The 111,357-nt window shown below is 62.3% G+C and carries 111 protein-coding genes, 2 tRNA genes and 1 riboswitch (1 of these 114 only partly in view); of the genes, 58 read left to right on the forward strand and 55 right to left on the reverse strand.

Annotation, left to right across the window (positions count from 1 at the left end):
• The 5 genes from M729_RS0119385 to M729_RS0119405 form a co-directional block, all read left to right on the forward strand.
• The coding region (locus M729_RS0119385) for a zinc-binding dehydrogenase (RefSeq protein WP_027162557.1) at positions 1–419 on the forward strand (419 nt) is incomplete at its 5' end.
• A gap of 69 nt (positions 420–488) precedes the next feature.
• Positions 489–959, forward strand: a complete 471-nt coding sequence (locus M729_RS0119390; RefSeq protein WP_024505334.1) for a YaiI/YqxD family protein — start codon at positions 489–491, stop codon at positions 957–959.
• Between the two features lie 23 nt (positions 960–982).
• Positions 983–1,660: a DUF1345 domain-containing protein gene (locus tag M729_RS0119395; protein ID WP_013531945.1), complete on the forward strand. Its 678-nt coding sequence runs from the start codon at positions 983–985 to the stop codon at positions 1,658–1,660.
• A 97-nt stretch (positions 1,661–1,757) separates the two neighbouring features.
• Complete coding sequence (locus tag M729_RS0119400) at positions 1,758–2,639, forward strand: cytochrome b/b6 domain-containing protein (RefSeq protein WP_024505335.1); 882 nt, start codon at positions 1,758–1,760, stop codon at positions 2,637–2,639.
• A 1-nt stretch (position 2,640) separates the two neighbouring features.
• On the forward strand, positions 2,641–3,432 hold the full coding sequence (locus M729_RS0119405) for a molybdopterin-binding protein (protein WP_013531947.1): 792 nt from the start codon (positions 2,641–2,643) through the stop codon (positions 3,430–3,432).
• A 31-nt stretch (positions 3,433–3,463) separates the two neighbouring features.
• On the opposite strand, the gene M729_RS0119410 is transcribed toward M729_RS0119405, so the two are convergent.
• Complete coding sequence (locus tag M729_RS0119410; RefSeq protein ID WP_027162559.1) at positions 3,464–4,261, reverse strand: aspartate/glutamate racemase family protein; 798 nt, start codon at positions 4,259–4,261, stop codon at positions 3,464–3,466.
• A gap of 221 nt (positions 4,262–4,482) precedes the next feature.
• Here M729_RS0119410 and M729_RS0119415 point away from each other — a divergent pair, with 221 nt between their 5' ends.
• Positions 4,483–5,763, forward strand: coding sequence for a D-amino acid dehydrogenase (locus M729_RS0119415; RefSeq protein WP_027162560.1), 1,281 nt, complete (start codon positions 4,483–4,485; stop codon positions 5,761–5,763).
• 8 nt (positions 5,764–5,771) lie between these two features.
• Entirely contained in the window at positions 5,772–6,500 is a 729-nt protein-coding gene (locus tag M729_RS0119420) for a GntR family transcriptional regulator (protein WP_027162561.1), read from the forward strand.
• Positions 6,501–6,537: 37 nt separating this feature from the next.
• Here the strand turns inward: M729_RS0119420 and M729_RS0119425 are convergent, their stop codons facing one another.
• A complete protein-coding gene (locus tag M729_RS0119425) occupies positions 6,538–7,539 on the reverse strand; it encodes a hypothetical protein (RefSeq protein WP_027162562.1) in 1,002 nt (333 codons plus the stop codon).
• 244 nt (positions 7,540–7,783) lie between these two features.
• Positions 7,784–7,870, forward strand: a riboswitch (glycine riboswitch).
• A 149-nt stretch (positions 7,871–8,019) separates the two neighbouring features.
• Here M729_RS0119425 and gcvT point away from each other — a divergent pair.
• From gcvT to gcvP, 3 genes are read left to right on the forward strand one after another with little or no spacing between them, the layout of a single operon-like run.
• Positions 8,020–9,120: a glycine cleavage system aminomethyltransferase GcvT gene (gcvT, locus tag M729_RS0119430; protein ID WP_027162563.1), complete on the forward strand. Its 1,101-nt coding sequence runs from the start codon at positions 8,020–8,022 to the stop codon at positions 9,118–9,120.
• Between the two features lie 5 nt (positions 9,121–9,125).
• Positions 9,126–9,494 carry a glycine cleavage system protein GcvH gene (gene gcvH / locus M729_RS0119435; protein ID WP_027162564.1) on the forward strand — a complete coding sequence of 123 codons (369 nt, stop codon included), beginning with the start codon at positions 9,126–9,128 and terminating at the stop codon, positions 9,492–9,494.
• A gap of 17 nt (positions 9,495–9,511) precedes the next feature.
• Positions 9,512–12,322 (forward strand): aminomethyl-transferring glycine dehydrogenase, encoded by a 2,811-nt coding sequence (gene gcvP, locus M729_RS0119440; protein WP_027162565.1) that lies wholly within the window; start codon positions 9,512–9,514, stop codon positions 12,320–12,322.
• Between the two features lies 1 nt (position 12,323).
• Here gcvP and M729_RS0119445 read toward each other — a convergent pair whose 3' ends face one another.
• The 10 genes from M729_RS0119445 to cpaB form a co-directional block, all read right to left on the reverse strand.
• Positions 12,324–13,499, reverse strand: a complete 1,176-nt coding sequence (locus M729_RS0119445) for a GGDEF domain-containing protein (protein ID WP_027162566.1) — start codon at positions 13,497–13,499, stop codon at positions 12,324–12,326.
• A gap of 159 nt (positions 13,500–13,658) precedes the next feature.
• On the reverse strand, positions 13,659–14,129 hold the full coding sequence (locus M729_RS0119450; protein ID WP_027162567.1) for a hypothetical protein: 471 nt from the start codon (positions 14,127–14,129) through the stop codon (positions 13,659–13,661).
• A gap of 160 nt (positions 14,130–14,289) precedes the next feature.
• Positions 14,290–15,114 (reverse strand): hypothetical protein, encoded by an 825-nt coding sequence (locus M729_RS0119455; protein WP_027162568.1) that lies wholly within the window; start codon positions 15,112–15,114, stop codon positions 14,290–14,292.
• 80 nt (positions 15,115–15,194) lie between these two features.
• Positions 15,195–16,157, reverse strand: a complete 963-nt coding sequence (locus M729_RS0119460) for a type II secretion system F family protein (protein ID WP_013531958.1) — start codon at positions 16,155–16,157, stop codon at positions 15,195–15,197.
• A gap of 1 nt (position 16,158) precedes the next feature.
• A complete protein-coding gene (locus M729_RS0119465) occupies positions 16,159–17,124 on the reverse strand; it encodes a type II secretion system F family protein (RefSeq protein ID WP_027162569.1) in 966 nt (321 codons plus the stop codon).
• Positions 17,125–17,128: 4 nt separating this feature from the next.
• Positions 17,129–18,550 carry a CpaF family protein gene (locus tag M729_RS0119470; protein WP_013531960.1) on the reverse strand — a complete coding sequence of 474 codons (1,422 nt, stop codon included), beginning with the start codon at positions 18,548–18,550 and terminating at the stop codon, positions 17,129–17,131.
• Positions 18,547–19,761, reverse strand: a complete 1,215-nt coding sequence (locus M729_RS0119475; RefSeq protein WP_013531961.1) for a CpaE family protein — start codon at positions 19,759–19,761, stop codon at positions 18,547–18,549. The genes M729_RS0119470 and M729_RS0119475 overlap by 4 nt, the downstream gene beginning before the upstream one ends.
• A gap of 44 nt (positions 19,762–19,805) precedes the next feature.
• Entirely contained in the window at positions 19,806–20,075 is a 270-nt protein-coding gene (locus M729_RS0119480; RefSeq protein ID WP_013531962.1) for a hypothetical protein, read from the reverse strand.
• A 4-nt stretch (positions 20,076–20,079) separates the two neighbouring features.
• Complete coding sequence (locus M729_RS0119485) at positions 20,080–21,528, reverse strand: type II and III secretion system protein family protein (protein WP_027162570.1); 1,449 nt, start codon at positions 21,526–21,528, stop codon at positions 20,080–20,082.
• Positions 21,529–21,558: 30 nt separating this feature from the next.
• Entirely contained in the window at positions 21,559–22,485 is a 927-nt protein-coding gene (cpaB, locus tag M729_RS0119490) for a Flp pilus assembly protein CpaB (RefSeq protein ID WP_245267599.1), read from the reverse strand.
• A gap of 237 nt (positions 22,486–22,722) precedes the next feature.
• Between cpaB and parE the strand changes: the two genes are divergently transcribed.
• Together parE and M729_RS0119500 are read left to right on the forward strand one after the other, a co-directional pair.
• Positions 22,723–24,780 (forward strand): DNA topoisomerase IV subunit B, encoded by a 2,058-nt coding sequence (gene parE / locus M729_RS0119495; protein ID WP_027162572.1) that lies wholly within the window; start codon positions 22,723–22,725, stop codon positions 24,778–24,780.
• A gap of 45 nt (positions 24,781–24,825) precedes the next feature.
• The gene (locus M729_RS0119500; RefSeq protein WP_027162573.1) at positions 24,826–26,892 is read left to right on the forward strand and encodes an FUSC family protein; all 2,067 of its coding nucleotides are present in this window, start codon (positions 24,826–24,828) and stop codon (positions 26,890–26,892) included.
• Here M729_RS0119500 and M729_RS0119505 read toward each other — a convergent pair.
• Entirely contained in the window at positions 26,889–28,013 is a 1,125-nt protein-coding gene (locus tag M729_RS0119505; RefSeq protein ID WP_027162574.1) for a DUF2336 domain-containing protein, read from the reverse strand. The genes M729_RS0119500 and M729_RS0119505 overlap by 4 nt on opposite strands.
• A gap of 151 nt (positions 28,014–28,164) precedes the next feature.
• Between M729_RS0119505 and M729_RS0119510 the strand changes: the two genes are divergently transcribed.
• Both M729_RS0119510 and M729_RS0119515 read left to right on the forward strand, forming a co-directional pair.
• Complete coding sequence (locus M729_RS0119510; protein WP_027162575.1) at positions 28,165–28,617, forward strand: MaoC family dehydratase; 453 nt, start codon at positions 28,165–28,167, stop codon at positions 28,615–28,617.
• Positions 28,618–28,619: 2 nt separating this feature from the next.
• Positions 28,620–29,501 (forward strand): CoA ester lyase, encoded by an 882-nt coding sequence (locus M729_RS0119515; RefSeq protein WP_027162576.1) that lies wholly within the window; start codon positions 28,620–28,622, stop codon positions 29,499–29,501.
• A gap of 7 nt (positions 29,502–29,508) precedes the next feature.
• Here the strand turns inward: M729_RS0119515 and M729_RS0119520 are convergent, their stop codons facing one another.
• Positions 29,509–30,183 (reverse strand): isoprenylcysteine carboxylmethyltransferase family protein, encoded by a 675-nt coding sequence (locus M729_RS0119520; protein ID WP_027162577.1) that lies wholly within the window; start codon positions 30,181–30,183, stop codon positions 29,509–29,511.
• Positions 30,184–30,579: 396 nt separating this feature from the next.
• On the opposite strand from M729_RS0119520, the gene M729_RS0119525 reads away from it, so the two are divergent.
• Entirely contained in the window at positions 30,580–31,296 is a 717-nt protein-coding gene (locus M729_RS0119525; protein ID WP_024505353.1) for a TetR/AcrR family transcriptional regulator, read from the forward strand.
• Positions 31,297–31,313: 17 nt separating this feature from the next.
• Here the strand turns inward: M729_RS0119525 and M729_RS0119530 are convergent, their stop codons facing one another.
• Together M729_RS0119530 and M729_RS0119535 are read right to left on the reverse strand one after the other, a co-directional pair.
• On the reverse strand, positions 31,314–31,922 hold the full coding sequence (locus M729_RS0119530) for a flavin reductase family protein (protein ID WP_027162578.1): 609 nt from the start codon (positions 31,920–31,922) through the stop codon (positions 31,314–31,316).
• Positions 31,923–32,507 (reverse strand): nitroreductase, encoded by a 585-nt coding sequence (locus M729_RS0119535; protein WP_027162579.1) that lies wholly within the window; start codon positions 32,505–32,507, stop codon positions 31,923–31,925.
• A 157-nt stretch (positions 32,508–32,664) separates the two neighbouring features.
• Between M729_RS0119535 and M729_RS0119540 the strand changes: the two genes are divergently transcribed.
• Positions 32,665–33,627: a hypothetical protein gene (locus M729_RS0119540; protein WP_027162580.1), complete on the forward strand. Its 963-nt coding sequence runs from the start codon at positions 32,665–32,667 to the stop codon at positions 33,625–33,627.
• Positions 33,628–33,642: 15 nt separating this feature from the next.
• On the opposite strand, the gene M729_RS0119545 is transcribed toward M729_RS0119540, so the two are convergent.
• From M729_RS0119545 to M729_RS1000000137400, 5 genes are all read right to left on the reverse strand, one after another.
• A complete protein-coding gene (locus M729_RS0119545) occupies positions 33,643–34,581 on the reverse strand; it encodes a GNAT family N-acetyltransferase (protein WP_027162581.1) in 939 nt (312 codons plus the stop codon).
• A gap of 84 nt (positions 34,582–34,665) precedes the next feature.
• Positions 34,666–36,642, reverse strand: a complete 1,977-nt coding sequence (gene thrS, locus M729_RS0119550) for a threonine--tRNA ligase (RefSeq protein ID WP_027162582.1) — start codon at positions 36,640–36,642, stop codon at positions 34,666–34,668.
• A 176-nt stretch (positions 36,643–36,818) separates the two neighbouring features.
• Positions 36,819–37,646 (reverse strand): class D beta-lactamase, encoded by an 828-nt coding sequence (gene blaOXA, locus M729_RS0119555; RefSeq protein WP_027162583.1) that lies wholly within the window; start codon positions 37,644–37,646, stop codon positions 36,819–36,821.
• A gap of 134 nt (positions 37,647–37,780) precedes the next feature.
• Positions 37,781–38,155, reverse strand: a complete 375-nt coding sequence (gene yidD / locus M729_RS0119560; protein ID WP_027162584.1) for a membrane protein insertion efficiency factor YidD — start codon at positions 38,153–38,155, stop codon at positions 37,781–37,783.
• An 85-nt stretch (positions 38,156–38,240) separates the two neighbouring features.
• Entirely contained in the window at positions 38,241–38,399 is a 159-nt protein-coding gene (locus tag M729_RS1000000137400; RefSeq protein WP_082827388.1) for a hypothetical protein, read from the reverse strand.
• A gap of 92 nt (positions 38,400–38,491) precedes the next feature.
• Between M729_RS1000000137400 and M729_RS0119570 the strand changes: the two genes are divergently transcribed.
• Positions 38,492–39,409, forward strand: a complete 918-nt coding sequence (locus M729_RS0119570) for a LysR substrate-binding domain-containing protein (protein WP_013531980.1) — start codon at positions 38,492–38,494, stop codon at positions 39,407–39,409.
• A gap of 104 nt (positions 39,410–39,513) precedes the next feature.
• Here the strand turns inward: M729_RS0119570 and M729_RS0119575 are convergent, their stop codons facing one another.
• Positions 39,514–39,960: an iron-sulfur cluster assembly scaffold protein gene (locus M729_RS0119575; protein ID WP_013531981.1), complete on the reverse strand. Its 447-nt coding sequence runs from the start codon at positions 39,958–39,960 to the stop codon at positions 39,514–39,516.
• Positions 39,961–40,200: 240 nt separating this feature from the next.
• On the opposite strand from M729_RS0119575, the gene folE reads away from it, so the two are divergent.
• From folE to M729_RS0119590, 3 genes are all read left to right on the forward strand, one after another.
• Complete coding sequence (gene folE, locus M729_RS0119580; RefSeq protein ID WP_013531982.1) at positions 40,201–40,836, forward strand: GTP cyclohydrolase I FolE; 636 nt, start codon at positions 40,201–40,203, stop codon at positions 40,834–40,836.
• 35 nt (positions 40,837–40,871) lie between these two features.
• A complete protein-coding gene (hisI, locus tag M729_RS0119585) occupies positions 40,872–41,333 on the forward strand; it encodes a phosphoribosyl-AMP cyclohydrolase (protein ID WP_013531983.1) in 462 nt (153 codons plus the stop codon).
• A gap of 81 nt (positions 41,334–41,414) precedes the next feature.
• Complete coding sequence (locus M729_RS0119590) at positions 41,415–42,389, forward strand: patatin family protein (RefSeq protein ID WP_174299064.1); 975 nt, start codon at positions 41,415–41,417, stop codon at positions 42,387–42,389.
• A 7-nt stretch (positions 42,390–42,396) separates the two neighbouring features.
• Here the strand turns inward: M729_RS0119590 and recJ are convergent, their stop codons facing one another.
• The 8 genes from recJ to M729_RS0119630 all read right to left on the reverse strand — a co-directional run bounded on the left by recJ (position 42,397) and on the right by M729_RS0119630 (position 49,599).
• Positions 42,397–44,181 carry a single-stranded-DNA-specific exonuclease RecJ gene (recJ, locus tag M729_RS0119595; RefSeq protein WP_013531985.1) on the reverse strand — a complete coding sequence of 595 codons (1,785 nt, stop codon included), beginning with the start codon at positions 44,179–44,181 and terminating at the stop codon, positions 42,397–42,399.
• A 178-nt stretch (positions 44,182–44,359) separates the two neighbouring features.
• Positions 44,360–44,593 carry a DUF6434 domain-containing protein gene (locus tag M729_RS0119600; protein WP_027162585.1) on the reverse strand — a complete coding sequence of 78 codons (234 nt, stop codon included), beginning with the start codon at positions 44,591–44,593 and terminating at the stop codon, positions 44,360–44,362.
• A gap of 73 nt (positions 44,594–44,666) precedes the next feature.
• Complete coding sequence (gene glpX, locus M729_RS0119605) at positions 44,667–45,650, reverse strand: class II fructose-bisphosphatase (protein ID WP_013531987.1); 984 nt, start codon at positions 45,648–45,650, stop codon at positions 44,667–44,669.
• A gap of 204 nt (positions 45,651–45,854) precedes the next feature.
• Positions 45,855–46,022, reverse strand: coding sequence for a Thivi_2564 family membrane protein (locus M729_RS1000000137405; protein ID WP_013531988.1), 168 nt, complete (start codon positions 46,020–46,022; stop codon positions 45,855–45,857).
• Between the two features lie 71 nt (positions 46,023–46,093).
• Positions 46,094–46,450: a hypothetical protein gene (locus tag M729_RS0119615; RefSeq protein WP_027162586.1), complete on the reverse strand. Its 357-nt coding sequence runs from the start codon at positions 46,448–46,450 to the stop codon at positions 46,094–46,096.
• Between the two features lie 133 nt (positions 46,451–46,583).
• Complete coding sequence (locus M729_RS0119620) at positions 46,584–47,897, reverse strand: homoserine dehydrogenase (RefSeq protein ID WP_024505707.1); 1,314 nt, start codon at positions 47,895–47,897, stop codon at positions 46,584–46,586.
• A 47-nt stretch (positions 47,898–47,944) separates the two neighbouring features.
• A complete protein-coding gene (locus M729_RS0119625) occupies positions 47,945–49,162 on the reverse strand; it encodes an LL-diaminopimelate aminotransferase (RefSeq protein WP_013531991.1) in 1,218 nt (405 codons plus the stop codon).
• Between the two features lie 44 nt (positions 49,163–49,206).
• Complete coding sequence (locus M729_RS0119630; protein WP_027162587.1) at positions 49,207–49,599, reverse strand: hypothetical protein; 393 nt, start codon at positions 49,597–49,599, stop codon at positions 49,207–49,209.
• Between the two features lie 97 nt (positions 49,600–49,696).
• Here M729_RS0119630 and phaC point away from each other — a divergent pair, with 97 nt between their 5' ends.
• From phaC to M729_RS1000000138450, 4 genes are all read left to right on the forward strand, one after another.
• Positions 49,697–51,532, forward strand: a complete 1,836-nt coding sequence (phaC, locus tag M729_RS0119635; RefSeq protein ID WP_013531993.1) for a class I poly(R)-hydroxyalkanoic acid synthase — start codon at positions 49,697–49,699, stop codon at positions 51,530–51,532.
• 215 nt (positions 51,533–51,747) lie between these two features.
• Positions 51,748–52,998 (forward strand): YcbK family protein, encoded by a 1,251-nt coding sequence (locus tag M729_RS0119640; RefSeq protein WP_032808955.1) that lies wholly within the window; start codon positions 51,748–51,750, stop codon positions 52,996–52,998.
• Between the two features lie 304 nt (positions 52,999–53,302).
• Positions 53,303–53,377: transfer RNA gene (locus M729_RS0119645), tRNA-Glu, on the forward strand.
• Positions 53,378–54,197: 820 nt separating this feature from the next.
• Positions 54,198–54,359, forward strand: coding sequence for a hypothetical protein (locus M729_RS1000000138450; protein ID WP_013531996.1), 162 nt, complete (start codon positions 54,198–54,200; stop codon positions 54,357–54,359).
• Positions 54,360–54,395: 36 nt separating this feature from the next.
• Here M729_RS1000000138450 and M729_RS0119660 read toward each other — a convergent pair whose 3' ends face one another.
• The 5 genes from M729_RS0119660 to M729_RS0119680 form a co-directional block, all read right to left on the reverse strand.
• Positions 54,396–54,803, reverse strand: a complete 408-nt coding sequence (locus M729_RS0119660; protein WP_013531997.1) for a TadE/TadG family type IV pilus assembly protein — start codon at positions 54,801–54,803, stop codon at positions 54,396–54,398.
• Complete coding sequence (locus tag M729_RS0119665; RefSeq protein ID WP_032808908.1) at positions 54,793–55,218, reverse strand: TadE/TadG family type IV pilus assembly protein; 426 nt, start codon at positions 55,216–55,218, stop codon at positions 54,793–54,795. Before M729_RS0119665 ends, M729_RS0119660 begins: the two co-directional genes overlap by 11 nt.
• Positions 55,219–55,237: 19 nt before the next feature.
• Positions 55,238–56,464: a pilus assembly protein TadG-related protein gene (locus tag M729_RS0119670; protein ID WP_027162590.1), complete on the reverse strand. Its 1,227-nt coding sequence runs from the start codon at positions 56,462–56,464 to the stop codon at positions 55,238–55,240.
• Between the two features lie 323 nt (positions 56,465–56,787).
• A complete protein-coding gene (locus tag M729_RS0119675) occupies positions 56,788–57,051 on the reverse strand; it encodes a DUF6074 family protein (protein ID WP_013532000.1) in 264 nt (87 codons plus the stop codon).
• Positions 57,052–57,242: 191 nt separating this feature from the next.
• Positions 57,243–57,539 (reverse strand): DUF982 domain-containing protein, encoded by a 297-nt coding sequence (locus M729_RS0119680; RefSeq protein WP_013532001.1) that lies wholly within the window; start codon positions 57,537–57,539, stop codon positions 57,243–57,245.
• Positions 57,540–57,781: 242 nt separating this feature from the next.
• Here M729_RS0119680 and map point away from each other — a divergent pair, with 242 nt between their 5' ends.
• Positions 57,782–58,609 (forward strand): type I methionyl aminopeptidase, encoded by an 828-nt coding sequence (gene map, locus M729_RS0119685; protein WP_013532002.1) that lies wholly within the window; start codon positions 57,782–57,784, stop codon positions 58,607–58,609.
• 27 nt (positions 58,610–58,636) lie between these two features.
• Here the strand turns inward: map and M729_RS0119690 are convergent, their stop codons facing one another.
• The 3 genes from M729_RS0119690 to M729_RS0119700 are packed head-to-tail and all read right to left on the reverse strand — an operon-like array spanning position 58,637 to position 61,620.
• Entirely contained in the window at positions 58,637–59,962 is a 1,326-nt protein-coding gene (locus M729_RS0119690; RefSeq protein ID WP_027162591.1) for a HAMP domain-containing sensor histidine kinase, read from the reverse strand.
• Positions 59,959–60,720, reverse strand: coding sequence for a response regulator transcription factor (locus M729_RS0119695; protein WP_032808912.1), 762 nt, complete (start codon positions 60,718–60,720; stop codon positions 59,959–59,961). The genes M729_RS0119690 and M729_RS0119695 overlap by 4 nt, the downstream gene beginning before the upstream one ends.
• 42 nt (positions 60,721–60,762) lie before the next feature.
• Complete coding sequence (locus M729_RS0119700) at positions 60,763–61,620, reverse strand: MipA/OmpV family protein (protein WP_027162592.1); 858 nt, start codon at positions 61,618–61,620, stop codon at positions 60,763–60,765.
• Positions 61,621–61,869: 249 nt separating this feature from the next.
• On the opposite strand from M729_RS0119700, the gene radC reads away from it, so the two are divergent.
• Both radC and M729_RS0119710 read left to right on the forward strand, forming a co-directional pair.
• A complete protein-coding gene (gene radC, locus M729_RS0119705; RefSeq protein WP_027162593.1) occupies positions 61,870–62,631 on the forward strand; it encodes a DNA repair protein RadC in 762 nt (253 codons plus the stop codon).
• Between the two features lie 110 nt (positions 62,632–62,741).
• A complete protein-coding gene (locus M729_RS0119710; protein WP_013532007.1) occupies positions 62,742–63,518 on the forward strand; it encodes a glutamine amidotransferase in 777 nt (258 codons plus the stop codon).
• 119 nt (positions 63,519–63,637) lie between these two features.
• Here the strand turns inward: M729_RS0119710 and M729_RS0119715 are convergent, their stop codons facing one another.
• Both M729_RS0119715 and tig read right to left on the reverse strand, forming a co-directional pair.
• Positions 63,638–64,162 carry a hypothetical protein gene (locus M729_RS0119715; RefSeq protein WP_013532008.1) on the reverse strand — a complete coding sequence of 175 codons (525 nt, stop codon included), beginning with the start codon at positions 64,160–64,162 and terminating at the stop codon, positions 63,638–63,640.
• 198 nt (positions 64,163–64,360) lie between these two features.
• Positions 64,361–65,827, reverse strand: a complete 1,467-nt coding sequence (tig, locus tag M729_RS0119720; RefSeq protein ID WP_027162594.1) for a trigger factor — start codon at positions 65,825–65,827, stop codon at positions 64,361–64,363.
• A 375-nt stretch (positions 65,828–66,202) separates the two neighbouring features.
• On the opposite strand from tig, the gene M729_RS0119725 reads away from it, so the two are divergent.
• Positions 66,203–66,287, forward strand: a tRNA-Leu gene (locus M729_RS0119725).
• Between the two features lie 60 nt (positions 66,288–66,347).
• On the opposite strand, the gene M729_RS0119730 is transcribed toward M729_RS0119725, so the two are convergent.
• Positions 66,348–66,926, reverse strand: a complete 579-nt coding sequence (locus M729_RS0119730) for an NUDIX domain-containing protein (protein WP_024504405.1) — start codon at positions 66,924–66,926, stop codon at positions 66,348–66,350.
• Between the two features lie 225 nt (positions 66,927–67,151).
• Between M729_RS0119730 and M729_RS0119735 the strand changes: the two genes are divergently transcribed.
• From M729_RS0119735 to M729_RS0119745, 3 genes are all read left to right on the forward strand, one after another.
• Complete coding sequence (locus M729_RS0119735; RefSeq protein ID WP_027162595.1) at positions 67,152–68,255, forward strand: NADH:flavin oxidoreductase/NADH oxidase; 1,104 nt, start codon at positions 67,152–67,154, stop codon at positions 68,253–68,255.
• A gap of 112 nt (positions 68,256–68,367) precedes the next feature.
• The gene (locus M729_RS0119740) at positions 68,368–68,646 is read left to right on the forward strand and encodes a DUF982 domain-containing protein (protein ID WP_013532012.1); all 279 of its coding nucleotides are present in this window, start codon (positions 68,368–68,370) and stop codon (positions 68,644–68,646) included.
• Between the two features lie 30 nt (positions 68,647–68,676).
• Positions 68,677–68,916 (forward strand): DUF2188 domain-containing protein, encoded by a 240-nt coding sequence (locus tag M729_RS0119745; RefSeq protein WP_013532013.1) that lies wholly within the window; start codon positions 68,677–68,679, stop codon positions 68,914–68,916.
• A 142-nt stretch (positions 68,917–69,058) separates the two neighbouring features.
• Here M729_RS0119745 and M729_RS1000000139320 read toward each other — a convergent pair whose 3' ends face one another.
• Positions 69,059–69,610 (reverse strand): hypothetical protein, encoded by a 552-nt coding sequence (locus M729_RS1000000139320; RefSeq protein WP_244506952.1) that lies wholly within the window; start codon positions 69,608–69,610, stop codon positions 69,059–69,061.
• Between the two features lie 126 nt (positions 69,611–69,736).
• Here M729_RS1000000139320 and M729_RS0119755 point away from each other — a divergent pair, with 126 nt between their 5' ends.
• The 7 genes from M729_RS0119755 (at position 69,737) to M729_RS0119790 (ending at position 78,630) form a co-directional block, all read left to right on the forward strand.
• Positions 69,737–70,480: a competence/damage-inducible protein A gene (locus M729_RS0119755; protein WP_027162596.1), complete on the forward strand. Its 744-nt coding sequence runs from the start codon at positions 69,737–69,739 to the stop codon at positions 70,478–70,480.
• 81 nt (positions 70,481–70,561) lie between these two features.
• Positions 70,562–71,395 carry a universal stress protein gene (locus tag M729_RS0119760; protein ID WP_027162597.1) on the forward strand — a complete coding sequence of 278 codons (834 nt, stop codon included), beginning with the start codon at positions 70,562–70,564 and terminating at the stop codon, positions 71,393–71,395.
• 131 nt (positions 71,396–71,526) lie between these two features.
• Positions 71,527–72,027, forward strand: a complete 501-nt coding sequence (gpt, locus tag M729_RS0119765) for a xanthine phosphoribosyltransferase (protein WP_013532017.1) — start codon at positions 71,527–71,529, stop codon at positions 72,025–72,027.
• A 213-nt stretch (positions 72,028–72,240) separates the two neighbouring features.
• The gene (locus tag M729_RS0119770; protein WP_013532018.1) at positions 72,241–72,729 is read left to right on the forward strand and encodes an NUDIX hydrolase; all 489 of its coding nucleotides are present in this window, start codon (positions 72,241–72,243) and stop codon (positions 72,727–72,729) included.
• A gap of 132 nt (positions 72,730–72,861) precedes the next feature.
• Positions 72,862–73,173 (forward strand): PilZ domain-containing protein, encoded by a 312-nt coding sequence (locus M729_RS0119775; protein ID WP_013532019.1) that lies wholly within the window; start codon positions 72,862–72,864, stop codon positions 73,171–73,173.
• Positions 73,174–73,804: 631 nt separating this feature from the next.
• On the forward strand, positions 73,805–77,587 hold the full coding sequence (locus M729_RS0119780; protein ID WP_027162598.1) for a vitamin B12-dependent ribonucleotide reductase: 3,783 nt from the start codon (positions 73,805–73,807) through the stop codon (positions 77,585–77,587).
• Positions 77,588–78,240: 653 nt separating this feature from the next.
• On the forward strand, positions 78,241–78,630 hold the full coding sequence (locus M729_RS0119790; RefSeq protein WP_027162600.1) for a hypothetical protein: 390 nt from the start codon (positions 78,241–78,243) through the stop codon (positions 78,628–78,630).
• Positions 78,631–79,011: 381 nt separating this feature from the next.
• Here the strand turns inward: M729_RS0119790 and fghA are convergent, their stop codons facing one another.
• The 6 genes from fghA to M729_RS0119820 form a co-directional block, all read right to left on the reverse strand.
• A complete protein-coding gene (gene fghA, locus M729_RS0119795) occupies positions 79,012–79,842 on the reverse strand; it encodes an S-formylglutathione hydrolase (protein WP_027162601.1) in 831 nt (276 codons plus the stop codon).
• Positions 79,843–79,942: 100 nt separating this feature from the next.
• Positions 79,943–80,752, reverse strand: coding sequence for a formylmethanofuran dehydrogenase subunit C (locus M729_RS0119800; protein ID WP_027162602.1), 810 nt, complete (start codon positions 80,750–80,752; stop codon positions 79,943–79,945).
• Entirely contained in the window at positions 80,749–81,657 is a 909-nt protein-coding gene (gene fhcD / locus M729_RS0119805) for a formylmethanofuran--tetrahydromethanopterin N-formyltransferase (protein WP_027162603.1), read from the reverse strand. The genes M729_RS0119800 and fhcD overlap by 4 nt, the downstream gene beginning before the upstream one ends.
• Entirely contained in the window at positions 81,645–83,276 is a 1,632-nt protein-coding gene (locus M729_RS0119810; RefSeq protein WP_027162604.1) for a formylmethanofuran dehydrogenase subunit A, read from the reverse strand. Before M729_RS0119810 ends, fhcD begins: the two co-directional genes overlap by 13 nt.
• Positions 83,270–84,358, reverse strand: a complete 1,089-nt coding sequence (locus tag M729_RS0119815) for a tungsten formylmethanofuran dehydrogenase (protein ID WP_027162605.1) — start codon at positions 84,356–84,358, stop codon at positions 83,270–83,272. Before M729_RS0119815 ends, M729_RS0119810 begins: the two co-directional genes overlap by 7 nt.
• Positions 84,359–84,475: 117 nt before the next feature.
• Positions 84,476–84,856, reverse strand: a complete 381-nt coding sequence (locus M729_RS0119820; protein WP_013532029.1) for a 4a-hydroxytetrahydrobiopterin dehydratase — start codon at positions 84,854–84,856, stop codon at positions 84,476–84,478.
• 153 nt (positions 84,857–85,009) lie between these two features.
• Here M729_RS0119820 and M729_RS0119825 point away from each other — a divergent pair, with 153 nt between their 5' ends.
• The 7 genes from M729_RS0119825 to fae all read left to right on the forward strand — a co-directional run bounded on the left by M729_RS0119825 (position 85,010) and on the right by fae (position 91,575).
• Entirely contained in the window at positions 85,010–85,981 is a 972-nt protein-coding gene (locus M729_RS0119825; protein ID WP_027162606.1) for a beta-ribofuranosylaminobenzene 5'-phosphate synthase family protein, read from the forward strand.
• A gap of 29 nt (positions 85,982–86,010) precedes the next feature.
• Positions 86,011–86,904 carry an NAD(P)-dependent methylenetetrahydromethanopterin dehydrogenase gene (locus M729_RS0119830; protein WP_027162607.1) on the forward strand — a complete coding sequence of 298 codons (894 nt, stop codon included), beginning with the start codon at positions 86,011–86,013 and terminating at the stop codon, positions 86,902–86,904.
• Positions 86,905–86,917: 13 nt separating this feature from the next.
• Entirely contained in the window at positions 86,918–88,012 is a 1,095-nt protein-coding gene (locus M729_RS0119835) for an ATP-grasp domain-containing protein (protein WP_050596298.1), read from the forward strand.
• Complete coding sequence (gene mch / locus M729_RS0119840; RefSeq protein ID WP_027162609.1) at positions 88,009–88,965, forward strand: methenyltetrahydromethanopterin cyclohydrolase; 957 nt, start codon at positions 88,009–88,011, stop codon at positions 88,963–88,965. Before M729_RS0119835 ends, mch begins: the two co-directional genes overlap by 4 nt.
• A 230-nt stretch (positions 88,966–89,195) precedes the next feature.
• Positions 89,196–90,047, forward strand: a complete 852-nt coding sequence (locus M729_RS01000000135455; protein ID WP_245267600.1) for a RimK family alpha-L-glutamate ligase — start codon at positions 89,196–89,198, stop codon at positions 90,045–90,047.
• Positions 90,044–90,919: a triphosphoribosyl-dephospho-CoA synthase gene (locus tag M729_RS0119850; protein ID WP_338101298.1), complete on the forward strand. Its 876-nt coding sequence runs from the start codon at positions 90,044–90,046 to the stop codon at positions 90,917–90,919. Before M729_RS01000000135455 ends, M729_RS0119850 begins: the two co-directional genes overlap by 4 nt.
• Before the next feature lie 149 nt (positions 90,920–91,068).
• Positions 91,069–91,575, forward strand: coding sequence for a formaldehyde-activating enzyme (fae, locus tag M729_RS0119855; RefSeq protein ID WP_013532036.1), 507 nt, complete (start codon positions 91,069–91,071; stop codon positions 91,573–91,575).
• Between the two features lie 137 nt (positions 91,576–91,712).
• On the opposite strand, the gene M729_RS0119860 is transcribed toward fae, so the two are convergent.
• A complete protein-coding gene (locus tag M729_RS0119860) occupies positions 91,713–92,423 on the reverse strand; it encodes a HisA/HisF-related TIM barrel protein (protein ID WP_027162610.1) in 711 nt (236 codons plus the stop codon).
• Between the two features lie 33 nt (positions 92,424–92,456).
• Here M729_RS0119860 and M729_RS0119865 point away from each other — a divergent pair, with 33 nt between their 5' ends.
• Complete coding sequence (locus tag M729_RS0119865; protein ID WP_013532038.1) at positions 92,457–93,494, forward strand: hydantoinase/oxoprolinase family protein; 1,038 nt, start codon at positions 92,457–92,459, stop codon at positions 93,492–93,494.
• 20 nt (positions 93,495–93,514) lie between these two features.
• On the opposite strand, the gene M729_RS0119870 is transcribed toward M729_RS0119865, so the two are convergent.
• Genes M729_RS0119870 through M729_RS1000000139325 form a run of 4 tightly spaced genes read right to left on the reverse strand, consistent with a single transcriptional unit; the run spans position 93,515 to position 97,881 of the window.
• Entirely contained in the window at positions 93,515–94,105 is a 591-nt protein-coding gene (locus M729_RS0119870) for a DUF447 domain-containing protein (protein WP_027162611.1), read from the reverse strand.
• A gap of 4 nt (positions 94,106–94,109) precedes the next feature.
• Positions 94,110–95,504, reverse strand: a complete 1,395-nt coding sequence (locus M729_RS0119875) for a DUF6513 domain-containing protein (protein ID WP_027162612.1) — start codon at positions 95,502–95,504, stop codon at positions 94,110–94,112.
• Complete coding sequence (locus M729_RS0119880) at positions 95,497–96,048, reverse strand: flavoprotein (RefSeq protein ID WP_027162613.1); 552 nt, start codon at positions 96,046–96,048, stop codon at positions 95,497–95,499. Before M729_RS0119880 ends, M729_RS0119875 begins: the two co-directional genes overlap by 8 nt.
• A gap of 3 nt (positions 96,049–96,051) precedes the next feature.
• A complete protein-coding gene (locus M729_RS1000000139325) occupies positions 96,052–97,881 on the reverse strand; it encodes a (5-formylfuran-3-yl)methyl phosphate synthase (protein WP_084652673.1) in 1,830 nt (609 codons plus the stop codon).
• Positions 97,882–98,131: 250 nt separating this feature from the next.
• On the opposite strand from M729_RS1000000139325, the gene M729_RS0119895 reads away from it, so the two are divergent.
• Genes M729_RS0119895 through M729_RS0119920 form a run of 6 tightly spaced genes read left to right on the forward strand, consistent with a single transcriptional unit; the run spans position 98,132 to position 103,174 of the window.
• Complete coding sequence (locus M729_RS0119895) at positions 98,132–99,361, forward strand: ABC transporter substrate-binding protein (RefSeq protein ID WP_027162614.1); 1,230 nt, start codon at positions 98,132–98,134, stop codon at positions 99,359–99,361.
• Between the two features lie 21 nt (positions 99,362–99,382).
• Positions 99,383–100,354 (forward strand): YVTN family beta-propeller repeat protein, encoded by a 972-nt coding sequence (locus tag M729_RS0119900; protein ID WP_013532045.1) that lies wholly within the window; start codon positions 99,383–99,385, stop codon positions 100,352–100,354.
• Positions 100,355–100,383: 29 nt separating this feature from the next.
• Positions 100,384–100,827 (forward strand): hypothetical protein, encoded by a 444-nt coding sequence (locus tag M729_RS0119905; protein ID WP_013532046.1) that lies wholly within the window; start codon positions 100,384–100,386, stop codon positions 100,825–100,827.
• Positions 100,828–100,884: 57 nt separating this feature from the next.
• Positions 100,885–101,673 carry an ATP-binding cassette domain-containing protein gene (locus M729_RS0119910; protein ID WP_024504382.1) on the forward strand — a complete coding sequence of 263 codons (789 nt, stop codon included), beginning with the start codon at positions 100,885–100,887 and terminating at the stop codon, positions 101,671–101,673.
• Between the two features lie 35 nt (positions 101,674–101,708).
• The gene (locus M729_RS0119915) at positions 101,709–102,545 is read left to right on the forward strand and encodes an ABC transporter permease (RefSeq protein ID WP_050596302.1); all 837 of its coding nucleotides are present in this window, start codon (positions 101,709–101,711) and stop codon (positions 102,543–102,545) included.
• 53 nt (positions 102,546–102,598) lie between these two features.
• A complete protein-coding gene (locus M729_RS0119920) occupies positions 102,599–103,174 on the forward strand; it encodes a hypothetical protein (protein ID WP_244514294.1) in 576 nt (191 codons plus the stop codon).
• 16 nt (positions 103,175–103,190) lie between these two features.
• Here M729_RS0119920 and M729_RS01000000135465 read toward each other — a convergent pair whose 3' ends face one another.
• Positions 103,191–103,391, reverse strand: a complete 201-nt coding sequence (locus M729_RS01000000135465) for a hypothetical protein (protein WP_013532050.1) — start codon at positions 103,389–103,391, stop codon at positions 103,191–103,193.
• 201 nt (positions 103,392–103,592) lie between these two features.
• Positions 103,593–104,531, reverse strand: coding sequence for a LysR family transcriptional regulator (locus M729_RS0119930; protein ID WP_013532051.1), 939 nt, complete (start codon positions 104,529–104,531; stop codon positions 103,593–103,595).
• Between the two features lie 123 nt (positions 104,532–104,654).
• Here M729_RS0119930 and M729_RS0119935 point away from each other — a divergent pair, with 123 nt between their 5' ends.
• The 6 genes in view from M729_RS0119935 to M729_RS0119960 are tightly spaced (at most 21 nt apart) and all read left to right on the forward strand, a layout consistent with a single transcriptional unit that may run on beyond the window.
• Positions 104,655–105,701, forward strand: a complete 1,047-nt coding sequence (locus M729_RS0119935; protein ID WP_013532052.1) for a class 1 fructose-bisphosphatase — start codon at positions 104,655–104,657, stop codon at positions 105,699–105,701.
• Positions 105,702–105,709: 8 nt separating this feature from the next.
• On the forward strand, positions 105,710–106,582 hold the full coding sequence (locus M729_RS0119940; RefSeq protein WP_013532053.1) for a phosphoribulokinase: 873 nt from the start codon (positions 105,710–105,712) through the stop codon (positions 106,580–106,582).
• Positions 106,583–106,592: 10 nt separating this feature from the next.
• Positions 106,593–108,605, forward strand: coding sequence for a transketolase (gene tkt / locus M729_RS0119945; protein WP_032808924.1), 2,013 nt, complete (start codon positions 106,593–106,595; stop codon positions 108,603–108,605).
• Positions 108,606–108,616: 11 nt separating this feature from the next.
• Positions 108,617–109,696, forward strand: coding sequence for a class II fructose-bisphosphate aldolase (fba, locus tag M729_RS0119950; RefSeq protein WP_013532055.1), 1,080 nt, complete (start codon positions 108,617–108,619; stop codon positions 109,694–109,696).
• A 21-nt stretch (positions 109,697–109,717) separates the two neighbouring features.
• Positions 109,718–111,211 (forward strand): ribulose-bisphosphate carboxylase large subunit, encoded by a 1,494-nt coding sequence (locus M729_RS0119955; protein ID WP_013532056.1) that lies wholly within the window; start codon positions 109,718–109,720, stop codon positions 111,209–111,211.
• Between the two features lie 18 nt (positions 111,212–111,229).
• Positions 111,230–111,357: the start of a ribulose bisphosphate carboxylase small subunit gene (locus M729_RS0119960; protein ID WP_013532057.1), read on the forward strand. Its footprint extends 307 nt past the window's final position; the window shows 128 of its 435 coding nt (coding positions 1–128); its start codon is at positions 111,230–111,232; its stop codon lies beyond the right edge, outside the window.

The following is a 111,357-nucleotide window of genomic DNA, read 5'->3' on the forward strand; positions in this document are numbered from 1 at the left end:
ATCCGAAGGAGATCGACGGCGATGTCGTGCCCTACCTCGTCAACATGACCAAGCGTGGCGCCGACCAGATCGGCGGCGCCGACTACACATTCGACTGCACCGGCAGCACCAAGGTGATGCGTCAGGCGCTCGAAGCCTCGCATCGCGGCTGGGGCAAGTCGGTGGTCATCGGCGTTGCCGGCGCCGGCCAGGAGATCTCGACGCGGCCGTTCCAGCTGGTCACCGGCCGCACCTGGATGGGCACCGCCTTCGGCGGCGCGCGCGGCCGCACCGATGTGCCGAAGATCGTCGACTGGTACATGGACGGCAAGATCCAGATCGACCCTATGATCACCCACACGCTCAAGCTCGAGGACATCAACAAGGGTTTCGATCTCATGCATGAGGGCAAATCGATCAGAAGCGTCGTGGTTTACTGAGGAAGATCACAGGCCGCGGTCCAACCGGCGCGCGGCCTCCGTGGTTCACAATGGGAGGAGAAAAGAAACATGAGCGAACTCCCCGCCATTCTCGTCGATGCAGATGCCTGCCCGGTCAAGGCCGAGGTCGAAAAAGTGGCCGACCGGCATGGCGTCCTTGTCACCTACGTCTCCAATGGCGGCCTGCGGCCGTCGCGCGATCCGATGGTCCGCAATGTCGTGGTCTCCAAGGGCGCTGATGCCGCCGACGACTGGATCGTCGACAATGCACGCACCAACGACATTGTGATCACCGCCGACATTCCGCTGGCCGCCCGCGCGGTAGCGCTTGGCGCCCATGTGCTTGGGCCAACCGGACGTCCCTTCACGCCGGAAACGATCGGCATGGCGGTGGCGATGCGCGACCTGAAGCAGCATCTGCGCGAGACCGGCGAAAGCAAGGGCTACAATGCCAGCTTCGCGCCGCAAGACCGGTCGCGGTTTCTGGGCGAACTCGATCGCATCTTGCGGCGTGCCATGAAATCGGCCACACCGGATTAGCGCTATCCAGGGCTGGAACCACCATGGCCGCCGAAGCTCCGATAGACAAACCCATGCAGCGCCACATGCTGTTTGCTGTGTCTGCCTGCTTCGGCGTCTTTGCGCTTCTGGTGGCGTTGCTGCTGCACGCTCCGCTTGCCTATTCGATCGGCGCCAACGCGTTCTTTGCCGCCTATGTCATTCTCGTCGTCGCCCAGATGCCGAAGTTCACCGGCAGGTATCTGAGCAAGAATGCGCGCGCCACCGACCAGCCGGTGCTGGTCATCTTCGCCGTGACGCTTGTCGTCGTCGGCGTTGCCGTTGTCGCATTGTTCCTGCTGATCAATCAGAAGGACAGAAGCCATCCCATCGAGCTCTTCTTCGCGCTGCTGTCGATCCCGCTCGGCTGGTTCACCATCCATGCCATGGCAGCGCTCCATTATGCTCATGTCTACTGGATGGATGGCGATGCGATGGATGCCGAGACCAGGAAGAAAATCCCGGTCGGCGGACTGCTGTTTCCGGGCGACAAACGGCCGGAGGGTTGGGACTTCCTCTATTTCTCGACGGTGATCGGCATGACGGCGCAGACCGCCGACACCAACATCTCGACGACGCATATGCGTCGTGTCGTGCTTGTCCACTCGATCCTGTCGTTTTTCTTCAACACGGTCATCGTCGCCGCTGCCGTCAATCTCGCCGTCAGCCTGGGCGGTCCGTAATAAATCCGTGATCGGATGAAACATCGGTTTGGATCGCGACGTATCAGGAGGACAATGAGCGCGCAGGCCATGCCGCGAGGCCGGGAGACGAAACACGATGGAATCCGTTGCCAGAAGCCAATCCGCCGCCGATCCAGGCGCTTCGGCGTCGAACGACAAAACGCTGATTTACCGGCAGTCGCGCTGGACGCGGCTGACGCATTGGCTGTGGGCGATCTCGCTGTTCTTCATGCTGTTGTCCGGCCTGCAGATCTTCAATGCCCGTCCGCAGCTCTATATCGGCAAGCAATCGGGCTTCGATTACAACAACACCATCTTCGCCATCGGCGCCGAGAACTCCGATGCGGGTCCGCGCGGCTACACGGAGATCTTCGGCAAGCGCTTCGACACCACTGGGGTGCTCGGCTGGTCGGGTCCGGCCGGCCAGGAGACGTCCCGCGCCTTCCCGTCCTGGGCGACCATCCCGTCCTACTATGATCTCGGCACTGCGCGCGTCATCCATTTCTTCTTTGCCTGGATACTCACCACGACGTTGATCGTCTGGTTTGTCGCCAGCACCGTGAACGGCCATTTGCGGCGCGATCTCGCGCCACGCCTCGACGATTTGAAGCGGTTGCCGCAAGACATCGTCGACCACGCCAAGCTCAAATTCCATCACACGCGCGAATACAACACGCTGCAGAAGATGGCCTATGGCGGGGTTCTGTTCGTGCTGCTGCCGCTGATGATCATCACCGGTCTGGCGATGTCGCCAAGCATGAACTCGGTGCTGCCTTTCCTCAACGATCTGCTCGGTGGCCGGCAGACGGCACGCACCATCCATTTCACCGTCATGGTGCTGCTGGTCGCCTTCTTCGTCGTCCATATCCTGATGATCCTGGCCGCCGGCCCGATCAACGAGCTGCGCTCGATCATCACCGGCTGGTACCGCACCGATCCTCCCGCACAGGACGACAATACAGCCGAGAGGAGTGCCTGACATGGCGAAGTTTGAGATCAGCCGCCGCAAATTCCTGACCGCTGCCGGCCTTGGCGCTTCCGGTATCATGCTGTCGGGCTGCGACGCCTTTGACAGCCAGCTAAGCGTCGGCAGCGGCCTGCGCAGTTTCCTCGAAAACGCCAATGGCCTGACATACCGGGCGCAACGCCTGCTCGCCGGACGCGGTGCGCTGGCGCCGGAATTCACCGAGGCCGATATCCGCCAGCCGCAGCGGCCGAACGGCGTCACCGCTCCCGATGACGACGTCTACAAGGGCCTGCTCGCCAACAATTTCGCCGACTGGCGTCTGGAAGTGACGGGTCTTGTCGAAAAGCCGCTGTCGCTCAGCCGCGAGCAGCTCCAGAACATGCCAAGCCGCACCCAGATCACCCGCCATGACTGCGTCGAAGGCTGGAGCTGCATAGCCAAATGGACCGGCACGCCGCTGTCGCTGGTGCTGGACCAGGCGGTGGTCAAACCGCAGGCGCGCTATGTCATGTTCCATTGCCTCGACACGATCGACCGCAGCCTGTCGGGCGACATCAAATATTATGGCACCATCGACCTCATCGATGCCCGTCACCCGCAGACGATCCTCGCCTACGGCCTGAACGGCAAGCCGCTGCCGGTCGAGAACGGCGCGCCGCTGCGGGTTCGCGTCGAGCGCCAGCTCGGCTACAAGATGCCGAAATATCTCTACAAGATCGAACTGGTCGACGGCTTTGCCGATGTCGGCGGTGGCAGGGGCGGCTATTGGGAAGACAATGGCTATGACTGGTACGGCGGGATCTGAGCTGCACACCGCAAATCCGGCGCTGAAGATGCTAGCCTAGCGAGCGGCGAAACAGCTCGCCTTTTCCGGCAATCTGCTCGCTAATACCGCCAAGCCGCAGCATATGCCAGGCAAGTGCATGGTTGCTGGAAGTGACCGGTTTCCCCAACTCCTTCTCGACCTCCTCGATGATGCGGGCAACGCGCATGCTGGTGCAGGAAACGAACACCGCATCACAGTCGCTCGACGCACCGATTTCCAAGATGGCCTGCTTGACCGATGCCGGCGTGATGCGTGCAACGACATTGTCGTCCGCCTCGTTGAAGGAGCCCATGACCGGAATATCCATCCCCCGCGCCATCAGCGATGCCCGCAGCGAATGATTGATTTTCGCCAAGTAAGGGGTGAGCAGCGCGATCCTCGAGACCCCCAGGGCCTTCAGCGCGGCGCGTGCCGCGGTCACCGGATTGGTCACCTGCACACCAGGCAGCACCTCGTGAACGCGCTCGGCAACCTTATCCTCGCCGATGACCAGCGCTCCCGACGTGCAGGCAAAGCCGATCACATCGAACTTGACGTCGGGCAAGAGTTCCACCGTTGCCGGGATTACCGCCGACATTTTCATCAGGTTTTCCGGTGTGATCTCGACATCGCTGTAGAGCCGCGCCTCGTACAGCGCGATGTCGCGCGCGGGCAGCGCATAGCGGAATTCATCCTCGATGGTCTGGTCGGTCCGCAGCACGAGCAGGCCGAGATTGGCGCGCGTGCCGATACCGTCATCGGTCTTGAAGGGAATGTGTTCCTTGTCGAGGACAAGCGTGTCGTCGGCGCGGCTAACCGGGGCGTCCATGGCGCAGTCCCCTTCCTGATGCCAATCAGAATTGTCGACAATAGAAACGGCGATATTGCCGAAACTGTCAAGGGCTCTGTGCAGATCCTGGGAACCGGTAAACGCCTTAATTTTGCGCTTGCGCGGATCGCTTGTCCGTCGCCGACCCATTCACCGTTGACAGGGATCGGCGTCTTCCTATTGAATTGTCGACAATAGGAACACAGCCCTTCGGGACAGCAATGCGCGTATTGATCTTGGGCGGCGGCGTGGTCGGGATCACCACCGCCTATCAGTTGCAAAAGGACGGCCACGCGGTCACTGTTCTCGAGCAGGCACCGCAGGTGGCCGAGGGCGCGAGCTGGGCAAATGCAGGCATGATCGCGCCCGGTCACTCCTTCGTCTGGTCATCACCAGCCGCGCCAAAAATCCTGCTGAAGTCGCTGTTCCTGAAAGACCAGGCGCTTCGCTTCAAACTTTCCGCCGACCCGCATCTCTACAGCTGGTCGCTGCGCTTCCTCAGGGAATGCACGGCCGCCAAAGCGCGTCGCAACACCCTCCTCAAACATCGGCTTGCGGTCCATTCCCAATCGGTCCTGCAGGCGGTCGTCAGGGAAGAATCGATCCAATACGACAGGACCTCGGCCGGCATCCTTTACTTCCACCGCAGCCGTCAGGCGCTCGACAAGGGCGTCGCCAACATGCGCCTGCTGGAGGCCGACGGCCAGGAGATCCGCATTGTCGACGCACAGGAAATCATTGACCGCGAGCCAGCGCTGGCTTCGTCGCGCGGCAGCATTGCCGGCGGCATAATGTGTCCAACCGATGAAACCGGCGACGCCGCCAAGTTCACGCGCGCGCTGGCGGCCATCGTCGAAACGAGGGGCGGCAAGATCCTGACAAGCACGAGGATCGTCGGGATCGAACGCAGGAATGACGCGATCATCCGGGTCGTCACCGACAAGGGAGAATTTCTGGCCGACACCTACGTTCTGTGTCTCGGCGCCGAAAGCCCGATCCTCGCCCGCAAGATCGGCCTTGGTTTGCCGATCTATCCGGTCAAAGGATATTCCCTGACCATTCCCATCGTCGACCCGGCGCTGGCTCCAAAACTCCCCGTCATCGATGAGCACAATCTCGTTGCCATCACGCCGATGGGCGATCGCATCCGCGTCACCGCCACCGCGGAATTCGCGGGCTATGATCGCAGCCACAAGCCTTCGGATTTCGCCTTCATGAAGCGCGTCACGCAGGACCTGTTCCCGCGCGGTATCGCCTATGATCGCGCCGAAATGCGGGCCTGCCTGAGACCCATGACGCCCGACAATCTGCCGATCCTCGGCCTGCGCAACATCAAGAACCTCTGGCTGAACACCGGCCACGGCCATATTGGATGGACGATGGCGCATGGATCGGCCCGCATCGTCGCCGACCTGATCGCCGGCCGGGCTGCGCCGATCGCCCTCGACGGTATCCTTCCCACACAGGCGCGGTTCGCCGAACCAAGCGCCGCAAAGGCTTGACCGACGCCATGCTCCGACCCGCCAGGCACAGCAACCAGGACGACAATGCGGCGTTGGCATCCAAGCCGATCAAGACCGGCCCGCGCGTCTATGAAGAGATCCGTCGCATGGCGATGGACTATCGCTTCAAGCCGAACGAGCGCATCAACGAAGTGGCGCTTGCCGCGAGGCTGAATGTCAGCCGCAGCCCGATCCGGGAGGCCCTCCAGCGGCTGGTCACGGAGGAACTCATCACCTTTCAGACCAATCGCGGCTTCTTTTGCCGCGGCTTCGATGTCGACGAGGTCGTCAATCTTTCCGACGTGCGGGCGGTTCTCGAGGAGCGCTCCGTCAGGCTGGCGATCCAGCGCGCGACCAATGAAGAGCTCGCCGCGCTCGTCGACTGGTGGACGCTCACCATGGCGCGCGCCGACTCGTTTTCCAGCGCCGAGCTGACCGCCAGGGACGAGGAGTTTCACATCCGCATCGCCAGGCTGTCAGGCAATCCCGAACTGGCGCGCATGCTCGAAGGCATCAACACGCGCATCCATTTCGTTCGCAAGATCGAAGTGGAGAAGCACCGGCGACTGTCGACGACCTACACCGAACACAGCGAAATCGCCCGAGCCATGGTAGCCCGCGATGCCGACACGGCCGCAAGGCTCATGCATGACCACATCGACATCAGTGTCGCCGATGCCATGTCGACCGTCCGGGAAGGCCTGGCCCGGATATACGTCGACGTCGATCAGATCTGACCAGCATCCCGGATCCGATTAAGCAATCCCTGGCCGGTCAGGCAACCTTGTCGAGCAGCGGCCTGAGCGCCGGGTGAATTTCCGGCGAGGCGTGCTTGATCAGGGTCAGCAGCGCGCGTTCGTTCTCGTAAAGAGGCCTGTCGACGCCGATATGTTCGATCAGCCAGCCGGCTTCGCCGGCATCGATCGTCTCGGCACGGCGGGCCAGGGCCTCGGCCGCCCTTTTCTTGGCTTCCCATTCGGCTTCGATGTCGCCAGGAGATCGGTAGGCCTCCATGATGCCGGCAAGCCCGCCGGAGATCATGCGGCTGAAGAAGCCGCCGATTTCCGGATCGGCATGTTCGAGGAAGGCGTCATGGCGCAGCGCCACGTCGCGCGTCGGTGCTTCGTAGCCGGCCGAACACATGACGAAATTGGCGACCGCCTTGACGAACAGCTCGTTCCAGGACGGATCGTTTTGTCCTTGAGCAGTCCGCTCGTTGATCTTGAGCAGCACCTCGGCCTCGGCGCGCGTGATGGCGATGTTGCCGTCGCCGCCATGGGCATGGAGGATCCGGCGCAAAAGCTCGACCTCCGCCTGCGCGACGAGTCCCGGAGCCAGCGCGCCGCCGAGCATCAGCGGCCCCTTGCCGTCAATGACGGCATGCGCCACCTGCTCCAGCGCGTACACACAAAGCTGGGCCGGCGACGATTTCGCCTGTTCCAGCACATGCACCAGCAATTCGAGTTCGGTCCGGCTGTCGACCATGCCGTCGCGCGAGATCGTGCGGATCAGCCAGTCGGCATTGTCCTGCGAGATATAGCCCGACGGCTTTTCCTGGTGGACGATATAGTCGGTGACCGCCTCAATGAAGAAGGGCGGCCATTCCTGGCATTTGTCCTTCGCCGTGGCATCGAGCGCGAACAGCGCCTCGGCCTCGCCACGCGTCACGACGCCGTCGCCGAACACTTCATGGCGCAACATCGCCACGTCCTCCGCGGCGATGCGGCTTTTCGAGGTCAGCCCGGCCACCGGCGCGCTCATGATCAATTCGCCCATTTGTCGTCCCCGTCCGCCGTCGCCAAGCGCCGGCCCGATAGCGTCATACAAGCCAACATATCAGCAGTGTCTTGAAAAACCGGCAAACGGCGTGGTTAGTGAAGACTTGTCGCCAACGCATGTCGCCTGACAGCGTGCCGCGGTTTGAAGAACGACATGCACGCGCTTTAGATGTTGCTGACAGGTGACAAGCCGTCGCGCGCAAGCTATGGATGGCGCGTCGAGGACTCAGGGTCTTGAGTCCTACCTGTTTGCGGGAGAGAACAGCGAGAGCTGTCGCCGAAGGGGAAATCGCCCGAAATCTCTCAGGCAAAAGAACCGTAGACGGGAAAGACACTCTGGAAAGTCGGGGCTTGCCCCCGCGCCGAAGGTGTAAGCGCCGCTGACAGAGTTCCGGCTGCGCGAGTCTCTCAGGCTTCAGACAGAGGGGCACGGACTGGTCGCCATTCGCGACCGATTGCGTGCGACTCTGGAGACGACATGACGGGCGACGACACAAAACACCTTCCCCTTGAAGATATCCATATGGCCGCCGGTGCGCGCTTCGGCGCCTTTGCCGGCTGGTCGATGCCGCTGACCTATCCGGCCGGCGTCATGAAGGAACACCTTCACACCCGCGAGCAGGCCGGCCTGTTCGACATCTCGCATATGAAGCTGTTCGAGGTCAGCGGACCGGAAGCGGCGGCACTGCTCAACCGTGCCTGCCCACTGGATGCCGGCGCGCTCGAAATCTCGCAATCCAAACTGTCCTTTTTCCTCAACGAAGCAGGCGGCATCCTCGACGACCTGATCGTCACCAGGCTTGGCGATGCCAGGTTCATGGTGGTCGCCAATGCCGGCAACGCCGTAGCCGACGAAAAGCATTTGCGTGCACTTGCCGCGGATTTCGACGCCAGGATCGAGCCGCTCGACCGCGTCTTCCTGGCCATCCAGGGTCCTGAAGCCTGGGCCGCCCTTTCCCGCGCCGGCATCGAGACCGGCTCGCTGCTGTTCATGCATGGGGTCGAACCGCGCAAGAACTGGTTCATGAGCCGGTCGGGCTATACCGGCGAGGACGGGTTCGAGATCGGCTTGCCGGAGGCCGATGCACGCGACCTCGTCGCGAAGCTGCTCGGAGACGAGCGCGTGCTGTGGATCGGCCTGGCTGCGCGCGACAGCCTGCGCCTGGAGGCCGGTCTCTGCCTGCATGGCCAGGACATCACACCGGAAACCGACCCGGCCAGCGCCGCCTTGATGTGGGCAATCCCAAAGGACATCCGCGCTTCCGGCACTTTCATCGGCGCCGATGCGCTCCGCGCCGCGGTGGAACGAGGACCCGCGCAAAAGCGCGTCGGTTTGAAGCCGGAAGGCCGCCAGCCGGTGCGTGGCGGTGCCGCGCTCTTCGACGCCGACGGCAATCCGGCCGGCCATGTCACGTCGGGCGGCTTCGGCCCCTCGGCCGGCCATCCGGTCGCCATGGGCTATGTCTCGACACCTCTGGCAAAGCCCGGAATACGGGTTTTCGCCGATGTGCGCGGCACGAAAATCCCAGTCGATATCAGCTCCCTGCCCTTCACACCGCATCGCTACCGAAAAGGATGATCTCAATGGCAACGACCTATTTCACATCAGATCACGAGTGGCTCCGCGTCGAGGGCGGCATCGCCACGGTCGGCATCACTGATTACGCGCAGGAGCAGCTCGGCGACCTCGTCTTCGTCGAACTGCCGGAGACGGGAAAGAAATTGACCAAGGGCGACACCGCCGTCGTGGTCGAATCCGTCAAGGCGGCATCCGATGTCTATGCACCAGTCGACGGCGAGATCACCGAGGCCAACGGCACGCTGTCGTCGGATCCGTCACTGGTCAATTCGGCCGCAACAGGGGCCGGCTGGCTGTGGAAGATGAAGCTTGCCAACGAAAGCCAGCTCGCCGGTCTCATGGATGAGGCCGCCTACAAAGCCCATATCGGTTGATATCAGGACTTATTGAGATGACCGCAGCACCCTACCCCTTCTCGGCCCGCCATATCGGTCCCGGCCTCAACGATACCAGAGCCATGCTGGCCGCCATCGGCGTGCCCTCGATCGAGACGCTGATCAGCCAGTCCGTCCCGAAGTCGATCCGGCTCGATCGGCCGCTTGCCCTGCCGGCACCAGCGAGCGAGGCGGAAGCGCTGGCTGAGCTTTCGGCTGTCATGGCCGGGAATACGGTGCTGAAGAGCTTCATCGGCGCCGGTTATCACGGCGTCCATGTGCCGCCGGTTATCCAGCGCAATCTGTTCGAGAACCCGGCCTGGTATACGGCCTACACGCCCTATCAGGCCGAGATCAGCCAGGGCCGGCTGGAAATGCTGTTCAACTTCCAGACCCTGGTCACCGAACTGACCGGCCTGCCGGTGGCATCGGCGTCGCTGCTGGATGAAGCAACCGCCGTGGCCGAGGCGGTCGGCATTGCACTGCGCCATCACCGCGACAAGCGCACCAAAGTAGCACTTGCCGGCACGCCGCACCCGCAGACGCTGGACGTGGTGCGCACCCGCGCCGAGCCGCTCGGCATCGAGATCGATGGCGAGACGATCGACGACAACACCGCCGCCCTGCTTGTCTCCTGGCCGGATACTTTTGGTGTCTATGGCGACCACAAGGCAGCGATCGACAAGGCACACGCGACCGGCGCCCTCGTCGTCTTCATCGCCGACCCGCTCGGCCTGACGCTGACCGACGCGCCGGCCAAGCTTGGCGCCGACATCGCCGTCGGCCCGATGCAGCGCTTTGGCGTGCCGATGGGCTTTGGCGGCCCGCACGCGGCCTATTGCGCCGTCTCCGACAGGCTGACGCGGCTGATGCCTGGCCGCCTGGTCGGCCAGTCCACCGACAGCAAGGGCCGGCCCGGATACCGGCTTGCCTTGCAGACGCGTGAGCAGCATATCCGCCGCGACAAGGCGACCTCCAACATCTGCACCGCGCAGGCGCTGCTCGCCAATATGGCGACCGCCTATGCCATCTGGCACGGCCCCGCCGGGCTGCAGGCGATTGCCGGGCGCATCCACACGCTGGCCAATCGTCTTGCCGCCGGGCTCAAAGCAGCAAACATCTCCGTGCCCGGGTCAAGCCGCTTCGACACGGTGACGGCCGAGGTGAAGGGCAAGGCAGCTTCGATCGCCGCCGCCGCTGAAAAGGGCGGTAGATTGCTGCGTGCCGTCGATGCCGACCACATCGGCATCGCCTTCGACGAAACCTCCACCGAGGCCGATCTCGACGCAATCGCGGCCCTGTTCGGCGCCAAGGCTGGTGCCTCCGCCGACAGCACGGTGCCCGGCAAGCCGCGCGGCAAGGAGTTCCTGACCCAGCCTGTTTTCCACGAAAACAAGTCGGAAACCGAGATGATGCGCTTCCTGCGCCGGCTGGCCGACAAGGACCTGGCGCTCGACCGCGCCATGATCCCGCTGGGATCCTGCACCATGAAGCTCAACGCCGCCGCCGAGATGATGCCGGTGAGCTGGCCGAGCATTGCCAATCTGCACCCTTTCGCCCCGGCCGCGCACTCGGCAGGCTACCGCGCCATGATCGGGGAGCTGGAGAGCTGGCTGTCGGAGATCACCGGCTTCGACGCCGTCACGTTGCAGCCCAATGCCGGCAGCCAGGGCGAATATGCCGGACTGCTCGCCATCCGCGGCTATCACCGCTCTCGCGGCGACAACCACCGCACCGTCTGCCTGATCCCCTCCTCGGCGCATGGCACCAATCCCGCGAGCGCGGCGATGGCCGGCATGAACGTCGTCGTCGTGCGCTGCACCGAAGACGGCAACATCGACATGGACGACATGAAGGCCAAGGCGACTGAGCATGCGCAAAATCTCGCAGCGCTGATGTTCACCTATCCCTCGACGCATGGCGTGTTCGAGGAAGGCGCACGCGATCTCTGCGCGCTGATCCATGAGCATGGCGGCCAGGTCTATTTCGACGGTGCCAACCTCAACGCGCTGGTCGGGCTTGCCCGTCCCGGCGACATCGGCGCCGATGTCTGCCATATGAACCTGCACAAGACCTTCTGCATTCCGCATGGCGGCGGCGGACCCGGCATCGGGCCGATCGGCGTCAAGGCGCATTTGAAGCCGTATTTGCCCGGCCATGTCACCGAAGGCTCGGCGCACGCCGTCTCCGCCGCCCCCTTCGGCAGCGCCTCGATCCTGCCGATCACCTGGATGTATATCCGCATGATGGGCGCCTCGGGCCTGAAGCAGGCGACCGAAACGGCGATCCTGTCCGCCAATTACATCGCAACGCGGCTCGGTGCGCATTTCCCGGTGCTCTACAAGGGCAGGCAGGGACGCGTCGCGCATGAATGCATCCTCGACACCCGTGTGCTCAAGGAGAGTGCAGGCATCAGTGTCGACGATGTCGCCAAGCGGCTGATCGATTATGGTTTTCACGCGCCGACCATGTCCTTCCCGGTCGCCGGCACGCTGATGGTGGAGCCGACCGAGTCCGAGCCTAAGCGGGAAATCGACCGCTTCTGCGAGGCCATGATCGCGATATCGGCAGAGGCAGCAAAAGTCGCCAGGGGCGAATGGCCTTTGGCCGACAATCCGCTGGTCAACGCGCCGCACACCGCCGCCGAGGCGCTGGCCGGCCAGTGGAACCATCCCTACTCGCGCCTGGAAGCGGCCTATCCGGCCGGCGACGCCGACACGGCAGCCAAGTACTGGCCTCCGGTGTCACGCATCGACAATGTCGCCGGCGACCGCAACCTGGTCTGCTCGTGCCCGCCGCTGTCCGACTATCTGGGGGCCGCGGAGTAATTTACGCTGAGCGCAAGGCCGGCTTGATCGGCTCGGCCTTGCCCATCCTCTTGCGGCTGATGACGCAATTTCGTCCGGCGCGTTTGGCGGCATAGAGCGCCGCGTCTGCCTCGGTGAGCACGTTGTCGAGGCTGCTGCCGCTTGCCTCGCCAAAGCCGATGCCGCCGCTGACCGTGCTGCGCAATTTGCCAAGCTGGGTGGGGACGATTTCGGCGCCGAAAGCCACGCCGATCTTGCTGGCGAGATCGTAGGCTTTTTCATCCGTCATCCGCGACATGACGATTGCGAACTCCTCGCCGCCCAGGCGAAAGGCGTCGACGCCGGTCCTGGCATATCGCTTGATGACGGCGGCAAAGCGGCACAGGACCTGATCCCCTACCGGGTGACCATAGACATCGTTCGTCCGCTTGAAGTGGTCGAGGTCGAACATGACGATGGACATGAACGGACCGAAACTCCGTTCGCCGTAGAGCGACGTCAATGCCCGGCGGTTCAGCAACCCTGTCAGCGGGTCGGTCATGGTCTCGGCCTTGAGCTCGATCTGCGCCTGCAGATGATGGAGGGAGAGCGTCAATGCTCCGAGCCCGGTCATGCAGGCCACCGCCACGACGGAATTCAATCGTTCGGCCCAATTGTCGGGCGCAACCGCGAGCGTCCATTGCCCCTTGGTCAGCAGAACCACGCCGCAAAGCGCAAACGACATCGCGCAGGTGCCGCTCAGAAACGAAACCACCAGCAGGATGCGGCGATCGTGACTGCCGTTGATCCAGAACATGGCGCCGATCGCCGACAGCAGCGCCGTCACCGTGGTGTAGGTGATGATGAAACCAACGCCGTCAAAGCCCATAAAGGTCACGATGGCACAAATGGCCATGGCAGCAAGCGCCGGTGCAACGGCGCGCCTGTAGCCGGGCACGCCGAGATATTGCATGGCCGACAAGCAGAGGATCAGGAACCCCAGGCTGAGCAGCGCAAGCACGATCTGGCAAAGCAGCGGATCGGGATCCTTGGTGTACCGCCAGAACAGGATCACATGCGCGACGAGCACCAGAATTCCGCACGCCACCGTCAGCACGAAACCTGCCTTGGGTGCGGTGAACCAGATCGCAAACATGGTGACGCTGAGGCATATGCCCGACAGCGCGGCTGCGAGCAGGAGCGAACTGAAGTCCAGCATATCGGGCAAGGGCCTCTCGAGCGTCCGCGGTTGCGCTGCATTCTAGGTCAGCGGCTGCCCCAAATACGGATTTTCAGGCGATCCATCGATGCAACCTGCAGATAGGGTTTACAAAGCGTCGATGGCACGTGTCCCGAAACCGGACCATTGGACGCGAGATCAACCCTTGTTCAGGAGAGCGAGATTGGCGTTGACGACGGTGGGATCGGCCATGCCGGCCTTCGCTTCGAGCAGCAGCGCCTTGGCCTTCTTGCGATTGCCGCGCAACAGTTGCGAATAACCCATATTGTTGACGATCTGCGGCCTGCGACCGGCGACTTTCAGAAGCTGGCCGTAGGCACGGTCGGCGAAGTCGAAGCGGCCGAGTTCATCATAGGAAGCCGCGAGCCCCATCCAGGCCTCCGCATTGTCGGCCTTCAACTCGACGGCCTTGCGGAAGTGCTTTTCGGCGAGGCCGTAATTAGCGTCGCGAAACTGCGCCTTGCCTTGCGCCAGATCGGAGGTTTCGGTGTCTTTAGCCGCCGGTTGGATGGCGGTGGTCTTGGTGGTGTCGACGCCACTCGTCGAACAGCCAGACATCATCAAGACGGCCGCCATCATGGCCATTGCCGGGAAATTATTGTGACGCATGCCCCTGCCTCATCGCCCGATTTGCCGGGTCGTTCTTCAGGAAACACAATATATCAGCGGCGATTAAACTTCGGTGCCGAAACGCCGCCAAAATTCGGCTTCGGGCACACCAGCCATTAACCACCAGGCCGCGGTGCTTCAGTCGCAGCCAGCGGCGTCCTCACGGCTCCAGGGCTTTGAGCCCCGCAGGAGCCGTATACCGGCTGCCGTCATAGCGCAGCCGGTAGGTTTGGCTCACGGACTTGCCGGGATGGGACTGGCACTCGCCATCCTTGTCGGGCAACGGATTGTCGGTATCCATTCGCTCGACCACCGTTATGTCGTGGTAGCCATGATGTTTGGCCGGGCTCATCGCCAGGCTAACCCGACTGGTATGGAAGGATCCGGCGCAATTGGTATCACCCTCGCCGCCATTGCCGGCCACGACCAGGCCATCGAGCACCATCCTCAGGGAATCGCCATCGACGGCATAGAGCCGCAGGTCGGTTTCACTGAACGGATTAGGCAGCGAATTGTTTGCCATTTCGATGCGCAGGCCAAAGGCAGTAACATTGGGCGCCAGCGCATAGCGGCCGGTATCAAGCTCCACCTGGCGGATGGCGATGGCATCATCATTCATCAGCCCGGGCTGGAGCAGGCGCTGGCGCACCTGCCGGCTCTTCCTGTCGACAATCAAAAGCTCGATATCGCCGGCATGCGCGTAGTCGCTGGGTTGGGACCCGTCCATCAGCGGCACTGCGACCAACAGCAGGTCGTCATGGGCGGGCCAGATCTTGCAAACCAGCCCTGGCGGATCGCCATACGCGAATGTCAGGGCAATGCTGGTGTGGGGTTCGAGCGTGAACGAGGTGCCGTCGGCGCTCTTTCGAGCTTTGGGATAGGCCTGCTGCACCAAGGCGGCGGCATCGCCGCAATCGTCGGCCACGGCCCAGGCGGGCGACAGGCTGGCCGCGGCAAGGCCAAGGAAGAGGGTGCGCAGCAGCATGGACTTTCTCACCTGCAAAGCCGGGTTCGGTCAGAACAATGGTTTGTCAGCCCCTTGCTAGGGCTTTTGTGGAGCGCTCGCTAGTGCGCCGTCATTTTGACGATGACTGGAATGGCCGCGATCATCAGCACCACCGGCAGGATGCACACAACCACGGGCACCGACATCTTGGCAGGCAGAGCGTGCGCCTTTTCCTCGGCCAACGACATACGCTTATGGCGCATGTCGTCGGAGAAGACGCGCAGCGCCCCCGACAGGCTGGTGCCGAGTTCCTTGGACTGCTGCAGCAGCGTGGCGAAGGAACGCACCTCGTCCAGGCTGAGGCGATCGGCGAGCGCCTTCAGCGCATCGTCGAGGCTGCGCCCGGCCCTCAGTTCCAGCGACACCAGCTGCAGGTTCTGGCTGAGCGCGGGATAAGTCTTGGCGAGTTCCTTGGAGACGCGCTCTATGCCTGCCTCCATGCTCATGCCGGCATCCGAGCAGACAATCATCAGGTCCATGAAATCGGGAAACCCGTTGCGGTACTCACGCCTGCGTTCCCGCACTTTCTGGCTCAGCACCAGGCCGGGCAGGAAATAACCGGCCGCACCCGACAGGATGACGAATGTCCAGCGGCTGGCCATCGTTGCGTCCGGACTGGCCATCCAGCGGTTGAGCACAAACACACCGATTGCCGTGCCGATCATCGCGGTGAACCGGATCAGGAAGAACGTACCGACAGCGCGCGGCTCCATGTAGCCCGCCTGGATAAGCTTCATGCGCAGCCGGGCGACATTTTCCGGATCGCTCCTGGCGTAGAATTCCTGCGCCCGCTTCACCGCCTTCTCGCGCACGATGCCGGTATTCTTCTTTTGCACCGGCTCCGGTTTGGCGGCCACGGGACCGTTGTCGACCCTGAGCCGGCGCATGACCTCGTTGCGATCGCCCTTCGCCATGACAACAGGCCAGGCAACAGCGGCAGCACCCACCGCCAGCAGCAGTATGGCCACCGGCATCAATGAGGTCGGCGCAAGCGAGGCGAGGAATTCGATGAAGCCCTGCATGTCAGAACTTGAAATTCGACATCTTGAACATCATCAGATTGCCCAGCATCAGCCAGGTGATCGACGCGCCAAGCAGATACCAGGTCTTCGGCTCGCCCCAGACGTCGCTGTAGAAGCCCGGCATCAGTGCCATGATGGCGGCAAACAGCAACGCCGGCACGGCCGTCAGAATGTAGGCCGACATCCGGCCTTCTGTCGCAATGGCGCGCACCTTGCGGCGCAGCTTGCCACGCTCGCGAATCGTCGTCGCCAGGCCGTCGAGGATCTCGCGCAGATTGCCGCCCGAACTGGTCTGGATCGAGACGGCGGTGACGAACAACGGCAGATCCTCCTGGCCGACCCGGTCGAACAGCGAGTTCAACGCCGAAACCAGATCGGATCCGTAGGTCACTTCGTCGGCGATGACGCCGAACTCGCTGCCGATCGGGTCGGGCATCTCGCGCGCCACCATGGCGATCGCCACCGGCACCGGGTGGCCGGCCTTCAGGCCACGCGTGATCAGTTCCAGCGCCTCCGGCAACTGCATGCCGAACCGCTTCAGCCGGCGCTTGCGCTTGAAACGCAGCGTCAGCACCGGCAATAGCGGCATGAGCACCACGAACAGGACGAACCCCATCAGCGGCGGCAAGCCGTACCAGATGGCGACCAGGGCCATCGCCATCGCCACGCCGCAGGTGATCATCAGGAATTTCGACAGCGGCATGATCATGCCCGACTGGGTTCGCAGCGCGCGAAACCGGTCCGCCGAAAACAGCGGCGTGCCCGCGTCAAGGCCGCGCTCCTTGCGCAGTTGGACGAGCACCTGCTCCTGGCTGATCTTGTTTTCCTGCAGCCTCATGCGCCGGTTGATGGCGGTGCGCTTGTCGCTGCGGCCGGCATAAAGCAGGTAACAGGCCTCGGCGATCAGGATGCCGGTCAGCGCGGCCGCGGCATAGACGACATAGATCGCGCTCATTCCATCGAACACTTGGCTACTCCTGCGGCCGGCCGGGTTCGAAATATCGTCCGGGAAACTCGATGCCCATGGCGCGCAGGTCCTCGAGGAAGCGCGGCCGGATGCCGGTCGCCTCGTAGTGGCCCAGAATCTTGCCGTCGGCCTCCATGCCGGTGCGCACGAAGCGGAAGATCTCCTGCATCTGGATGACATCGCCTTCCATGCCGGTCACCTCGGCGACACTGGTCACCTTGCGCTTGCCGTCGGACAGGCGCGTCAGTTGGACGATCAGGTCGAGCGCGCTGGCGATCTGGCTGCGGATCGACTGCACCGTCATCGGCATGCCGGTCATGCCAAGCATCTGCTCGAGCCGCGAAATGGCGTCGCGCGGCGTGTTGGCATGGATGGTCGCCATCGACCCTTCGTGGCCGGTGTTCATTGCCTGCAGCATGTCGAAAGCCTCCTCGCCGCGGCACTCGCCGAGGATGACGCGGTCGGGGCGCATGCGCAGTGCGTTCTTGACCAGGTCGCGCTGCTTCAGCTCGCCATGGCCTTCGATGTTGGCCGGCCGCGTTTCCATGCGTGCGACATGCGGCTGCTGCAGCTGGAGCTCGGCCGCGTCCTCGATGGTGATCAGCCGCTCGTCTTCCGGAATGAAGGCCGACAGCGCGTTGAGCATGGTCGTCTTGCCGGTGCCGGTGCCGCCCGAAATGATCGTCGTCTTGCGGGCATGCACGGCCGCCGCCAGCACTTCGGCCATGTTCTGGGTGATGGCGCCGAATTCGACCAGTTTATGCAGGCCGAGCTTGTTCTTGGAGAATTTGCGGATCGACACCAGCGGGCCGTCGACCGCAACCGGACGGATGGCCGCGTTGAAGCGCGAGCCGTCCAGCATGCGGGCATCGACCATCGGCTGCGATTCGTCGACGCGGCGACCGACCGCGGCGACGATCTTGTTGACGATGCGCAGGAGATGCGCCTCGTCCTTGAACGGAATGTGGACCGGCTGCAGCTTGCCCTTCTTTTCGACAAAGCAGTTCATGTGGCCGTTGATCAGGATATCGTTGATGTCGGGATCCTTGAGCAGCGGCTCGAGCGGACCGAGGCCGACCATCTCGTCGACGATGTCGTCGACCAGCGCGTCAAGCTCGACGGTGTTGATCGCCATCCGCTCCTGCTTGGTCTTTTCCGAAACGAAGTCATGCACTTGCCGGCGCATCTCATCCTTCGGCAAACGCTCCAGCGCGACAAGATTGATCTCTTCGAGCAGCAGCCGGTGGATACGCACGCGCGCATCGAGCACCTTGTTGGCATTCTTTGCCAGCGCTGCTTCCGGCTTTGCCGGCAAAGCCTTTCGGCTGGTTGGTATAACGACGGCATGATGGGCGACCGGCGTCGTCTCAGGCGCGCGCTGCGGACGCGCATCGCGGTTCTGCAGGGTGGAGAAGCGGCTGGTCATCCGGCTTTCCTCTTCAGCAATCCACGGCCCATGCCAAACAGCGAGCGCGATTTCGCCCGGGTCGGGACCGCTTCTTCCGGCAGGATGATCTTCTTCAGATCGTTGACGACATTGGCGTTGGGATCGATCTCGTGCAGCGGTACGCCGCGATCGACTGCTTCGCGCACCAGCCGGTAGTTGTTGGCGATGCCGCCGACGAAATGCTCGCCAAGGATTTCCTGGACGTCCGCCTGCTTGATGCCGTTATCGAACATCTTCTGTTCGAAACGGTTGACGATGACGTTCGGCTTCACTTCCTTGCCGGCCGTCTCGTAGACCGCCTGGATCAGCCGCTGGGTGTGGCGCAGGCACGGCACGGTCATTTCCGCGACGATGTAGAGCTTGTTGGAACCGAGCAGCACGGTCTCCGTCCATGGAAACCAGGTGCGGGGCATGTCGATGACGACATTGTCGAAATAGGCCGAAACGAGATCCAGCATGCGCACCACGACATCGGTCTTGAACGAGCGCATCTCGGCTGGATGCGCCGGTGCCGCCAGCACGCAAAGCCCGCTGGCATGCTTGGACAGCATCACGTCGAGCAGTTGGCGGTCGAGACGCTCGGGCTGGTTCTCGATCTCGGTGATGTCGAAACGCGGTTCGAGGTCGAGATATTCGGCACAGGCGCCCTGCTGGAAGTTGAGATCGACGACGCAGGTCGAGGCTCCGCGCGTCACCGAGTGATGCAGCTGGAAGGCGGTCTGCAGCGCCAGCGTCGTGGTGCCGACGCCGCCCGCCGCAGGCATGAAGGTATAGATTTGCGACTCGGTGTTTTCCTCGCGCCCGGGCCCTTGCAGCGCCCGTACCACGGAGCGCACCAGATCGGCCGTGGTGATCGGCTTGACCAGGAAATCCGCGACCTTGAGCTGCACGAGAATACGCACCGCGGCCGCGTTGAACTCCTGGGTGACGACGACGACCGGAACCTTGTCCTCCAGCCGACGCATGATGCGCTGCAGCGACTCGACCTCCTCCAGCCTTGCCGCATCCATGTCGACGATGATGGCGCCGAAGTCGGCTTCCTGGATCTCGCCGCGCAACTCGGTAACGTTCTTCTCCACCGTCGAGAGCTGTATGATCTCGGAGGCGGAAAATGCGGTGCGCGTGTCCTGCGCAAACGTCCTGTCGGTCGATACGAGCAGGATCTTCCTGGTCTTGATGCCGTTTGCCATTCTGTCAGCCTGTCAGGTCGCCCGTTGACCAGTTGCCCGTTGAATCAGTTGCCTGTGGTCGACTGCGACGCCTTGGCACCGGCCGCCTGATCGGGTGTGACAGCCGCGGCACTGCCTCGTTGGGCCGGCACCAGGAGCCTGGTGTTCTGGACCCCGTATTTCCAGGGATCGACCATCTGCATGACGGTGTTGGCGGCCTGCGCATTGCCGGCGCCGGCCGTTGGCCCTTCGCTGCGCACATAGTCGTCGCTGGTGCAGCCAGCGGCAAAGCCGGCCAGCAGCAAGGCGACGCTCGATCCAAAGACCAGACGCATGGCTTCAATCCTTCGGCAGGTCGAGGAAATGCCCAGCCGAAGCGGCCGCTGCAGGTTGAGTGACGCGGCCGTCTGCCAGCGCCACGGTGCGACCGGCATCGGAATCCTTCACTTCCTCGGTGTTGTTGAGAAAATAGTCGGCATTGCTGGCCGGCTGCGTGCCATCTGTCGGCTCGACGAGCTTCTTCGACGGATCGACCGGCTTGACCAGATAGGGCGTTACGATGATGACGAGGTCGGTCTCGCGCCGCTGATAGGATTTCGACGAGAACAGCGCCCCAAGCACCGGCATCTTGCCAAGGCCCGGAATGCGCGACGTGGTGATGTCGTTTTGCGACTGCAGCAGTCCAGCGATCATGAAGCTCTGGCCGTTCTTCAGGTCGACCGACGTCCTGGCACGGCGCACGATGAAGCCAGGAACCGAGATCGTCCCGATATTGTAGGAGGCCGACGCGTCGATCGAGGAGACTTCCGGCGCGATATCAAGGCTGACCAGCCCGTCTTTCAGAACCGTAGGCGTGAAATCCAGGCTGACGCCGTATTTCTTGTAGCTGACCGAGATCTTGCCGTTGTCCTCCGAGACCGGGATCGGGAACTCGCCGCCGGCGAGGAAGCTCGCCGTCTGGCCGGACCGGGCGATCAGGTTCGGCTCGGCCAGTCGCCGCGCCAAGCCGCGCTCTTCCAGCGCCTTGATGGCGATATCGATCGATACGCCGTTCGATAGGAGACGACCGATGATCTCGCCAGTACCGGCCGTCGGCACTGTGCCCGGATCGATCGAGACGTCGCGGCCGCCAAGGCCATAGGCGAAATTGGCGGCGTATTTGGCACCCAGATCCTGGCCCGCCTGGCGGTTGATCTCGACAAAGCGGACGTTGAGCTGGACCTGCTGCGAAGATGAGATGTTGACCGAGTTGATCACCTCCTCGGCACCGGAAAAGCGCGTCGCGATCTTGTTTGCCTTTTCGGCGGCGACGGCATCGTCGGCCTCGCCCGACAGCACGACACGGCCATTGGCCGATCCGACCTTGATCCTGGCATCCGGCACGCTGGCGCGAATGGTGCTGGCCAGTTGGTCGGTGTCGAGCGTCACCTCGATGTCGACGGTGCCGACAAGCTGCTTTTTCTCATCGAACAGCGCAATCCCGGTGGTGCCGAGATTGTTGCCGAGCACATAGAAGGATTTGTCGGTCAGCGGATTGACGTTGGCGATCTCCGGATCGCCGATGACGATCTGGTAGAAGGCAGCACTGGTGATGATCGTCTTCGGCTTGCCCTTGGCAACCTTGATTGACGCATTCTTGGTCGACGACACGTAGACGACGTCGTTGTCAGCTCTCGCCGCCGAGGCGCCCAAGGCCAGCGTCGCCGCAGCGGCCAGCGAAGACGCGACAGCCACGGCACGCAAAACGCGCAACCGCGTCATGACCCGATATATGAACAGCCCGAACATTGTCCCGTCCCTCACCCAGTCCCCACTGGTTTATTTCTGGTCCCGCGAAGGAACCTGGTATTCCTCGGCCTTCGTGCCGCGCGTTACGATGACCGTCTTGAACTTCGGTTTCTCCGGCTCCTTGGTGACGGCGTCGAACACCGAGCCGGCCGCGGCCTGCACATTCGAGGCGACCGATCCGCCGAAGGAGGAGATGGTGGTGACGCCGTTCTTGCCGTCACCGCCTTCGCTGGCGGACCGAAGCGACAGCGAGAGCGTGCCGACGGTGCGGGCCAGCGCTACTTTCTGCGCGCCGTCCGTCGTCACCTCGATGGTCACCGAATTGGAAATCTGCGGCGTCGTCTGGCGCTCGTCGGCGCCCTGCCCGACGCTCAGCACCTTGGCATCGGCGACAACGATCTCGGAGGTGATGGTGGAACCGGCAGCCCCTTGCGCATTCTTGGCCACTTCCTGAATTTCGCCGGCATCGCGCGTCAGCACCACGTCAACGCGGTCACCGGGCGTGACGAAGCCGCCGACTCCGGCGATCTCGTCGGTGCGGATGGCGACCGCCCGCATTCCGGGCGTCATCATGTTGGAGAGCGTCGCGCGGCCATTCGGGCCGGACAGCTTGGTCAGCAGCACCGGTTCGTTGACCTCGATCGGCGACAGCACCACGCGGCTGCCGTCGGCGAGCAACGCATTGATGGTGGTGAAGGCGCCCTGCGGCACGGACTCTTGCGACCACGGGATTTCGCTGAGCTGCGCGCGGTCGAGCTCCATGCCGTAGCGCAACGGGGCATTCGCCACCACGATGGTCTTGAATTCGACTTTCGGCACGACAGGTGCCGGAATCGACGACGTCTTCTCTTCGGAATCGGCCTTGGCCTGGCTTTTGACCCAGAAATCCGCGGCAAAGATCGAGATCGCGCCGAAAACGGCGGCGATGCCGATCATCGATATGGCCTTGCCCCTCACGCCTAAACCCCTGATATCAGCAGTTTCTTATTTAGTTGGGCTCACGTTAGGCGGCATTGTTAAAGAATCAGGAATCCCGGGCGTTGGTATCGGATCTATTTCCGCCGGCTTGGTTATCGAATGGTTTTGGGGTAAGAGGGCCCAGATCCCCGAACGGAACAGGAACCTCGGTCGCTTGGCGCTGAAAAGCGTGGCAGTATCGCGAGGTGATTCGCAGCACCGGAACCTATGGCAGGCATGGACGACAGCAACGATCTCTTCGGCAATATGGACAAGCAGCCGCAGCCGGTGCGTACCGCTGCGCGCCCGGCGGATCCACTGGTGGTGCAAGCCACCAAGCGTCCTGCCTCGACCAAGGACGGCAGCGAGGGCTATAGCGCCGCCGACATCGAGGTGCTGGAAGGGCTGGAGCCGGTGCGCCGCCGGCCAGGCATGTATATCGGCGGTACCGACGACAAGGCGATGCACCATCTGTTCGCCGAGGTCATCGACAATTCGATGGACGAAGCGGTTGCCGGCCACGCCACCTTCATCGATGTCGAGCTTTCGGCCGACGGCTATCTCGCCGTGACCGACAATGGCCGCGGCATCCCGATCGATCCGCACCCGAAGTTCAAGAAGCCGGCGCTTGAAGTGATCATGACGACGCTGCATTCGGGCGGCAAGTTCGACTCCAAGGTTTACGAGACATCAGGCGGCCTGCATGGCGTCGGCGTGTCCGTGGTCAACGCGCTGTCGGACCATCTCGAGGTCGAGGTCGCGCGGGGACGGCAACTCTATCGGCAAAAATTCTCGCGCGGCGTTCCCGTGACCGGCCTGGAACAGTTGGGCGAGGTCCACAACCGGCGCGGCACAAAGATCCGCTTCCACCCCGACGAGCAGATTTTCGGCAAGGGCGCGGCGTTCGAACCGGCGCGGCTCTACCGTATGACGCGCTCGAAAGCCTATCTGTTCGGCGGCGTCGAAATCCGCTGGACCTGCGATCCGTCGCTGATCAAGGAAAAAGACCAGACGCCGGCCAAGGCGGAATTCCATTTTCCCGGCGGCCTGAAGGACTATCTCAAGGCATCGCTCGGCGACGACTTCCAGGTAACGCGCGAGATTTTCGCCGGCAAGAGCGAGAAACAGGGCGGCCATGGCTCGCTCGAATGGGCAGTAACCTGGTTCGGCGGCGACGGCTTCATCAATTCCTACTGCAACACCATCCCGACCGGCGAAGGCGGCACCCACGAGGCCGGCTTCCGCAACGTTCTGACGCGAGGCCTGCGCGCCTATGCCGACCTCGTCGGCAACAAGCGCGCCTCGATCGTCACCTCGGAAGACGTCATGATCTCGGCAGCGGGCATGCTGTCGGTGTTCATCCGCGAGCCGGAATTCGTCGGACAGACCAAGGACAGGCTGGCGACGATCGAGGCAATTCGAATTGTCGAGACCGCGATCCGCGATCCATTCGACCATTGGCTGGCCGACAATCCGCAAGAAGCCTCGAAGCTGCTCGAATGGGTGATCGCACGCGCCGACGAGCGGGTGCGCCGGCGCCAGGAAAAAGAGGTGTCGCGCAAGAGCGCGGTGCGCAAGCTGCGGCTGCCGGGCAAGCTCGCCGACTGCACGCAGAATGCCGCGGCCGGTGCAGAACTGTTCATCGTCGAAGGCGACTCGGCCGGCGGCTCGGCCAAGCAGGCGCGCGACCGCGCCAGCCAGGCCGTGCTGCCATTGCGCGGCAAAATCCTCAACGTCGCCAGCGCCGGCAACGATAAGCTGGCGGCCAACCAACAGATTTCGGACCTGATCCAGGCGCTCGGCTGCGGTACGCGTTCGAAGTACCGCGATGAGGATCTGCGCTACGACCGCGTGATCATCATGACCGACGCCGATGTCGACGGCGCCCATATCGCCTCGCTGCTGATCACCTTCTTCTACCAGGAGATGCCGGCGCTGGTGCGTGGCGGCCATCTCTATCTCGCCGTGCCGCCGCTTTACTCGATCAGGCAAGGCGGCAAGGTCGCCTATGCCCGAGACGACGCCCACAAGGACGAGCTCCTGCGCACCGAATTCACCGGGCGCGGCAAGGTGGAACTGGGCCGCTTCAAGGGTCTGGGCGAGATGATGGCCGCCCAGCTCAAGGAAACCACCATGGATCCGAGGAAGCGAACGCTGCTCAGGATCGATGTAATCGACGCCGAGACGGCGACCAAGGACGCCGTCGATGCGTTGATGGGCTCGAAGCCGGAGGCCCGCTTCCGGTTCATCCAGGAACGCGCCGAATTCGCCGAGACGGAAGTGCTGGATATCTAGCCGCCAGCCGGTCCATAACAAGGCTCCAGTTGCGGAGACGAGCATGTGACCAGGACGCGGCTGAAAGGCTATTTCGAGACGAGTTTAGCCGGGTTGACGCAGCCGACGCGCTCCGACTGGATCTTTGCCTTGCGCACCGTTTCAGCCGGCTTGATCGCGCTGCTGGCAGCCTATGCGCTGAAGCTCGACCATCCGCAATGGGCCATGATGACGGTGTTCATCGTCGCCCAGCCGGTTGCCGGCATGGTGCTGGCGAAGGGCTTTTACCGGCTGCTGGGCACGCTGGTCGGCGGCATCGCCGCGATCGGCATCACCACCGTTTTCGGCACCAACCCCTGGGTGCTGGTGACTGTGCTTGCCATCTGGATCGGCATCTGCACCTTCGTCTCGTCGCTGCTGCGCAATCCGGAAGCCTATGGCGCTGCGCTTGCCGGCTACACCGCAATGATCATCGGCCTGCCCGCTTTCGGACAGCCGCATCTCGTCGTCGACCTCGCTGTCGCGCGCTGTGCCGAGATCGTGCTCGGCATCGTCTGCGCCGGCCTGACCAGCCGGCTGATCCTGCCAAAACTGGCCAGCGACGCCATCGTCTCGCGCCTGAAACGCTGCATCCTCGATCTTGCCACCTATGCCGGCGGTGCGTTCTCCGGCGGCGACCCGGCAACGCTGTCCGCGCTGCACCGAAAGCTGGTCACGGATACCCAGACGCTCGGCGAGATGCGCGCCTATGCCAGGCTCGAGGCGCCGAGCTTCGCGCCGCGCGCGCATCCGGTCCGGCGCACGATCGGACAACTGCTCTCGGCGCTGTCGGCGGCACGTGCGTTGCATTCGCATGCCGCTCCGAAGAATGCGGCGCTCATTCCGGTGCGTTCGGAGTTGCAGGCCCTTGTCGGTGAAATGGCCGCGAAGCCCGGCGCGCTGGACGACACCACGCCTTGGGTGGCGCGGCTCGACACCATCTCGGCCAAGGCCCGGCAAATGCCCGATGCCTCGACCGACCAGGGCGACGACAGGGTCGGCACGATCACCCGCCTGACCATTGCCGCCGATTTCGCCGATGCGCTCAAGCAGGTGCTGCGCGGCCTCGATGCCCTGCGTGCGCCTGCCACGCGCCCGGCCAGGGGCAGCAGGCAGCCTGCGCTGGTGGTGCATCGCGATTACGCCGGCGCAGCGCGCAACGCGGTGCGCGCTGCCCTTGCGACGCTGCTGGTCGCGGCCTTCTGGTTGACGACGAAATGGTCGGAAGCCGCCGGCACGGTCATTCTCGTCGCCGTCGTGTCGAGCCTGTTTGCTGCTCGCCCCGACCCTGTGCAGGTCGCCTGGGGTTTCTTCAAGGGAACGCTTCTGGCGCTGCCGTTTGCCTTTCTCGTCGGCCAGATCGCATTGCCTGCCCTGCCCGGCTTCGGCTGGTTCATGCTGTTTGTCGTGCCGATCCTGGTGCCGACGGCGCTGGCCATGGCCAATCCACGCTATGTCGGCGTGGCGACGGCTTTCGCCATCAACTTTCTCGCCTTCCTCAGTCCACACCAGGCGATGACCTACGATCCCGGACCCTTCTTCGCCGGTTCGGCGTCGATCCTGGTCGGCATCCTGCTGGCGATCGGTGTCTTCATCGTCGTGCTGCCGGCCGATCCTTGGCTCGCGGCCACCCGCATCGTGCGCGCCATGCGTGAGGATCTGGCGCGGCTTTGCCTGCATGAGCGGGTGCCGAGGCGGTCGGCCTTCGAGAGCCTCGCCTACGACCGCATCAACCAATTGATGCCGCTGGTGCAGAATGCCGGTCAGAAAGGCGATGCGGTTCTGGGCGGCGGCGTCGCCGCCGTCACCGTCGGCCTGGAGGTCCTTCGGCTGCGCGATGCGAGCCAAAGCCATGCCATCCCATCCGAGACCGCGCTTTCGATCGCCAACTTCCTGAGAGGGCTGGCGCGCGAACTGCTCTTCCGCGCCCCTGGCGATCCGCAGACATCAACCGTCACCGTCGCCCGGCAATATGCGGCTGGTATTGCCCAGCGAAACGGTACCGGGGAATTGCTGCAGATCGCGGCATCGCTGCGCATCATCGCCGCCGCGATGGAGGATTTTCCGGATTTTTTCGCCAGGGATAAAGGCTAGGCGGCCGCTATCGCCAGCGCGTGGCCGCGCGCGTTCTCGCGCAGCGCGTCGAGATGGATCGATTTGACCAAGGCGGCGAGATCACCCTCGGCGGATTGACCGCCCGCTTCCTTGAGCATCAGCCAGCTGACCTCCTGCACACCGGCGACGCGCTTGCCGTTGGCGACCTCGCGCCAGATCTTCAGCGCACGCAGGATGATGGCGTGCGTGGCGCCGGCGAGCCCGGCGCTGCGGAACAATGCCTGCAAGGCCACGTCGTGCCCGCCGGCCAGCAGCGCCCTAACCCTTTGTTCGGACTGCTGGCTGAGCGCAACCAGTGCCGAGCCGAAGAAATCGACCTTGCCATGCGCGATGGTGCGGATGAGGAAGCTCGCGGTGAGGTCGCCACGCAGCCTGAGATGCTCGATCAGGGCCGCATGTTCTTCCGTGCGCGTGCCTTCGATCAGCGTCACCGAAGCCTTGACGCAGGCGTCGCGCATGACGCGGTCGGCTCGCGCCGCGCCCATCATCGCCATCACCAGTGGCGACGTTTTCAGCATTTCGCCAAGCTTGACGAGCAGCATATGCCGGCAGTCGGCCGGCAGCCTGACATCCGATATCAGCGCCTCGCGCACCAGCGGCAGGTGCCCATGCCGTTCGGCCATGCGGCGGAAGCTGAGCGAGGCGATGTCGGCGCCGCTGTTGGCGAGCAGCACGGCGCAGGCGTCCGCCTCGCCGATCTCGGCGATGGCCGCCGACAGCGCCATCGAGACGAGCGGCCGGTCTGCGATCAGTTTTTGCGTCGCCTTCGGACTCGAAGCCACGCGGTTGATCAGGTCGGCGTCGGTGAGCAGCGGCGAGCGCGCCAGCACCACGCCGGCGACTTCCGGCTGGTCGGAGGCCAGCGCGCTGATGATCTGCATTGGCGCGTGTTGGCTCATCGACAGCGCCTCGGCCATCGCCAGCCGCACCTTTGACGAGGCATCGTCGAGCAACAGTGTCAGCGCCGCCTCTGCGGCGCAGCGGTCCTCGAAGGGCAATTCGGAATTGATGTAGGCTCGGGCCAGAGCGCTCGCCGCCGCGGCGCGCTCCGACACCTTGGCCGTGTAGATCCATTTCAGGAAATGCGAAACAACAACCATGCCCGCCTGCTTACGCCCCTTGCCGGAAGGTTCCGACCCCACTGACGACCGTAGGCAGAATTGGTTTACGAACCGTTCACCATGTTCATTAACTGGCTTGCGAGGCTGATTTGCAGCGCCTATCAACCGTCAAGCACCTGAGGAGAAAGAAATGGCCGGACTTTATCTCGAAGAGTTCGTCGTCGGCCATGTCTTCCAGCACACGCTGCGCAAGACCGTTACCGAAAGCGACAACATGCTGTTTTCGGTGATGACGCTGAACCCGCAGCCGCTGCACATCGACTTCGATTTCGCCGCCAAGAGCGAATGGGGCAAGCCGCTGGTCAATTCGCTGTTCACGCTCGGGCTGATGATCGGCATTTCGGTCAATGACATCACCGTCGGCACCACGGTGGCCAATCTCGGCATGAAGGAAACCGTGTTTCCGCATCCGGTCTTCCATGGCGATACCGTTCGCGTCGAGACGACAGTCATCTCGGTGCGCGAGTCCAGGTCGAAGCCCGATCGCGGCATCGTCGAATTCGAGCATCGCGCCTACAACCAGCATGGCGATCTCGTCGCCAAATGCACCAGGCAAGCGATGATGCTGAAGAAGGCGGCCTGATCATGCGCTCGCTGCTGTTCGTCCCCGGTGACTCCGAGAGGAAGCTGGAAAAGGGTTTTGGTGCCGGCGCCGACGTGGTCATCGTCGACCTCGAGGATTCCGTGGCGCCGCACAACAAGGCGCTGGCGCGCGGCGTAGCGGCGCGCTTCATCCTGGAACGCAGGGCACAAACGACTTCCGCCATCTATGTCAGGGTCAATGACCTCGCGACCGGGCTGACGGATAACGATCTGGCGGCGCTGGTTCCGGCGAAACCCGACGGCATCATGCTGCCCAAGTCGAACGGCGGCCAGGATGTGCAGCACCTGTCGGCAAAACTCAGGGTGCGCGAGGCCGAAAACGGTCTGGCCGATGGCGCGATCAAGATCCTGCCGATCATCACCGAAACGCCGGCAGGCGTGCTGGCGGCGGCAACCTATGCCGGGACCAGCGCGCGGCTTGCCGGGCTCACCTGGGGCGCGGAAGACCTGTCGGCGGCGCTCGGCGCGCGCAGCGCCCGCGACGAGCATGGCCGCTACACGGACGTGTTCCGTCACGCTCGCACCATGACCATACTCGCCGCCGGTGCGGCGGAGGTCGCGGCGATCGACACCGTCTTCCCGAATTTTCGCGACATGGCGGCCTTCGCCGCGGAGTGCGCCGAGGCCGAACGCGATGGCTTCACCGGCAAGATGGCGATCCACCCCGATCAGGTGCCGGTCATCAACGCAGCCTTCACGCCGTCGGCCGAGGCGGTGAGACAATCGGCGGCAATCGTTGCTGCGTTCGCGGCAGCGGGAAGCCCCGGCGTCGTCGCTATCGACGGCAAGATGTTCGACCGCCCGCACCTGCGGCTGGCCCAGCGGCTTCTGGCGCGGGCAAAGGCGGCAGGTGTTTCCGCCTGAGCGCCTGCTACCAAACCAATGGAATCAGGCGGTAACGGACCCGGGCCACATAGTCGTCATAGCCGCGCAGACCGGCGCGAAGCGTTTTCTCTTCGATGAAGGTGCGGATGGCCAAGAGAACGACGAGCACGAGCACCGACGCCAGCCCCCACCAGGAACCAAGCAGAAGTGCCGTGCCGGCGAAGAAGAGGATGGCGCCGGCATACATAGGATGGCGGACGTAGCTGTAAGGCCCGGTGGAGATCACACGTTGTCCGCGTTCGTCCTGGATCTTGACCACGGGCGCCGCAAAACTGTTCTCCAGCATCGTCAGATAGCAGATCCAGATTCCGAGCAGCAGGACCAATGCGCCAACCACCTGCGCCCAGACGGGAACCGCCGACCAGCCGAAACGAACGTCGAATCCCATGAATATCTGAGAACCAAAGATGGCGAGCAGAAGTATGGACAGCAGCACCTTGTCGGCCACGTCCTGATTCTTCTGGATGGGAGAGCTCAGCCGCTCATTCATCAGACCGGGATCGCGCCTCGCCAGCGCCACGCCCAAGGTGAGACTGAGGCCCACCATCCCCACCAGATAGACCCAGGCCCCCGGCCAATGCAGCGTTCCGGCCGACAGGAAGAGCAAGGCGCCCATAGCGACGAACCAGACGAATGTCTGAAGAACCAATTTCGCGATCATGATCGACCTGCCTTGATATCCGCTGATGATTGGTATTTTAGACCATTGGTCTACCATACAGACCACTGGTCTATAGTTCAAGCGAACCTTCGACCCGAGGCTCCGAACTCCAGCTTAACAAAAGGCTTGCAGCAGTCGGTTGTGTTGGCCGCTTTTGCCGGGCAGCCTCCGTGTTAGGAATTTTTTCTTGACTCGGTGATCTCAGCTATGGTACATTTTTGCCCATGGTGCTGATTTGCGCCAGTGGCCCGCCGCACAGGCGGGTTTTTCGTTTGATGCTCCGTCAGCCAACGCGCAAGCGGAGGCTCCGAAGGGACCCGTTAACCCGAAATTCGTTGCCCTGGCTGCCGACGTCGGGACTGGACGGGAGCAGCCATCACGTGCAGAAAGTTCGTCATGCCCCGTGTCATCAAGCATCCAGAACTCAGGCGAGAAGAACTTCTGGACCATGCCCAGGCCCTGTTCCTGACCCAGGGCTATGACAAAGCGAGCCTCAATGACGTGATTGCGTCCGCCGGCATCTCGAAGGGTGCTTTCTATCATTACTTCCCCTCCAAGGAGGCTCTCCTGGAGGCATTGGCCGATCGCTTTGCAAGACAGGCACTGGCTGGGGTCCAGGACATACTCCACGATCCCGGCCTCGACCCGCTTGGCCGCCTGAATGGCCTGCTCAGCCAGTCGCGGCGGGCCAAGATCGAAACCGCGCCGGAAGCTTGGGCTCTTTTCGAGACGATGTTCCGGCCTGAGAATCTGGTGCTTTTCCACCGTATCAATCTGGCCGCCAGCGCGTCGTTTTCACCGCTGCTGGTCAAGGTCATCAGGCAAGGAATCGAAGACGGCACTTTCAGGACCTTCGATCCGGAAGGTGTCGCCGACATCGTCATGCAATTCGGCATGGCCACGCGTGATGTCGTGGCCAAGGCCATTGCCGGCGGCAGCGACGCCGACATGGAGGCCGCGATCGAAGTCCTGGAGAAACGCGTCAGGCTCTACGAGATCGCCCTCGACCGCATACTGGGCCTGCCCGATGGAAGCATTCGGATCGGCGAGCCCGGCTATGTGCGCACCGTCATGACCGCCAGGCGGCGAACGAGTGCCGGCAAGGCGCGATAGCTGGCCGAGCCTGATATCTAGTCCTTCTCCCAGCGTGGCCGGCGCATCGAAAACACCTCGTCGACGCTGGCATAGTCCATATAGCCGAGACGAGCGACATTGCCGGCCTTGGTGATATCGAACAGGCCGTCCGTCAGGAAGGCGTCGTCGATATGCACGCCGACCACTTCACCGGCGACGATGACGGCACTTGTCGGCGACCCGTCCAGGGCCTTTGGCCGAAAAACTTCAGTCACCCGGCATTCGAGCGCGGCCGGCGCTGCCGCCACGCGCGGCGGCGCCACCAGGCGCGACGGCGCCATGGCAAGATCGGCATAGACGAACTCATTGACGCCGCGCGGAGCATTGACCGACGTGCGGTTCATCTTCTCCGCGAGATCGCGGCTGACCAGATTGGCGACGAACTCGCCGGTTTCCTGGGCGAAGGAGGCGCTGTCCTTCTCGCCTTCGGAGGAGAACCAGACGATGAAAGGCCGCGTCGAAACGGCATTGAAGAAGGAATATGGCGCGAGGTTGATCTCACCAGCCCTGTTCAGTGTCGAAATCCAGCCGATCGGACGCGGCGCCACGATCGCCTTCGAAGGGTCGTGCGGCAGGCCGTGGCCCTTTGAAGGTTCGTAGAACATTCAGCCCGCCCACGGCCCCGAATAGTCGCCGTAAAGCTTTGCCGGATCGGGCCGGGGCCGCTCCGGCGCCGGGCCGGCATAGGAGCCGATATGGATGAAGCCGATGACCCGCTCCTGCGGCGCCAGCCCCAGCAGTGCCCTGCCCTCCGGCACATCCGAATACCAGTTGCTGATCATGTTGGTGCCAAAGCCCAGCGCGTTGGCTGATATCATCAGGTTCATCGCCGCCATGCCGCCCGACAGGAACATTTCCCATTGCGGGATTTTTGGATTCTCCCTGGGGACAGATACGACGCCGATCACCAGCGGTGCGCGCGAGAACCGCGCCAGTTCCTGATTGCGGCGGCCCTCCGTCAATGGGCCCTCCCGCTGCTCGGCAAGTGCTGCCAGTTGCCTGCCGATCTCGACGCGGGCGTCGCCACGGTAGAGGATGAAGCGCCAGGGCTCCAACCGGCCATGATCGGGCACCCGGGAGGCAGCAGTGATCATTGTCGCGATCTCCGCATCGCTCGGCGCCGGCTCCTTCAGATCTGGAATCGGTGCGGAGTTTCGGGTCAGCAGGAAGTCGATGATCGGCGACGCCATGGGCGCAAGTCTCCTGGACATTCTGTTTTGAGCTGAAGCGCACCATCGGGGATTCGGGCGGCTCGGGCATTGGCGCGGGATACGCCGGACGGAAGAGTCGTATCGGTCGGACTCTTAAGCCTTGAAATTGCCACCGCCATGGGCTTCAACGCAAGGCATGTTTGAGGGGACTATCCGTCTTTTCCTGATCTGGCTCGGCGCCCTGCTGTTCATGGCGCCGGTTTCGTTCGCCATGGCGCAGAATGTCGACGGTGTCAGCGACCTGAAGCTTCCGGGAATTTCGAGCTACGCGACGCCGAAAGGCGAGACGTCACTGGCACTGAGCGGCGGCGGTGCCATCACACTCTCTGCCCAGTTGACCGACAAGGGTTCCGACATCACGCGCGGTATCGTCTGGCGGGTCTTCAAGCCGGAAGCCGTCAACGGCAAATTGCCGATGGTCGCCTCCTCGCATGGCGGCACCGCCGTCTTCCAGCTCGAACCCGGCAGCTATCTGGTTCACGCCTCCTACGGCCGGGCCGGCGCCACCAAACGCATCACTGTCGGCAAGGACGCCAAGCGCGAAAGCCTCGTGCTCGATGCCGGCGGCCTCAAGCTCGACGCCGTGCTGTCCGGCGGCGTGCGCATTCCACCGAAGAAGCTGCGCTTTTCGATCTACGAGGGCACTGCCGAGGCCAATGGCGACCGCGCGCTGATCATTCCCGATGTCGAGCCCAACAGCGTCGTGCGGCTCAACGCCGGCATCTACCATGTCGTCTCGACCTATGGCGCGGTCAATGCAGTCATTCGCTCCGACATCCGCGTCGAGGCCGGCAAGCTGACCGAAGCCACCGTCGAGCATCACGCCGCCGAGATCACGATGAAGCTGGTGCGCGAAACCGGTGGCGAGGCGATCGCCGACACGTCCTGGTCACTGCTCAACGAGTCCGGCGATCCGATCAAGGAAACCGTCGGCGCTTTCGCCTCGATGGTGCTGGCCGAGGGCGACTACACCATCATCGCCAAGAACCGCGACCGCATCTACCAGAAGGATTTTACGGTCGTGGCCGGGCAGAACCAGGAAATCGAGGTTCTGGCCACCGAGGCCGCGGCGATGGATCCTGAAGAAGGCGCGGATTAACTTTCGTTTTAAGGATCAAGCCGCCAGTTCGGTCCGCGCCGGCAGGAACGGGATCCGGCGGCGTGGCAAAGCTGGCGCCAGGTCGAACACGCCGCGATAGAGGCGGTCGAGCAAGGCCTTGCGGTCGCGCAACGGCTCCAGTTCGCTCCAGCTCAGCACATCGCCGACGCGCACGTCGATCGCCTTGCCCGACAGCCGCGCGAATTCGTGGATGAGCAGCGACGTGCGCAGCGTCAGCGAGGCCTTGCCGACGAACTTGGCCACCCGGCCGTCGCGCTCGGCCATGTTCATCGGCCCGCTGACAAGATGGAACAGCCTGCCGTTCTGCCCGGAAAAATGCATCGGGATGACCGACGCCCTGGCGTCCTGGACGAGGCGGGCCGGAAACATCTTCCACGGCAGATCGCGCGCCCGGCCAAAACCCTTTGGCGCGGTGGCGACACCGCCGGCCGGAAATACCACGATGGTGACGCCCTCTTTCAGCAGGCGCACCGCTTCATGGCGCACGGCCATGTTGTTCTTCAGCGCATCCTTGGTCTCCGAAAAGTCGATCGGCAGCGAATAAGGCTCCATCTCGCGGATCTTGAGCAGATCCTTGTGGATCATCACCCGGAACGGACGGCCGAGCTGCTCGGCCAGCGACAGCACGGCGATACCGTCACCGATGCCGAACGGATGATTGGCGACGATCACCAGCGGCGTGTCCGGCAATTGCGCGGGTGGCCACTGATCAGCGGTCCGCACCCGCACGTCGATCAGGTCGAGCATGCGGCTGAACACGCGTTCGCCGGTCGGCACGATCTGGCGGCGCCAGAAATCATAAAGTGCTGTGTAGCGGTCGCGGCCCGACAAGCCTTCGACCGAATGTATGAACCAGCGCGTCAGCGCCGGCTGGCGCGGATTGGCATAGGAAAGCTCGGGAAAGGGTCGTTCGCGCAATTTCAACTTGAGCATAGGGGCTCGTTACAAGGTAGGCGTGACAGGGATATGAAAATGGCGGTGGATCGCTCCACCGCCATTTGGTAGAAATTATGCCAATCAGGCCGCGCGTTTGCGCCGGCGGTCGGGTGTAACAGCTTCCTCGGTCAGTTGCGCGATCGCCTGGTCAAGGCCAAGCGATTCCTGGTCGCGCGAGCCCAGTCGGCGCATGTTGACCGTCTGCTCTTCCGCTTCGCGCTTGCCGCAGACGAGGATGACCGGAACCTTGGCCAGGCTGTGCTCGCGGACCTTGTAGTTGATCTTCTCGTTGCGCAGATCCGCTTCCGCCAACAGCCCAGCGGCCTTGAGCTTTGCCACCACCTCGGTCGCATAGTCGTCGGCATCCGACGTGATCGTCGCCACCACCACTTGCAGCGGCGCGAACCACAGCGGGAAATGGCCGGAATAGTTCTCGATCAGGATGCCGAGGAAGCGCTCCATCGAGCCGCAGATGGCGCGGTGAACCATGACAGGCTGCTTCTTCTCGGAATCCGAGCCGATATAGAAGGCGCCAAACCGCTCCGGCAGGTTGAAATCGACCTGCGTCGTGCCGCACTGCCATTCGCGGCCGATGGCATCCTTCAGCACATATTCGAATTTCGGCCCGTAGAAGGCGCCCTCACCCGGATTGATCGAGGTCTTGATGCGATTGCCGGACCGTGTCCTGATCGTCTCCAGCACGCCGCCCATGATCGCCTCGGCGTGATCCCACGCCTCGTCGGTACCGACGCGTTTGTCCGGCCGCGTCGACAGCTTGACGCTGATTTCGTCGAAACCGAAATCAGCATAGGTCGACAGGATCAGATCGTTGATGCGCAGGCATTCCGCCGCCAGCTGCTCTTCGGTGCAGAAGATGTGCGCATCGTCTTGCGTAAAACCGCGCACACGCATCAGCCCGTGCAGCGCGCCGGATGGTTCGTAACGGTGGACGTTGCCGAATTCTGCAAGTTTGACAGGCAGATCGCGATAAGACTTCAACCCATGCTTGAAAATCTGCACATGGCCCGGGCAGTTCATCGGCTTCAGAGCGAAGATCCGGTCGTCATCGGTATCGTCGCCGGCCACCGTCACCTTGAACATGGCGTCGCGATACCATCCCCAATGGCCTGACGTCTCCCACAGGCTCTTGTCGAGAACCTGCGGCGCGTTGACCTCCTGATAGCCCTGCTCGTCGAGGCGGCGGCGCATGTAGTTGACCAGGTTCTGGAACATCTTCCAGCCCTTGGCGTGCCAGAAGACGACGCCAGGCCCCTCTTCCTGGAAATGGAACAGGTCCATCTCGCGGCCGATCTTCCTGTGGTCGCGCTTCTCGGCCTCCTCCAGCATCGTCTGATAGGCTTCGAGCTGCGCCTGATCAGCCCAGGCCGTGCCGTAGATGCGGGTCAGCATCGGATTGTTCGAATCGCCGCGCCAATAGGCGCCGGCCACCTTCATCAGTTTGAAGGCGTTGCCGATCTGCCCCGTCGAGGCCATGTGCGGGCCACGGCAAAGGTCGAACCAGTCGCCCTGCGCGTAGATCTTGAGATCCTGATCCTCGGGAATGGCGTCGATCAGCTCCAGCTTGTAGCGTTCGCCCTTGTCGGCAAACACTTTCTTCGCCTTGTCGCGCGACCAGACTTCCTTGGTGAACGGCTTGTTGCGCGAAATGATCTCGCGCATCTTCTTCTCGATCACGGGAAAATCGTCAGGCGTGAACGGCTCGTTGCGGGCGAAGTCGTAGTAAAACCCGTTCTCGATCACCGGCCCGATGGTCACCTGCGTTCCCGGCCACAATTCCTGCACGGCTTCCGCCAACACATGTGCGGCGTCGTGACGGATCAGTTCGAGTGCGCGCGGGTCGTCGCGGGTGACGATCTCGACCTTGCCGGATTTGCCAAGCGGATCGCTGAGATCGCGGACGGTGCCGTCGATCGCATAGGCGACCGCCTTCTTGGCCAGCGATTTCGAGATCGATTCGGCGAGGCCCGCACCGGTCATCGCCGCATCGTATTCGCGGACGGAGCCATCGGGAAATGTCAGGGAAACGGAATTCAGCATGTATATCTCCTATCCAGTCCCGCAAACGAGCGCGGGTGGTTGAAATGCATGTCCCCCAAAAGTGTGTGGGCGGTTTTGGGGTTACGACATGCAAAGAGTAGGCCGGATGCGTCCGGCAGCGGCTGTCTTTTATGGACAGATTCCGCCGCCGTAAAGCCCGGCTCAAATGTCAGACTTCATTTGATGAGCAGCGGCAGGTCCTTCAGGAACGCGGCTCGGGTCTTGAGGCCTTTGGGCATATCGGTCCGATCGGTGTCGACGACAAGGCGCGCAAAGACGATCTGGCGGCCATCCTTGTTCGCCCAGCCGACGAACCACCCAAGCGAGCGCTTATCCTGAACCTTGTCGGCATCGTTGCGCAGCCTGGTGCTTCCGGTCTTGCCCTGCACCGTCCAGCCTCCGGCCTGGAAGGTCGGGATGATGGCTGATGTCTTGTCGTAGGCCCTGGCCGAGACAGGCAGCTTGCGGGCCAGCAGCTTGCGCAGGAAATCGACCTGCTCGACCGGCGTGATCTTGAGCGAGGAGTTTATCCAGGATTGGGTCAAACCATCATTCTTGCCGGAATTGCCGGAAACATCGGCATTGCCGTAGCCGAATTTGGAGACATAGCCAGCCAATTTTTCCGGCCCGAGCCGACTGGTGATTTCACGGGAGAACCAGACGATCGAATCCCGTTCCCAGATCACCGGATCGACGGTCTTCTGGTCCCGCTTCACCGCCTTGAACTCCGGCTTGTAGTCCCACGCCGGCGTATGCTCGTCGCTCAGGATCCCGCTGTCATAGCCGATCAGCGACAGCGGCACCTTGAACGTCGAGGCCGGGCTGAACCGCTGGTCGCACACTCCGTCCTGGTAAAGCGTCTTGCCGCTCGCCGCATCGGCGATCACCGTGCACTGCAAATCCCCCAGCGGCGCCGATTGCGCGCGCAGCGGAAATCCCAGCAGCCAGGCGAGCAGGAACAGGATCCCGGCAAAGATGAAGGGAAGACGGTCGAAATTGCGCATTTTCTGCTCGCTCCAGAAGGGGGTTCGCGAGCGGCTTAGCGGGGTCTCTTGTCTCGATTTTGTCTCAAATGCGCAGTCTTTGTGCAGGCTGTTGTTAACCCTACCGGATCGTAAACCTGCTCTCCCCCCGGCCATTATTCCTGCGCTTTGCCGCGCTTGCTGCCGATCCGCCAGTACCGCCAGGGCATGAACCAGAGATAGCGATCCGCAAGCGCCTCCGGCACCAGGTCTATGCCATGCGTACCGAATGGCCCGCAGCGCAGCACGCGGAAGAATCCCATCCAGCCGCCGGCCCACAGGCCATGGCGGGCGATCGCCTCATGCGCATATTCCGAACAGGTCGGCAGATGCCGGCAGGAATTGCCGACAAAGCCCGACAGCGTCAGCTGATAGAGGCGCACGAGCGACGTGCCGAGGAGACGGCCTGGCGTCTTGCGCCAGGGGCCGGGCCAGTTGCGGCCGCGTTTTTGCGACCCGTCTATATGCGCATGCCCATGCTGGTCGCGCACCACAGTCTCCGTATCGCGTTTCCCAGGCGATAGATGTGGACTTCCGCCGGAGAACGCAATCCCCGCTCCTTGCACGCCCCCGCCATCACGGACGGGAACGGCGAAACGGCTGCCTGTCAGCCGACGGCGCCCAGCGGCCACGACTGGCCGGCCCCTCGCGGCGCTTTGAATGCTGCTTTTCGTCACGCCATTGAAACGTCGCGATCCGCATGACATCGCCAAAAATGCTCAGCAGCTGGATCATGGTCGGTCTCCTTTGACATGGATTAGACCGCCGCTGGCCTTCGCCTTCAAACGAGTATAATTTCCACTTCGGATAATCCTGGGTTATGCGAAATGAAGCGTGGGCGCCTGCCGCTGACGGCATTGAGGAGCTTCGAGGCGGCGGGCCGGCATCTGAGCTTCAGCCGGGCCGCCGAGGAGCTTTTCGTCTCGCAGGCGGCGATCAGCCGGCAGATCCGCGAGCTCGAAATCTTCCTGCATCGACCCTTGTTCGAACGTCACCATCGACGAGTCGAACTGACCGACACCGGCCGGCGTCTGCTGGATCAGCTCGTCAGAAGTTTCGACGCCATCGATACCTTGCTTGGCGATCTGGTGGCGACACCGGCACAGTCCGTGGTCCGCGTCAGTGTCGAGCCGTCGCTTGCCTCCGTGTGGCTGGTTCCCCGGCTCAACCGGTTTCGCCAATTGCGGCCCGACATCGACGTCTCCCTCGAAGTCGATCCAAGGCTGATCGAGTTCCGCAGCGATCAGCCGGAGCTTGCCTTGCGCTTCAGCGCGCATGCCGACTCGTGGCCGCGCAGCCAGGCCGAGCGGCTTGCCTCGACGGTCGATTCGCCGGTCCTGTCGCCGGCGCTGCTTGCTTCTGGCCCTGCCCTCAGGAAGCCAATCGATCTTGGCCGCTACACGCTTTTGCACGAGGAGAACCGCCAGGGCTGGGTGCGCTGGTTCGAAGCGGCCGGCGTGCCCGCCGACGCCGTGCCCGCGCGCGGGCCGATGCTGGCGGATGCGTCGCTTTCAAAGCAGGCCGCCTTGCTCGGACATGGCGTGGCATTGGGCGATCTGTTGCAGATCGGCGGGGAAATCGCATCCGGCGCGCTGGTCAAGCCGTTCGACATCGACGTCGCATCCGGCGCCTATTGGCTGGTGGCCAGAAACCTGCACGACCTCTCGGAGCCGGCCGCCGCGTTCGCCGACTGGCTCAGAAGTGAATTTGCCGAAAGCAGGCGGGCGTTGGAAGCGCAGGCTTAAACCCTTCTGGCCCGGTTCCTGTCCAGCCAAATGCCAAGCCGTGGCAGCAAAGATTTTGGGCGCCTGCGCGAAGCCTGCGCACCGTGGACGGCCAAATCCCAAGGTCAGGCCGCTTCTTCGGCGCGCTTCTTCTCGATCTGGCCGATCGCGTCGACCACGGCATCGAAAGTCAGCATGGTCGAAGCGTGCCGCGCCTTGTAGTCGCGCACCGGCTCCAAATATCTGAGATCCGCAAAGCGGCCGTCCGGCGGGGCGCCATTTTCCTTGAGCATCTTCAGCATGGTGTCGCGCACCGCGCGCAATTCCTCGGCACTCGCGCCGACGACATGCTGCGCCATGATCGATGACGACGCCTGGCCGAGCGCGCAGGCCTTCACGTCATGGGCAAAATCCGTGACGACGCCGTCCTGCATCTTGAGGTCGACGGTGACGGTCGAACCGCATAGCTTGGAGTGCGCCTTGGCGGTCGCGTCAGGATGATCGAGACGGCCGATGCGGGCGATGTTTCCGGCAAAACCGAGAATTTTCGCGTTGTAGACGTCGTTTATCATAATTTTCCAATCCGTCGCCGCCAAGCGAACAGCGATTGCCGCTGTCGTGTCTTCCTTTCGCTCGCTATGACCTTATATAATGCTGGCAGTCCGGTATCGACAAGAACGACGAAAGCCAATGTCCTTGCCGGGAAGTTCACGCCGCTTACGGGGCTGGAAACGGGGCGAGTTTCCGACACCGAAAGGTCGTGGTCCGTTCAACTCGTTCCTCCGCCGAGAGGGACTACGGGAGACGCCTTTATGGATGCCGTCATCAAGAAGCTCATGCCACAGTCAGCCTATATGGAAAAGCCGGTCACCGACCGGCCAAGCGAAGCCGAAGTCGAAGCCGCCGTGCGCACGCTTTTGCGCTGGACCGGCGACAATCCGGACCGCGAAGGGTTGGTCGACACGCCGAAGCGGGTGGCAAAGGCCTTTCGCGAAATGTTCGGTGGTTACGACATGTGCCCGGCCGACGAGCTCGGCCGCACCTTCGAGGAGGTCGCCGGCTACGATGACCTGGTCATCGTCAAGGACATCACATTCCATTCGCATTGCGAGCACCATATGGTGCCGATCATCGGCAAGGCGCATGTCGGGTATCTTCCGGACGGCAAGGTCGTCGGCCTGTCCAAGATCGCACGCGTCGTCGATATCTTCGCCCACCGCCTGCAAACCCAGGAGGCGCTGACGGCGCAGATCGCCGGCGTCATCCAGGACGTGCTCAATCCGCGCGGCGTCGCCGTCATGATCGAGGCCGAGCACATGTGCATGGCCATGCGCGGCATCCGCAAGCAGGGATCAACCACGCTGACCTCGACCTTCACCGGCGTTTTCAAGGACACGCCCGAAGAGCAGGTCCGTTTCGTCACCATGGTGCGCGGCGGCGGGGTCTGATCGGCCCTCGCCGGCCATCAAAATAAGGACCGGCGATGTCGGCACTGGAATTTCCAAAAGCTCCGTCGGACAAGAAGGCTCTCGAGGAAGGCGCGGTGTTTTCGCCGCGCTTCGATGCAGCCGGGCTGGTCACGGTCGTCGTGACAGACGCCGCGGACGGCATGCTGTTGATGGTTGCGCATATGAACGCGCAAGCACTGGCACTGACGCTTGAGACCGGCATCGCCCACTACTGGTCGCGCTCGCGCAGCGCGCTTTGGAAAAAGGGCGAAACATCAGGCAATTTTCAGCATGTCGTCGAGATGCTCACGGATTGTGACCAGGATGCCATATGGTTGCGCGTCAAAGTGTTGGGCCACGACGCAACCTGTCACACTGGCCGGCGTTCATGCTTTTATCGGACGGTGGGGCTGGTCGACGGCAAAGGGACGCTTGCCATCGACGGCAGCAAGCCGCTGTTCGATGCGGAAAACACGTATCGGAAACCAACAGCTTGAACCTTCTGCCTGACACCAACGACACAGATTCATCATTTCGATACGCCCCGCTCGTATAGTAGCCGTGGGACAAGGGAGATTATGATGCTCGAGTGGGCGTCATTGCGTAACAGACCAGATGTCAGGGAGGCCAACGGCCTGTCCTCGTCAGGCGGCGCGTCCGAAACGAACTCCCAAAAGAAAACAGGCATTTCGCTTGCCTTGGGTGGCGGGTGCGCCCGCGGCTGGGCGCATATCGGCGTGCTGCGCGCGCTGGATGAAGCCGGCATCGAAGTATCGATGATCGCCGGCACCTCGATCGGCGCGCTGGTCGGCGGCTGCTATCTCGCCGGCAAACTGGACGAGCTCGAAGAATTCGCCCGCAGCCTGACCAAGCGCCGCATCTTCGGCCTGCTCGATCTCAATTTGCGCGGCAGCGGCCTGTTCGGCGGCATGAAACTCGATGCAAGGCTGCGCGAGCACATGGCCGGCATTCGTTTCGAGGACCTTGCCAAGCCGTTCGTCGCGGTCACTTCCGAAATCCGCACCGGCCACGAAATCTGGCTGTCGAGCGGCTCATTGATCACCGCCATGCGCGCCTCTTATGCGCTTCCCGGCGTGTTCGAGCCGGTGAATTGCAACGGCCGCGTGCTGGTCGACGGCGCTCTGGTCAACCCCGTACCGGTTTCGGTCTGCCGCGCCTACGAGCAGCCGCTCGTCGTGGCGGTCAACCTTCACTATGACCTGTTCGGCCGTGCCGCCGTCATCAAGCACAGCGCTGGCGAACTGGTCGTCGAAAAGGACGCGCCGAGGGCCGGACATGGCGATCCCGAACACCAGTCGCATCAGACCCGGCTCGGCATCACCGGCGTCATGGTCGAGGCCTTCAACATCATCCAGGACCGCATTTCGCGCGCAAGACTTGCCGGCGATCCGCCAGACATGTCGCTGCAGCCGAAGCTCAGCCATATCGGCCTGACCGAGTTCCACCGCGCCGACGAGGCGATCAATCTCGGCTATCAGGCGACGATGGCGCAGATCGGCGAACTGACCCGGCTGCAGACAGTTCTCGCCTGATCAAAACCTACGCACGAGCCGCATCGGTGATACGAAACTGAACGGTGCGGTTGCCGTTCCAGTAATTCCCTGAGAGCGAACCGGCGACGTGGATTGTCTTGCCCCGGTTCTTGAACAGGAATTCGCCAAGCGCGGTATCGACGGCGCGAAAGGCGATCGCCTGGATCCGGCCGCCGCTTTCCGATTGCAGCTCGACGCGGATGTGATTGGTGCCGACCGGCCGCGCATCGGCCAACCGGTGGCGCGGCAACGCGAAAACAGGGGCCACGTGCCCGGCACCGAAAGGTCCGGCTTGTTCCAGCGCGTCGAGCAGGCTGAGTGTCGCGCCTTCAGCGGCAAGCGCACCGTCTATGGCCAGGCTTTCCTCGCCCTGCAGGCGAAACACATCGGCTGCCGCCCGCTCTTCGAAAAACGCCCTGAGCTCACCAAGCCTCGCCCGCTCGACGGTGATGCCCGCCGCCATGCCATGCCCGCCACCCTTGACGATCAGACCGGCAATGGCCGCCTCGCGCACCAGCCGGCCGAGGTCGAACCCCGAGACCGAGCGGCCCGAGCCGGTGCCGATGCCGTTGGCGTTGAAGGCGATGGCGAAGGCCGGCCGGCGGGCATGATCCTTCAGCCGTGAGGCGAGCAAACCGACGATGCCCGGATGCCAGCTGTTGCTGGCGGTGACGACGATCGCCGGGCCATTGCCGCCGGCGAGCTCCGCATCGGCCTCGGCGCGCGCCGCCGCGAGCATCTCCTGCTCCATCAACTGCCGTTCCTGGTTGAGCCGGTCGAGCGTCTCGGCAATGGTGCGCGCCTCGACCGGGTCGTCGGTCGCAAGCAACCGGCTGCCAAGTGCGGCATCGCCGATGCGTCCGCCGGCATTGATGCGCGGGCCGATCAGATAGGCCAGATGGAAGGTGCTGATCGGCTCGCCGATGCGCGACACCCGTGCCAGTGCCGCGAGCCCTTCGTTCTTCTGCTGGCGCGCCATCTGCAGCCCCTTGACCACGAAGGCACGGTTGACGCCGGTCAGCGGCACCACGTCACAAACGGTGGCCAATGCCACGATATCGAGCAGCGAAAGCAGGTCCGGCGGCGTAGCATCGGCCATGCGGCTACGCAGGATCCTGGCCGTCTGCACAAGGGCGAGGAAGACCACGCCGGCGGCACAGAGATGGCCCTGCCCGGAAAGGTCGTCGTCGCGATTGGGATTGACGACAGCGATTGCCGCCGGCAAGGCACCGCCGACCTGGTGGTGGTCGAGCACCACGACATCGGCCCCGGCCTCATTGGCGGCATCGATGGAAGCGGCGCTGTTGGTGCCGCAATCGACGGTGACGATCAGTGTCGCGCCACGCGAAACAAGTTCGCGCATGGCGTCGGGGTTGGGGCCATAGCCCTCGAAAATACGATCCGGGATGTAGATTTCCGACGGCACCGAGAAATGCGTGAGGAACCGCTTCAGCAAGGCCGACGAGGCGGCGCCATCGACATCATAGTCGCCGAAGATCGCCACCTTTTCCCTGGCCATCACCGCGGCGGCGATCCGGGCCGCCGCCCTGTCCATGTCGGTCAGCGATGCCGGATCCGGCAGAAGATCGCGGATCGTCGGATCGAGAAACCGCTCGGTCTGCTCGGCGGTGACGCCGCGGCCGGCAAGCACCCGTGCTACGATATCGGGTACCCCGTAGCCTTGCGCGATGGCGAGCGCGATCATGTCCTGCCGCTCGGTCAGCCGGTGCTCCCAGGAAACCCCTGATACCGACTGCCTGACATCGAGGAAGAGGCGCTTTTCGCCGGTCATACGCTTTGCCAACTCATCGTTGGCCGCACGATAGTGCATGTCGCCCAAAAGTGCGCAGCGGTTTTGGGGCGACGACCTGCATTGGCAACGATTTAAATCGTGTCACGTTCATGCGACGCTCTATAGGCCAAAGGCAGGCAAAACCAAGCGATTCACGGTGTGCGCCGTCCGGGAAGTGTCAAGAAAACTGCGCTTTCCGCTTTTCAGCCTGGCGCCGAAGCCATTCGTCGGCCGCATCGCCCATCGTCTTTTCCACACCGTCCTTGAGCCAGGCCATGAAAGGCCGGTCGAAGCTGAATGCGTCGCTGCATTCCCGGATGAGAAAGCGACGCACATTCTGGGTGTTGCGATAAGACTGCGTGATGGCGGTGGCGCGCGAAATCGAATCCGCGTGCCAGTCGAACGGTTTCATCGTCAAATCCTTGCAGCCAATATCGGGTGCGCCCGAATGGCTAACAATTGCAAGGTGGCTTCGCAAGCAAGCGTCAGAACTTATCCAGATCCTGATGGCGTGCCTTGATCTCGCGCACCGTCCGCGACGACGAGCGCAGCACGATCGTGTGGGTGGTGATGTAATTGTGGCCGAACTTGACGCCAGCCAGCATGTTGCCGTCGGTGACACCGGTGGCCGCAAACAGCACATCGCCGCGCGCCATGTCCTCCGTCCGATAGACCCGTTTCGGATTGGAAATACCCATCTTTGCCGCGCGAGCAACCTTTTCCGGTGTGTCGAGGATCAGCCTGCCCTGCATCTGGCCGCCGGTGCAGCGCAGCGCGGCGGCGGCCAGCACGCCCTCGGGTGCTCCGCCAGTGCCGAGATAGATATCGATGCCGGTTTCTTCCGGATCCGTGGTGTGGATGACGCCGGCGACATCGCCGTCGCCGATCAGCCGGATCGCGGCACCCGTGGCGCGCACGGCATCGATCAGCTTGGCATGACGTGGCCGGTCGAGGATACAGGTGGTGATGTCCGAAATAGCCACGCCCTTGGCGCGGGCGAGGCTGGCGATGTTTTCGGCCGGTGAGGCATCGATATCGATGACGCCGTCCGCATAGCCCGGACCGATGGCGATCTTGTCCATGTAGACATCGGGCGCAAACAGCAGGCTGCCCTTTTCGGCGATGGCGATGACGGCGAGCGCATTGGGCAGGTTCTTGGCGCAGATCGTCGTGCCTTCGAGCGGATCGAGCGCGATATCGACCGCCGGACCTTTGCCGGAGCCGACTTCCTCGCCGATATAGAGCATCGGCGCTTCATCGCGCTCGCCCTCGCCGATCACCACCGTGCCCCTGATGGAAAGCCGGTTGAGTTCCTGGCGCATGGCATCCACGGCGACCTGGTCGGCCGCCTTTTCGTCGCCGCGCCCACGCAGCCTGGCGGCCGCGACGGCGGCCCGTTCGGTGACGCGCACCAGTTCCATGGTGAGTATCCGGTCAAGGCCGGCGACGATGTTCTGGGCCACATTCATCTGGTGATTTCCTCGTTGGCAATGCGGCCTCCCGCCGGAGGCGGGCCTGTTTTGTCAAACGAGCATGACAACGGCAAGACCTGCCACGAATATTATCGAATATCCAACAATATCAATCGATTAAACTGCGTCTTGAAACACGACCGGCCCGATCGCCACGCGCCGGGCCAGTCTTAAAACGGTGAGAATGGCGGCCTTCGCGGCCTAAAAAACCGCGAGGTATTTGAGCAGCGAAATGATGCCGATGATGATGACGATGACCTGAACTATCTGTCTCATCCGGCCATCGAGCGGCAGGCGTTGAACCAGATAGAGAACGAGGATGATGACGAGGAATGTGATCAGGATGCCGATCAACGCTGATGAAGCCATGGTGTCCTCCTTAAAAGTGATTTGCTGAAAACAATAGAAAAGGCCGGAAGCCCGGCCCTATTGCGCTGCGGTCAATACCAGCGGCGGGAGGTATCGTTCGTCGATTGAGCAATGGCGAAGCCGGCCAGAAAGCCGAGCAGGCCGATCACGCCGACCAAAGCTGTCGTCGTACCAGGATTGTCGCGCGCGACTTCCGAAACAGCCTGGGCCTGGCTGCGCAGTTGTTGCGCCGTACGCGAAGCGCGGTTCGCCGCGGTGTCGTACAACTCGGACGCCTGTTCGCTGGCGTCATCGAGCATCTCCGCGCCTCGCGCCGAGATGCTCTTGTTGATCTTGGTGATCTCCCTGCGCAGTTCGGCAATCTGCTTTTCCAGCGTCTTCTGGATGTCGTCGATATCGGGGGTGTCGGATTTGTTGGTGTCAGCCATGAAGCGGTTCCTCTGGTTGGTGACCAAGAGAACGGCGTCGACGCGAATTCGTTCCGGTCTGTGGCGGCTGCCTGCCTTCAGACCGGACCTCAATGCCTGCGGAATTTTTGTCCCGCGCGACTGTCGGACAGAGCTACCCTGCCCGTTCGATGCGGATGACCTGCGGTTTGTCGGTCAGATGTCCGTCCTTGGTGATGCCGTCTACCGCCTTGCGCACGGCGGCCTCCGTCGTCTCGTGGGTGACAAGGATCACCGTCTTCTGTGCCGCCGCCTCGCCGTTGACTGCGTGCTGGACGATCGATTCCAGCGAGATGTCATTGTCGGCCATGCGCTTGGCGATTGCCGCGAACACGCCGATGCGGTCGTGCACGGTCAGCCGGATGAAATAACCGCCGGCATGGCTGCGCATCTGCGCCTTCTTGTAGGGTTTCAGCTCCTTGGCCGGCCGGCCGAAGACCGGACCATGCTGGAAGCCTGGCCGGCTCTTGGCGATGTCGGCGATGTCGCCGATGACGGCCGATGCGGTGGCGTTGCCGCCCGCACCGGGGCCGGACAGCAGCAGCTCGCCCAGAATGTCGGTCTCGATCGCCACCGCATTGGTGACGCCATGCACCTGCGCGATGACCGATGCGGTCGGCACCATCGTCGGATGCACGCGCTGCTCGATACCGCTCTCGGTGCGCTGGGCGACACCCAGCAGCTTGATCCGGTAGCCAAGATCGGCGGCCGCGCGGATGTCGGCCTGGGTGATGTTGGAAATGCCTTCCATGTAGATGTCGTTGGCGGCGATCCTGGTGCCAAAGGCAAGGCTGGTCAGGATCGACAGCTTGTGCGCAGTGTCGTGGCCCTCGATGTCGAAGGTCGGATCAGCCTCGGCATAGCCCAGCCGCTGCGCGTCCTTCAAGCAAGCATCGAACGAGATGCCCTCGGCCTCCATGCGGGTCAGGATGTAGTTACAGGTGCCGTTGAGGATGCCGAACACGCGGGTGACCGAATTGCCGGCCATCGCCTCACGCATCGTCTTGATGACGGGAATGCCGCCCGCCACCGCCGCCTCGTAGTTGAGAAGCACGCCCTTCTTCTCGGCGATCTCGGCCAGCGCCACGCCATGCTTGGCCAGCAGCGCCTTGTTGGCGGTGACGACGTGACGGCCGGCTTCGAGTGCCGTCTTCACCGATGAGCGCGCCGGGCCCTCGTCGCCGCCGATCAGTTCGACGAACACGTCGATTTCTGCGGTCTGGGCCATCTTGACCGGATCGTCGAACCACTTTGCAGAGCTCAGATCGACGCCCCGATCGCGCTTGTGGTCGCGCGCCGAGACGGCGGTGACGATCACGTCACGGCCGCACTGGCGGGTCAGTTCCACCGCTTTGTCGCGCAGCACGCGCCCCACCGATGCACCGACCGTGCCGAGGCCGGCAATTCCAACTCGCAATGCTTCAGCCATGTCCGGCGACGTCCCTCAAAGTCAGATCGAATTTGCGTGCGGCAAGCTTACCGGTGAGCGGAGAGCGGCACGACATTGTTGGGCTGCTTGGCGCTGGTTGACAGGAAGCGCTTGATGTTGCGCGCCGCCTGCCGGATCCTGTGCTCGTTCTCGACCAGAGCAACGCGCACGAATTCGTCGCCATGCTCGCCGAAGCCGACACCGGGCGCCACGGCCACGTCGGCATGTTCGATGAGCAGCTTGGAGAATTCGAGCGAGCCGAGATGCTTGAACGGCTCCGGGATCGGCGCCCAGGCGAACATCGATGCCGCCGGTGCCGGAATGGTCCAGCCGGCGCGGCCGAAGGCGTCGACCATCACGTCGCGGCGCTTGTGGTAGATGTCGCGCACCTCGGCGATGTCGGCGCCGTCGCCGTTGAGCGCGTGTGCCGCCGCCACCTGGATCGGCGTGAAGGCGCCGTAATCGAGGTAGGACTTCACCCGCGTCAGCGCCGAGATCAGCCGCTCGTTGCCGACGGCAAAGCCCATGCGCCAACCGGGCATGGAGAAGGTCTTCGACATGGAGGTGAATTCGACGCAAACGTCGATCGCGCCAGGCACCTGCAGCACCGAAGGCGGCGGATTGCCGTCGAAATAGATCTCCGAATAGGCAAGGTCGGACAGGATGATGATGTCGTTCTTCTTGGCGAAGGCGACCACATCCTTGTAGAAATCGAGCGAGGCGACCAGCGCTGTCGGGTTCGACGGATAGTTGAGGATCAGCGCCAGCGGCTTCGGGATCGAATGCTTGACACCGCGCTCGAGCGCCGGGATGAAACCGTCGTCCGGCTCCACCTGCAGCGAGCGGATGACGCCGCCCGACATGATAAAGCCGAAGGCATGGATCGGATAGGTCGGGTTCGGGCACAGGATGACGTCGCCGGGCGCGGTGATCGCCTGCGCCATGTTGGCGAAGCCTTCCTTCGAACCGAGCGTGGCCACCACTTGCGTGTCGGGGTTGAGCTTCACGCCGAAGCGCCTGCCATAGTAGGCGGCCTGGGCGCGGCGCAGGCCCGGAATGCCGCGCGACGAGGAATAGCGATGCGTGCGCGGGTCGCGCACGACCTCGCACAATTTGTCGACGATAGCCTTGGGCGTCGGCAGGTCCGGATTGCCCATGCCGAGGTCGATGATGTCGGCGCCACGCGATCGGGCGCTGGCCTTGAGCCGGTTGACCTGCTCGAACACGTAAGGCGGAAGCCGGCGAACCTTGTGAAATTCTTCCATGGCAGTTCCAGACAGCGAAGGGGTGTTGGGCGCGCGCTATATACTTATTTGCAGGTAGGGTCGAGGGCGGGGTCGCATTTGGCTTCGATCTGCTTCAGCGTTTCGTCGCCATGCTTCTTGGCCAGATCCGTCAGCGCCGCCTGGTTGGCGACCTTGGGGCCGCCGCCCTTTGCCGCCTGCGCATTCTCATCCGCCTTCAATTGCGCGAGCTTGGCGTTCTTCTCGGCTTCGGTGAACTGCGGCGCCGCCACTTGCGGCTTGATGTTCAGGTTCGGGAAGGTGCCGGTATCCTTCGGTCCCGCACCCACAGCGACAGGCGTCGGGCCATTCGTGTTGGTGCTCGAGCACCCGGCAATGCCGATGAGGACGATCGCCGCGCCGATGCGGCAAAAACGTCCGGCACCGAAAAAAACAGTCTCGCCAATATTAATCGTCATATTGTTTCCTTGGCAGCCGAGGTAGAGCGAGATTGGCCCGGTCGGATGTCCCATGTTAATATGTCAACAAAAGGCCTCGGGAGGAACCCCGCCAACCATGTCCAAAACACCCGATTCGGGCAAAGCGGAAGATGACCAGCCTTCGACCGTCGAGCAATATCTGGTGAAGGACCCGGAACGCTTCGCCCTGAACATGGCGCGCATGATCGAGCAGGCCGGCAAGGCCGCTTCCGCCTGGGCCGAGCCGCGTGAAAAAGGCGACGTGCGCGACCATGTGGCCGAGCCCGTCGTCGATATGGTGAAGACCTTTTCCAAGCTCAGCGAATACTGGCTTGCCGATCCGCAGCGCGCGCTGGAAGCGCAGACGCGGCTGTTCTCCGGCTATATGACGGTCTGGGCCAACGCCATTCAGCGCACCAGCAACGCCGCGCAAGACACCGAAGACGCGGTCAAGCCGGAGCGCGGCGACAAGCGCTTCCTCGACCCGGAATGGGGCCGCAACGCCTTCTTCGATTTCCTCAAGCAGGCCTATCTCGTCACCTCGCGCTGGGCGGCCGATCTGGTCGAGCACGCCGAAGGTCTTGACGAGCACACCCGCCACAAGGCCGGCTTTTACGTCAAGCAGGTGTCCAACGCCATCTCGCCGTCGAATTTCATCCTGACCAATCCGGAACTGTTCCGCGAAACCGTCGCCTCGAACGGCGAAAACCTGGTGCGCGGCATGAAGATGCTGGCCGAGGACATCGCCGCCGGCAAGGGCGACCTGAAGCTGCGGCAGGCCGACTACTCGCCCTTCGAGATCGGCAGGAACATCGCCACCACTCCCGGCAAGGTGGTCGGCCGCAGCGACGTCGCCGAAATCATCCAGTACGAACCGGCGACCGAGACGGTGCTCAAGCGGCCCCTGCTGATCTGCCCGCCATGGATCAATAAATTCTACATCCTCGATCTGAACCCGCAGAAATCCTTCATTCGCTGGGCGGTTGAACAGGGCCACACCGTGTTCGTCATCTCCTGGGTCAATCCGGACGAGCGCCACGGCACCAAGAGCTGGGAAGCCTATATCCGCGAGGGTCTGCAATACGGCCTCGACACGGTCGAGAAGGCCACTGGCGAACGCGACGTCAACGCGATCGGCTATTGTGTCGGCGGCACGCTTTTGGCGGCGGCACTGGCGCTGATGGCGCAAGAGGGCGACGACCGCATCAAGTCGGCGACCTTCTTCACCACGCAGGTCGACTTCACCTATGCCGGCGACCTGAAGGTGTTCGTCGACGAAGAACAGGTCGCGGCAGTGGAAAAGTCGATGAGCGAAAAGGGCTATCTCGACGGCACCAAGATGGCGACCGCCTTCAACATGCTGCGCTCAGGCGACCTGATCTGGCCCTATGTCGTCAACAACTACATGCGCGGCAAGGACCCCCTGCCCTTCGACCTGCTCTACTGGAATGCCGATTCCACCCGCATGGCCGCAGCCAACCACTCTTTCTACCTGCGCAACTGCTATCTTGAGAACAACCTTTCGCAAGGCACGATGGAACTGGCGGGCCGCACGGTCTCGCTCGGCGACATCACGATCCCGGTCTACAACCTCGCCTCCAAGGAAGATCACATCGCGCCGGCGCTTTCGGTGTTCCTCGGCTCGAAATATTTCGGCGGCACGGTCGAGTATGTGATGGCGGGGTCGGGCCATATCGCCGGTGTCGTCAATCCGCCGGCATCCAACAAATACCAGTATTGGACCGGGGGTACGCCGACGGGCGACTTCAGCCAGTGGATAGCCAATGCCACCGACCATCCAGGATCCTGGTGGCCGCACTGGCAAGGCTGGATAGAGGCCAAGGACAACACCCGCGTGCCTGCCCGCAAACCGGGCAAGCATATGAAAACCTTGGGTGATGCTCCGGGCACCTATGTGAAGGTCCGTGTGTAACGGACTGTAATGTGTGGTGAGTTGACGGGCCGCCAAAAGCGGGCGAAATGGTGTCGTCAACCATCAAGCGGCCGTAATTCGGCAATCACTGCAAAAATACTTCCAGGCTTGCGGATTTGACACAGGTCTCGTTTCCGGATCGGAGACAAAGGTCACCTTGGCAGCGACGCATGCATGCCGCGCCAAGATATGCCGACCGGACATCGAGGGGGAATTTGACTTTGAAATCAGCAGGATGGAGCCTCGCAAAGGGAGAACGCCGCGCCATTGTGGCAGCGCTCTGCTCCTTGCTTCTGGCCTCCTGCACTTCGGCTGGCGACCCGGCAATGTCGGTCGGAATGCCCGGCTACAATGCCACCGCATCGGATGTAAACGCGGCCTCCAGCGGCAAGGCGATCGCCGCCTCCGATTCGTCTGATGTCACGACGGAGCAGACGACCGTGATGACGGCAAGCGACACGGCGCTGCCTGAAAAGGTCGCCTATGTGCCTGTGTCCAAACCGGGAGCTGCCTTTCCGCTGACCATGCCGGCGGGCGCCGAAACCATCGTTGGAAACACGCCGCAGTCGCTGACGCAGCAGGCACAGACCGCGCAGCAGACCGATGCGGTCGCCCAGCAGATCGCCGCGGCCGACGGCGACGTGGCGGCGCCGAAGCCCGCTGCCGCTCCGGCCATGAACAACCCGGTCTATGTGACGGCTGGCGAGATGCCGCAGGCCGAAGCACCAAAGAAGAAAGGCTTCCTCGCCTCGATGTTTGGCGCAACGCCAGCCTCGGCGACACCAGCCCCCCTCATCAGCAACGCCCGGACGGGCGAGCAGCCTCCGGCGCAGGCAAAAGCGACGCCAGCAGCGGCAAAGCCGATCATCACGCTTGCCTCGGCCGATTCCACGGCCAAGCCGGTACAGCTGGCTTCGCTCGGTGGCGATAGCGGTCACATCACCGGCAGCGATGCCCTGCCCGGCGTGCGCCAGACGGCCCTGTTCGAGATCAAGCGCAAGTCCGGCCTCGATGACGAAAGCGACGTCGACCTCAACGAGGATGAGGGGCCAGTGGGCGGCTCCTATCAGGTTGCGTCCGCCGCCGGCATGGCCCGGCTGGCGCCCAACGGGCTGCTCAAGCAGAACGAGAGCGTCGATGTGGCCTGCCTGAAACCGTCGCTGGTGCGCGTGCTGAAGACGATCGAAGGCCACTACGGCCGCAAGATGACGGTGACGTCAGGCTATCGCGACCCGGCCCGCAACCGGCGCGCCAACGGCGCCAAGAATTCGCTGCACATGTATTGCGCCGCCGCAGACATCCAGGTTCCCGGCGTTTCGAAATGGGAACTGGCGAGCTACATCAGAAGCATGCCCGGTCGCGGCGGTGTCGGCACATACTGCCACACAGAATCGGTTCACGTCGACGTCGGTCCCGAGCGCGACTGGAACTGGCGCTGCCGCCGGCGCAGCGGCGGCGACGGCTAGCAGCGCTATTTGACGGCCTACGCCTGTCAGCCGCCAAGGCCGTTCCGGCAATATCGTTCCAGCCTCCTGAACATTCGAGATAGGCCGAAGCGTCCCCAACTTCGTCATCCACGGGCGGAGCAGGTGCACAGCTCCGTCGCGAAGATCCGTGGATGACGAAACGATGGGTGTCGCCGCTAATCATCAAAGCCTGCCAACCCTCGGCAAACCGTTGATTTGGCAGGCCTGGAAAAAAGTTGTCCAAGGTGGCACCTGACGGGTTGCCGGTTGCGCACAACGCCAGTATAAGCCGCTTCGTCTGAGCGCGCCCATCGTCTAGCGGTTAGGACACCGCCCTTTCACGGCGGTAACAGGGGTTCGATTCCCCTTGGGCGTACCAGAAAAATTTGCGTTTGGCGCAAACCTCCCTCCCAATGTCGGCAATTTCGCTTGGCTCTCTGCTGCTCTCTTCAACTGACGCGCAGTCTTCCGCGATCACACCATAGGCCAACGCGGCCACACGGGTCATAATCCTGCTACAAAGTGGTCGATTCCTCAGGGATGTAGCCGCTCCAAGAGCCCGCCGCAGGTCGCCCCCGTGGCGGGCTTTTTATTGCACGGTCGAGTTGGGCTTTCACGGCATTGCGACAACGGGAGAAGCCCCGAGTGGCAAGTCCGTATTTATTTGCCTGGTTTGCGTGCGGGAGACTACCTGAGAACGGGTCGCGCGCCGCTCAAGACGACCCTCTTCAGCGCTTCAACCGGCATCCGACAGTGCAAAGTCAAAAGCCTGTTATGATCCACGGATTGGAGTCGTATCCGAGACGCGGCTCTGCCTTTGCGCCGCTGTCTTCCGATTTGGCGGTTCCGGTGAAACCGCAGTCCAGATTTGCAACGGGCTTCTTGGCCGACGGTTTCGTGGAACACAAGGCGGCAGCGTCACTGACCGCCGCCTTCTTTTCCTTGGCAACAGCGACACCGGTCGCAGCGAAAACAACAGCCGCGCACAATACAGCCACTCTCATTGGAACCCCCACATTGCACCCGACAGATGGTCGAACATGACGTAACGTAATCTTAATATTAGCACTAACGAATATATTAGCTAGCCCCGTGCCATAAAAAGCAGGCCGAGTGCCAAGCTTGCGCCACGACCGCCAAACCGGTGCCATCTGGACACCAGCCGGCATGAGTCGCATTCTGCTCGTGGGGAGAAGGGCATGGATAAACTAAACATAGGAGCTGATCAGGCCAAACGCTGGCGCGACCGCGCCCTGCGCGGCCGACGGAGGCGTCTGTCGCACAACATCGTGTCGTGGGCGCTGATCCTGATAGCTATAGCCATTCTCGGTGGTCTGATCACGCTCAAGGCTTACAAGTAAGCAGAGCCCCGGCGCGCGAGGTTATCAGGCCACAGCCTAGCCGCTGCCAAGCAGCGGCACGGTAACGGTTGTCGCGTAGTTGATCGGGAAGGAACTGAAGTAGGGGAAGTCGATGACGAAGGCATAGGCGGCGGTCAGATGCGCCATGCGGAAGCCGCCGCTCACCGGGTCGATGGCGATCGTGACGTTCACGTCCTTGAACCCCAAGGCCTGCAATTTCTGCGTGGCGATCGATTGAATGTCGGCTTGGGTCAGCGTGTTCTTAAGCTGCAGCGAGCGCGCTGACGTCTCCAGCGTATAGCGAACACTGGAGACCGAGTGCATCGACCAGCCAAAGGCGAATATTCCGAACAGCAGCATGACAAGGAAGGGGGCGATCAGCGCGAACTCCAGCCCGGCCCCGCCCGATCGATCCCGCCGCAACGCGCTTACCCTAGCGGACACGGATCACCTCCTGGTGACCGATGACGGTGGGAGCGGCAAAGGCGCCGAAGGCAATTGGCGGCACCCAGGTGCCCGATGCCTGTATCTGGACATAGATCGACGGCACCTTCGGCCCACTGCACATGGTGGAAGCGTCGACCACGGTCGTCCCGCACATACGGATGTGGCTTAGCGTGACCTGGCCGTCTTCCGGCCGATTTTCCCAGCTCGCAATGGCAAGGGCCTGGGTCGCCGCATCATCGGTCGATCCGCTCATGACCAGGTTCGCGGCCGTCTTCACACCGGCGCGCATCGACAGTGAACTCGTTATGTAGGACCAGCCGTCCAGAATACCAAGCAGCACCAGGCACAGAATGGGCAGCACCATCGCGAACTCGACCGCCGCAACGCCCGAATCATCGCCAAGGATCGGCATCGACCGGCGCCCCACGGAGCTACTCGGACAGTGCCACGGACCGCGCGGCTGGAATGTTGGGCACTCCGAGGCTCGAGCAATCCTGATTGATGGTTGAGTTACCGGACCATTGAATCGTATCTGCGACGACCCTGGTGCAGCCGCCATTGCCCGAGAAGTTGCCAAGATAGCTCACTTGCTGCTTGGGGAAATAGATGGCCCCGGTCAAAAGCGAGTCCGCTGTGCCGTTGAATGTGCTGGATGCACTCATGCCGGTCCTGTCGCCGTAGAACAGAACGCCTGAGTAGGTGCCCGAAGTCGCCGCGCTGAGCTTCACGGACGCATTGCCATTCATGCTGACGGTCGAGCTGCCCGACATGAAGATGGTCACCCCGGCGCCGGTGATGGCCGCGTTGGCGTTTATCTTGAGATTGCCCTGGACGACATAAACGCCGGGCGAAAGCGTGACATTGCCCTTCAGGTTCATGCCGCTGCAATAGGTGCCTGGACCGAGCGTCGCCTTGTTGTCGTTCAGGCAAGGGGTCGCGGCCACCGGGGCCGGCAGGTCGACAAAGGGATCGCCGGCAGGCAGTGCCTGGGTGATCGGGGCCGCGCAGACGGTGGTGACGGGATTGCTGAGAGAGACACCGCCCGCCGATATCAGGCAATCGGCCTGCAGACCGGCCGCGCCCTGAAGCTTGATGGCGTCGGAGGCGATGGAATTGGACATGACCGAGCAGCCGGTGAGCTTAACGCTGGTGCTGCCGGAAAACAGCACCGCCTGCGACGCGGACGGATCGAGCGCGAGCATGCAAGCACTCGAGGCATCGGTAATGACGGCCACCGCCCTCGCCTGTTCGGGAACCTTTTCCTGTGTGAAGATCAGGGTGAACATCCGGTCGAGCTTCTGGCCGACGATCACCTCGACCGCTTTTTTCGCCGTATTCGGTCCGGACGCGGGCGGCGTATTGACGACGATCGTGCCCGAGCCCAGCCCGTTCGACGCCGCGGACTGGGTCGCAGCCGCGACGATCGTCGGCTTGTCGGAACCCGAAATCTGTTCGAGCGCTCCGGCATAGGCGGCTGCATCGGCCGTCGCCTGCAATCTCAGGCTGTTGTAGTACCAATAGGAGGTCTCGACGCCGAAGCCCGCAGCGCCGACAACGACCGGCAAGGTGAGGGCAAAAATGGTGGCGACATTTGCGCCCGTGCTCCGGCGCATGGCGTCCACTACAAGCCGAACACGGGTGAAGCTATTCAAGGCCATGGCTTAGATTAGAAAGCACGCATAAATGAACGAATGGCTAAAAAGTTCGGTGCATTTTTGAGCAGTGGTCCATTGGCTTCAAAAAAGAAGTGCTTCGCTGGCTGATCAACGCGCGAGCGCACTTCCTGGCAAGCGAGAAGGGCTAGGGCCAGCGGGAGGCGGCGAGAGAGAGCATCGATGTCCTAGAGCATCCGCCTGCGATAGGCAGCCATGGGTTCGCACCCGATCAGCGAACTTGCCGTCGAAGGCAGCAAACACCGATGTGTTGCTGGCTCGCACTGTTGGAGAATGCAGTGGGAAGCCAAAGCTGTGCAGGATTTTCTTCAAGCGGAAAGAATCGGCATCGGCTCCGCAACCACCCCGGCCGACATCTCTCTTTGCACGGCTTGGAAAAACCTGCGCACTTCATCGCTGGCTGCTGTTCTGTCCCTGCCGGAGCCGACCACAAGATCGAGCAACTCCGACGCCTTGGCCCTCCAGAACGAGGTGGCGGTCTCGCCATGCAGGTTGCCGAGCTTGGCAGCAACCTCTCTGACCAAGAATACCTGACGGTCGATCGGGAATGCACGGATTTTTTCTGGGGACATCTTCCGAACCATGAGACTGACGCAACGAATCAACCATTGCCAACAAGCAATGGCGTAGCCGGGAAGGTGGAAACGGAAGCTTAACGGCGCTGACGTGGGTGCGGGGACGCAACGATACGCTCGCGACATCGCCTGTGCGTCAAACGCGCTTCATTGGTTGCAGTGGGGGGCAGGCGAAACGGCGGCGGCCCTTAGGCCTGGAGCGCCCTCGCCTCACCGCCGCGCTTGCGCGGCGTCATCATGTCCCTGGCCATCAGTCCGCTCGCCCGGCAAAACGCCATGAACGCCCGGCAAGCATCCTCGGTCTTGACCACGTCTACCGTGGCCCCAAAGCAGGCGTTGAAGGCCTTCTGGTAGATCGGGCCCTGACGGCGCGCAGGCCAGTCCTGGAGAAAATCGAGCGCCTGTTCGACGCCGTAGATCTCCTCGACCGGCAGGCCGGGCGCGGGCGCTATGCGCACCGGCACCTCGAATTGCAGTCTGTCCATTTCCTGTCTCCCGAACTGGCGCCACCGCAGCAACGCCGTTCGTCGTCAAAAGTTGCTTGACCGGCTTTTGGCCCAGAAATGTGTCGTCACTTGGGTCGCTGAACCGCCCATGCAAGGCGAATATCTCGAACTGTGCGGGTGCATCGGGCAGTTCTTCCTTGAACCTTTTGCCCTCAAGTGCCAAATCTGGGGAGATCTTCACGTCGGCTCTCCTGCAGGGCCCTACCCGCTACACGGACAAAATGGTCACCTATCTCGACGCTGCCACGGCCCCGCTCAGAAATACCGGCCAGATCCGCCTCTATGGCGAGGACGGCTTTGCCGGCATGCGCAAGGCATGCGATCTCACCGCGCGCTGCCTCGATGAGCTGGTGCCGATGGTCCAGCCCGGCGTCACCACCGAAGCAATAGACCGCTTCGTCTTCGAATTCGGCATGGACCACGGCGCGCTGCCGGCGACGCTCAACTATCGCGGCTACACGAAATCATCCTGCACCTCGATCAACCATGTCGTCTGCCATGGCATTCCCGACAACAAGCCGCTCAAGGATGGCGACATCGTCAACATCGACGTCACCTACATCCTCGACGGCTGGCACGGCGATTCTTCGCGCATGTATCCGGTCGGCACGATCAAGCGCGCCGCCGAGCGGCTGCTCGAAGTCACGCATGAATGCCTGATGCGCGGCATTGCGGCGGTCAGGCCGGGCGCCCGCACCGGCGCCATCGGCGCCGCCATCCAGACCTTTGCCGAAGGCGAGCGCTGCTCGGTGGTGCGCGACTTCTGCGGCCACGGCGTCGGCCAGTTGTTCCATGACGCGCCGAACATCCTGCATTACGGCAGCGCCAATGAAGGCGTCGAGATGCGGCCAGGCATGATCTTCACCATCGAGCCGATGATCAATCTGGGCAGGCCGCACGTGAAGGTTCTGTCGGATGGCTGGACCGCGGTAACGCGCGACCGTTCACTGTCGGCGCAGTACGAGCACACGATCGGCGTGACCGACACAGGGTGCGAGATTTTCACGCTGTCGCCCAAAAAGCTCGATCGCCCCGGCCTGCCGGCTTAGAGCGCACCTTACCCGGCGGGAGGCCGTCTATGCCGACTGCACATCCGCGGCATTCGGCAGGTCGATGGTAACGACCAGTCCGCTGGGCTGGTTGTCCTCCAATTCGATCCTGCCGCCGTGCCCCTGGACGATGTCGGCAACGATCGAGAGGCCCAGACCGAAGCCATGCTTCGACGCAATGCCGCGCGACGCATCTTCCTTGAAGAATGGTTCGAAAACACGGGCACGTGCCGTCATCGGAATACCCGGCCCGTCGTCCCCTACCGTGATGCGCGCCGCCGTGCCGGTCGCCGTCAAGGCGACCGTGACATTGCCAGCGAATTTGACCCCGTTGTCGCAAAGATTGGCGATCGCACGCGCCAATGCATTGGGCTTGCACCAGCCCAGAAGCCGGTCCGGCCCGGAATATGAGACAGGAAATCCGACATCGGAGAATTCGGCGCAGACGGTTTGCAGAACGCTGGCAATATCGGCGCGCTGCAGCTTCTCCGTCGAAACATCGTTGCGCAGGTAGGTAAGGGTCTCATCGATCAAGATTTCGATGTGCTGGACATCAGACAGGATTGCGGTTCGGATTGGGCCATCATCCATGCGCTCGGCGCGAAGCCGCAGCCGCGTCAAAGGCGTGCGCAGATCATGACTGACGCTGCGCAACATGCGCGTGCGGTTTTCGATCATCGTGCGGATACGCGTCCTCATCCTGTTCAGGGCGCGCGCCAACCCCACCATTTCAATGGAGCCGTGTTCGACGAAGAGCTGGTCGCCATTCTCGATCTCGGCCGAACCGACTGCCGCCGAGATGCGCTTCAACGGATCCGTCACGGCCCAAACCGCAAACAGCCAGATCAGCACGGGCAAGGCGACGAAAGCCATGAACCTGTAGAACGAGGCACGGACGAGGCCCGATGTCAGCCAGGAATCGGGCATGCCGAAATGGGCCAGGACGTCCTGCTGGTCGAGGTCGATGACAAACGCGTATCGGCCGCCGATCCTTATCCAGCGTCCCTCAACCGTCCCCCTGTCGATACGCAAAAGCCATTCGACACTTCGCCATTGCAGATAGGATTGGGCAATGCCGGTTATCCGGTCCTTGGGCAATATCTCGAAATCAAAGCCGGCCCGCTTTGCTGTCGCCAGAATTGCGCCACGCGCCTGCGCCGGCGTTTCTTGCAACAAGGCAGCAACAACGGCCGCACGCCCGGCGTTATCTTCCGCGGCGGGAAGATCGGCGTTCTCTATGAAACTCTCGACGACCGAACCGACGAACATGATCACGATCACCGCGATGAAAATGATTGCCACAAACTGCCCACGCACGGACTGTGGCAAGAAACGGCGGATGAAATCCCTCATGCTTCCTCCACCGTCGCGGTGAAGATGTAGCCACCCAACCGAACGGTCCTCAAAAGCACCGGATCGCGCGCATCCTTTTCGATCTTCCTGCGGATTCGACTGATATGGACATCGACGCTACGCTCGATCGGCCCCGCGAGCCCGGCATGGGTTACGCCCAGAAGTTCCTCACGAGAGAGAACCCGGCCTGCGTTGCGACAAAACGCAAGCAACAGGTCGAATTCATGCGTCGTGGTCGTCACCCGCGCATTGTTGGGGTCATGCAATTGCCGGCGTATGGGATCAAGGCGCCAGCCGTTGAAACGAAGTACCTTCGACCAGTCCCGCTCGTCGGGATCATAGGCTGTACGGCGCAGCAGCGCCCGTATCCTGGCCGTCAGTTCACGCGCGCTGAACGGTTTCGTCACATAGTCGTCCGCGCCGATTTCCAGCCCGAAGATGCGGTCGATTTCCTCGCCGAGCGCGGTCAGCATCAGGATCGGAATGTTGGTTGCGGCACGAAGGCGGCGGCAGATGTTGAGACCGTTTTCGCCCGGCAACATGACATCGAGCACGATGAGATCGAATTTCTGGGTGCGAAGCGCGGCATTCATCTGGACGCCGCTCTCGGCAATTTCCACAGTCATGCCGTTGTCGGTGAGCGTGTCGCCCAGCATGCGTGCGATCTCCAGATCGTCTTCGACAATGAGGATGCGCGAACCTTGCCTTGCCGACGTGGATTCGGCGCTCAAATCGCTTTGGTGCCGTTGCTGTGCCATTCCGGAGCTTGTCCAGCTTGCATTTGGTGCCTTGGGTAGGCGTCAGAACCGATATCCGACGAGAAGCATCCCTGAAGGCTGGATCTTTTCGACGACGACGGGGCTGTCGGCAGCGTCACCCAAGAGAACGCCGACCCCCGCTTCGCCGCGCACCATCCAGTTCTCGTCGAACATATATGTGGCGGAAATCGAAAAATCGGCGCGCTTCAAACCGGCGCCGGCATCATAGCGCGCCAGCCCCGAGCGAGCCGATTGCTCGGGCGTGACACCAAAATAGGCCTGCATGTAATTTTCGTCGGCGAACACGGCGGACGCGCTGGCGCCGATCATCAACGATTGAGACAGAGGCCGGGTCACCTCGATCCCCACCCTGCCCTCCAGGCCATCGCTGCCGCCGATGGTCTTGTCCAGCTGCGCGAATATTTCGGCCGGACCGAACTTCGCCGCTGCCTTCACGCCGACCGTCGCGCCCATGTCGACATCCCCCAAGCCGCGCAGATGGTCGGAGTCGTCTTCCTTGCGGCCCATCTCATAGCCAAGCCGCGCGCTGAAGGCGAACGGTCCTTGTTCATAAACGGCGATGTTGGCACCAGTCGGATCGATCGTCACCGTGTCGAGGAATGTCGCCGTGACGAAAGGCACCGGCATGATCTTGAATTCATTGCTGCCCTCGTATTTGGGGACGATGATGGCGCCGCCGCCGAGCACGACGTGCCAGTCGGACAGTTTCTGTTCGAAGCGCCCGAAACGGGAAGGCTCGGGCGGCAGGGTAAAATCATCGGAATTCACCGCAATGGCGTCTGCCGCCAGCGCGCCGTCCGAATGGGCTGAAAGCAGGATTGCCATGACCGCAAGAGATGCCCGGCCGGCAAATAGTCCAGAGTCAATTTTGGCGAACATGCGTGCTCCAGTATAGCGAGGCAAAGAGCCTCCGATGGCGTCACCATGTCAGGTGAAAGTGGCCGCATGCGTTAAGTGGTGTTAAGTTTTGTTGCGCAATCGTGGTTTCATCTTGCCGTATAGGGAGGCCATAGGCTGACAGCGGGCTGCCACGATCTGCCGTGGATCGTCTCGCGATCGGAGAACGGAACTGTTTCAATCCAGGCCAGAACATCTCTAATGTCTGTGCCGGAGCAATGTGGGCGGGGTATGGGGAACACAAGCGACGATGACGAGCGGAGTTTCTTCTCCGAAGCGCCGATGCGGCCTGCTGCGAAAGCCAAGGCGACGCTCGACGAAAAGCCGCATTACCTCGGCCATCGCGACCGCTTGCGCGAGCGCTTTGCCCTGGCGGGTCCGGATGCCCTGCCCGAGTACGAACTTCTGGAACTTCTGCTCTTTCGCCTGATCCCTCGTGCCGACACCAAACCGGCGGCCAAGGCGCTGCTGGCACGCTTCGGCACGCTGGCCGAAGTGATTGGCGCCCCGGTGGGCCTGCTGCAGGAGGTCAAGGGCATCGGCCCTGCGGTGGCACTCGACCTGAAAATCGTCGCCGCAACGGCGCAGCGCATGGCACGCGGCGAGGTCCACGGCCGCGAGATCCTCTCGTCCTGGCAGCAGCTCCTCGACTATTGCCGCTCAGCAATGGCCTTCGAGGCGCGCGAGCAGTTCCGCATCCTGTTCCTCGACAAAAAGAACGCGCTGATCGCCGACGAGGTGCAGCAGACGGGTACTGTCGACCACACGCCTGTCTACCCGCGAGAAGTGATCAAGCGGGCGCTCGAACTCTCGGCGACTGCCATTATCCTGGTCCACAATCACCCGTCAGGCGACCCGACGCCATCGCGCGCCGACATCGAGATGACGAAGGAGATCATCGACGCGGGCAAGCGGCTGGGCATCGCGGTGCACGACCACATCATCATCGGGCGGAAGGGATATGCCAGCATGAAGGGCCTGCTGCTGATCTGAGATGGCAGGGCCGGCGCCAACGCCGGCCGACCCCGACCACGCGATCCCAGAGATCGGGGCGGGCGAAGCCGGCTAGAACAAGCGACTGGCGGAATCAGGAGAGTATGATCATGGCGAAAACAAAAGTCCTTCTTGTCGGCGAAAGCTGGGTGAGTTCGGCGACCCACTACAAGGGGTTCGACCAGTTCGGCAGCGTCACCTTCCATCTCGGGGCAACGCCCCTGGTCGACGCCTTGAAGGACAGCGAATTCGATCTCGACTACATGCCCGCTCATGAGGCCGTCGAGAAGCTGCCTTTCACCATGGAAGGGCTGTCGCAATACAGGACGATCATCCTGTCCGACATTGGCGCAAACTCGCTGCTGCTTCATCCCGATGTCTGGCTGCACGGCAAGACAGTGCCGAACCGGCTCAAGCTCCTGCGCGACTGGACGCTGGCCGGCGGCGGCCTGATCATGATCGGCGGTTACTTCAGCTTCCAAGGCATTGACGGCAAGGCGCGCTGGCATCGCACGGCGGTCGAGGAGGCGCTGCCGGTGACCTGCCTTCCCAATGATGACCGTCTCGAAATTCCGGAGGGCTTTCGTCCCGAGATCACTGGCTCAAGAGACCATCCGCTTTTTGCCGGCATTGAGGGCGAATGGCCGCTGCTGCTCGGTGCCAACGAGGTCGTCGCCCGCGATCGCGACGATGTCGAGGTTCTGGCGCGGCTGCCGCAGGACCAGGGCGGCCATCCCCTGCTGGTCACCGGGCGTCACGGCGAAGGGCGCACGCTGGTCTGGACGTCGGACATCGGACCGCACTGGCTGCCGAACAGTTTTGTCGAATGGCCCGGCTATGCGCGGCTTTGGACCAACGTGCTCCGCTGGGTCAGCAACGCCGTTTGATGATGTCGCCCCAAAGTGCGTTTTTGAGGCAACGACATGTATGAGAACAAAGGTTTGAAGCCGATCAGCATCACCGGGAACGGCGAGCTCGGCCGTTACCGCCTTCGCCTCACGGTCGTTCACGGCGGATCGGTGTTGCAGTTTCCGGCAACCTGGCTGACCGCTTCGCCGAACCCGGCGAGGTCGAAATCGGCCTCGCCGCGCCCCGCCAGCAGCCCGAACCGCCACGAAAGCTGGAGCCGGTTCGCGGCGACAAGGCGCCTGATCCCATCGGCGCCATCGCGCACCAGCATCCGGCCGCGCGGCCCGACCGACCAGCTTTCGTCGAACTTGCTCTCCTGATCGACCGTAATCGACATGGTGATCTTGCGGCTGGCCGAAACAGCGTCGTTCAGTTGCAGCCATTCAGTCCAATGCGGCTCGCCGTTTGCCCGGCAGGCAATCGTCAGGATCGGGCTGTAGCTCAAGGCACCGCCGCCGGTGATCAGCTTGTTGGTGGCGTAGAGCGAGGCCGTCACGAGGCCGTCTTCACTCGTGCCGAAGCGCCAGTTGTCAGGCACCGTGCCGGCCTGGGCAATGCCGCAGACCGAGATAAGGATCAGCGCGATTGCCGAAGCGTGTCCCAATTCGACGAACAGTCTCAACACGCCCTCCAACAACCAAGCGGCTTGCAATAGAAGCGCAGATAATGATCAAAGCTTGGTCGCCACAGGCCGTCGCTCGCGAAGCATGGCGGCTGTTGCAGTTTGGCAACGAAAAAGGCCGCCTCAAGGGCGGCCTTCCTGTTTCAGCGGAGCGCTGGTGTTATTCGGCGGCCTTCCTGTTTCAGCGGAGCGCTGGTGTTATTCGGCGGCCTTCTTCTTCGGCGCGGCCTTCTTCTTGGGCTCTTCCGCGTCGTCGGCCGTCTTGGCGTCGGCCTTCTTGACGGCGGCTTTCTTCGCCGGCTTCGCCTTCACGGCGGTCTCGTCCTCTTCGTCATCGGCCATCAGCTCTTCCTTGCTGACCTTGACGTCGGTGACCGAAATCTGACCGAGCAGATGGTCGACCACCTTTTCCTCGAACATCGGCGCCCGCAGCGTGTTCAACGCTTCCGGGTTGTTGCGGTAGAACTCGAAGACTTCCTGCTGCTGGTTTCCTGGATAGCGCCGCACCTGCTCGAACAGGCCGCGCTGCAGCTCTTCGTCCGATACGGTCACGCCGGCCTTCTCGCCGATTTCAGCCAGCACCAGCCCGAGGCGCACGCGGCGCTCGGCAAGCCGCAGATACTCGGCGCGCGCCTCTTCTTCCGTCGTCTCTTCGTCGGCGAAGGTGCGTCCGGCTGCTTCCAGATCACGATTGACCTGCGCCCAGATGTTGTTGAACTCGGCGTCGACGAGCTTCGACGGCGCCTCGAACGAATAAGCCGCGTCGAGCTGGTCGAGCAGCTGGCGCTTGACCTTCTGGCGCGTCATGGCGCCGAACTGGTTCTCGATCTGGCCGCGCACGACGTCGCGCAGGCGCTCCAGCGACTCCAGGCCGAGGTTCTTGGCGGTCTCGTCGTTGATTTCCAGCGCGCCGGGCTGGGACACTTCCTTGACGGTGACATCGAAGGTCGCTTCCTTGCCGGCCAGATGCGCCGCCTGGTAGTTTTCCGGGAAAGTCACGGTGACCTGCTTTTCGTCACCGGCCTTGGCGCCGACAAGCTGATCCTCGAAGCCGGGGATGAATTCCTTCGAGCCTAGCACCAGCGGCTGATCGGTGCCGGCGCCGCCATTGAAGGCCTCGCCGTCGATCTTGCCGACATAGTCGATGGTGACACGGTCGCCATTGGCGGCCTTGCCGGTCTTCGGCTCGTAGCTGCGCGCCGATTCGGCAACGCGCTGGACCTGCTCGTCGATCTCGGCATCAGGCACGTCGAACACCTGGCGCGTCACCTTGATGTCGGAAAAGTCCTTGATCTCGATCGCCGGGATGATCTCGTAGTTGAGGCGGAATTCGAAGTCGGCGCCACCGGCCAGGATCTTCTCGGCTTCCTTCTCGTCCTCGGTCATGATGACTTCGGGCTGCATGGCAGCCTTTTCACCACGCCCGGTAATGATCGAACGGGTCGAATCGTTGAGGATTTCGTTGACCACTTCGGCCATGAACGACTTGCCGTAGACCTTGCGCAGGTGCTGCACCGGCACCTTGCCAGGACGGAAGCCGTTGATGCGGACCTTGTTGCGGGCATCCGAAAGCCGCGCCATCAGCTTGGCTTCCATGTCACCGGCCGGCACGGTGATCTTGATCTCTCGCTTGAGACCGGAGTTGAGCGTTTCGGTGACCTGCATCGTAAAACCTTTGTTTTCACCAATGAGACTGCCACGGCCTCTGCCGTTCACAGCCTGCCGGTATATTCTTGCCGGGAATGGCTTTTGGTACGGAACCTGGCGATTTGACCGAAAACCCGGCTCAAACTCTCCCAAACTGCGTTCCAAAATGTGAATAAGTTCTTGTTTTTCCTACTTCTTATCACATTCTGCAGAAGCGGATCGTCGCGTCCCGTCACATTTGACACGCCTTTTGTCACAGGCGAGGCCAATTTTCAACAGTCTTCGCATCCCAGCGAATAACCAGCATTCGGGGCCTGCCCCACATCTTGTCGCTGGGCCACATCTTGTCTCTGACATTGACAGAATGATGGCCACATGGGATTGCCGGTCCATGCGGATGTGGCGGAACTGGTAGACGCCCTGGATTTAGGTTCCAGTGCCGAAAGGCGTGGGGGTTCGAGTCCCTTCATCCGCACCACCCTTCGAGCTTCGGGTGGCGGGCCACCCGAAAGCCCTGGCGAAGGAGGACCGGCGCCGTTCAGGCAGGCATCGGATTGAGCTTCAGATGCTGGATCAGGATGATGGTCTTGGCGTCGACGATACGGCCATCGGCGATGCCGGCCAGCGCCTCGTCGAGCGGCATTTCCAGAACCTCGATGTCCTCGCCCTCTTCTTGCGCGCCGCCGCCGGCCGAGATGCGGTCGGCGGGTGAATAGCGGCCGATGAAAAACCAGAGCCGTTCGGTGACGCTGCCGGGGCTCATATAGGGCGAAAACAGCCGCTCGATATCCTTCAAGCGATAACCCAGCTCTTCCTCGGCTTCCTTGCGGATGGCGGTCTCCGGATCGTTTTCGTCCAACAGGCCGGCACAGGCCTCGATCAGCGGCTCGCGGTGGCCGGTGACGTAAGCGGGATAGCGGAACTGGCGCACCAGAAGCACGGTCGAACGCAAGGGGTCGTAAGGCAGGATCACCGCACCATCGCCGCGATCATAGGTCTGGCGGATTTGCGTCTCCCACTGACCGTCGCGCCGGCGGTAGTCGAGGACGGTCTTCTTCAGGATGGCCCAGTCGTCGGAGAGGATTTCCTCCGAACGGACGCGAATACGATCTTCCATCCCGGTCTCCATGCTAAAGCGCGTCGCACTTCATGCTCCTGTTTATGCCTGTCGTTCTCCCAAAACCGGAGCCACTTTTGGGAGACATGCCTGGCCGAGGCGTAGCCGCGAACCGGCATTTCGGCAATCCCGCCCGTGATTGGTCCAGAAGCCCTTTCACCGCCTCGTGTCTGGCGCAGGCGCCATCGGTCGCCTAAATAGCTGCGAACCCTCCCGGAGTTTCTCATGACAGCGTCGCTTTTCCAGTCGATCACTCTCGACGGCCTCACCTTCCCCAACCGCATCGCCGTCGCGCCGATGTGCCAGTATTCCGCCGAGGACGGCTCGGCCAGCGACTGGCATCTCCATCACTGGATGAACCTCGCAATGTCCGGCGCCGGCATGGTCACGGTCGAGATGACCGATGTCGAGCGGCGCGGGCGTATCACCCATGGCTGCCTCGGCCTTTACTCCGAAGACAATGAAGCGGCCGCCCGCCGCGCGCTGGACGCTGCACGACGCGTCGCCGCACCCGGCACGAAATTCGGCTCCCAACTCGCCCATGCCGGCCGCAAGGCTTCGAACCGCAAGCCGTGGGAGGGCGGCGGACCACTGCAGCCAAACGAGGATCCCTGGCAGACCGTCTCCGCCTCGGCCATCCCCTACGACACCGGCTGGAACGTGCCGCACGCTCTGGAGGACGAGGAGATCCTACAGCTGATCGAGCGCTTCGCCGAGGCGGCAAGGCGAGCCGAACGCGCCGGCTTCGATTTCCTCGAACTGCACGCCGCGCATGGCTATTTGATCTTCCAGTTCCTGTCGCCCTTGTCCAACCAGCGCACGGACCGCTGGGGTGGCTCGCTGGAAAACCGCATGCGTTTTGCCGTCGAAATCACCAAGGCGGTGCGCAAGGCGGTGCCAAAGCTGATGCTCGGCGCAAGGCTGTCCGTGAAGGATTGGGTCGACGGCGGCTTCGACGTGGCGGACGCGATCGAAGTGGCCAAAGCGCTGAAGGACGAGGGCGTTGCCTATCTCTGCTGTTCGAGCGGCGGCAATTCGCCGTTGCAGAAATTGCCCACCGGCCCCGGCTATCAGGTGCATCTGGCGGAGGCGGTGCGCAAGGGCGCTGATATTCCGACCCGCGCCGTCGGCCTGATCGACGACCCCAAACAGGCCGAAGCGATCGTCACCGAGGGCCGCGCCGACATGGTGGCGCTGGCGCGGGCCTTCCTGGCTGATCCGCGCTGGGGGTGGCGTGCGGCGGCGACATTCAGCGAGACAATCCACCCGGCGCCACAACTTGCCCGTTCGGTGACCACGATGCAGCATTGGATGAAGGCGGCGGGCTGAACGGTTCGCGCTCCCGACACGGCGCTGTAGAGCCTTCAAACAGCCTCTGAGACGTTTGGGCGCAGGCTGACGGCCATGGTTGCAACCAAATTGGCTGCTTTGCGTTGCGGCCATGATGGACAACAAACCTTTTGAAGTGCCGGTCGTCGTCGAACTTGGCCACGTCGGCAAATATCGCCACATCCGCAGCGCCCAGGAAGCCGCGGAGTGCCTGATGACGGTGTGGCCGCTCAATCGCGGCCCGCGCCATCGTGATGCCCTCGACACTTGCCTCAAAGTGCTGGAAGGTTATCGTTCGACAGCAGATGCGCGCCGGGCGCTGATTGAAGCCGCCAAGGAATCGGAAGTGCTGGTGCCCGACGACAGACTGCCCGACGACCGACTGCATTGAGCAGACGGACCTTTCAACCGGAGGTTTTTCATGGCGAAGCTGACTTACAAGATCGTCGAACATGACGGCGGCTGGGCCTACAAGGTCGGAGCGACCTTTTCCGAGACGTTTCCGACGCATCAGGACGCGTTGCGCGCCGCCGAAATCGCCTCGGCCGAGCAGCAGGTCGCCGGAGCGACGGACGGCATCCAGTATGAGGACGCCGAGGGAAAATGGCATGAGGAACTGGCCGACGGCCGCGACCGGCCGCAGACAGAAGTCTCGGATTGATGTGGAGCGGTTCGGCGGAGCGCCGACCGCAGCGCCGTCCGGAGAGGGGACGCGCCAGCGGCCAGCGGCTGTCCTTGCGGACTAGCCCTCGAACATGGATTTCCAGAAAATCGGCGTGCGCTTTTCGGAAATCACGTTCTGGCTATTTGCCGCAATACTGATCGTTGACATTTTGCCCTGCGTTAGCGTCCGGGCCTGGTGTGTTGTGGGCACATGGGCCAATAGCGCCGGTGTTGCCTTGGGTGTTCAACCCGGAGCCGTCACTGATGCTTCCCGTGGTGTAGGGGTCGACAGTTGTCTGGTCGTTGTTACCGAACAGCCACCAGTCATGATTGTTTGAGTACCTGTCGTCCAGTGACTGCGCCATCGCCGATGTGGCGAGACCAATCGTCAGGACGGATGCTGCGAGAAGTTTTGTAACCATTGAATCACTCCGTATCTTAGCCGCCTTGGTGCGACACTCATAAAACCCGGTAGTCAGCCGAATGGTTCCTTGAAATTGTCGTGAAGCTGAGGTGAGGCCCCGATCAGCCCGGCCGGCGATGCGCTCGATGGATGCGGCGGTTTGCTCCGGGGCCATGAATTCCGGCAAGTGCCCCTTGTCATAGCACCCGTCGATGTGACCGAGATCTTGCTCGACCGCCACGTCATCGCAGAACATGGTGTGGAAACGAGTTGGCTTCGACCGAGCCATCCACCTCCGGCGGTCATGTAGTCGGGCAGGGAAGCCGGCGCCGCGGAGATGACATTGCGGCCACCGCTGCGCCGCGCTATCTCAGACCACTCGCCTTCCCGGGCCACTCGCTTGCCGGAGCTTCCCATGCCTGAAATCGTGACCGCCGCCATGCTCGTCATCGGCGATGAGATTCTGTCCGGCCGCACCAAGGACAAGAACATCGGCCATCTCGCCGACGTCATGACGGCGATCGGCATCGACCTGAAGGAAGTGCGCATCGTCCCGGACGAGGAAGACGAGATCATCGCGGCGGTGAACGCCGTGCGCGCGCGCTACACTTATGTGTTCACTACCGGCGGCATCGGGCCGACGCATGACGACATCACGGCCGATTCCATCTCCAAGGCCTTTGGCGTGCCTTGCGAATACGATGCCCGGGCCTATGCGATGCTAGAAGCAAGCTATGCCGCGCGCGGCATCGAATATACCGAGGCCCGCAAGCGCATGGCACGGATGCCGCGCGGCGCCGATCTCATCGACAATCCGGTGTCGGTCGCGCCTGGCTTCCGCATCGGCAACGTCCACGTCATGGCTGGCGTGCCGTCGATTTTCCAGGCCATGCTCGACAATGTCGTGCCGACGCTGAAGGCCGGCACAAAGATGCTGTCGGCGACCGTGCCCTGCCCGTTCGGCGAAGGCCTCATCGGGGGGCCGCTGGGTGATATCCAGAAAGCGCATCCCGATACGATCATCGGCTCCTATCCGAAATATGGCGATGGCAAGTTCTGGACCGAACTGGTCGTGCGTGCCCGCAGCCAGGAGGCGCTGGACGCTGCCCGCGCCGATGTCGAGGCGATGGTCGCCGGCTTCGCCAGCAATCCCGGCTGATCTGGTCCAGACCGGAACAAAGCACGACGCTGCAACGTTTCCCCGGCACGAGTTCGCCAGCTCGTGAACTGAGGGATTGTCATGCGATTCAAAACCATCGTCGCCATTCTGCAGAACGAGCAGGACGCCGAGCGCGTGCTCGACTGCGCCATTCCGCTCGCCAACCGGTTCCAGAGCCATCTGGTCGGCATCCACGCCGAAACGCTTCCCGTGCCCTACACCTCTGCCACAGGCTTTCCCGACACCGAATTCCTGCAGGTTTCGGCAGACATGAACCGGGAACGGGCCGAGAAATTGAGGACGCTGTTTCTCAGGCATATCGAGGATTCCGGTCTTTCCTTCGAGTGGCGAAGCCTGGAGAGCTTTTCGGGTGACAGCGCGCTGACCGGGATTTCGAGCGTGCGGGCCGCCGACCTGATCATAGCAGCGCAGCGCGAAACGGGCGGCGATTCCAGCGCGGACGTTGACACGCTGGTCTACGATGCCGGCCGGCCGGTGCTGGTGGTGCCGCACGAGGGTCCGCTGATCACCACCTTCAAACGCGTCTTGCTCGCCTGGAACGGCAGCAAGGAAGCGGCGCGCGCCGCCTTCGACGCGCTGCCCTTCATCATCGAAGCCGAGAAGACCGACATATTGGTTATCGACCCTCCTGAAACGCTCGACGACAGCCCGGAGGCCGCCGGCGCCGAAATCGCGGCGGCGCTGTCGCGCCACGGCGCCACCGTCAGCGTCTCGGTGCAGCAGTCGGGCGGCAGTTCGGTCGATGACATCATCCAGACCAGGATCGCGGAAACCGGCGCCGATCTGCTGGTGCTCGGCGCCTACAGCCATTCATGGCTGCGCCAGCTTCTGTTCGGCGGCGTGACGCGCAGCGTGCTGCGCACCGCGCCGGTGGCAGCCTTCCTGTCGCGGTAAGCCCACAGCGATCGCTGGCCCTTGCCTTGCCAAGGCCCCTGCTCTTGCCAAGATGGGGGCTTTCCAGCTAATTCCGCGCGCATTCCCCTGTTTTCTTGCGCGCGATCCCCGCGTGCTGTGGAGTGCGCGACATGTCCCTTCCCGAAAAAGCCTTTCCGGTCTCCTGGGACCAGTTCCATCGCGACGCTCGCGCACTCGCCTGGCGGCTTGCCGGCGCCAACAAGGGGCAATGGAAAGCGATCGTCTGCATCACGCGAGGCGGGTTGGTGCCGGCGGCGATCATCTCGCGTGAACTTGGCATCCGCGTCATCGAAACCGTCTGCGTCGCCTCCTATCACGATTATACCAGCCAGGGGCAGCTGCAGGTCCTCAAGGAGATCACCCCTGCCCTGCTCGCCGAAGACGGCGCCGGCGTGCTGATCATCGACGACCTGACCGACACCGGCAAGACGGCGGGCATCGTGCGCGCGATGATGCCCAGGGCGCATTTCGCCACTGTCTATGCCAAGCCGAAAGGCAGGCCGCTGGTCGATACTTTCGTCACCGAAGTCAGCCAGGACACCTGGATCTATTTCCCGTGGGATATGGGCTTCACCTACCAGAAGCCGATCGCCGACGACCACGCCGGCTGATTCGCAACTACCTGCCTGTTACAGACCAGCAGCTTGCACCGGGGATGGATTTGCTTTCGCAAACACGTCCGGCAGAGCCGGATATTTCGCGAAATCGACGTCTATTGGCGGAAATTGGCCAGGCGAATGAAATTTTTTACTTTTATTGCCGACAATTAGCCGTAAGATTCGTGAGACGGCAAACGATTCCGGAGGCTGAGGCTAGCTTCTTCGATGTTGACGAGGCCAACGACACACAATCATCTGGCCGAAAGGGTCCGACGGCTCTTCGGCACCGCGCCGTGCCGCCTGCAGGTTGCCGCCCTGCCCTGGCGCGACACGGGAGACGGCGTCGAAATCATGCTGATCACCAGCCGCGATACCGGCCGTTGGGTTTTGCCCAAGGGTTGGCCAGAGGCCAGGGAGCCGCTCTGCGAGGCCGCGGCGCGCGAAGCCGGCGAGGAGGCCGGGCTGCGCGGCCGTGTCTCTCATCTTGAAGCCGGCCGTTACTTCTACGCCAAGGCGCTGGCTTCCGGCGAAGAAGTCCCGTGCGAGGTCCTGGTGTTTCCGCTGCATGTCGACAAAGTCGCGGACCGCTGGAAGGAAAAACGCTCACGCACCCGCAAATGGGTCCGTGCAAGCGAAGCGGTGCGCATGGTCAACGAACCCGACCTTTGCCAGATCATCGCCTATTTCTGCGCCGACCCGCACAGCTTCTCCTGACGGGCGGCCACACCGCGCTCTTTGCAAACGGGACTGGCTTGCAAAGGCTGGACACGCGTTGCCGCGCATCGACATGAATGCTTTGCTAAGGAATCAAAGGTAGGATTCGGCAGCTCTGGTATTTTTTGATCGATGGCGAATCCCGCAAATCCAATTCCAAACGAGTCCGACGAGCCTGAGCGCGAGCATCGTCCGCGCGTGCTTAAGGGCGGGTCGATCATCACCGGAATTTCGAATTCGGAAGTCGGCTGCACGCTGCGCAATCAACACGAAGGCGGAGCCGAACTGAAGATACCGCTGGAAGCCCGGGTTCCCGATCGCTTCCTTCTCTATGTGCCGCTCGACGGCATTGCCTATCGGTGTGAGGTCCGCTGGCGTCGCAATGACCGTATCGGGGTGCAGTTCACCGGCACCGAGCCAAAACCCAGGCTGCACTACGGCTGATCCATTGAGGCACGACGCTTTGGATCGTTGCCGCGTCCGGATTGCCTGGTGGCGACAAAATTGCGATCGCCGCACCGCATTCTATCCCCGTTATCCACATATGTGACACACAAGATGTTGGGGTCACAAAAGCTACGCAAACGAATCCTTGACGGCGCAAAACGAGTCGCCTTTTATAGGCCATGCGCTCCTGTTGAGAGTGCGACCGGAAAGTTCTGAGCCCGGTCTTTTTCCCGGATTATGTGCGTTTTGCTCGCATTTCCGCCTGGTTACGAGGCCGGCGGAAGCGTTGGAATTGTGGGGCGGCTGGGGTCGATAGGGACAATTGTCGGGCTTGAATAAATTGTCTGTTAATACTATATTTAGTGTTTGCAGGTAGGTTCGACGCTAGATAGTGTGAATTTCCCTCGACCGAGGGAATCGGAAAAAAATCAGTTTTGAGGGACCCGTGGGTTCGTCGGCGCGTTGGACAGGCACTTCGCAAGGAGTTTGACCAGCAGGGCCGGCGGAGGCTGCGAAATGGAGAGCCGGCCGTTTTCGAACGCCGGCAGACGGCGGACATGCGCGTTTCGCATCGGGGGCAGAAATCCCTGGGGAAAAGCGCTACATATAGACAAAAGGGACCGGACCAATGCGCATCGAGCGTCGTTTCACCAAGCCAGGACAGTCCGCCTATGCGGAGATCGAATTCCGCAAGGCGCTTTCGGAGATCAAGAATCCGGATGGCTCGGTGGTGTTCCGCTTGGACAATATCGACGTGCCGGCGCAGTTCTCCCAGGTCGCAGCCGATATCCTGGCACAGAAATATTTCCGCAAGGCCGGTGTTCCGGCACGCCTGAAGAAGATCGAAGAGAACGACGTCCCCTCCTTCCTGTGGCGCTCCGTCGCCGATGAGGCGGAACTCGCCAAGCTGCCGGAAGCCGAGCGCTACGGTTCCGAGATCGACGCCCGCCAGGTCTTCGACCGCCTTGCCGGCACCTGGACCTATTGGGGCTGGAAGGGCGGCTACTTCAAGGCGTCGGAAGAAGACGCACGCGCCTTCCGTGACGAGCTTGCCTACATGCTGGCCACCCAGCGCGTCGCGCCGAACTCGCCGCAATGGTTCAACACCGGCCTGCACTGGGCCTATGGCATCGACGGCCCGAGCCAGGGCCACTTCTATGTCGACCCGTTCACCGGCAAGCTGACCAAGTCGAAATCCTCCTACGAGCATCCGCAGCCGCATGCCTGCTTCATCCAGGGCGTACAGGACGACCTCGTCAACGAGGGCGGCATCATGGATCTGTGGGTGCGTGAAGCGCGCCTGTTCAAATACGGCTCCGGTACCGGCTCCAACTTCTCGCTGCTGCGCGGCGAAGGCGAAAAACTGTCCGGTGGCGGCCGCTCGTCGGGCCTGATGAGCTTCCTCAAGATCGGCGACCGCGCGGCGGGCGCCATCAAGTCGGGCGGCACGACGCGACGCGCCGCCAAAATGGTCATTGTCGACGCCGACCACCCCGATATCGAGGAATTCATCGACTGGAAGGTCAATGAAGAGCAGAAGGTCGCCTCGCTGGTGACCGGCTCGAAGATCGTCAAGAAGCATCTCGAAGCGATCATGAAGGCCTGCGTCAACTGCGAAGGCAATGGCGACGACTGCTTCGACCCGTCGATCAACTCCGCGCTGAAGCGCGAGATCAAGGCGGCCAAGAAGTCGGCCGTGCCGGAGAACTACATCTACCGCGTCATCCAGTTCGCCAAGCAGGGCTATAGCTCGATGTCGTTCAAGACCTACGACACAGACTGGGATTCGGACGCCTACCTCACGGTTTCGGGCCAGAATTCCAACAATTCGGTGTCGCTGAAGGATAATTTCCTGCGCGCCGTTGAGGACGATGCCGACTGGCACCTGACCGCCCGCAAGGACGGCAAGGTGCTGAAGACGCTGAAGGCCAGGGATCTCTGGGAAAAGATCGGTTACGCCGCCTGGGCGTCGGCCGATCCGGGCCTGCATTTCAACACGACGATGAACGACTGGCACACCTGCGCTTCCGCCGGTGCGATCCGGGCGTCCAACCCGTGCTCCGAATACATGTTCCTCGACGACACGGCCTGCAATCTCGCCTCGATCAATCTGCTGCCCTACCGCAACGCCGACGGCACGATCGACATCGCAGCCTACGAGCACACGGTGCGGCTGTGGACCATCGTGCTCGAAATCTCCGTCATGATGGCGCAGTTCCCGTCGAAGGAGATCGCCAAGCAGTCCTACGAATACCGCACGCTCGGCCTCGGCTATGCCAATATCGGCGGCCTGCTGATGACGTCGGGCATTCCCTACGACTCCGATGAAGGCCGCGCGATCTGCGCCGCACTCACCGCGATCATGACCGGCATGGCCTATGCCACCTCGGCCGAGATGGCCGGCGAACTCGGCGCCTTCGCCGACTACGACCGCAATGCCCAGAACATGCTGCGCGTCATGCGCAACCATCGCCGTGCCGCCTATGGCGAGAAGCAGGGCTACGAGAAGCTCGCCGTCAACCCGGTGCCGCTCGTCGCTTCCGACCTGAAGCAGCAGGACCTTGCAACCCACGCCAAGGCCGCCTGGGACCGCGCCATCGAACTCGGCGAGGAGCATGGCTACCGCAACGCGCAGGCGACCGTCATCGCGCCGACCGGCACGATCGGCCTGGTCATGGATTGCGACACCACCGGCATCGAGCCCGACTTCGCGCTGGTGAAGTTCAAGAAGCTGGCCGGCGGCGGCTATTTCAAGATCATCAACCGCGCCGTGCCGGAAGCGCTGCGCACGCTCGGCTATTCCGAAGCCCAGATCGCCGAAATGGAGGCCTATGCGGTCGGCCACGGCAACCTCAACCAGGCGCCGGCCATCAATCCCGGCGCGCTCAAGGCCAAGGGCTTCACCGACGACAAGATCGCGGCGCTCAACGCAGCCTTGAAGTCGGCCTTCGACATCAAGTTCGTCTTCAACCAGTGGACGCTCGGCGCCGACTGGGTGAAGGAGACGTTCGGCTTCACCGACGAGCAGCTCAACGACTTCTCGTTCGAGATGCTGCCGGCGCTCGGCTTCTCCCGGAAGGACATCGAGGCCGCCAACATCCATGTCTGCGGTGCGATGACGCTGGAAGGCGCGCCGTTCCTCAAGGCCGAACACCTCGCCGTGTTCGACTGCGCCAGCCCGTGCGGCAAGATCGGCAAGCGCTCGCTTTCGATCAACAGCCACATTCAGATGATGGCGGCTGCACAGCCCTTCATTTCCGGCGCGATCTCGAAGACCATCAACATGCCCAACGATGCGACGGTGGAAGACGCCAAGGGCGCCTACATGCTGTCGTGGAAGCTGGCGCTGAAGGCCAACGCGCTCTACCGCGACGGCTCGAAACTGTCGCAGCCGCTCAATTCCTCGCTGCTCGCCGATGGCGAGGACGATGAGGATGAAGCCGTCGAGCAGCTGCTCGCCGCACCTGCGGCAGCACGTGCCGCACAGATCACCGAACGGATCGTCGAGCGCATCATCGAGCGCGTGTCGCGCGAGCAGGAAAAGCTGCCCGGCCGCCGCAAGGGTTACACGCAGAAAGCCAAGATCGGTGGCAACACCATCTTCCTGCGCACCGGCGAATATGACGATGGCCGTCTCGGCGAGATCTTCATCGACATGAACAAGGAAGGCGCTACCTTGCGTGGCCTTCTCAACAACTTCGCCATCGCCATCTCGCTGGGCCTGCAATATGGCGTGCCACTCGACGAATATGTGCACGCCTTCACCTTCACCAAGTTCGAGCCGGCCGGCATGGTGCAGGGCAATGACGCCATCAAGAGCGCGACGTCGATCCTCGACTACGTGTTCCGCGAGCTGGCGATCTCCTACCTCGGCCGCAACGATCTCGCCCATGTCGACCAGTCGGACTTTTCCAACACCGCACTTGGCCGTGGCATCAGCGAAGGCAAGACCGATGCGGTCTCCAAGGGCCTGACCCGTGGCGCCTCGCCGGTGAAGCTGGTGTCGCGCGTCAGCGGCAACGATCCGAAAGGCTTTGCGGCCCCCTCGGGCGCCCCTGCCCGCTCGGCACCGACCGCCTTCTCCGGCTCCAACGTGCTGGCGCTGAAACCCGCCAGCGACGAAGCGGTCGCCTACAAGCGCGACTATGAGGAGCGGGCAAAGGAATTGGCCGAGGACATCGCCTTCGAGGAAGCGGCGGGTGCTGCCTCCGACGCCACGGCAGGATTGTTCACCGACGCGGCGGCCGTCGAGGCGGCCGAAGCAAAAAAACTCGCCAACGACCGCCGCGCCAAATCGCTGCTCCAGGGCTACACCGGCAATTCCTGCTCCGAGTGCCAGAATTTCACGATGGTGCGGAATGGGACCTGCGAGAAGTGCGACACGTGCGGCTCGACGAGCGGGTGCAGCTGAGGCTTCGGGAGTTTCCGACATGATGGCTGAGCGGGAGCAACCCAAGTTCCGGCTTATAGTCGGAGGCAACCAAAAGCCTGCTAGATGGTTGTCGCCGCCGGCGACTGCCATCGGTAGGTCACCCTTCGACAAAAATCGGATTATGGCCTATCGGCTCACCACCGGTGACCTTCAAAAACACTTGGACGCTCGCCAGCGGCAACCTATCCTCGACCTTTGGTGGCATGTTCATGGGCTGGTGCCACCAATATCGGGAGCAGCAAAATTTGATACCGCAGACTCTCGAGGAACTCGCGGGTTAGGTGGGGCCCACGCTTGCTTTCGTGGCTTGATGCGACCTGCCGGCGAGGACGACCGAGGATTCGATTACGTGGCCTTCGTGACCAAACCCGCAATAGGGCTGAAGTATGAACCTTCGATGGGATGCTTGATCAAAAAGTTCGACATGCCCGCTGACCTCGTATTTGTGATATACGCTCGGCTTGATTTTCCGGAGGGCCGGAGGCATAATCAAATGGATGGTAAGCCGCCGGTAACGGAAGGTGTGATCGTGCTTTGGCAGCTCGTCGAGTGCGATCCCGAGAATCCGATGCTGCCAATCGATCATAAATCGCGTTTCCGTCGGAGACTGTGGTAGAGCAGGACAAGTAGCTATGGGCATGCTAACCGCAAAGTTTGGTGAGTATACGCCGAGAGCACTGTACTACGAAGACGCCGACGCTCTTGAGTACGTTAGAGTTGACGCCCCGGTTGTGCACCGGCGCATTGATGAATTTCTTACTTTGATACTAGATCTCGAAACTCGTGAACCTGTTGGCTTTAAAATAAAGGGCTTTCGAAATTTTTACTTAAGAACGATAAAATCTAGCCCGCGCACCATAGAGGCGCCATTTCTACGCTTGGTAACCGTCCTGGAAGATTTAATGACAGAACTTGGCGAAGGCTTTTTCTCGGAAGCTCCGCGACGTGATGCATATCAAGCAGCCGCCGACATCGCTACCCAAGATCAGGTTATTCTTTCCGACTTTCCCAAAGCCGCTTGACGTCGACCGAAGCTAAAGGTCGATAAGCGCCTTTTTGTCTTACACAAGCTGGGAGTACCGTGCTCCGCACTGTCTAGCGCGCCAAGATTTGCAGCGTCTGCTCATCACACAACGGCTCATCTGTCCTATTCGCACAAACAGCAGCTTGCGCCCCTCACCCGCCGGCACCTCGAAATACTGGATGCCGTCAGGCATTTCGCCCCAGTCGCCACAGACGGCTCTGGAATCTCATTGGGGTCGGCTACCGCCTTCAGCTCTTTCGCGTAGGCGGCCTCGGGGCTGAATGTGTAGCGCTTGACGCCGGCGGGTATGGCGCCCTCGGTGTAAGGCGTCGGATTCGATAACTTGTTTGCATCTGGCCATGCCTTCGGCCTGCCCAGATCAAAGCCTCTCAGCATGCCATCTCAGATGGTCGTCCATGAAGCTGGAGATGAAAAGATACGAGTGATCGTATCCATCCTGCATCCGCAGCTTTAGCGGAATACCTGCTTTGGCGCAGGCCGCTTCAAGCAGCCAAGGCCTCAGCCCGTCGTCAAGAAATCCGTCCGACGTTCCCTGATCCACCAAAAATTCGGGGAAACGGTATCCGTCGTCGATGAGCGACGTCGCGTCGCAGCTTCGCCACGAGGCCTCATCCTTGCCGAGATACTTCTCAAAAGCCGGTCTCGACCAGCCGGCGGTGCTTGGCTGGGCGATCGGGGCGAACGCCGAGCAGCTCTTGAACCGCTGCGGATTCTTCAAGGCAATCGTCAGCGCGCCATGCCCGCCCATCGAATGGCCAAAGATTGCCTGGCGTGCCATATCGGCTGGAAATTCAGCCGCGATGAGGGCCGGCAACTCCTCGGCGATATAGGAATACATACGATAGTTCTTCGCATAAGGCTCTTGCGTCGCATCGAGATAGAAGCCGGCGCCGGAGCCGAACTGCCAGTTGTCTTTTTCATCCGGAATGTCGGCCCCGCGCGGGCTGGTGTCGGGACAAACGACGATCAGGCCGAGCTCGGCGGCCATGCGCCTGTACTCGCCCTTGTCCATTACATTGGCGTGGGTACACGTCAGGCCTGAGAGATACCACACAACGGGACAAGGCGCCTCCCGCGCCTGCGGAGGTATGAAAACGGCAAAAGTCATGTCGCAACGGCAACTCGTCGACAAATGGGAATAGACGCCCTGCACGCCGCCATGGGCTTTCGCTTGAGAGATGATTTTCATGTGTTCTCCACGTTGCAGGTCGAATGACGGTCGGCCCCACCACTACCCCAGCGGCAAGCACTTGCGTCCTGCCATCGTATGGTTCCTGTGTCGACGGATCTCAGCGCGGAAAAAGAACCTCGCCCATTCCAAGCACTGCGTTATCCCCGCCATATTTGCGCGGTGCGCTCCCCAGAAGCGGCCGTTTCAAAATGCCCTCGGCAATCAGATAACGATCGATGATGGCGGCGAAGACGCTTTCGGGTGCGCCGCATTCGACGAAGCTCGGCGACATGCGTGCCGGCGCGCGATCGAGAAGGATCGAACCGCGACGCATCAGATAGCCGGGCATCTCACCGGTGCCACCGGCCACCACCAGGGTGCCGGCGATCATACGGCTGCCTGCATGGTCGCCGGAGCCTTTCAGCACCGCGATCAGGCCGCGCCGCATGCGGTCCGCGGCGAAGGCGCCCGCTTTGCCCCTGACGATCAAAACACCGCCGTTCATGCCGGCCAGTTCCCCGACGAGCGGCGCACCGAGGTGGTCGCCGGCATTGCCCGTTATCTCAAGCCTGCCGCCGCGCATGCCGGAGCCGGCGTGTGGACCCGCATTGCCTTCGATCGTGAGCTTGCCACCGCGCATAGCGCGCCCGGCCTGGGCGCCGGCATTGCCAACGAGGCGAACCGACCCACCCCGCATGCCTTGCGCCACAAGGTCGAGGCGCGTGCTTCCGCCTTCGAACACGATGTTTGTCGGATCGCTGCCGGCGACGCGAAAAATGTCGCCCACCTTCGAGCCGTGCTTCGTCATGCCGATCTGGATTCTTTCAACGTCGCGCCTGTCGATCCCGGCCAGCCGCTCCGGCGTCAGCGGCGACAGGTCAAGGCGCTCCGGCGGCTCGGCAACCAGGGTGAAGGTCAGCGCCTTCATGGCAGCATATCCTTCAGCGAGTAGATGAATTTTCCGAGCTTGCCGCCGTAATTGCCGGCGCTGATCCGAACCGCGCCTCTTTTCGGGCCGAGCTCTATGACAGCCTTGATGCCGGCCTTCATCGCGGCGGCAACTGCCTCATTGGTCTCACCATCGATGACGATTTCCAGGACGGCGTTGATGTCGGGACCGAGTTCACTCGCGACGACGCCGCGCAGTGTCGGCGCGTAGGCTTCGTTGGCCGAGGCGATCATGCCTTTGTATTTGCCACCAATCTTGGAACCCGAACGGGCAATGCCGCCCGGAAACGGCACGATGGCGCCAGGCACCATGCCGATCGCAGCGACCGCGGCCTCGGCAGCGGCCAAAGCGTTGGCGCTGCTTTGCGCCATGACAAAGAAATTGCCGCCACCGACAGCTTCCTTCGTCAGTCCGCTCGTTGCTTCGCACAGGAACTCGCCATCCATGACGGGAATACGCCAGAAATGCCTATCGCCGATCTTCTTGGAGATTTGCCAGCCGTCGCCGAAATAACGCAGTGCCGAACCGAGCTTGAGCTCGGCGCTGCCCTGCAGCCCGGCAAAGCAGGCGGAACCCGGCGAGGTCAAAACGCACTGGCCGACACGATTGAGCAGTTGTTTCTGCAATTCGTCCGTTCCCATCGCGAAAATCATGACGCGGCAGCCCGGCCGGCCATCCGGTGTAGCCGATGGCGGCAGGTCGAGATCGATTGCCGCTTCGCAGCCGCAACCGATCACCGAGGTGGCGAAGCCGGTCATCGTGATCGCCGCCTGGCGAGCCCATTTCCGGCTCGGCGCGGTGATGACGATGGCGGTTGCGCGCATGCCGAAGGCTTCCGCGAAGGTATCGTCGATCGTTACGCCATTGATGCTCATGTTCGGCATGGCACCTCGCCGAATGGCTGTTCGCGCGCAATCGCGGAATCCGGGAAATTAAACCAGTCCAGCGACAGGCCGTAGCGCTGCTGGTGATAGTCCTCGAGCCGTCGCACCATTGCCTTGTCGACAGGCGGCTTGAGCCTCAATGCCTTGCCCCAGCGGTAATGGATGATTTCCCCGTCTTGCACGACGAGATCGCCATCCTTGAAAACATACGCCGCCTCTCCGAGCATTTTGGCGATACTGCGGTCCCTGCGATAGACAGCGACGTCGGCTGTTGCGCCGGCGCCGAGATGGCCTCGATCCGTCAAGCCGAGCAGCTTGGCCGGCGCCGCGCGCGTCATGATGGCGATTTCCTCGAACGTGTATTCGCGGTCGATCGCGGCCAGGGTAGAGAGCGCCAGGGCGGATCGTGAAAGTCCGGCGGCCATTTCGGTGCGCGCTTCCCGGCTCATCAGCAGTTCGAACAGCGCCGGATAGGCGGTAAAAGGTGCACCGTTGGGATGATCGGTGGTGAAGAACACACGCCAGGGATCGTCGATCAGGAGAAAAAGCTCGAGCCCGATCGCCCACTGCATCGTGCCGTAGAAGTCCTTGCCATAGCTGTAGGGCACGATGCCGCCGCCATTGCCGTCACCGTCATGAATGACGGTCTTTTTCGGGTGTGCGCTGCCACGCGCCGAAAACTGCCGCATGACGTCGGAGGAGACCGTGACCGTCTGGCCGAACATCACCTGGCCGATATCGATGGTGACTTCCGGCGTCGCGTTGACCAGTTCGGCAAGCCGTGCGGCGGCAGAGGAAAACCCGCGTTTTCCTTCCGTGCCATAGCCATAGAACTGGAGGTGGGCGAGATGCAGCGGCAGTCCATCCGCCGCTGCAATCGTCGCAGCCGCCGTATCCGCCGATCCGGGGCTGCCCAGATTGTTGCAATGGACATGCAAGGGATGCGGCAAGCCAAGATTGTCGACGGCGGCCTGCAGCGTCTTGACGATCTTGCGCGAACTGACGCCATAGGAAGGCACGACATCATCCAGCGAGAAGGTGCGGACGTTCTCCTTGAAGGCGGCCGCCGCACCGGCGTTGATCACCTTGACCCCAAGCGCTCGCGTCGAAGCGACCGTCCAGGCGACATAGTCCTCGATCATCGTCTGGGGGGCGTCGTCGCGGATCATCGACAACAGGAAATCGTCATTGCCGAGAATGGCAAGGGTCGCTTTGTCGATGATCGGGATGTCGGCCAGTTCGAGATGCGTGTGCAGCGCCGCTCCCGGCGACATCGCCGGCTCGACGACCGTCGTAAAGCCCATCTTTGCGTAGAGGCAGCCGGTCTGGAACGTCGACCAGCCGGCATTGGCGAGCGGCGTCATTGCTGGCCGCAGCTGATGGGCGGCATGCTGTTCGGGCAAGAGCAGCCGCGCGGTGTTCACATTGCCGCCACCGATGTGGGAGTGGATGTCGATGGCGCCAGCCATCACGATGCAGCCGCTGGCTTCGACGGTCCGGTCGGCCGCCCCTCCCGCCGGCGCCGGAACGATCTTGTCGTCCTTGATCCAGAGGTCGCCTTTGCCGAGACGGCCGTTGACGGGATCGATGATGTCGCCGTCGGCGATTTTCGTCAGCATGGCAGTGGCTCGAGGAAAGCGTGGGTAGCGATCAGGCGGATAATCGTCGCGGCGGAGGGCAATTGCGAGGCCGCTTGCGCATCGATCGACCTGAGCGAGCCCGTGCGGCTGGAGTAGACAACCGCATCGTGATCGACCCCAGCCTCGCCGATGGCCATGGTGACTGCGGCGCCGGCAACCGGCTTTTCCGTTTTCGTCAGCACAATCAGCGCCATGCGTGCCCTTTTTTTCTGTAGTTGGGCCGTTGCGGCGGAGATCCGCAGGTGCAGGTCAGCTTCGCCGGCAGCGATCATGCGCTCCACATCGCAGCGCCAGGGATCGAATTCAGGGAGGCCGCGCGCAAAGCCGGTGCGCAGCGGAAAACCTGTCATCCAGGCCGAGGCGAGCGCGCTTCCCCACCCGTTTTCGCTCGCCGGCAGATAAAGGCCGGATGCGCGCGATTTGCGATTGAGATCGGCGATCAGTCCTTGCAGCATCTCCAATGCCAAGCCTTCGGCGGCGTGGCCTGAAAACAGGAACACGGGAAAATGCGCGGCCGCCAGAGCTTTGGCAAAATCATTGAAATTCGACACCGGTTGCGATGTATGCCGCCCTTTGTACTGTGCCCTCAGTGCCGCCAGCGTGGCGGCGAGGCTAGCTTGGCCACAGGAAAGTTGTGTTGCCTTGCGTCCGCCGTTCAGCGGCGGCACAGACATCCCGTTTGGGCCTACCACGAAGAACGCGCGCTGGTTGCCGGTCGAGAGGTCGGGAACCGTCCCGGCAAGTTCGCCGACAAGACCATGATGGGTCCGCGGGAGCTCGCCCACGATCACCACGACATCGGCACGCCGGCGCGTCTCTCCGGGGGCGACGGTCATTGCCCCCTTGTCGGTAAAAAGCGCGGTCTCTCGGGCAAGTGCCGCACCATCGGCATGGTCGTATGCCGCGCCAGCCCGCTCAGCCAGCGCGATCGCCGCCCTCGTGCCATCTATATCCGTATCAAAGCTGAAAACCGGGCACCGACTTGACGACAATAGCGACGCGGCATGCGCAGCCGCGTGCTCAATCAGCGCTTCCCGGTTGCCGATCCAAGCAACCGCCATTCGCTAAACTACTTTCTGGTGCCGGCTCGATCCTAGACGAAACTGGATTGGCCGTGAACCCCACCCTGCAGCGGATCAGCGAATGTTTTCATACGCGTCAACAAATTCCGACCCTGCTTAGTCATATTTGACGTAAGCGAAGCGTTGATCGGTCAGTGGAGTGCCCTCCAGTGCCCCGCCTTCCTTGGCCGGCTGCCACTGGACAACGTCCTCGATCTTTTTCGCCAACTCGAAATCCTTGTCGGTAATGCCTTTCGCCGCGTGATTCGTCAGGCGCACCTCGACCCAGGCATAGGAGGCGGTGATATCAGGATGGTGCCACGCCGCCTCGGCGAGATGACCAACCGTGTTGATGACCATGAGCGTCGATTTCCAGCTGTGGGTCTTGTATTTGCGCCGGATCCAGCCGTTTTCATAACGCCATTTCGGCAGCTCCTTCTCAAGCCGGTCGGCGATCTCGGCTTCCGAATAGACCTTTTCCTTGACTGTCTCGTTCATCTCGACCTCCGCGAATTGCTCGGTCTGTCACACGCCGGAGCCGGCAAACACGTATGCGTTCTCTTTGGCTTGCCCCATCGACGAAAACAGTTATCATGGTACCGGGCACCTAAACTTCCATGATGCATCCATGATGCACCCATCGGGGGGCAGATGTCGAATTCTGTTACCATACGAGTGCCCGCTCGCCTGCACCTTGGCTTCCTTGATCTCAATGGCGATGCTGGACGGCGGTTCGGCAGCGTCGGGCTTCCATTGAGCGAACCCGAAACCGTCGTCACCCTGTCGCGGTCCAGCGAGACCATCGTCGAAGGCTCCGAGAGCACCCGCGCCAGCGAGCATCTGTCGACGCTCTGCAAGCATCTCGGCATTCGCGGCCAGCACCATCTGGTGGTAGAGCAGTCGATCCCCAGTCATGCGGGTCTGGGCTCCGGCACGCAGATCGCCCTTGCCGTCGCCTCGGCGTTGCGCACTCTCCATAATTTGCCTCTGGATATCGCCGGCGACGCTAACCTGCTCGAGCGGGGCGGCCGATCCGGCATCGGCATCGCAAGTTTCGAAGATGGCGGCGTCATAGTCGACGCCGGCAAGAACGACCGCGGCGGAACGCCTCCGGTCGTCGCGCGGCTGCCGTTTCCGGAAGAGTGGCGCGTCCTCCTCATCCTCGACCATTCCGGTCATGGACTGCATGGAGCAGCCGAGGTTGCGGCGTTTCGCTCGCTGCCGCCATTCCCGACGGCAGGCAGTGGGGAGATCTGCCGGAGGGTGCTGATGGGCATAATGCCGGCTTTGGTCGAGCGGGACCTTCCGGCATTCGGCGCCGCCGTCACCGCGATACAGATGCTGATCGGCAGCCATTTCGCCCCGGCCCAGGGCGGCGTGTTCACCTCGAAGCGAGTCGAGATGGTGGCCCACTGTCTCAATGAAGCAGGCGCCGTCGGCATCGGCCAGAGTTCCTGGGGGCCGACAGGCTTTGCCTTCGCGCCATCGCAGGACGCCGCACTCAAGTTCGTCGACGCGGTTCGGAAGACGACAGTTGAGGGCGGCCTTGAGGTCAAGATCGTCAAGGGCAGGAACTCCGGCGCGAAGATCAGTTCAACCAAGCTGGATCTCGTCGGCAGCTGACGCTTCAGGTTCAGGCAGAAAGGCAAGAAATGGCCCGCAAACACATCCTGCACATGCTGACACCGTTGAAGCAGATGAGCCCCTTCGACGTGAACATGGCGCTCGACGCAGGTTTCGACGCCGTCGTCCCCTATGTCGATGTGGGCCTGGCCGAAGTGACAGGACTGGTCCAGGACGCGATCTTTTCACGCCCGCCGGATGCGGGTGTCGACACCGGCATCTTCATCGCCGGGAAGGATGCCTCGTTGGCGCTCGACATGTTCGACGCCGCGAAGAAGGCGATGGTGCCGCCTTTCCAGATTTCGGTATTTGCCGATCCAGCCGGCTCATTCACCACAGCCGCGGCGATGGTGGCCAAGGTCGAAAAGGCGCTGGAGAAGAAATTCCAGCGTGCGCTCAGGGATACGAGGGTGGCTGTTTTCGGCGCCACCGGCGTCGTCGGCTTCTGCACCGCCGTCATCGTGGCAGGGGAAGGTGCCCGGGTCACACTTGTCGGACATGACGGCATCGAACGGGTCAAGCAGATCGCGGCCGAGATCGAAAGCAGGTTCCACCTCACCGTCGATGCGGCTGACGGATCGAGCGACGCCCGCAAGACAAAGCTGGTCGAAGCCAACGAAATTATCCTGGCTTGCGCCAAAGCTGGCGTCCAGGTGGTCTCCAAAGCCCAATTGAAAGGCAATGACCTGCTTATTGCGGCCGACGTCAATGCCGTTCCCCCGGCCGGCATCGAAGGATTGGCCGTCAATGCCAATGGTGATCCACTCGATGCGGCAAAAGCTGTCGGCATTGGTCCGCTTGCCATCGGCAATGTCAAATATAAGGTCGAATTCGGTCTCTTCAAAAGAATGATCGAATCCGAAAAGACGATCACGCTCGGTTTTCAGGAAGCGTTTTCCCTTGCACGCGAGATTGCCAAGTAACGCCGGATCTCTCTTGATCGCGGCAATTTCAGGCCGGGCGCTGGCCGCCGCCGCGCGTCGCGCCGGCTATCGTCCGCTGGTCGCCGATTTCTTTTGCGATACGGACACCGTCGCGCTCGCAGAACGCGCGACAATGCTGCCAGGCGACCTGCAAGGAGGCATCGACGGTGAGCGCATCATCGACACGCTTCGGCGATTGGCTGGCGACGACCTGCCGGCCGCCATTGTCCTGGGCCCAGGGTTTGAGCGGATGCCTGAGACCGTGGACGAAATCGCGCGACACTTTCGGCTCGCCGGCAATGGCGGCGCCGCGATCCGCAGGATCAAGGATCCGCAGTTGCTGGCCGATGATTGTGCCGAACTCGGCATCCCGCATCCGCAACTGCGATGGGACCAGCCGCCTGACCCGGAGAACTGGGTGGTCAAGACCGCGGGGGGCGCCGGCGGCGGACACGTCAGACGAGCAGCCGGAGAAAGCCCGACCGCCGGCCGCTACTTCCAGCGCTTCGTTGCCGGTCGCAGCATCTCGGCCCTGTTCGTCGGCAATGGTCAAACCGCGCACCTCGTGGGTTTCAGCCAACAATGGACGTCTCCCGCCCCCACAGCGCCCTATCGCTACGGCGGCGCCGTACGGTTGAGACGCTTCGATCGCAGACAGGCGGCGGTCATCGGCGGCTGGCTCTCAAGTCTGACGCGGCGCGCCGGCCTGGTTGGATTGTGCAGCGCCGATCTGATCCGCGGACCGGATGGCTACACGTTCATCGAGATCAATCCGAGGCCGGGCGCCACCCTCGACATTTTCGACGATGTTGACGCGCCATTGATCGAAGCGCATCTGCGCGCCGCGACGGGTCAGGTCTTCCGCTTGCCGCGCTTCGTCGATTCGATGGCGTCGATGGTGACCTACGCCGCGACGCCAATCACTCACTTTCCGTCGATTGCCTGGCCTGAATGGACAGCGGACCAACAGTCGGCTGGCACCCGTCTGATTGCCGGCGACCCTGTCTGCACGGTCTTCGCGCGCGGTCCGAGCGCCCAATCGACCAAGCGGCTCATCAAGGGACAAGCCAGCCAATTGCAACTCCAATGGGAAGGAGACCGGACATGAAAGACGGTTCGGCATTCCTGAACGACAATGCACAGCGCATCGTTGACGGCATGATCGGCGACGCCGAACGCCTGCGTATCGTCGTTTCCAGGGGACCATTGGGCGAGCGCCTGATCGATGCCGGCGCCAAGACCGTCGGCAGCGTCGAGGCCGGGATGCGCATGGCTGAGGCTGCGATGGGCGGTCTCGGCGGCGTTTCGGTATTCATGGATCGCGCGTCACAGCAATGGCCGTTCACCGTCGAAGCGCGATCTTCGCAGCCGGTGCTGGCCTGCCTGGGCAGCCAGTATGCGGGCTGGAACCTGTCTGGCCAGGACTATTTCGCGATGGGATCTGGGCCTGCGCGGGCCCTCGCCCGGGTCGAACCGCTGTTCGAAACACTTTCCTATCATGACATCGCATCGTCCGCGGTGCTTATCCTTGAGACGGCCGAACCGCCTCCCCGCGCGACCGTTGAGAAAGTGGGCAAGGCAACTGGACTGGCGACGGAAAAGCTCACCTTCCTCTATGCGCCGACACAAAGCCTTGCCGGCGGCGTGCAGATCGTGGCGCGCGCGCTCGAGGTTGCCCTGCACAAGATCAACGATCTCAAATTCCCGCTGGAAAACGTTGTCGACGGCATCGGAACGGCGCCGATCCCCGCCCCCCATCCGGATTTCCTGACCGCTATGGGCCGAACCAACGATGCCATCATCTATGGCGGCAGCGTCCAGCTCTTCGTCAAAGGATCGGCAAAGGAGGCTGGCAAACTCGCGGAAAAACTTCCCAGCAGCGCCTCACGGGACTACGGCCAACCCTTCGCCGAGATCTTCACGCGGTTCAAGGGCGATTTCTATGCCATCGACCCGTTGCTGTTCAGCCCGGCTGAAGTGATCGTGACAGCGATCGAAACCGGCGATACTTTTCGCGCCGGTCGGCGTGATCTGAAGATGCTCGAACGGAGTCTCGGCTAGGACATGGCGGTGCAAAGGGATTCGTCTGTCATTCGCCCGCCCGGCGACTGCCTTCCGTGCAGCCCTGCCGCGGACGCTGCCATGAGGGCCTGGAATCGCTCGCGCCGCCGACATTCCCGCACCCGAGAGGCCACATGATCCCTCGCATCCTGATCGTCAGCGACAAAGTGGACACCGGCTCCAACGGCCTGGCGGCAGGACTTGGTCGGGGGGGCGCCGCCGTTACAGCCGTGCCGCTGGCGGCGATCGCATTCGATACCAGCAGCCCGAGCGGACTTGCGATCCCCGGCTTCGGCGGCACGCTGCCCGACGCCGTGCTCGTCCGTTCGATCGCCGCCGGATCGTTCGAAGCGGTTACCCGGCGCCTCGGGGTGCTGCACGCGTTAAGCAGACTGTCGGTTCCCGTATGGAATTCCGCGCAGGCGATCGAGCGCTGCGTCGACAAGTCGATGACGACATTCCTCCTGAAAAATGCCGGCCTGCCTACGCCACGCACCTTTGCCGTAGAAGGACTTGCCGTCGCCGAGGAGGTCGCGGCGCAAGAGCTTCCGCGGGGATCGCTGGTGCTGAAACCATTGTTCGGGGCGCAAGGCCGCGGCATAAAGCTGATCCGCACGTTCTCGGACCTGCCGGCCGCAGAAGAGGTGAACAGCGTCTACTACCTTCAGCAATATGTGTCGCGTGCCGGTCCGCCTTTCCGGGATTTCCGCGTGTTTGTCTGCGCCGGAGAGACCGTGGCGATGATGAGCCGCATCAGCGACGACTGGATCACGAACGTCAACCGGGGTGGCGTGCCGGAACAGGTTTCCGAACATGGCAAGGCGGAACTGGCATCGCTGGCCGTCGCTGCGTCAGCCGCGGTCGGCGCGGATTTTGCCGGCGTGGACATCGTGCGGGCTGACGACGGCAATCTGTTCATACTCGAAGTGAACAGCATGCCCGCATGGTCGGGATTGCAGTCGGTGGTCGCCGTGAACATCGCCGAAGCAATCGCCGATGCCTTGCTGAAACTTCTGGCCGACCGCGCCGAGGCGGCCGCCGCACCGCGGCCCTACCGTTTTGCCGCGCCTGCGAATTCGTGAGGGCGGGCAAGTTGGCGCTTTCGCGTGAACGCCTCCGGGCCAGCTATAAGAATGCCTGCAGGATGGAGATCGAAGCCCTAAAGCCGGGCAACGTCCATCTGTTCGCCGACGGACACGGCATGTCCGCCGCCCAGTTCATGACAAGTGCGGAGGTTTCCTCCGGGCCGCTGACCGATCCTCGTCTGCCGGTCGGGCAGCGGATGCTGGAGGCGGTGCGCGCGACACGACTGGCGGTCGCAACCAACACCAATCTCGGAATCATCCTTCTGGCAGGGCCTCTGATATGCGCTGCCGAAATGGGCGGTGACAGACTGCGCGACAATCTCGATTCGCTGCTTCGGGCTTTGAGCGTGCAGGATACCAAGGCGGTATTCGAGGCGATCGTCACGGCCGCGCCAGGCGGCCTCGGAGAAGCCGCCAACGATGTGCGGCAGGAGCCGAAGGTCCATTTGCTGGACGCGATGAGGGAGGCTGCCGACCGCGACATGATCGCTCGCCAGTACAGCAACTGTTTCGGCGACGTGTTCGGGGTCGGGCTCGCCGCGCTGGATGGAGCGTTGGCACGTGAAGAAGACGGCATGTGGCCGACGGTGTTCGTCTACATGGCGTTTCTCGCCGACTTCCCCGACAGCCATGTGATGCGCAAGCACGGCGTTCACGTCGCAAATCAGGCGCGGCAGGAAGCCGTTGCCGTTCAGGCGGCGCTCCATGCCGAGGGCGACGAACCGTCGCGCATTCGTCTGCTCATGGAGTTCGACCGCCGGCTGAAGGCCGACAACATCAACCCCGGCACCTCGGCCGACCTCACCGTGGCTACTCTTTTAGTCCACACCCTCGCCCTCACCTTGCATAATCGCGGCGTTGGTGCTTGACTTCCAAAAGCGGAAGCTGTGCTTCCGCGGCTATCTAGCCAACCGGTCCGGGCAAATCCGGACGCTGCCAACAAGGATAGCTGTCCATCGAGCGCCTGCTCGGTTGCAGCGTCCGTGGACATCATAATTGTGTCTTGGAGGAAATTGGCATGGCAAAAATATCAAAGGTTATGGTCGGTGAATCGCTGGTGGGAGACGGCAACGAAGTCGCGCATGTCGACCTGCTCATCGGCCCGCGGGGGAGCGCGGTCGAAACGGCATTTTGCAACGCGCTTACCAACAACAAGGACGGCTTTACTTCGCTTTTGGCGGTGATCGCGCCCAATCTTCAATGCAAACCCAACACCGTGATGTTCAACAAGGTCACGATCAAGGGTGCCAAACAGGCGGTTCAGATGTTCGGCCCGGCGCAGCACGCCGTGGCAAAGGCCGTGCAGGACAGCGTTGCGGACGGGACCATTCCGGCCAACGAAGCAGACGACGTGTTCATCTGCGTCGGGGTATTCATCCATTGGGACGCGGCGGACGACGCCAAGATCCAGAAATACAATTACGAGGCGACAAAGGAAGCCATCCAGCGCGCCGTTGCAGGAACCCCGACCGCCGCCGAAGCAACGGCCCAGCGCGACAAGGTCAAGCATCCGTTCGCAGCCTAGACAAGAGACAGCCCCGCACAGGAAAAACCCTCTTCTGAGACGGATGGTCTGTTGCGCCGGCTGAAAAAGGTTCTGGGCTTTTGAAACGTCAGCTCCCGAAGGGCGCACGCCCTTCGGGAGCTGACGAGCAACGATGATCAGGCGCCGAGTGACGCGAGGCGGCCGGGCGTGAGCGTAGCGTTGTGCAATGAGGTTGCGACCAGTGCCGCGGCGACGCCCATGGCGGACAAGGCCCTGATGTCGTTCTCGTCGCGGACACCGCCGGCCGCAATGACAGCGCGATTTCCGGCCTTGGCCTTGACCTCCTGCAACCGCCCGAAGTCGGGACCGGCGGCCGCACCGACCTTGGCCAGCGTCATGACAATCACCTTTTGCGGCCAAAGCTCGGGCTCATCGAGAAGAGAACGCGGCCCGCAAAAACTATCGCCGACGAAATCAAGGGACAGGATGAGATCGGGATGATCGCGAAAACGCCGCAGCAACATGTCGTCTCGCTGCGATTCAGAGCCCAGAACAGGAGACAGCGAGCGTTCGGCAAGCGCCGCCAAAAGTGTCTTTTCGTCGGCCACGCCGGCATCGACCCAAAGTTCCGGCGGCTCCGCCATCGTCCTCAGCCGGGCGAGTGCGTCGCTGTTTGGCGCTCCGCCTTCGATAGCGTCCAGATCTGCGATGTAGAAGGTGGAAAAAGGATAAAGCCCACGCAGTCCTTCAGCGACCGCGACCACATCAGGGCTTCGGCTGAGCGGCGTAACGATCGGCCTGTAGCGATCGCGTTTTCCCTGCTGGGCGCGAACCACCACGCCGTCTTTCAGGTCGAGAACGGGAATGATACGCAACGCTTTTTTCACCGACCAATTGCCACCGTCATGAAAGCTTGAAGCGTGGAAAAAAGAAAGGGCATCATTGCCGGTTTCGACATTGGCGGCGCGCATCTGAAGGTGACCCGCGCACAAGACGGTCGCATCGTCGAGGCGGTAACGATCGCAACGCCGCTCTGGCAAGGGTTGGACAAGCTGGCTTCAGCCCTCGACGAAACGGCTCCGATCTACGCGGGTGCGGATCTCAACGCATTCACCATGACGGGCGAACTGTCGGACATCTTTCCGTCCCGCGATGCCGGCGTGGCGGCTCTGCTGGGTCAGATTTCTACCCATTTCCCCGCAGACAAAAAGCTGGTCTATGCCGGACCATCCGGTTTCGTCGGAGTCGAGCGGGCAGCGCAGCTGACCGCCGATGTGGCTTCCGCCAATTGGCACGCGACAGCCTTGTTGGTAGCAAAACTCGCCGGCGATGCCCTGTTCGTCGACATGGGCTCCACCACCACCGATATTATCGCCATCAAGAACGGCGCCGTGGCCAATGACGGCTACACCGATGCCGGACGGCTTCTAACCGGCGAATTGGTCTATACCGGCTTTACCAGGACATTCCTGTTCGGCGTAGCCTCGTCGGCTCCCGTTCATGGCAGGCTAACGCCGCTGATGAACGAATATTTCGCCTCGATCGCCGACGCTCACCGCATCCTGGGCGTGCTCGACGAGGACGACGACAGGCACCCTCCCGCCGACGGCAAGGAAAAGACTGTGGACGGCTCGATCGCGCGGCTGGCGCGCATGGTAGGGCGCGACGCCACCGACCTCACCCCGCCGGAATGGGGTGACGTCGCGCGCTGGTTCAGCGAGCAGCAACTGCGCAAAGTGCACGATGCAGCGGCGCTGGTTGCCGGAACCCTGTCTCGGGATGTCCCGATCGTCGGCGCCGGAAGCGGTCGCTGGCAGATCAGGCGGCTGGCCGAACGCATGGAACGCAGTTACGTCGATTTCGCCGACATCATCCCCGCCGATGACACTGTTCGCGGGCAAGCGAGCAGCGCGGCACCCGCGTCTGCGGTAGCGCTTTTGGCGGGATATCCTTCGTAAGCAGGTTGCGGCGCTCGCGCCTATGCTCGCGGGTCCTCGCTACCCGAACCTTTGGCGGTCAAGTGATCGCTGACACGCTGCATCAGCCAGCCCCAGGCTTCCTTTTCGCCCTCGCCTGCGGTCTTTTCGATGGCAATTGAAAGGTAGGCAATTTCCGCCTCGATCTTGTCGCGCGGCAGCATGCCGAGCCGGCTGACCAGGATGGCCAGCTCAAGCACCGCCGCCTTGGCTCGGTTGAGGCCGGTGAACGGCGCGAGCGTTTCCTCCCGCACCACGCGGCAGAAATGGCGGGGGCGCACACCATTGTCATCGACCGCCCGGACTTCGAGGCCCGAATACGCCAGCGCCGCCTCGAGCCTCGGCACCGGGAACCCGTCAACCGGAACGGTTGGCCAATGCTTGCGGCCTGTCAGGCAGCCGGCAAAGACACGCACGTCGTCAGTATAATTGGCGATGGCGAACGGCACTTCGGCGAGATTGTCGAGCGTGACCGACGGCCGGAACGGCGCGATAACCCAACCGTCATTCTCGGCAATGATGCCGATCGGCGCAATGTGGACGTTGCCTGCCTTGTTGACCGTCGTGATGATGGATTCGCGAATATAGGGCATGGTCCTAGTGCTCTTTCCTTGCGCGGAGCGTCTTGCCCGGCTCGGCAAGACGGGTACGGTCGGTTTCGGGTGCCGGCGCGGCAACGCCCCATGCGAGCGGCTCGTCCTGCACATAACGCTTGCCGAGGCGCCACGCGATCTCCGCCTTCATCAGTTCCGCGCCGAGGTAAAAAGCGTGTGCGCCGTCGGCGTTGACGTCCAGCCCGGCAAAAAGTTCGAACGCATCCGTGGCAACCGCATGCCCTTTGCTATTGAAAACATGGATGCCGTCCTCCGCTACCGCGATCCGGAAGTTGGCATCGCGCACCTGGGCCGCCAATGCCTCGATATCGTCGGTTGAGGCTGTGAAAGGCTTGCGATCGTGGACCTGCAACAGGCCTGGGTGATAGCCGCGCGGCAACGCGCCGTCCGTGCAAGCAGCCAACATGACGCGGCGGGCGATATCGTGCTCCTCGATCGTGCGCACCGTGTGTGGGCTGACATGCACCGCCAGCACGTTCCGGATCCGGAGTTCCGAGCAGAGCCCCGCTAGAACGGCTGTAACGCCGGAACTGTCGGCGTCGGTCAATTCGGTGAGATTGCCGGTGCCCATCAGCAATTCGATGTCCGGCCAACGGCGCCGCGCCTCGATGAAGCGCCCGAGTGAAACGGCGAAGCCGAAATGGATCGGGTCGAGCACGGGATCGGCAATGAAGGCGACGCCGGCCTTTTGTGCCGCGGTAATCGCCCGGCCGAGCGAATCCAGATCGCCGGGGATGGAGGGTATCAACACTGCCGTAGCCCGATGGTCGAAGATCAACGGCAGCGTGTTCTCATCGAGGCTGAGAAGATAGTCCGCGCCGGCGTGCGCACCGATCGACAGTTCGTCTGCGCTGGCCGAATCGACGCTGACCACAAACCCCTGTGCCTTGAGTGCCCGCACTGCCTCAGCCAGCAACGGAAACGGCGTCTCCGGCAGGCAGCCCAGATCGATGACATCGGCGCCGGCCGCAGCCAGCATCGAGGCCCTCGCCATCAGGGCCTCGACCGACAGCATCGGCGCATCGACGATCTCGGCGAAGATGCGCATATCGTGACGCGTCAGATCCGGCGGTTTGCCCGCCCGGCCAAGGAAGGCCGGAAGGTCGGCGATCTCGTCGGGGCCGCGCACAAAGGGCACGCCGAAATGCTCCGACAGGTGTTCGATGTTTCCCCGATAGCGTCCGGGCAGGATGACGCGGTCGACGTCTCCTGTCAGAGTGAGCCGACGCTTCACGATGTCCTCGCTCATCAGCGCGGCGACCTTGACGCCGACGTCGACGATTTCCCACGCGAATTCGGTTCTGCCCAGCCCGGTCAGCAGCCGTTCCAGCCGCGCCTTGGCCAGATGGCCGGTAAGAAAAACCAGCCGCTCAGCCATCGCTTGCGAGTTCGGCCTGGCGCCGTGTGAGCGAGGCTTCGAGATCAGCGAGCGACTCGACCACCAGGGTCCGCTCGAAACTCTTCAACTGTTTGGTATTTTCCAGGTCGATCCTGCGCGGATAGACCTTGACCAGCCCGTGCGGTGCCTGGGTTTCGAGTTCCGGCGCGGTGTCGCAAGCAAAGACGATGGCTGGCACACGGCACTTTCCCGCTTGGGCAAAGACATTGGTGGCGAGCGTGTCGGAAATGCCATGCACGCATTTGGCGACCGTGTTGGACGTAGCCGGCGCCACCACGACCGTGTGATAGACACCGTGGTAGAATTCGCCGACCGGGATCGCGCTCGCGGTCTTGTCGTGCAGCACGCGCGTCGTCTCCGGGAAATCAAGTTTAAGCTTGTACATGCGCAGCACTTCGTTGGCGGCCTTAGACATGAAGACATCGCAATGTTCGAGCTGGCGAACAAGTGCGAAGCTCTCCGTAAAAAAATGCCCGGAACCCGTCAAAACCCACGCCCAGCGCGGCACATGCAGCTTCACCATCGGCTATCCCGCCTTCTTTGCCGACGACCCTGTTGAAGCCACTATCCGGATGCCGGGCAGCTTGCCCGACGCGAGCATCGCGCCGGCCCCGGCAGCATCCTTCGGACCGGCGAGATGGAAATCGATGCCGTCGGGCAGCATGGCGGCAAAGCCTGGGTCGACAATGCCTCGGGCCCTCAGGCTGTCAGCGGTATCGCTGTCGAAGAATGCACCGGTCTGCTTGACAAGCAACAGCGCGTTTGCGCCAAGCTTGCCGGCAAGCCAGGCGGCCAGAGAATCGGAGGTAATGTCCCAGGAGGCCGGAACATCCAGCGCCGCCAGTGCCAGTGACGACGGCAGCCACACCGGAACCTTCCCCGCCTCCAACACTCGCCCGATCTCGTCCAGCGACCGTGCCGGCGCCAGCCTTTCGTCCCGGTCGAGGATGACATGGCCGAACTGCTCCATGGCCAGGATCGCCATGGCATGAGCGGCGGTGTCGGAAAAATCCATGCTGGTCTGCGTCTCGCGCACATGATCGGCAAAGAGCCCGCCGCCGGGCACGATAACGATCGGCAGCCTGGAACCCGCCAGCGCTGCGATCCAGCTCTTCATCTCCGCCGCATGGGCCGTGCTGCCGCCAAGCTTGACGATGGCCCGTCGAAGCATTTCGGGGCGCTCCTGGCGCGGCCGGAAAACAACGCTTCGGTCTTTTCGGCCAGCAATGCCGGAGGCAGCACCGCGTCCCGCCGATTGGCGCTTGCGTTCGATCTCAACGCCGACGCCGCCAGGGCCGAGCTCGAGCTTTTCCACCCTAACCGTGACGCGCACGACACGCTGGTTCTCCAGCACGTGCGCTGCCACCTGCTCGGCCAAAGCCTCGCTGAGCTGGATATGGCCCCGCGCGACGATGGTGCGAATGCCGTCCATGATGATGTCGTAGGAGAACACATGGCGCATGTCCTCGGGATGGTCGGTGATTTGCAGCACGTCGGCGATCACATCAAAGCGCACTTTTTGAGTATGGCCATGCTCGAAGCTGTAGGCACCGATCTGGGCCGGCAGAACAAAATCCCGCACAAAAATCCTGTCCGTGCCCAGTGTCGGGTCGGTGTCCGGCGAATAGCCTCTCGCTGCCAACAGGCGATAGTCGATACTCGATTGATCGCCGGTCCCGGATTCCGCTGGAATCAACTCGCGAATCTGCGAGACCGCCTCGGCGCTGATCGAACTCGTGCGGCCGGAATGGCCACACAGCGCCCCCCGAAAGCCGAGAAAATCGGGAGCGAAAGGCAATAGGCGCGGAATATCCGGAGCTTCCAGCGATCCACTCAGGCCGACCATCAGACCGAGCGATTTCGTTCGATCGACGAATCCCGGAATACGCTCCGGCGGCAGATGATCGAGCAGCCGGCCCTTCCCCTTTTGCGCGGTATCAACCATCACGCCGTGGAAGCGATGCCGGGCGAACATCGGCAGAAGCTCGAAGTCCGGCGCCAGATCGGCAAACAGTACGGCAATTAGCTTCGTTCGTGCGGCGAGCGGTTCAAGCACCTGTGCGCAGGCAGAGATATTTGCCGAAGGAAAAAATCCGATCTTCACATAGTCGACGCCGGTCGCCGCGATCTCTTCGGCCTTGATGCGGATCGTTTCGGGTTCCATCGGCAGGTCGCCGCAGACAGCGCTGACCGGAGCCCGACCCGCGATGAAAGAGATCGTTCGGAGCATGGTTTCCACGGACACCGCGCCCAGGGCTCCCGCCTTCGGGTCCTTCAGGTCGACGATATCGACACCTCCAGAAAGAGCGATCTCCGCCTCTTCGATGCCGGTGACGCTTGCCAGCATTCTGGTCATTTGAACAGTTTCTCCAGTTTGGAGGACAAGACGCTTTTATAGAGGCGGTCGATCCCCCTGCGCCACGTCTCGCCGGTGTTGCCATGCGAATCGACGCTGGCGACCTTCCGCACCGTTCTGGCAGGCGCGAAAAGTCGTCCTACAGGGTTTGATAAATTTTGCGGGTCGGCTAAGTTGATCATGGGCACCTTGACTTGGCGCGGGTCCGGCAACCGTCGAACCTCTGCGCAAGAATGGGTAATTACTATCGATGACGAGCGCGGTGCCAGGCACTCTCGCTGCCTTTTTGTGCTTTTTTTCCCTGACCGTCAACGTTTCCGACGCGACAGGCCAGGAAACGGTGGCGAAGCCGGAAAAAAAGATAACTGAAATCAAGATAGGCTATTTGCGGGCCTACGCACCGCAATTGACGCTTTCCATGCTCGACCTGCCGCCACGTGACGAAGGTGTCGCCGGTGCCGAGGTGGCGATCGGCGACAACAACACGACGGGAAAGTTCACCAACCAGAAATTCAGCCTCGACGTGACCGAGGTCAAGCCCGACGGCGACGCGGTTCAGGCATTCGAAGGCATGATCGCCAAGGGCGACCGCTATGTGGTCGCCGATCTTTCAGCCAAACAATTGCTGTCGATCGCCGACATCGCCCGCGACAAAGGCGTGCTGATCTTCAACGTCGGCGCCACCGACGACAGCCTTCGCGAGGAGGACTGCCGCATCAACGTTTTCCATATCGCGCCGACGCGCAGCATGCTGGCCGACGCGCTGGCGCAGTATCTCATGGTGAAGAAGTGGCCGAATTGGGTGCTGCTCTATGGATCACATGAGCAGGACCATCTCTACGCCGATGCGCTGCGCCGCGCGGCAACCCGCTTCGGCGGCCAGATCGTCGCCGAGAAGGAATTCAAGGATACCGGCACAGCCAGGCGCACCGACACCGGCGCCACGCAGATACAGCAGCAGATTTCCGTGTTCACGCAAGACCTCCCGGAGCACGACGTGGTGCTTGTCGCCGACGAAAGCGAGGTTTTCGGCACCTACGTGCCCTACCGCACCTGGACGCCGCGGCTGGTCGCCGGCACGGCCGGTCTGGTTGCATCGTCATGGCATCCCGCCAGCGAACAATGGGGCGGCATCCAGATGCAGAGCCGCTTCCTGAAGACGACGAGCCGGCGGATGCTCTCCAAAGACATGTCGGCCTGGACCGCGGTGCGTGCGGTCGGCGAGGCCACCACGCGCACCAAGGGCGACGATGCGAAAAAGATCAGCGACTATATACGCTCTGACGATTTTTCGGTTGCTGCTTTCAAGGGGCAGAAGCTGACCTTCCGCAAATGGAACCTCCAGCTTCGCCAGCCGATCTTGCTTGGCGATACCAAGTCGGTCGTCTCGACATCGCCACAGGAGGGCTATCTTCACCAGGTCTCCGAACTCGACACTCTCGGTGTCGATCAGCCGGAAACGAAATGCGCTCTCAAGTAGAGTCAATCGGGAGGAATTTGCGTGCAGAAACGAGCTTGCGCATTCGCTATTCTCGCGGCCGGCTTCACGGCCAGCCCGGCATCGGCCTATACGGCTTACGTGTCCAACGAGAAGGACAACACGATGACCGTCGTCGACACGGCGACGATGCAGGTGGTGAAGACCGTCGAAGTCGGCCAGAGACCTCGCGGCATCACCATCTCGCATGACGGCAAATTCGTCTATCTATGCGCCAGCGATGACGACACGATCCAAATCATCGACACCGCGACACTTGAAATCGTCGGTACGCTGCCATCCGGCCCCGATCCCGAATTGTTCGTCCTCTCGCCCGACGGCAAGACGCTTTATGTCGCCAATGAGGACGACAATCTCGTCACCGCCATCGACGTCGAAAGCAAGCAGGTCCTGGCCGAGATACCAGTCGGCGTGGAGCCGGAAGGCATGGGTGTCAGCCCCGACGGCAAGACCATGGTCAACACCTCGGAAACCACCAGCATGGCGCATTTCATCGACACCGGCACGCATGAGGTGACGGACAATGTGCTGGTCGACACGCGTCCTCGCTTCGCCGAATTCAAGCCCGACGGCTCGCAGGTCTGGGTCAGCGCTGAGGTCGGCGGCACCGTCAGCGTCATCGACAACGCCAAACGCGAAGTGGTGAAGAAGATCCAGTTCGCGATTCAGGGACTGCGGGCCGAAACCATCCAGCCGGTAGGCATCGCCATCAGCGCCGATGGCAAGAAAGCCTATGTCGCGCTCGGCCCGGCGAACCATGTCGCGGTGATCAATACCGACACTTATGAGGTGGAAAAATACATCCTCGTCGGCCAGCGCGTCTGGCATCTGGCCTTCACGCCCGACCAGAAAACGCTGATCACCACGAATGGCAATTCCAACGATATCACCTTCATCGACACGGCCACCGACGAGCCGGTCCAATCGCTCACTGTGGGCCAGCAGCCCTGGGGTGTGGTCATTTCGCCCAAATAGCAGACATTGATCATCGGGAGGCTCAAGACATGAAACTTTGCCGTAGGTTTTTCTTCGCCGCGCTCGCCGGATTTGTCCTTGCTCCGATCGTAGCAAACGCCGACGATGCGACGTCAAAACCGTCGCGTGCCAGCAAGAACCTGCCGGAATTGATTATCGGTTCGGCCGATTCCACCTATGCGGTCAATCAGAAGGACTTCGAGCTGATCGCCGGCCAGGGCTATCGCTGGAAGATCACGTCCAAGGGCGGTTTCGAGTACAAGTTCGTGACCGATCTCTTCCGCAATGTCTGGATGGACCAGATCGTCATCAACGATTTGGAAGTGCATATGGACGGCGGACCGGCCTGGCTGGAATTCGACGACGCGGGAACGATCCAGGTGCAGTTCCATACCGTTCGCCCGGGCGAATATACCTGGTCGGTTCCCGACCTTGCCGACAAGGGACTGAAGGGCAAGATTACGATCAAGTAAGACAAAAGGCGATCAGGGGCGCCAATAGGCCAACGCGTCCTGAAGGAGCGACCCGGCATGCAGCATATGAGGACAAGCGGACCGGGAGACGAGGTGGCGGCGCTCGATGTCCGAGCCGTCAGCCATTCCTACGGCCAGAAGCGGGCGCTCAACGACGTCTCCTTCTCGATCGCGCCGGCGACTTTCACCGTTCTGCTCGGCCTCAACGGGGCCGGCAAGACGACGCTGTTCTCACTGATAAGCCACCTCTACGACACGCGTCACGGATCGATCCGCATCTTCAGCCATGACATTCGCCGCGCGTCCGGCGAAGCACTCAGACGGGTCGGCATCGTGTTCCAGGCACGCACGCTCGATCTCGACCTCAGCGTCTACCAGAATCTCTCCTACCATGCCTCGCTGCATGGCATTGGCGGACGCGAAGCTCGCCAGCGCATTGCCGCGCTGCTGGAAACGGTCGACATGCAGGGCCGCCAGCATGACAAGGCACGCAGCCTCTCCGGCGGTCAGATGCGGCGCATCGAAATCGCCAGGGCGCTGCTGCACCGACCTTCCCTGCTCCTGCTTGACGAGGCGACCGTCGGCCTGGATATCGAATCTCGTGCGGGCATCCTCGCCACCATCCGCAAGCTCGTCCAAGCAGAGGGCATCGGCGTGCTCTGGGCCACGCATCTGATCGACGAAGTCGAAGACGCCGACCATGTCGTCATACTGCGGCGGGGTGACCTGGTCGCCAGCGGCAAGGTGTCGGATGTGATCCGTGCGAACGGCGGAAGTTCGATTCGCGAAACCTTTTCGAAGCTCAGCCGCGTCGATGCGGCGGGCATGACGGAGACGTCGCCATGAGCGCTCCTGCGATGCCCGGAAAGGTCGCCGGCATCATGCCGGTGCGGTCCGAGCCATTCGGCCTGCGCCACTATCTCATTTGCCTGAAAGGCGTCGTCCTGCGCGAGTGCCTGCGCTTCCTGCACCAGCGCGAACGCTTCATTTCCTCGCTGGTCCGGCCGCTCGTCTGGCTGTTCATCTTCGCGGCCGGCTTTCGCCAGGTGCTTGGCGTGTCGATCATCCCGCCCTACAAGACCTATGTGCTCTACGAGGTCTATATCACGCCGGGCCTTTGCGGCATGATCCTGCTGTTTTCCGGCATGCAGTCTTCGCTGTCGATGGTCTACGACCGCGAGATGGGCAACATGCGCATCCTGCTGGTCAGCCCGTTTCCGCGCTGGTTCCTGCTGGTGTCGAAGATGCTGGCCGGTGTGGCCGTATCGATCGTGCAGGTCTACGCGTTCCTGATCGTTGCCTGGTTGTGGGGCGTCAAAGCGCCGCCACTCGGCTATCTCTATGTTCTGCCGGCACTGTTCCTGTCGGGCATGATGCTTTGCGCGCTCGGCATGCTCTTGTCTTCGCTGATCAAGCAGCTTGAAAACTTCGCCGGCATCATGAACTTCGTCATCTTTCCCGGCTATTTCGCGTCTCCGGCGCTGTATCCCTTGTGGCGCATCCAGGAGGCGAGCCCCCTGCTCTACAAGATCTGCCTCTGCAACCCGTTCACCTATGCCGTCGAACTGATCCGTTTTGCCTTCTACGGGCAGATCGAATGGCTGTCGCTGGGCGCCGTCGCCGGCTGCACGCTGCTGTTCCTGGGCGGCGCCATCATCGCATACGACCCTTCGCGCGGTTTGGTGATCCGCAAACAGGACATGGGAGGAAACGCCTGATGGCGCGAATGAGACTTGTTCACACTCTGGTTCTGGTCACCACGCTTGCGTCGATGGAGGGCGCCGCCGCGGCAAACACCGATCCCGACTGGCCCTGCATGCAGCGTAAGGTGCCACAGCTCTCGCTTGGCCAGATCTGGAATGGGCCGGAGCTTCCGGCGACCGCGAAGGATTGGGCGAAGGATCCAGGCGTGTCGGCGCTTGTCGATGCTGTGGCGGCCCGGCGGACGCCGATTGCACAAGCCCAGAAAGAGATCAAGGATTTCGCGACTTCCCTACCGCCCGAGCAGGTCGCAACCAAAATGACGATGCTGGTGCAGGGAATGTTCGATCACATGGACGCCGAGCGTTCGCACGTGATCTCCGGCATCTCCCGCTATGCCCACAAACAGCTGGAAATGGCGGCACAGTTGCGCAAGGAAGCATCCGAAGTGGACGCGCTGCGCGCCAAGGCCGATGCGGATCCGGACGAAGTAGAACGGCGAACCGATCAACTGAATTTCGCGACGCGAATTTTCAACGAACGCGTCCAGTCGCTGACTTATGTCTGCGATGTGCCGACGATAATCGAGCAGCGGCTTTACCAGTTGTCGAAGACTGTCTCGGAAACGCTCATCGTGAAGAAATAGACCTTGGCCGCCTGTCTCACGACTCTCTGCCAGGCAGCACACGCCAGCGCTGCACGAAATAACCGGGATGCGTCTCGATCCACCTTGCCACCAGCGGCTGCGCCTGCATGAAGGCAGTTCCGGGATTCATCGCCAGACCGTCTACCATTTCCTCGCGTTGTTCGCAGGTCCGCGGTCCATCCGTCAGGCAGACCATCATAACGAGTGTGTAAAGCATTACCCCTTTTCCCCATCGAATTCCCGAACCCATACCCGGGAGAGTTCCGAACAGTCTGCAGGGGTTGCACATACAGATCGCTTACGGTGTGAAAGGACGTGGCCCCCGCTCTTTCGCACTGCAACATAACATATCGCTTATATAATACCAACGAGCGCGGGCGTTCTCCACCGGACTTTCATCCGTTGCGCTCGTGCAGTGTCATCCAGCCTTGTCTGGATACAGCTTTCCGAAAAGGGGCAGGTACATTGCGCCCTTGCGCATCAGGAAATCGTTGAATGTGGCCATCGCCGGCGAGATTGCGTGATCGGTTCGCATCACCGAGAACCATTGTCGGCGGATCGGCATGCCGACAACGTCGAGGATGACAAGCCGGCCTGCCTCGGTTTCCGCAGCGATGGTGTGAGCAGAGATGAAGGCGATGCCCAGACCAGCCATCACCGCCTGCTTGATCGTTTCGTTCGAGGCCATCTCGACACCGAGGTCGTCGATGCGCCCAGGCACGTCGCTCAGGAATATTTCCAACGAGATACGGGTTCCGGAGCCGGGCTCGCGAATAAGGAAATGCTCCTCGGCAATCCGCTCCTTGGAGATATCGCGCGCCGCCACCAAGGGATGGTCGGGCGGCGCGATGATGACCAGCGGATGATCACCGAAGACCGAAGCACGCACCGGAACCTCTTTCGCCGGACGCCCCATCAGCGCGATATCGATGTCGTGGTTCCTGAGGTTGTCGATCGTCTGGGCACGATTGCCGATGGCAAGCCGCATGTCGATGTCGGGATGGTCCTTCATGAACGCAGCCATCAGCCGCGGCGCGAAATATTTGGCTGTGGAAACGACGCCGAGCCTCAAGCTGCCGGTGCGTACGCCCTTGATGGCATCCATCTTGTCTTCGAGCAAACCGAGATGCTCCTCGATAACCTGCGCTGTCTCGACGAAAGCCAGACCTGCGGCAGTGGGACGCATGCCGTCCGACGTTCGGTCGAACAGAGCCAGCTGGAATTCTTCCTCCACTTGTCGCAGTTGGATTGTCAGCGCTGGAGGAGACAGGCCTAACATCTTGGCTGCGCTGACAATTTTGCCGCACTTGATGATTGCCTGGACGGTCTTGAAATGCTTGAGCGTGAGATTTCTCATGCCACATACTAAATTATTTTTACTGACTAGGTAAAGTTATTGAATTTTACTTATCTGTCCACGTTTGTTTCCATTCCTCCAGTCCAGCCGCTCCGAGGAGATGCGGCGGGAGGGGAGGTTACGATGCCAGCGGCAACGCTCGACGCTTTTCTGAACTCCTATCTCGGCCAGCCAGACGAATTCCGCTCGGCCGTTGTGACGACCGTTCGTCAGTTGACACAGGCCGCCATCAAGGTCCGCAACACCATCAACCAAGGGGTGCTCGGCGCCGCCTTTGCCGAGACCCGTGGCGCCAATGCCGACGGCGACGTCCAGAAGGATCTCGACGTCTTCTCCGACGACATCTTCCTCGACGCCATGCGCCGTGCGCCGGTGGCACTTTACGCCTCCGAGGAGCTGGAGCAGCCAGTCCTGCTCGACAGGCAAGCGCCACTCGCCATTGCGATCGACCCGCTCGACGGCTCTTCCAACATCGACACCAACGTGTCGATCGGAACGATCTTCTCGCTCCTGACCGCAACTGGCGCGCCGGACGCTGATCCGGCCGCCTCTTTCTTGCAGGCGGGCGTGAACCAGCTAGGCGCCGGTTTCTTCATCTATGGGCCGCAGCTGGCACTCGTCCTGTCGCTCGGCAGCGGCACGCATGTCTTCGTCTTCTCGACAAGGCTCGGCACCTTCGTCCAGGCCTATGAAAGCCGGATCATTCCGCAACGCACTCAGGAGTTCGCCATCAACGCCGCCAACTACCGGCACTGGGACGAGGCTGTGCGGCTCTATGTCGACGACTGCCTGGAGGGCACCGAGGGACCGCGCGAGAAGGATTTCAACATGCGCTGGATCGCCTCTCTGGTCGCCGACTGTTACCGCATATTGATGCGCGGCGGCGTTTTTCTCTACCCCGGCGATCGGCGCAAGGGCTATGGTCAGGGACGGCTGCGCCTCGTCTACGAGGCCAACCCGATCGCCTATCTCATAGAGCAGGCCGGTGGTGCCGCCACCGACGCGATCACCCGCATCCTGGAAATCGAGCCCGAGAGCCTGCATCAGCGCGTGCCGATGATCTTCGGGTCGGCGCGGGAAGTGGCGCGCATCACGCGCTACCACACAGAGCCGAGCAACATCGGTGAGCGTGCGCCGCTGTTCAGCCGCCGCGGCCTGTTCAGAGCCTGAGCTGCACCATGTCAGCCAAGCACCCCATCATCACCATCACCGGGTCGTCGGGCGCCGGCACGACCTCGGTCAAGCGCATCTTCGAGCTGATTTTCCGGCGCGAGAACATCGAGGCCGCTTTCATCGAAGGCGACGCATTTCACCGCTACGACCGCGCGGCGATGAAGGCAAAGGTGGCCGAGGAGGAAAAGGCCGGCAACCCGAACTTCACCCATTTCAATGCCGCGGCCAACGAACTCGGAATTCTCGAAGAGGTGTTCGCGGAATATGGCCGCCGCGGAACCGGCAAGACCCGCACCTACATTCATGATGAGGAAGAGGAAAAGCAGCACGGCACGCCACCGGGAACCTTTACCGAATGGCGCGAATTCGCTCCCAGCGACCTGCTCTTCTACGAGGGGCTGCACGGCTGTGTCGTCACCGACACGATCAATCTGGCCAAGCATGCGGATCTCAAGATCGGCGTCGTGCCGGTCATCAATCTCGAATGGATCCAGAAGATCCATCGCGACCGTTCGACACGCGGCTATTCCACCGAGGCGGTGATGGACGTGATCCTGCGCCGGATGCCCGACTATGTCCGCTACATTGTCCCGCAATTCTCGCAGACCGCCATCAACTTCCAGCGCGTGCCGATCGTCGATACGTCCAACCCGTTCATCGCGCGCTGGATTCCGACACCCGACGAATCGATGCTGGTTATCCGCTTCGCCAATCCGCGCGGCATCGATTTTCCGTATCTGCTGTCGATGATCCACGACTCGTTCATGTCGCGGCCAAATTCCATCGTGGTGCCAGGCAACAAGCTCGATCTTGCCATGCAGCTGATCCTGACGCCGCTCATCCTGCAATTGGTTGAACGCAAGAGCCGTGTGTCGTGAGGAGGATGCAATGACCAGCCAAACAGCACTGAAGCCCGTCACCACAACCGCTCCCGTCTCGGAGCGCGAGATGGCGAACGCCATTCGCGCGCTGGCGATGGACAGCGTCCAAAAGGCGAATTCGGGTCATCCCGGCATGCCGATGGGCATGGCCGATGTCGCAACGGTGCTGTTCAACCGCTTCATCAATATCGATCCGTCGAGACCGGACTGGCCCGACCGTGACCGTTTCGTGCTTTCAGCCGGCCACGGCTCGATGCTGCAATACGCGCTGCATCATCTGCTCGGCTACGAAGACATGCAGGTCGAGGAATTGCAGCGATTTCGGCAGCTGGGCAGCCGCACCGCCGGACATCCGGAATACGGCCATGCGCTTGGCGTGGAGACCACCACCGGACCGCTTGGACAGGGCATTTCCACGGCGGTCGGCATGGCGCTGGCGGAACGCATGCTTGCCGCCCGCTACGGTGCCGATCTGGTCGATCATCATACCTATGTGATTGCGGGCGACGGCTGCCTTCAGGAGGGAATCAGTCACGAGGCGATAGACCTCGCTGGTCACCTGAAGCTTTCCCGCCTGATTGTCTTCTGGGACGACAATGCGATTTCCATTGACGGGCCGACCTCCCTCTCCACGTCGATGGACCAGCCGGCGCGCTTCAAGGCCGCCGGCTGGGATGTCCAAAGTGTCGCCGGGCACGACATGGCAGCAGTCGCCGCGGCAATCGAGGCGGCGCGGCGGTCGGATCGGCCATCGCTGATTGCCTGCCGCACAGTGATCGGCATGGGTGCCCCCAATCTCGGCGGTTCGGAAAAGACGCACGGCGCACCGCTGGGTGAAGCAGAGATCGCCGCGACACGCGAAAACATCGGCTGGGCCCACGCGCCGTTCGAGGTGCCGGATGATATCCTTTTCGCCTGGCGCGAGATTGCCGGTCGCGGCGAAGCGATGCGGCGCGCCTGGGAGCAGCGGCTTGCCGCCTCGCCGCGACGCGAGGCTTTTGAAAACGCCGTCGCCGCCGAACTGGCCGACACGGTCTTCGACGCGCTCGAAGCCTTTCGTCGCGAACATGTCGAGAAGGCAACCAAGGTGGCGACGCGAAAAGCCTCCGAAATGGCGCTGGAGGCCATCAACGGCGCAACGGAATTGACCGTCGGCGGCTCGGCCGATCTGACGCACTCGAATCTGACGATCACCAAGGGCATGAACCGCATTGCGCCGAGTGACTATGCCGGCCGCTACATTCACTACGGCATTCGTGAGCACGGCATGGCGGCCGCCATGAACGGCATCGCGCTGCATGGAGGGTTCGTGCCCTATGGCGGTACGTTCCTGTGCTTCGCCGATTATGCGCGCGGCGCGATGCGGCTCTCGGCGCTCATGGGCCAGCGCGTCATCTATGTGATGACACACGATTCCATCGGCCTCGGCGAGGACGGCCCGACGCACCAGCCGGTCGAGCACCTGGCGATGCTGCGTGCCACGCCCAATCTCAACGTCTTCCGTCCGGCGGATGTCATCGAAACGGCGGAGTGCTGGGAACTCGCGCTGAAGAGCAAGGATCGGCCGAGCGTCCTGGTGCTGTCGCGCCAGAACCTGCCGATGCTGCGTCGGTCGCACAGTGACGAGAACCGCTCCCGCCAAGGTGCCTACGTCCTGCGCGAACCAGCCGAGCACCGTGCCGTCACCCTGATCGCCACCGGCTCGGAGGTCGAGATCGCGGTTGCTGCCGCCGAAAGGCTGGAGACCGAGCATGGTGTCGCCGCCGCCGTCGTGTCGATGCCGTGCTGGGAGCTTTTCGAGGAGCAGGAAAGCGCCACCCGCAAGGCCGTCCTCGGCTCGGCGCCGCGCGTCGCGGTCGAAGCGGCAGCCCGGCTGGGCTGGGACCGCTGGATCGGCGAGACCGGCGCTTTCGTCGGCATGACCGGCTTCGGCGCCAGCGCCCCTGCCCCCGACCTCTACCGGCATTTCAACATAACGTCCGAAGCGGTTGCTGCAGCGGCGCTGAAGCTCATCATCTAGGAGGATTCACAATGGCTCGCATCACCCTTCGCCAGCTTCTCGACCATGCCGCCGAGCACGGCTACGGCGTACCGGCATTCAACATCAACAACATGGAACAGGGCCTCGCCATCATGGAAGCGGCCAAGGCCTGCGACGCGCCTGTCATCATCCAGGCTTCGCGTGGCGCCCGGTCCTATGCCAACGACATCATGCTGGCCAAGATGATGGAGGCGCTGACCGAAATCCACCCAACCATCCCGCTATGCATCCATCAAGACCACGGCAACAGCGAGGCCACCTGCCTTTCCGCGATCCGCCACGGCTTCACCTCGGTGATGATGGACGGATCCTTGATGGCGGACGCCAAGACGCCGGCAAGCTACGACTACAACGTCGCCATAACCGAACGCGTCGCACGTATGGCGCATTGGGTCGGCGCTTCCGTCGAAGGCGAACTGGGCGTGCTCGGCTCGCTGGAAACCGGCCAAGGCGAGGCCGAGGATGGCCACGGCGCCGAGGGCGCGCTCTCCCACGACCAGCTCCTGACCGATCCCGATCAGGCGGTCGACTTCGTGACCGCAACCCAAGTCGACGCGCTGGCGATTGCCTGCGGCACCTCGCACGGTGCCTACAAATTCACCCGCAAGCCGGACGGCGACATCCTGGCCATGCAGGTGATCGAGGCGATCCACGAGAAGCTGCCCAACACGCATCTGGTCATGCACGGCTCTTCCTCTGTGCCGCAGGAGTTGCAGGACATCATCAACAGATACGGCGGCGAGATGCCCCAGACTTTTGGCGTCCCGGTCGAGGAGATCGAGCGCGGCATCCGCTACGGCGTGCGCAAGGTCAATATCGACACCGATTGCCGCATGGCCATGGCCGGGCAGTTCCGCCGCGTCGCGACGGAAGACCCGCGCGAGTTCGATCCCCGCAAATTCCTGAAGCCCGCCATGGATGCCTTGCGCGACCTTTGCCGGGACCGCTTCGAGCGTTTCGGCACGGCGTCCAACGCCTCGAAGATCAAGGTCATCGCCATGGACGAGATGGCGAAACGTTACGCCGCGGGAAAACTCGACCCCCAAATCGCAACCGCGAAAGCCGCCTGAGCAACAAACAGGAGACCTGTCATGAACAAGATCGACATACTGCCAGCGGGGACGCTCAAGGAAGGCAAGGAGCGCTACAAGTCAGGGGTCATCCCCTACAAGAAGATGGGCTACTGGGAGCCTGACTACAGGCCCAAGGAAACCGATCTGATCGCCATGTTCCGGATCACGCCGCAACCCGGTGTCGACCACGAGGAGGCGGCAGCCGCCATCGCCGGTGAATCCTCCACCGCGACGTGGACCGTGGTGTGGACCGACCGGCTGACAGCTTGCGAGCTCTATCGCGCCAAGGCGTTCAGATCCGAGCCGGTGCCGAACACCGGTCCCGGAACCAAGACCGAGCAACAGTACTTCGCCTACATCGCCTACGACCTCGACCTGTTCGAGCCGGGCTCGATCGCCAACCTGACCGCATCGATCATCGGCAATGTGTTCGGCTTCAAGGCAGTCAAGGCTTTGCGGCTGGAAGACATGCGTATCCCGGTGGCGTATCTCAAAACTTTCCAGGGGCCGGCGACCGGCATCGTGGTGGAGCGTGAGCGGCTCGACAAGTTCGGCCGGCCGCTGCTCGGCGCGACGACGAAGCCGAAGCTTGGCCTGTCGGGACGCAATTACGGGCGCGTCGTTTATGAAGCGCTGAAGGGCGGCCTCGACTTCGTCAAGGACGACGAGAACATCAACTCGCAGCCCTTCATGCATTGGCGCGACCGCTTCCTCTACTGCATGGAGGCCGTGAACAAGGCGTCGGCCGCCACCGGCGAGGTCAAAGGCCATTATCTCAACGTCACCGCCGGCACGATGGAGGAGATGTACGAGCGCGCCGAATTCGCCAAGCAACTTGGCTCCTGCATTGTGATGATCGATCTGGTCATCGGCTACACGGCGATCCAGTCGATGGCCAAGTGGGCACGCCGCAACGACATGATCCTGCACCTGCACCGTGCCGGCAACTCGACCTATTCGCGCCAGAAGAACCACGGCATGAATTTCCGCGTCATCTGCAAATGGATGCGCATGGCCGGCGTCGACCACATCCATGCCGGCACGGTGGTCGGCAAGCTGGAAGGCGACCCGCTCATGATCAAGGGATTTTATGACACGCTGCGCGAGGAGCGCACGCCGCAGAACCTCGAAACCGGGCTGTTCTTCGATCAGGAATGGGCCTCGCTCAACAAGGTGATGCCCGTTGCCTCGGGCGGCATCCATGCCGGCCAGATGCACCAGTTGATCCACTATCTCGGCGAGGATGTCATCCTGCAGTTCGGCGGCGGCACGATCGGCCATCCGGACGGTATCCAGGCAGGCGCGACGGCCAATCGCGTCGCCTTGGAAGCGATGATCCTGGCCCGCAACGAGGGGCGCGATTATTTGCGCGAAGGGACCAAGATCCTCGAACAGGCGGCCAGATGGTGCACGCCGCTGAAGGCTGCCCTGGAGACCTGGAAGGACGTCACCTTCAACTACGAATCGACCGACACGGCCGACTTCGTGCCAACCGCAACGCCCAGCTTCTAGACGAAAGGAACCGTCGTCATGATGACCAATCCGGGAAACAAGGTCACACAGGGGCAGTTCTCGTTCCTGCCCGACCTGACCGACGAGCAGATTTCGGCGCAGATCAAATACGCGCTGAAGAACCATTGGGCGGTCAGCGTCGAGTA

Source organism: Mesorhizobium sp. WSM1293, from assembly GCF_000513875.1.
GTDB lineage: Bacteria > Pseudomonadota > Alphaproteobacteria > Rhizobiales > Rhizobiaceae > Mesorhizobium > Mesorhizobium ciceri.

What these genes read in the sequence shown, in the direction of transcription:
- M729_RS0119390 (WP_024505334.1), top strand. Translation starts at nt 489, where the DNA reads ATGAGCGAACTCCCCGCCATTCTCGTCGATGCAGATGCCTGCCCGGTC.
- M729_RS0119395 (WP_013531945.1), top strand. Translation starts at nt 983, where the DNA reads ATGGCCGCCGAAGCTCCGATAGACAAACCCATGCAGCGCCACATGCTG.
- M729_RS0119400 (WP_024505335.1), top strand. Translation starts at nt 1,758, where the DNA reads ATGGAATCCGTTGCCAGAAGCCAATCCGCCGCCGATCCAGGCGCTTCG.
- M729_RS0119405 (WP_013531947.1), top strand. Translation starts at nt 2,641, where the DNA reads ATGGCGAAGTTTGAGATCAGCCGCCGCAAATTCCTGACCGCTGCCGGC.
- M729_RS0119410 (WP_027162559.1), bottom strand. Translation starts at nt 4,261, where the DNA reads ATGGACGCCCCGGTTAGCCGCGCCGACGACACGCTTGTCCTCGACAAG.
- M729_RS0119415 (WP_027162560.1), top strand. Translation starts at nt 4,483, where the DNA reads ATGCGCGTATTGATCTTGGGCGGCGGCGTGGTCGGGATCACCACCGCC.
- M729_RS0119420 (WP_027162561.1), top strand. Translation starts at nt 5,772, where the DNA reads ATGCTCCGACCCGCCAGGCACAGCAACCAGGACGACAATGCGGCGTTG.
- M729_RS0119425 (WP_027162562.1), bottom strand. Translation starts at nt 7,539, where the DNA reads ATGGGCGAATTGATCATGAGCGCGCCGGTGGCCGGGCTGACCTCGAAA.
- gcvT (WP_027162563.1), top strand. Translation starts at nt 8,020, where the DNA reads ATGACGGGCGACGACACAAAACACCTTCCCCTTGAAGATATCCATATG.
- gcvH (WP_027162564.1), top strand. Translation starts at nt 9,126, where the DNA reads ATGGCAACGACCTATTTCACATCAGATCACGAGTGGCTCCGCGTCGAG.
- gcvP (WP_027162565.1), top strand. Translation starts at nt 9,512, where the DNA reads ATGACCGCAGCACCCTACCCCTTCTCGGCCCGCCATATCGGTCCCGGC.
- M729_RS0119445 (WP_027162566.1), bottom strand. Translation starts at nt 13,499, where the DNA reads ATGCTGGACTTCAGTTCGCTCCTGCTCGCAGCCGCGCTGTCGGGCATA.
- M729_RS0119450 (WP_027162567.1), bottom strand. Translation starts at nt 14,129, where the DNA reads ATGCGTCACAATAATTTCCCGGCAATGGCCATGATGGCGGCCGTCTTG.
- M729_RS0119455 (WP_027162568.1), bottom strand. Translation starts at nt 15,114, where the DNA reads ATGCTGCTGCGCACCCTCTTCCTTGGCCTTGCCGCGGCCAGCCTGTCG.
- M729_RS0119460 (WP_013531958.1), bottom strand. Translation starts at nt 16,157, where the DNA reads ATGCAGGGCTTCATCGAATTCCTCGCCTCGCTTGCGCCGACCTCATTG.
- M729_RS0119470 (WP_013531960.1), bottom strand. Translation starts at nt 18,550, where the DNA reads ATGACCAGCCGCTTCTCCACCCTGCAGAACCGCGATGCGCGTCCGCAG.
- M729_RS0119475 (WP_013531961.1), bottom strand. Translation starts at nt 19,761, where the DNA reads ATGGCAAACGGCATCAAGACCAGGAAGATCCTGCTCGTATCGACCGAC.
- M729_RS0119480 (WP_013531962.1), bottom strand. Translation starts at nt 20,075, where the DNA reads ATGCGTCTGGTCTTTGGATCGAGCGTCGCCTTGCTGCTGGCCGGCTTT.
- M729_RS0119485 (WP_027162570.1), bottom strand. Translation starts at nt 21,528, where the DNA reads ATGTTCGGGCTGTTCATATATCGGGTCATGACGCGGTTGCGCGTTTTG.
- parE (WP_027162572.1), top strand. Translation starts at nt 22,723, where the DNA reads ATGGACGACAGCAACGATCTCTTCGGCAATATGGACAAGCAGCCGCAG.
- M729_RS0119505 (WP_027162574.1), bottom strand. Translation starts at nt 28,013, where the DNA reads ATGGTTGTTGTTTCGCATTTCCTGAAATGGATCTACACGGCCAAGGTG.
- M729_RS0119510 (WP_027162575.1), top strand. Translation starts at nt 28,165, where the DNA reads ATGGCCGGACTTTATCTCGAAGAGTTCGTCGTCGGCCATGTCTTCCAG.
- M729_RS0119515 (WP_027162576.1), top strand. Translation starts at nt 28,620, where the DNA reads ATGCGCTCGCTGCTGTTCGTCCCCGGTGACTCCGAGAGGAAGCTGGAA.
- M729_RS0119520 (WP_027162577.1), bottom strand. Translation starts at nt 30,183, where the DNA reads ATGATCGCGAAATTGGTTCTTCAGACATTCGTCTGGTTCGTCGCTATG.
- M729_RS0119525 (WP_024505353.1), top strand. Translation starts at nt 30,580, where the DNA reads ATGCCCCGTGTCATCAAGCATCCAGAACTCAGGCGAGAAGAACTTCTG.
- M729_RS0119530 (WP_027162578.1), bottom strand. Translation starts at nt 31,922, where the DNA reads ATGTTCTACGAACCTTCAAAGGGCCACGGCCTGCCGCACGACCCTTCG.
- M729_RS0119535 (WP_027162579.1), bottom strand. Translation starts at nt 32,507, where the DNA reads ATGGCGTCGCCGATCATCGACTTCCTGCTGACCCGAAACTCCGCACCG.
- M729_RS0119540 (WP_027162580.1), top strand. Translation starts at nt 32,665, where the DNA reads ATGTTTGAGGGGACTATCCGTCTTTTCCTGATCTGGCTCGGCGCCCTG.
- M729_RS0119545 (WP_027162581.1), bottom strand. Translation starts at nt 34,581, where the DNA reads ATGCTCAAGTTGAAATTGCGCGAACGACCCTTTCCCGAGCTTTCCTAT.
- thrS (WP_027162582.1), bottom strand. Translation starts at nt 36,642, where the DNA reads ATGCTGAATTCCGTTTCCCTGACATTTCCCGATGGCTCCGTCCGCGAA.
- blaOXA (WP_027162583.1), bottom strand. Translation starts at nt 37,646, where the DNA reads ATGCGCAATTTCGACCGTCTTCCCTTCATCTTTGCCGGGATCCTGTTC.
- M729_RS1000000137400 (WP_082827388.1), bottom strand. Translation starts at nt 38,399, where the DNA reads ATGATCCAGCTGCTGAGCATTTTTGGCGATGTCATGCGGATCGCGACG.
- M729_RS0119570 (WP_013531980.1), top strand. Translation starts at nt 38,492, where the DNA reads ATGAAGCGTGGGCGCCTGCCGCTGACGGCATTGAGGAGCTTCGAGGCG.
- M729_RS0119575 (WP_013531981.1), bottom strand. Translation starts at nt 39,960, where the DNA reads ATGATAAACGACGTCTACAACGCGAAAATTCTCGGTTTTGCCGGAAAC.
- folE (WP_013531982.1), top strand. Translation starts at nt 40,201, where the DNA reads ATGGATGCCGTCATCAAGAAGCTCATGCCACAGTCAGCCTATATGGAA.
- hisI (WP_013531983.1), top strand. Translation starts at nt 40,872, where the DNA reads ATGTCGGCACTGGAATTTCCAAAAGCTCCGTCGGACAAGAAGGCTCTC.
- M729_RS0119590 (WP_174299064.1), top strand. Translation starts at nt 41,415, where the DNA reads ATGATGCTCGAGTGGGCGTCATTGCGTAACAGACCAGATGTCAGGGAG.
- recJ (WP_013531985.1), bottom strand. Translation starts at nt 44,181, where the DNA reads ATGACCGGCGAAAAGCGCCTCTTCCTCGATGTCAGGCAGTCGGTATCA.
- M729_RS0119600 (WP_027162585.1), bottom strand. Translation starts at nt 44,593, where the DNA reads ATGAAACCGTTCGACTGGCACGCGGATTCGATTTCGCGCGCCACCGCC.
- glpX (WP_013531987.1), bottom strand. Translation starts at nt 45,650, where the DNA reads ATGAATGTGGCCCAGAACATCGTCGCCGGCCTTGACCGGATACTCACC.
- M729_RS1000000137405 (WP_013531988.1), bottom strand. Translation starts at nt 46,022, where the DNA reads ATGGCTTCATCAGCGTTGATCGGCATCCTGATCACATTCCTCGTCATC.
- M729_RS0119615 (WP_027162586.1), bottom strand. Translation starts at nt 46,450, where the DNA reads ATGGCTGACACCAACAAATCCGACACCCCCGATATCGACGACATCCAG.
- M729_RS0119620 (WP_024505707.1), bottom strand. Translation starts at nt 47,897, where the DNA reads ATGGCTGAAGCATTGCGAGTTGGAATTGCCGGCCTCGGCACGGTCGGT.
- M729_RS0119625 (WP_013531991.1), bottom strand. Translation starts at nt 49,162, where the DNA reads ATGGAAGAATTTCACAAGGTTCGCCGGCTTCCGCCTTACGTGTTCGAG.
- M729_RS0119630 (WP_027162587.1), bottom strand. Translation starts at nt 49,599, where the DNA reads ATGACGATTAATATTGGCGAGACTGTTTTTTTCGGTGCCGGACGTTTT.
- phaC (WP_013531993.1), top strand. Translation starts at nt 49,697, where the DNA reads ATGTCCAAAACACCCGATTCGGGCAAAGCGGAAGATGACCAGCCTTCG.
- M729_RS1000000138450 (WP_013531996.1), top strand. Translation starts at nt 54,198, where the DNA reads ATGGATAAACTAAACATAGGAGCTGATCAGGCCAAACGCTGGCGCGAC.
- M729_RS0119665 (WP_032808908.1), bottom strand. Translation starts at nt 55,218, where the DNA reads ATGCCGATCCTTGGCGATGATTCGGGCGTTGCGGCGGTCGAGTTCGCG.
- M729_RS0119670 (WP_027162590.1), bottom strand. Translation starts at nt 56,464, where the DNA reads ATGGCCTTGAATAGCTTCACCCGTGTTCGGCTTGTAGTGGACGCCATG.
- M729_RS0119675 (WP_013532000.1), bottom strand. Translation starts at nt 57,051, where the DNA reads ATGTCCCCAGAAAAAATCCGTGCATTCCCGATCGACCGTCAGGTATTC.
- M729_RS0119680 (WP_013532001.1), bottom strand. Translation starts at nt 57,539, where the DNA reads ATGGACAGACTGCAATTCGAGGTGCCGGTGCGCATAGCGCCCGCGCCC.
- map (WP_013532002.1), top strand. Translation starts at nt 57,782, where the DNA reads ATGGTCACCTATCTCGACGCTGCCACGGCCCCGCTCAGAAATACCGGC.
- M729_RS0119690 (WP_027162591.1), bottom strand. Translation starts at nt 59,962, where the DNA reads ATGAGGGATTTCATCCGCCGTTTCTTGCCACAGTCCGTGCGTGGGCAG.
- M729_RS0119695 (WP_032808912.1), bottom strand. Translation starts at nt 60,720, where the DNA reads ATGGCACAGCAACGGCACCAAAGCGATTTGAGCGCCGAATCCACGTCG.
- M729_RS0119700 (WP_027162592.1), bottom strand. Translation starts at nt 61,620, where the DNA reads ATGTTCGCCAAAATTGACTCTGGACTATTTGCCGGCCGGGCATCTCTT.
- radC (WP_027162593.1), top strand. Translation starts at nt 61,870, where the DNA reads ATGGGGAACACAAGCGACGATGACGAGCGGAGTTTCTTCTCCGAAGCG.
- M729_RS0119710 (WP_013532007.1), top strand. Translation starts at nt 62,742, where the DNA reads ATGGCGAAAACAAAAGTCCTTCTTGTCGGCGAAAGCTGGGTGAGTTCG.
- tig (WP_027162594.1), bottom strand. Translation starts at nt 65,827, where the DNA reads ATGCAGGTCACCGAAACGCTCAACTCCGGTCTCAAGCGAGAGATCAAG.
- M729_RS0119730 (WP_024504405.1), bottom strand. Translation starts at nt 66,926, where the DNA reads ATGGAAGATCGTATTCGCGTCCGTTCGGAGGAAATCCTCTCCGACGAC.
- M729_RS0119735 (WP_027162595.1), top strand. Translation starts at nt 67,152, where the DNA reads ATGACAGCGTCGCTTTTCCAGTCGATCACTCTCGACGGCCTCACCTTC.
- M729_RS0119740 (WP_013532012.1), top strand. Translation starts at nt 68,368, where the DNA reads ATGATGGACAACAAACCTTTTGAAGTGCCGGTCGTCGTCGAACTTGGC.
- M729_RS0119745 (WP_013532013.1), top strand. Translation starts at nt 68,677, where the DNA reads ATGGCGAAGCTGACTTACAAGATCGTCGAACATGACGGCGGCTGGGCC.
- M729_RS1000000139320 (WP_244506952.1), bottom strand. Translation starts at nt 69,610, where the DNA reads ATGGCTCGGTCGAAGCCAACTCGTTTCCACACCATGTTCTGCGATGAC.
- M729_RS0119755 (WP_027162596.1), top strand. Translation starts at nt 69,737, where the DNA reads ATGCCTGAAATCGTGACCGCCGCCATGCTCGTCATCGGCGATGAGATT.
- M729_RS0119760 (WP_027162597.1), top strand. Translation starts at nt 70,562, where the DNA reads ATGCGATTCAAAACCATCGTCGCCATTCTGCAGAACGAGCAGGACGCC.
- gpt (WP_013532017.1), top strand. Translation starts at nt 71,527, where the DNA reads ATGTCCCTTCCCGAAAAAGCCTTTCCGGTCTCCTGGGACCAGTTCCAT.
- M729_RS0119770 (WP_013532018.1), top strand. Translation starts at nt 72,241, where the DNA reads ATGTTGACGAGGCCAACGACACACAATCATCTGGCCGAAAGGGTCCGA.
- M729_RS0119775 (WP_013532019.1), top strand. Translation starts at nt 72,862, where the DNA reads ATGGCGAATCCCGCAAATCCAATTCCAAACGAGTCCGACGAGCCTGAG.
- M729_RS0119780 (WP_027162598.1), top strand. Translation starts at nt 73,805, where the DNA reads ATGCGCATCGAGCGTCGTTTCACCAAGCCAGGACAGTCCGCCTATGCG.
- M729_RS0119790 (WP_027162600.1), top strand. Translation starts at nt 78,241, where the DNA reads ATGGGCATGCTAACCGCAAAGTTTGGTGAGTATACGCCGAGAGCACTG.
- fghA (WP_027162601.1), bottom strand. Translation starts at nt 79,842, where the DNA reads ATGAAAATCATCTCTCAAGCGAAAGCCCATGGCGGCGTGCAGGGCGTC.
- M729_RS0119800 (WP_027162602.1), bottom strand. Translation starts at nt 80,752, where the DNA reads ATGAAGGCGCTGACCTTCACCCTGGTTGCCGAGCCGCCGGAGCGCCTT.
- fhcD (WP_027162603.1), bottom strand. Translation starts at nt 81,657, where the DNA reads ATGCCGAACATGAGCATCAATGGCGTAACGATCGACGATACCTTCGCG.
- M729_RS0119810 (WP_027162604.1), bottom strand. Translation starts at nt 83,276, where the DNA reads ATGCTGACGAAAATCGCCGACGGCGACATCATCGATCCCGTCAACGGC.
- M729_RS0119815 (WP_027162605.1), bottom strand. Translation starts at nt 84,358, where the DNA reads ATGGCGGTTGCTTGGATCGGCAACCGGGAAGCGCTGATTGAGCACGCG.
- M729_RS0119820 (WP_013532029.1), bottom strand. Translation starts at nt 84,856, where the DNA reads ATGAACGAGACAGTCAAGGAAAAGGTCTATTCGGAAGCCGAGATCGCC.
- M729_RS0119825 (WP_027162606.1), top strand. Translation starts at nt 85,010, where the DNA reads ATGTCGAATTCTGTTACCATACGAGTGCCCGCTCGCCTGCACCTTGGC.
- M729_RS0119830 (WP_027162607.1), top strand. Translation starts at nt 86,011, where the DNA reads ATGGCCCGCAAACACATCCTGCACATGCTGACACCGTTGAAGCAGATG.
- mch (WP_027162609.1), top strand. Translation starts at nt 88,009, where the DNA reads ATGAAAGACGGTTCGGCATTCCTGAACGACAATGCACAGCGCATCGTT.
- fae (WP_013532036.1), top strand. Translation starts at nt 91,069, where the DNA reads ATGGCAAAAATATCAAAGGTTATGGTCGGTGAATCGCTGGTGGGAGAC.
- M729_RS0119870 (WP_027162611.1), bottom strand. Translation starts at nt 94,105, where the DNA reads ATGCCCTATATTCGCGAATCCATCATCACGACGGTCAACAAGGCAGGC.
- M729_RS0119875 (WP_027162612.1), bottom strand. Translation starts at nt 95,504, where the DNA reads ATGGCTGAGCGGCTGGTTTTTCTTACCGGCCATCTGGCCAAGGCGCGG.
- M729_RS0119880 (WP_027162613.1), bottom strand. Translation starts at nt 96,048, where the DNA reads ATGGTGAAGCTGCATGTGCCGCGCTGGGCGTGGGTTTTGACGGGTTCC.
- M729_RS1000000139325 (WP_084652673.1), bottom strand. Translation starts at nt 97,881, where the DNA reads ATGACCAGAATGCTGGCAAGCGTCACCGGCATCGAAGAGGCGGAGATC.
- M729_RS0119895 (WP_027162614.1), top strand. Translation starts at nt 98,132, where the DNA reads ATGACGAGCGCGGTGCCAGGCACTCTCGCTGCCTTTTTGTGCTTTTTT.
- M729_RS0119905 (WP_013532046.1), top strand. Translation starts at nt 100,384, where the DNA reads ATGAAACTTTGCCGTAGGTTTTTCTTCGCCGCGCTCGCCGGATTTGTC.
- M729_RS0119910 (WP_024504382.1), top strand. Translation starts at nt 100,885, where the DNA reads ATGCAGCATATGAGGACAAGCGGACCGGGAGACGAGGTGGCGGCGCTC.
- M729_RS0119915 (WP_050596302.1), top strand. Translation starts at nt 101,709, where the DNA reads ATGCCGGTGCGGTCCGAGCCATTCGGCCTGCGCCACTATCTCATTTGC.
- M729_RS0119920 (WP_244514294.1), top strand. Translation starts at nt 102,599, where the DNA reads ATGGAGGGCGCCGCCGCGGCAAACACCGATCCCGACTGGCCCTGCATG.
- M729_RS01000000135465 (WP_013532050.1), bottom strand. Translation starts at nt 103,391, where the DNA reads ATGCTTTACACACTCGTTATGATGGTCTGCCTGACGGATGGACCGCGG.
- M729_RS0119930 (WP_013532051.1), bottom strand. Translation starts at nt 104,531, where the DNA reads ATGAGAAATCTCACGCTCAAGCATTTCAAGACCGTCCAGGCAATCATC.
- M729_RS0119935 (WP_013532052.1), top strand. Translation starts at nt 104,655, where the DNA reads ATGCCAGCGGCAACGCTCGACGCTTTTCTGAACTCCTATCTCGGCCAG.
- M729_RS0119940 (WP_013532053.1), top strand. Translation starts at nt 105,710, where the DNA reads ATGTCAGCCAAGCACCCCATCATCACCATCACCGGGTCGTCGGGCGCC.
- tkt (WP_032808924.1), top strand. Translation starts at nt 106,593, where the DNA reads ATGACCAGCCAAACAGCACTGAAGCCCGTCACCACAACCGCTCCCGTC.
- fba (WP_013532055.1), top strand. Translation starts at nt 108,617, where the DNA reads ATGGCTCGCATCACCCTTCGCCAGCTTCTCGACCATGCCGCCGAGCAC.
- M729_RS0119955 (WP_013532056.1), top strand. Translation starts at nt 109,718, where the DNA reads ATGAACAAGATCGACATACTGCCAGCGGGGACGCTCAAGGAAGGCAAG.